Annotated in this window: 112 protein-coding genes, 1 pseudogene and 1 riboswitch (2 of these 114 cut by a window edge); of the genes and pseudogenes, 61 read left to right on the top strand and 52 right to left on the bottom strand. The window is 71.8% G+C overall.

Translation table 11 applies throughout. The annotated features are described in order from the left end of the window. Positions 1 to 1382: the 5' portion of a hypothetical protein gene (locus AB0B94_RS17310; protein WP_357279941.1), read on the bottom strand. 811 nt of this gene lie to the left of the window's left edge; 1382 of the gene's 2193 nt are visible here — the first part of the coding sequence; the start codon lies at positions 1380 to 1382; its stop codon lies off the left edge, out of view. A gap of 131 nt (positions 1383 to 1513) precedes the next feature. Here AB0B94_RS17310 and paaN point away from each other — a divergent pair, with 131 nt between their 5' ends. Next, a complete protein-coding gene (paaN, locus tag AB0B94_RS17305) occupies positions 1514 to 3187 on the top strand; it encodes a phenylacetic acid degradation protein PaaN (RefSeq protein ID WP_357279937.1) in 1674 nt (557 codons plus the stop codon). 172 nt (positions 3188 to 3359) lie between these two features. On the opposite strand, the gene AB0B94_RS17300 is transcribed toward paaN, so the two are convergent. After that, complete coding sequence (locus AB0B94_RS17300) at positions 3360 to 3890, bottom strand: GNAT family N-acetyltransferase (RefSeq protein ID WP_357279933.1); 531 nt, start codon at positions 3888 to 3890, stop codon at positions 3360 to 3362. Positions 3891 to 4214: 324 nt separating this feature from the next. On the opposite strand from AB0B94_RS17300, the gene AB0B94_RS17295 reads away from it, so the two are divergent. From AB0B94_RS17295 to groL, 3 genes are all read left to right on the top strand, one after another. Then, on the top strand, positions 4215 to 4418 hold the full coding sequence (locus AB0B94_RS17295; RefSeq protein WP_091402914.1) for a cold-shock protein: 204 nt from the start codon (positions 4215 to 4217) through the stop codon (positions 4416 to 4418). Positions 4419 to 4511: 93 nt separating this feature from the next. Further along, positions 4512 to 5735 carry a hypothetical protein gene (locus AB0B94_RS17290; RefSeq protein ID WP_357279927.1) on the top strand — a complete coding sequence of 408 codons (1224 nt, stop codon included), beginning with the start codon at positions 4512 to 4514 and terminating at the stop codon, positions 5733 to 5735. Positions 5736 to 6007: 272 nt separating this feature from the next. Beyond that, a complete protein-coding gene (gene groL / locus AB0B94_RS17285; RefSeq protein WP_030490078.1) occupies positions 6008 to 7630 on the top strand; it encodes a chaperonin GroEL in 1623 nt (540 codons plus the stop codon). Positions 7631 to 7686: 56 nt separating this feature from the next. Here the strand turns inward: groL and AB0B94_RS17280 are convergent, their stop codons facing one another. The 3 genes from AB0B94_RS17280 to AB0B94_RS17270 all read right to left on the bottom strand — a co-directional run bounded on the left by AB0B94_RS17280 (position 7687) and on the right by AB0B94_RS17270 (position 11667). After that, a complete protein-coding gene (locus AB0B94_RS17280; protein ID WP_357279922.1) occupies positions 7687 to 7935 on the bottom strand; it encodes a hypothetical protein in 249 nt (82 codons plus the stop codon). A 78-nt stretch (positions 7936 to 8013) separates the two neighbouring features. Next, positions 8014 to 8949 carry a GNAT family N-acetyltransferase gene (locus AB0B94_RS17275; protein WP_357279917.1) on the bottom strand — a complete coding sequence of 312 codons (936 nt, stop codon included), beginning with the start codon at positions 8947 to 8949 and terminating at the stop codon, positions 8014 to 8016. Positions 8950 to 9018: 69 nt separating this feature from the next. After that, positions 9019 to 11667 (bottom strand): S8 family serine peptidase, encoded by a 2649-nt coding sequence (locus tag AB0B94_RS17270; RefSeq protein WP_357279913.1) that lies wholly within the window; start codon positions 11665 to 11667, stop codon positions 9019 to 9021. A 263-nt stretch (positions 11668 to 11930) separates the two neighbouring features. Here AB0B94_RS17270 and AB0B94_RS17265 point away from each other — a divergent pair, with 263 nt between their 5' ends. Continuing rightward, the gene (locus AB0B94_RS17265) at positions 11931 to 13745 is read left to right on the top strand and encodes a glycerol-3-phosphate dehydrogenase/oxidase (RefSeq protein WP_357280105.1); all 1815 of its coding nucleotides are present in this window, start codon (positions 11931 to 11933) and stop codon (positions 13743 to 13745) included. Between the two features lie 88 nt (positions 13746 to 13833). Further along, positions 13834 to 14370, top strand: a complete 537-nt coding sequence (locus tag AB0B94_RS17260) for a hypothetical protein (RefSeq protein ID WP_238667010.1) — start codon at positions 13834 to 13836, stop codon at positions 14368 to 14370. A gap of 10 nt (positions 14371 to 14380) precedes the next feature. Here AB0B94_RS17260 and AB0B94_RS17255 read toward each other — a convergent pair whose 3' ends face one another. Beyond that, entirely contained in the window at positions 14381 to 15781 is a 1401-nt protein-coding gene (locus tag AB0B94_RS17255) for an FAD-linked oxidase C-terminal domain-containing protein (protein ID WP_357279907.1), read from the bottom strand. A 68-nt stretch (positions 15782 to 15849) separates the two neighbouring features. Between AB0B94_RS17255 and AB0B94_RS17250 the strand changes: the two genes are divergently transcribed. Continuing rightward, positions 15850 to 16134 carry a DUF4031 domain-containing protein gene (locus tag AB0B94_RS17250; RefSeq protein WP_357279903.1) on the top strand — a complete coding sequence of 95 codons (285 nt, stop codon included), beginning with the start codon at positions 15850 to 15852 and terminating at the stop codon, positions 16132 to 16134. Here AB0B94_RS17250 and AB0B94_RS17245 read toward each other — a convergent pair. Then, on the bottom strand, positions 16106 to 16762 hold the full coding sequence (locus tag AB0B94_RS17245) for a metal-dependent phosphohydrolase (protein ID WP_357279898.1): 657 nt from the start codon (positions 16760 to 16762) through the stop codon (positions 16106 to 16108). The genes AB0B94_RS17250 and AB0B94_RS17245 overlap by 29 nt on opposite strands. A gap of 106 nt (positions 16763 to 16868) precedes the next feature. Between AB0B94_RS17245 and AB0B94_RS17240 the strand changes: the two genes are divergently transcribed. Beyond that, positions 16869 to 18104 (top strand): FUSC family protein, encoded by a 1236-nt coding sequence (locus AB0B94_RS17240; protein ID WP_357279895.1) that lies wholly within the window; start codon positions 16869 to 16871, stop codon positions 18102 to 18104. 23 nt (positions 18105 to 18127) lie between these two features. Here AB0B94_RS17240 and AB0B94_RS17235 read toward each other — a convergent pair whose 3' ends face one another. Then, entirely contained in the window at positions 18128 to 19372 is a 1245-nt protein-coding gene (locus tag AB0B94_RS17235; RefSeq protein ID WP_357280098.1) for an aminotransferase class V-fold PLP-dependent enzyme, read from the bottom strand. Between the two features lie 70 nt (positions 19373 to 19442). Continuing rightward, a riboswitch (SAM riboswitch) is annotated at positions 19443 to 19563 on the bottom strand. A gap of 23 nt (positions 19564 to 19586) precedes the next feature. Between AB0B94_RS17235 and AB0B94_RS17230 the strand changes: the two genes are divergently transcribed. Further along, positions 19587 to 21077 carry a PrsW family intramembrane metalloprotease gene (locus AB0B94_RS17230; RefSeq protein ID WP_357279892.1) on the top strand — a complete coding sequence of 497 codons (1491 nt, stop codon included), beginning with the start codon at positions 19587 to 19589 and terminating at the stop codon, positions 21075 to 21077. Between the two features lie 24 nt (positions 21078 to 21101). On the opposite strand, the gene AB0B94_RS17225 is transcribed toward AB0B94_RS17230, so the two are convergent. After that, entirely contained in the window at positions 21102 to 21269 is a 168-nt protein-coding gene (locus AB0B94_RS17225; RefSeq protein WP_167337262.1) for a hypothetical protein, read from the bottom strand. A gap of 93 nt (positions 21270 to 21362) precedes the next feature. Continuing rightward, positions 21363 to 21701, bottom strand: a complete 339-nt coding sequence (locus AB0B94_RS17220) for a co-chaperone GroES (protein WP_091402887.1) — start codon at positions 21699 to 21701, stop codon at positions 21363 to 21365. A gap of 105 nt (positions 21702 to 21806) precedes the next feature. On the opposite strand from AB0B94_RS17220, the gene AB0B94_RS17215 reads away from it, so the two are divergent. After that, positions 21807 to 23171 carry an AI-2E family transporter gene (locus tag AB0B94_RS17215; protein ID WP_357279889.1) on the top strand — a complete coding sequence of 455 codons (1365 nt, stop codon included), beginning with the start codon at positions 21807 to 21809 and terminating at the stop codon, positions 23169 to 23171. A gap of 129 nt (positions 23172 to 23300) precedes the next feature. Here the strand turns inward: AB0B94_RS17215 and AB0B94_RS17210 are convergent, their stop codons facing one another. Then, entirely contained in the window at positions 23301 to 25505 is a 2205-nt protein-coding gene (locus AB0B94_RS17210; protein WP_357279884.1) for an ATP-dependent DNA helicase, read from the bottom strand. A 103-nt stretch (positions 25506 to 25608) separates the two neighbouring features. On the opposite strand from AB0B94_RS17210, the gene AB0B94_RS17205 reads away from it, so the two are divergent. Then, positions 25609 to 26115 carry a DUF402 domain-containing protein gene (locus AB0B94_RS17205; RefSeq protein ID WP_357279879.1) on the top strand — a complete coding sequence of 169 codons (507 nt, stop codon included), beginning with the start codon at positions 25609 to 25611 and terminating at the stop codon, positions 26113 to 26115. 24 nt (positions 26116 to 26139) lie between these two features. On the opposite strand, the gene sigJ is transcribed toward AB0B94_RS17205, so the two are convergent. Beyond that, complete coding sequence (sigJ, locus tag AB0B94_RS17200; RefSeq protein WP_357279874.1) at positions 26140 to 27105, bottom strand: RNA polymerase sigma factor SigJ; 966 nt, start codon at positions 27103 to 27105, stop codon at positions 26140 to 26142. Between the two features lie 193 nt (positions 27106 to 27298). Here sigJ and AB0B94_RS17195 point away from each other — a divergent pair, with 193 nt between their 5' ends. The 3 genes from AB0B94_RS17195 to AB0B94_RS17185 all read left to right on the top strand — a co-directional run bounded on the left by AB0B94_RS17195 (position 27299) and on the right by AB0B94_RS17185 (position 30006). Beyond that, positions 27299 to 28240 carry a PPK2 family polyphosphate kinase gene (locus AB0B94_RS17195; RefSeq protein WP_357279871.1) on the top strand — a complete coding sequence of 314 codons (942 nt, stop codon included), beginning with the start codon at positions 27299 to 27301 and terminating at the stop codon, positions 28238 to 28240. Between the two features lie 127 nt (positions 28241 to 28367). Then, entirely contained in the window at positions 28368 to 28994 is a 627-nt protein-coding gene (locus AB0B94_RS17190) for a DUF47 family protein (RefSeq protein WP_053655020.1), read from the top strand. 4 nt (positions 28995 to 28998) lie between these two features. Continuing rightward, positions 28999 to 30006, top strand: a complete 1008-nt coding sequence (locus AB0B94_RS17185; RefSeq protein ID WP_091402868.1) for an inorganic phosphate transporter — start codon at positions 28999 to 29001, stop codon at positions 30004 to 30006. Positions 30007 to 30063: 57 nt separating this feature from the next. On the opposite strand, the gene AB0B94_RS17180 is transcribed toward AB0B94_RS17185, so the two are convergent. Then, positions 30064 to 31032 (bottom strand): Gfo/Idh/MocA family oxidoreductase, encoded by a 969-nt coding sequence (locus AB0B94_RS17180; protein ID WP_238666997.1) that lies wholly within the window; start codon positions 31030 to 31032, stop codon positions 30064 to 30066. Positions 31033 to 31311: 279 nt separating this feature from the next. Between AB0B94_RS17180 and AB0B94_RS17175 the strand changes: the two genes are divergently transcribed. Beyond that, on the top strand, positions 31312 to 32145 hold the full coding sequence (locus AB0B94_RS17175; protein ID WP_357279862.1) for an NUDIX hydrolase: 834 nt from the start codon (positions 31312 to 31314) through the stop codon (positions 32143 to 32145). A 112-nt stretch (positions 32146 to 32257) separates the two neighbouring features. Here the strand turns inward: AB0B94_RS17175 and pstB are convergent, their stop codons facing one another. From pstB to AB0B94_RS17140, 7 genes are all read right to left on the bottom strand, one after another. After that, positions 32258 to 33034: a phosphate ABC transporter ATP-binding protein PstB gene (pstB, locus tag AB0B94_RS17170; RefSeq protein WP_112584183.1), complete on the bottom strand. Its 777-nt coding sequence runs from the start codon at positions 33032 to 33034 to the stop codon at positions 32258 to 32260. Between the two features lie 17 nt (positions 33035 to 33051). Then, on the bottom strand, positions 33052 to 34140 hold the full coding sequence (pstA, locus tag AB0B94_RS17165) for a phosphate ABC transporter permease PstA (RefSeq protein WP_357279859.1): 1089 nt from the start codon (positions 34138 to 34140) through the stop codon (positions 33052 to 33054). Then, positions 34137 to 35228 carry a phosphate ABC transporter permease subunit PstC gene (pstC, locus tag AB0B94_RS17160; protein ID WP_357279854.1) on the bottom strand — a complete coding sequence of 364 codons (1092 nt, stop codon included), beginning with the start codon at positions 35226 to 35228 and terminating at the stop codon, positions 34137 to 34139. The genes pstA and pstC overlap by 4 nt, the downstream gene beginning before the upstream one ends. A 38-nt stretch (positions 35229 to 35266) precedes the next feature. Continuing rightward, positions 35267 to 36373 carry a phosphate ABC transporter substrate-binding protein PstS gene (gene pstS, locus AB0B94_RS17155; RefSeq protein ID WP_238666993.1) on the bottom strand — a complete coding sequence of 369 codons (1107 nt, stop codon included), beginning with the start codon at positions 36371 to 36373 and terminating at the stop codon, positions 35267 to 35269. 291 nt (positions 36374 to 36664) lie between these two features. After that, positions 36665 to 37591, bottom strand: a complete 927-nt coding sequence (gene mshD / locus AB0B94_RS17150; protein WP_357279849.1) for a mycothiol synthase — start codon at positions 37589 to 37591, stop codon at positions 36665 to 36667. A gap of 58 nt (positions 37592 to 37649) precedes the next feature. Further along, positions 37650 to 38525 (bottom strand): polysaccharide deacetylase family protein, encoded by an 876-nt coding sequence (locus AB0B94_RS17145; RefSeq protein ID WP_357279846.1) that lies wholly within the window; start codon positions 38523 to 38525, stop codon positions 37650 to 37652. A gap of 157 nt (positions 38526 to 38682) precedes the next feature. Continuing rightward, complete coding sequence (locus AB0B94_RS17140; RefSeq protein WP_357280093.1) at positions 38683 to 39402, bottom strand: response regulator transcription factor; 720 nt, start codon at positions 39400 to 39402, stop codon at positions 38683 to 38685. 241 nt (positions 39403 to 39643) lie between these two features. On the opposite strand from AB0B94_RS17140, the gene AB0B94_RS17135 reads away from it, so the two are divergent. The 7 genes from AB0B94_RS17135 (at position 39644) to AB0B94_RS17105 (ending at position 44737) form a co-directional block, all read left to right on the top strand. Then, positions 39644 to 40702 carry a hypothetical protein gene (locus AB0B94_RS17135; RefSeq protein ID WP_357279843.1) on the top strand — a complete coding sequence of 353 codons (1059 nt, stop codon included), beginning with the start codon at positions 39644 to 39646 and terminating at the stop codon, positions 40700 to 40702. Positions 40703 to 40806: 104 nt separating this feature from the next. Beyond that, positions 40807 to 41595, top strand: a complete 789-nt coding sequence (locus AB0B94_RS17130; protein WP_357279839.1) for a DUF2993 domain-containing protein — start codon at positions 40807 to 40809, stop codon at positions 41593 to 41595. 105 nt (positions 41596 to 41700) lie between these two features. Next, positions 41701 to 41778 carry an Ms5788A family Cys-rich leader peptide gene (locus AB0B94_RS17125; RefSeq protein ID WP_310503780.1) on the top strand — a complete coding sequence of 26 codons (78 nt, stop codon included), beginning with the start codon at positions 41701 to 41703 and terminating at the stop codon, positions 41776 to 41778. A gap of 206 nt (positions 41779 to 41984) precedes the next feature. Continuing rightward, the gene (locus tag AB0B94_RS17120) at positions 41985 to 42833 is read left to right on the top strand and encodes a sulfurtransferase (protein ID WP_357279835.1); all 849 of its coding nucleotides are present in this window, start codon (positions 41985 to 41987) and stop codon (positions 42831 to 42833) included. A gap of 2 nt (positions 42834 to 42835) precedes the next feature. Next, positions 42836 to 43156 (top strand): DUF1416 domain-containing protein, encoded by a 321-nt coding sequence (locus AB0B94_RS17115; protein WP_091402852.1) that lies wholly within the window; start codon positions 42836 to 42838, stop codon positions 43154 to 43156. Positions 43157 to 43343: 187 nt separating this feature from the next. Beyond that, positions 43344 to 43802: a winged helix-turn-helix domain-containing protein gene (locus AB0B94_RS17110; RefSeq protein WP_357280089.1), complete on the top strand. Its 459-nt coding sequence runs from the start codon at positions 43344 to 43346 to the stop codon at positions 43800 to 43802. Positions 43803 to 43969: 167 nt separating this feature from the next. Continuing rightward, positions 43970 to 44737 (top strand): hypothetical protein, encoded by a 768-nt coding sequence (locus tag AB0B94_RS17105; protein WP_357280086.1) that lies wholly within the window; start codon positions 43970 to 43972, stop codon positions 44735 to 44737. A gap of 19 nt (positions 44738 to 44756) precedes the next feature. On the opposite strand, the gene AB0B94_RS17100 is transcribed toward AB0B94_RS17105, so the two are convergent. The 3 genes from AB0B94_RS17100 to AB0B94_RS17090 form a co-directional block, all read right to left on the bottom strand. Continuing rightward, complete coding sequence (locus AB0B94_RS17100) at positions 44757 to 46811, bottom strand: glycogen debranching N-terminal domain-containing protein (protein ID WP_357279830.1); 2055 nt, start codon at positions 46809 to 46811, stop codon at positions 44757 to 44759. Continuing rightward, on the bottom strand, positions 46808 to 47188 hold the full coding sequence (locus AB0B94_RS17095; protein ID WP_357279827.1) for an SCP2 sterol-binding domain-containing protein: 381 nt from the start codon (positions 47186 to 47188) through the stop codon (positions 46808 to 46810). Before AB0B94_RS17095 ends, AB0B94_RS17100 begins: the two co-directional genes overlap by 4 nt. A gap of 78 nt (positions 47189 to 47266) precedes the next feature. Beyond that, the gene (locus AB0B94_RS17090; RefSeq protein ID WP_238666984.1) at positions 47267 to 47641 is read right to left on the bottom strand and encodes a DsrE family protein; all 375 of its coding nucleotides are present in this window, start codon (positions 47639 to 47641) and stop codon (positions 47267 to 47269) included. Between the two features lie 12 nt (positions 47642 to 47653). On the opposite strand from AB0B94_RS17090, the gene mtfM reads away from it, so the two are divergent. Both mtfM and AB0B94_RS17080 read left to right on the top strand, forming a co-directional pair. Next, positions 47654 to 47758, top strand: a complete 105-nt coding sequence (mtfM, locus tag AB0B94_RS17085; RefSeq protein ID WP_030327764.1) for a small membrane protein MtfM — start codon at positions 47654 to 47656, stop codon at positions 47756 to 47758. After that, entirely contained in the window at positions 47752 to 48342 is a 591-nt protein-coding gene (locus tag AB0B94_RS17080; protein WP_112584198.1) for an FABP family protein, read from the top strand. The genes mtfM and AB0B94_RS17080 overlap by 7 nt, the downstream gene beginning before the upstream one ends. Before the next feature lie 3 nt (positions 48343 to 48345). Here AB0B94_RS17080 and AB0B94_RS17075 read toward each other — a convergent pair whose 3' ends face one another. Continuing rightward, positions 48346 to 49227 (bottom strand): aminotransferase class IV, encoded by an 882-nt coding sequence (locus AB0B94_RS17075; RefSeq protein ID WP_357279820.1) that lies wholly within the window; start codon positions 49225 to 49227, stop codon positions 48346 to 48348. 69 nt (positions 49228 to 49296) lie between these two features. On the opposite strand from AB0B94_RS17075, the gene AB0B94_RS17070 reads away from it, so the two are divergent. The 4 genes from AB0B94_RS17070 to AB0B94_RS17055 all read left to right on the top strand — a co-directional run bounded on the left by AB0B94_RS17070 (position 49297) and on the right by AB0B94_RS17055 (position 52739). Next, positions 49297 to 49725, top strand: coding sequence for a Fur family transcriptional regulator (locus tag AB0B94_RS17070; RefSeq protein WP_238666982.1), 429 nt, complete (start codon positions 49297 to 49299; stop codon positions 49723 to 49725). Continuing rightward, a complete protein-coding gene (locus AB0B94_RS17065) occupies positions 49722 to 50834 on the top strand; it encodes a folate-binding protein (RefSeq protein WP_357279814.1) in 1113 nt (370 codons plus the stop codon). The genes AB0B94_RS17070 and AB0B94_RS17065 overlap by 4 nt, the downstream gene beginning before the upstream one ends. A 23-nt stretch (positions 50835 to 50857) precedes the next feature. Next, the gene (locus AB0B94_RS17060) at positions 50858 to 51685 is read left to right on the top strand and encodes a 3-keto-5-aminohexanoate cleavage protein (RefSeq protein ID WP_357279811.1); all 828 of its coding nucleotides are present in this window, start codon (positions 50858 to 50860) and stop codon (positions 51683 to 51685) included. A 94-nt stretch (positions 51686 to 51779) separates the two neighbouring features. Next, positions 51780 to 52739 carry an asparaginase gene (locus AB0B94_RS17055; RefSeq protein WP_357279806.1) on the top strand — a complete coding sequence of 320 codons (960 nt, stop codon included), beginning with the start codon at positions 51780 to 51782 and terminating at the stop codon, positions 52737 to 52739. Positions 52740 to 52757: 18 nt separating this feature from the next. Here AB0B94_RS17055 and AB0B94_RS17050 read toward each other — a convergent pair whose 3' ends face one another. After that, positions 52758 to 53555 carry an alpha/beta hydrolase gene (locus tag AB0B94_RS17050; protein ID WP_357279803.1) on the bottom strand — a complete coding sequence of 266 codons (798 nt, stop codon included), beginning with the start codon at positions 53553 to 53555 and terminating at the stop codon, positions 52758 to 52760. 112 nt (positions 53556 to 53667) lie between these two features. On the opposite strand from AB0B94_RS17050, the pseudogene AB0B94_RS17045 reads away from it, so the two are divergent. The 6 genes and pseudogenes from AB0B94_RS17045 to AB0B94_RS17020 form a co-directional block, all read left to right on the top strand. Next, positions 53668 to 54150: pseudogene (locus tag AB0B94_RS17045) on the top strand (helix-turn-helix transcriptional regulator); the annotation flags it as partial. 113 nt (positions 54151 to 54263) lie between these two features. Next, positions 54264 to 54929 (top strand): hypothetical protein, encoded by a 666-nt coding sequence (locus AB0B94_RS17040; RefSeq protein ID WP_357279798.1) that lies wholly within the window; start codon positions 54264 to 54266, stop codon positions 54927 to 54929. A 71-nt stretch (positions 54930 to 55000) separates the two neighbouring features. Next, positions 55001 to 55315 (top strand): DUF2516 family protein, encoded by a 315-nt coding sequence (locus AB0B94_RS17035; RefSeq protein ID WP_238666976.1) that lies wholly within the window; start codon positions 55001 to 55003, stop codon positions 55313 to 55315. Beyond that, positions 55312 to 56199, top strand: coding sequence for an alpha/beta hydrolase (locus AB0B94_RS17030; protein WP_357279792.1), 888 nt, complete (start codon positions 55312 to 55314; stop codon positions 56197 to 56199). The genes AB0B94_RS17035 and AB0B94_RS17030 overlap by 4 nt, the downstream gene beginning before the upstream one ends. An 11-nt stretch (positions 56200 to 56210) precedes the next feature. Next, the gene (locus AB0B94_RS17025) at positions 56211 to 56948 is read left to right on the top strand and encodes an alanyl-tRNA editing protein (RefSeq protein WP_357279789.1); all 738 of its coding nucleotides are present in this window, start codon (positions 56211 to 56213) and stop codon (positions 56946 to 56948) included. A 55-nt stretch (positions 56949 to 57003) separates the two neighbouring features. Continuing rightward, a complete protein-coding gene (locus tag AB0B94_RS17020; protein ID WP_357279786.1) occupies positions 57004 to 57918 on the top strand; it encodes an SDR family oxidoreductase in 915 nt (304 codons plus the stop codon). Here AB0B94_RS17020 and AB0B94_RS17015 read toward each other — a convergent pair. Genes AB0B94_RS17015 through AB0B94_RS16995 form a run of 5 tightly spaced genes read right to left on the bottom strand, consistent with a single transcriptional unit; the run spans position 57909 to position 62474 of the window. Then, positions 57909 to 58877, bottom strand: coding sequence for a WYL domain-containing protein (locus tag AB0B94_RS17015; protein ID WP_357279781.1), 969 nt, complete (start codon positions 58875 to 58877; stop codon positions 57909 to 57911). The two genes, AB0B94_RS17020 and AB0B94_RS17015, sit on opposite strands and share 10 nt — an antisense overlap. Positions 58878 to 58900: 23 nt before the next feature. Next, positions 58901 to 59542, bottom strand: a complete 642-nt coding sequence (locus AB0B94_RS17010) for a response regulator transcription factor (RefSeq protein ID WP_357279778.1) — start codon at positions 59540 to 59542, stop codon at positions 58901 to 58903. Next, a complete protein-coding gene (locus AB0B94_RS17005) occupies positions 59539 to 60807 on the bottom strand; it encodes a sensor histidine kinase (RefSeq protein ID WP_357279773.1) in 1269 nt (422 codons plus the stop codon). Before AB0B94_RS17005 ends, AB0B94_RS17010 begins: the two co-directional genes overlap by 4 nt. A gap of 11 nt (positions 60808 to 60818) precedes the next feature. Then, positions 60819 to 61553, bottom strand: coding sequence for an ABC transporter permease (locus AB0B94_RS17000; protein ID WP_357279768.1), 735 nt, complete (start codon positions 61551 to 61553; stop codon positions 60819 to 60821). A gap of 12 nt (positions 61554 to 61565) precedes the next feature. Beyond that, positions 61566 to 62474 carry an ABC transporter ATP-binding protein gene (locus AB0B94_RS16995; RefSeq protein WP_357279763.1) on the bottom strand — a complete coding sequence of 303 codons (909 nt, stop codon included), beginning with the start codon at positions 62472 to 62474 and terminating at the stop codon, positions 61566 to 61568. Positions 62475 to 62674: 200 nt separating this feature from the next. Between AB0B94_RS16995 and AB0B94_RS16990 the strand changes: the two genes are divergently transcribed. Together AB0B94_RS16990 and AB0B94_RS16985 are read left to right on the top strand one after the other, a co-directional pair. Next, positions 62675 to 63466: an EI24 domain-containing protein gene (locus tag AB0B94_RS16990; protein WP_357279759.1), complete on the top strand. Its 792-nt coding sequence runs from the start codon at positions 62675 to 62677 to the stop codon at positions 63464 to 63466. A gap of 1 nt (position 63467) precedes the next feature. Then, positions 63468 to 63983 carry an O-acetyl-ADP-ribose deacetylase gene (locus tag AB0B94_RS16985; protein WP_357279754.1) on the top strand — a complete coding sequence of 172 codons (516 nt, stop codon included), beginning with the start codon at positions 63468 to 63470 and terminating at the stop codon, positions 63981 to 63983. Positions 63984 to 64238: 255 nt separating this feature from the next. Here AB0B94_RS16985 and AB0B94_RS16980 read toward each other — a convergent pair whose 3' ends face one another. From AB0B94_RS16980 to AB0B94_RS16945, 8 genes are all read right to left on the bottom strand, one after another. Then, positions 64239 to 65135 carry a GNAT family N-acetyltransferase gene (locus AB0B94_RS16980; RefSeq protein WP_357279750.1) on the bottom strand — a complete coding sequence of 299 codons (897 nt, stop codon included), beginning with the start codon at positions 65133 to 65135 and terminating at the stop codon, positions 64239 to 64241. 1 nt (position 65136) lies between these two features. Next, a complete protein-coding gene (locus tag AB0B94_RS16975; RefSeq protein ID WP_357279744.1) occupies positions 65137 to 65370 on the bottom strand; it encodes a hypothetical protein in 234 nt (77 codons plus the stop codon). A 110-nt stretch (positions 65371 to 65480) separates the two neighbouring features. Beyond that, positions 65481 to 66488, bottom strand: coding sequence for a LacI family DNA-binding transcriptional regulator (locus AB0B94_RS16970; protein ID WP_355578337.1), 1008 nt, complete (start codon positions 66486 to 66488; stop codon positions 65481 to 65483). Between the two features lie 18 nt (positions 66489 to 66506). After that, positions 66507 to 67919 carry a GH1 family beta-glucosidase gene (locus tag AB0B94_RS16965; RefSeq protein ID WP_357279738.1) on the bottom strand — a complete coding sequence of 471 codons (1413 nt, stop codon included), beginning with the start codon at positions 67917 to 67919 and terminating at the stop codon, positions 66507 to 66509. Then, complete coding sequence (locus AB0B94_RS16960; RefSeq protein WP_357279731.1) at positions 67916 to 68749, bottom strand: carbohydrate ABC transporter permease; 834 nt, start codon at positions 68747 to 68749, stop codon at positions 67916 to 67918. Before AB0B94_RS16960 ends, AB0B94_RS16965 begins: the two co-directional genes overlap by 4 nt. Beyond that, positions 68746 to 69726 carry a sugar ABC transporter permease gene (locus AB0B94_RS16955; RefSeq protein WP_357279725.1) on the bottom strand — a complete coding sequence of 327 codons (981 nt, stop codon included), beginning with the start codon at positions 69724 to 69726 and terminating at the stop codon, positions 68746 to 68748. The genes AB0B94_RS16960 and AB0B94_RS16955 overlap by 4 nt, the downstream gene beginning before the upstream one ends. A gap of 73 nt (positions 69727 to 69799) precedes the next feature. Beyond that, positions 69800 to 71104: an extracellular solute-binding protein gene (locus tag AB0B94_RS16950; protein WP_357279720.1), complete on the bottom strand. Its 1305-nt coding sequence runs from the start codon at positions 71102 to 71104 to the stop codon at positions 69800 to 69802. Positions 71105 to 71330: 226 nt separating this feature from the next. Then, positions 71331 to 72089 carry a maleylpyruvate isomerase family mycothiol-dependent enzyme gene (locus AB0B94_RS16945; RefSeq protein WP_357279716.1) on the bottom strand — a complete coding sequence of 253 codons (759 nt, stop codon included), beginning with the start codon at positions 72087 to 72089 and terminating at the stop codon, positions 71331 to 71333. 69 nt (positions 72090 to 72158) lie between these two features. Here AB0B94_RS16945 and AB0B94_RS16940 point away from each other — a divergent pair, with 69 nt between their 5' ends. Next, a complete protein-coding gene (locus AB0B94_RS16940; RefSeq protein ID WP_357279711.1) occupies positions 72159 to 73241 on the top strand; it encodes a UDP-N-acetylmuramate dehydrogenase in 1083 nt (360 codons plus the stop codon). Positions 73242 to 73388: 147 nt separating this feature from the next. On the opposite strand, the gene AB0B94_RS16935 is transcribed toward AB0B94_RS16940, so the two are convergent. Beyond that, complete coding sequence (locus AB0B94_RS16935) at positions 73389 to 74177, bottom strand: class I SAM-dependent methyltransferase (RefSeq protein ID WP_357279707.1); 789 nt, start codon at positions 74175 to 74177, stop codon at positions 73389 to 73391. A gap of 62 nt (positions 74178 to 74239) precedes the next feature. Beyond that, positions 74240 to 75001, bottom strand: coding sequence for an SDR family oxidoreductase (locus AB0B94_RS16930; RefSeq protein ID WP_357279703.1), 762 nt, complete (start codon positions 74999 to 75001; stop codon positions 74240 to 74242). A gap of 205 nt (positions 75002 to 75206) precedes the next feature. On the opposite strand from AB0B94_RS16930, the gene mshA reads away from it, so the two are divergent. From mshA to AB0B94_RS16915, 3 genes are all read left to right on the top strand, one after another. Beyond that, positions 75207 to 76571 carry a D-inositol-3-phosphate glycosyltransferase gene (gene mshA, locus AB0B94_RS16925; RefSeq protein WP_357279696.1) on the top strand — a complete coding sequence of 455 codons (1365 nt, stop codon included), beginning with the start codon at positions 75207 to 75209 and terminating at the stop codon, positions 76569 to 76571. A 58-nt stretch (positions 76572 to 76629) separates the two neighbouring features. Continuing rightward, complete coding sequence (locus AB0B94_RS16920) at positions 76630 to 77145, top strand: YbjN domain-containing protein (RefSeq protein ID WP_112605262.1); 516 nt, start codon at positions 76630 to 76632, stop codon at positions 77143 to 77145. Positions 77146 to 77583: 438 nt separating this feature from the next. Continuing rightward, positions 77584 to 78573, top strand: a complete 990-nt coding sequence (locus AB0B94_RS16915; RefSeq protein WP_357280081.1) for a hypothetical protein — start codon at positions 77584 to 77586, stop codon at positions 78571 to 78573. 365 nt (positions 78574 to 78938) lie between these two features. On the opposite strand, the gene AB0B94_RS16910 is transcribed toward AB0B94_RS16915, so the two are convergent. Then, a complete protein-coding gene (locus AB0B94_RS16910; protein ID WP_357279690.1) occupies positions 78939 to 80234 on the bottom strand; it encodes an MFS transporter in 1296 nt (431 codons plus the stop codon). A gap of 74 nt (positions 80235 to 80308) precedes the next feature. Next, positions 80309 to 81589, bottom strand: a complete 1281-nt coding sequence (locus tag AB0B94_RS16905; protein ID WP_357279685.1) for an MFS transporter — start codon at positions 81587 to 81589, stop codon at positions 80309 to 80311. Positions 81590 to 81741: 152 nt separating this feature from the next. Here AB0B94_RS16905 and AB0B94_RS16900 point away from each other — a divergent pair, with 152 nt between their 5' ends. Beyond that, positions 81742 to 82509, top strand: a complete 768-nt coding sequence (locus tag AB0B94_RS16900) for a phosphoglyceromutase (RefSeq protein WP_091403562.1) — start codon at positions 81742 to 81744, stop codon at positions 82507 to 82509. Between the two features lie 65 nt (positions 82510 to 82574). On the opposite strand, the gene phoU is transcribed toward AB0B94_RS16900, so the two are convergent. Next, a complete protein-coding gene (gene phoU / locus AB0B94_RS16895; RefSeq protein WP_238666950.1) occupies positions 82575 to 83228 on the bottom strand; it encodes a phosphate signaling complex protein PhoU in 654 nt (217 codons plus the stop codon). Between the two features lie 204 nt (positions 83229 to 83432). On the opposite strand from phoU, the gene AB0B94_RS16890 reads away from it, so the two are divergent. Both AB0B94_RS16890 and AB0B94_RS16885 read left to right on the top strand, forming a co-directional pair. Next, entirely contained in the window at positions 83433 to 84716 is a 1284-nt protein-coding gene (locus AB0B94_RS16890; protein ID WP_357279680.1) for an ATP-binding protein, read from the top strand. 24 nt (positions 84717 to 84740) lie between these two features. Further along, positions 84741 to 85424 (top strand): response regulator transcription factor, encoded by a 684-nt coding sequence (locus tag AB0B94_RS16885; RefSeq protein WP_030329696.1) that lies wholly within the window; start codon positions 84741 to 84743, stop codon positions 85422 to 85424. 271 nt (positions 85425 to 85695) lie between these two features. On the opposite strand, the gene AB0B94_RS16880 is transcribed toward AB0B94_RS16885, so the two are convergent. After that, the gene (locus AB0B94_RS16880) at positions 85696 to 86493 is read right to left on the bottom strand and encodes a hypothetical protein (RefSeq protein WP_357280078.1); all 798 of its coding nucleotides are present in this window, start codon (positions 86491 to 86493) and stop codon (positions 85696 to 85698) included. A gap of 80 nt (positions 86494 to 86573) precedes the next feature. Between AB0B94_RS16880 and AB0B94_RS16875 the strand changes: the two genes are divergently transcribed. Both AB0B94_RS16875 and AB0B94_RS16870 read left to right on the top strand, forming a co-directional pair. Continuing rightward, entirely contained in the window at positions 86574 to 87518 is a 945-nt protein-coding gene (locus tag AB0B94_RS16875; RefSeq protein ID WP_112584229.1) for a Ppx/GppA phosphatase family protein, read from the top strand. A gap of 75 nt (positions 87519 to 87593) precedes the next feature. Then, positions 87594 to 88400 (top strand): sugar phosphate isomerase/epimerase, encoded by an 807-nt coding sequence (locus tag AB0B94_RS16870; protein WP_238666947.1) that lies wholly within the window; start codon positions 87594 to 87596, stop codon positions 88398 to 88400. 31 nt (positions 88401 to 88431) lie between these two features. Here AB0B94_RS16870 and AB0B94_RS16865 read toward each other — a convergent pair whose 3' ends face one another. Genes AB0B94_RS16865 through AB0B94_RS16855 form a run of 3 tightly spaced genes read right to left on the bottom strand, consistent with a single transcriptional unit; the run spans position 88432 to position 90478 of the window. After that, a complete protein-coding gene (locus AB0B94_RS16865) occupies positions 88432 to 89019 on the bottom strand; it encodes a CGNR zinc finger domain-containing protein (protein ID WP_238666946.1) in 588 nt (195 codons plus the stop codon). Between the two features lie 18 nt (positions 89020 to 89037). Next, the gene (locus AB0B94_RS16860) at positions 89038 to 90204 is read right to left on the bottom strand and encodes a glutathionylspermidine synthase family protein (RefSeq protein WP_357279669.1); all 1167 of its coding nucleotides are present in this window, start codon (positions 90202 to 90204) and stop codon (positions 89038 to 89040) included. Between the two features lies 1 nt (position 90205). Then, positions 90206 to 90478: a hypothetical protein gene (locus AB0B94_RS16855; RefSeq protein ID WP_225855034.1), complete on the bottom strand. Its 273-nt coding sequence runs from the start codon at positions 90476 to 90478 to the stop codon at positions 90206 to 90208. 106 nt (positions 90479 to 90584) lie between these two features. Between AB0B94_RS16855 and AB0B94_RS16850 the strand changes: the two genes are divergently transcribed. The 11 genes from AB0B94_RS16850 to AB0B94_RS16800 all read left to right on the top strand — a co-directional run bounded on the left by AB0B94_RS16850 (position 90585) and on the right by AB0B94_RS16800 (position 100890). Continuing rightward, complete coding sequence (locus AB0B94_RS16850) at positions 90585 to 91505, top strand: proline dehydrogenase family protein (protein ID WP_357279663.1); 921 nt, start codon at positions 90585 to 90587, stop codon at positions 91503 to 91505. A 106-nt stretch (positions 91506 to 91611) separates the two neighbouring features. Further along, positions 91612 to 92412 carry an alpha/beta hydrolase gene (locus AB0B94_RS16845; RefSeq protein ID WP_357279660.1) on the top strand — a complete coding sequence of 267 codons (801 nt, stop codon included), beginning with the start codon at positions 91612 to 91614 and terminating at the stop codon, positions 92410 to 92412. Continuing rightward, positions 92405 to 92980: a WHG domain-containing protein gene (locus AB0B94_RS16840; protein ID WP_357279655.1), complete on the top strand. Its 576-nt coding sequence runs from the start codon at positions 92405 to 92407 to the stop codon at positions 92978 to 92980. The genes AB0B94_RS16845 and AB0B94_RS16840 overlap by 8 nt, the downstream gene beginning before the upstream one ends. Positions 92981 to 93049: 69 nt before the next feature. Then, the gene (locus AB0B94_RS16835) at positions 93050 to 94339 is read left to right on the top strand and encodes a hypothetical protein (RefSeq protein ID WP_357279652.1); all 1290 of its coding nucleotides are present in this window, start codon (positions 93050 to 93052) and stop codon (positions 94337 to 94339) included. Between the two features lie 79 nt (positions 94340 to 94418). Beyond that, on the top strand, positions 94419 to 95765 hold the full coding sequence (locus tag AB0B94_RS16830; protein ID WP_357280075.1) for an efflux RND transporter periplasmic adaptor subunit: 1347 nt from the start codon (positions 94419 to 94421) through the stop codon (positions 95763 to 95765). Next, positions 95762 to 96676 (top strand): ABC transporter ATP-binding protein, encoded by a 915-nt coding sequence (locus AB0B94_RS16825; protein ID WP_357279649.1) that lies wholly within the window; start codon positions 95762 to 95764, stop codon positions 96674 to 96676. The genes AB0B94_RS16830 and AB0B94_RS16825 overlap by 4 nt, the downstream gene beginning before the upstream one ends. Further along, positions 96673 to 97857, top strand: coding sequence for an ABC transporter permease (locus AB0B94_RS16820; protein ID WP_357279644.1), 1185 nt, complete (start codon positions 96673 to 96675; stop codon positions 97855 to 97857). Before AB0B94_RS16825 ends, AB0B94_RS16820 begins: the two co-directional genes overlap by 4 nt. Positions 97858 to 98069: 212 nt before the next feature. After that, positions 98070 to 98279: a helix-turn-helix domain-containing protein gene (locus AB0B94_RS16815; protein WP_007465625.1), complete on the top strand. Its 210-nt coding sequence runs from the start codon at positions 98070 to 98072 to the stop codon at positions 98277 to 98279. Between the two features lie 270 nt (positions 98280 to 98549). Next, entirely contained in the window at positions 98550 to 98651 is a 102-nt protein-coding gene (locus AB0B94_RS16810; protein ID WP_007465623.1) for an AURKAIP1/COX24 domain-containing protein, read from the top strand. Between the two features lie 122 nt (positions 98652 to 98773). Then, entirely contained in the window at positions 98774 to 99850 is a 1077-nt protein-coding gene (locus AB0B94_RS16805) for an NAD-dependent epimerase/dehydratase family protein (protein ID WP_238666937.1), read from the top strand. Further along, positions 99847 to 100890 carry a lysophospholipid acyltransferase family protein gene (locus tag AB0B94_RS16800; RefSeq protein WP_357279638.1) on the top strand — a complete coding sequence of 348 codons (1044 nt, stop codon included), beginning with the start codon at positions 99847 to 99849 and terminating at the stop codon, positions 100888 to 100890. Before AB0B94_RS16805 ends, AB0B94_RS16800 begins: the two co-directional genes overlap by 4 nt. 37 nt (positions 100891 to 100927) lie before the next feature. Here AB0B94_RS16800 and AB0B94_RS16795 read toward each other — a convergent pair whose 3' ends face one another. From AB0B94_RS16795 to AB0B94_RS16785, 3 genes are all read right to left on the bottom strand, one after another. Further along, on the bottom strand, positions 100928 to 101779 hold the full coding sequence (locus AB0B94_RS16795; protein ID WP_357280070.1) for an HAD-IB family hydrolase: 852 nt from the start codon (positions 101777 to 101779) through the stop codon (positions 100928 to 100930). A 144-nt stretch (positions 101780 to 101923) separates the two neighbouring features. Then, the gene (locus AB0B94_RS16790) at positions 101924 to 102793 is read right to left on the bottom strand and encodes a DUF5667 domain-containing protein (RefSeq protein ID WP_357279633.1); all 870 of its coding nucleotides are present in this window, start codon (positions 102791 to 102793) and stop codon (positions 101924 to 101926) included. Positions 102794 to 103082: 289 nt separating this feature from the next. Continuing rightward, positions 103083 to 104039 carry an ECF subfamily RNA polymerase sigma factor, BldN family gene (locus AB0B94_RS16785; protein WP_357279629.1) on the bottom strand — a complete coding sequence of 319 codons (957 nt, stop codon included), beginning with the start codon at positions 104037 to 104039 and terminating at the stop codon, positions 103083 to 103085. Between the two features lie 586 nt (positions 104040 to 104625). Between AB0B94_RS16785 and AB0B94_RS16780 the strand changes: the two genes are divergently transcribed. The 3 genes from AB0B94_RS16780 to AB0B94_RS16770 are packed head-to-tail and all read left to right on the top strand — an operon-like array spanning position 104626 to position 107160. Continuing rightward, complete coding sequence (locus tag AB0B94_RS16780) at positions 104626 to 106233, top strand: AMP-binding protein (protein WP_357279625.1); 1608 nt, start codon at positions 104626 to 104628, stop codon at positions 106231 to 106233. Continuing rightward, a complete protein-coding gene (locus AB0B94_RS16775; protein ID WP_030490173.1) occupies positions 106223 to 106477 on the top strand; it encodes a glutaredoxin family protein in 255 nt (84 codons plus the stop codon). The genes AB0B94_RS16780 and AB0B94_RS16775 overlap by 11 nt, the downstream gene beginning before the upstream one ends. Before the next feature lie 20 nt (positions 106478 to 106497). Continuing rightward, positions 106498 to 107160 (top strand): HAD hydrolase-like protein, encoded by a 663-nt coding sequence (locus AB0B94_RS16770; RefSeq protein WP_357279620.1) that lies wholly within the window; start codon positions 106498 to 106500, stop codon positions 107158 to 107160. Here the strand turns inward: AB0B94_RS16770 and AB0B94_RS16765 are convergent. Continuing rightward, entirely contained in the window at positions 107141 to 107794 is a 654-nt protein-coding gene (locus tag AB0B94_RS16765; RefSeq protein WP_357279616.1) for a response regulator transcription factor, read from the bottom strand. The two genes, AB0B94_RS16770 and AB0B94_RS16765, sit on opposite strands and share 20 nt — an antisense overlap. Before the next feature lie 58 nt (positions 107795 to 107852). Next, positions 107853 to 109157 (bottom strand): sensor histidine kinase, encoded by a 1305-nt coding sequence (locus AB0B94_RS16760; RefSeq protein WP_357279613.1) that lies wholly within the window; start codon positions 109155 to 109157, stop codon positions 107853 to 107855. Between the two features lie 371 nt (positions 109158 to 109528). Between AB0B94_RS16760 and AB0B94_RS16755 the strand changes: the two genes are divergently transcribed. Further along, on the top strand, positions 109529 to 110299 hold the full coding sequence (locus AB0B94_RS16755; protein WP_357279610.1) for a redox-sensing transcriptional repressor Rex: 771 nt from the start codon (positions 109529 to 109531) through the stop codon (positions 110297 to 110299). Further along, on the top strand, positions 110296 to 110501 hold the start of the coding sequence (locus AB0B94_RS16750) for a glutamyl-tRNA reductase (protein ID WP_357279603.1). Its footprint extends 1192 nt past the window's final position; 206 of the gene's 1398 nt are visible here — the first part of the coding sequence; it begins with the start codon at positions 110296 to 110298; its stop codon lies beyond the right edge, outside the window. The genes AB0B94_RS16755 and AB0B94_RS16750 overlap by 4 nt, the downstream gene beginning before the upstream one ends.

The following is a 110501-nucleotide window of genomic DNA, read 5'->3' as shown; positions in this document are numbered from 1 at the left end:
CGGGCACGCATGATCGCCTCGCGGACGGCCCGGACCCGTTCGGGGGCCGCCCGGGAGGCTTCCGGATAGTCCCGCCGGACCAGTTCCTCGGCCTCCCGGCGGCGATGACCCCGACCGATCCGGGGTCCGAGCACTGCCGTCACGACCACCAGGAGCACGGCGAGGGAGAAGCCGAGGGTGGCCCAGCGGAAGGCGATCGGCGGGGACAGCGGTGGCGCACCCGGCGGCAGCGGCCGGGCCGGCGTCGGGCTGGAACCACGGTCCAGATACTCGGCGAGCCCGTAGGTCAGGCCCGAGTCGTAGGCGACGCCCAACCCGATCGCGACCGTTATCAGCACCGGCGCGCCCAGCCCGGCCAGCAGGAAGAGGGGCCGGGGGAGAGAGCGGCGCTGCACGACGACCACCAGGCCGAGCATCGCGAGCAGCACCACCTGCCCGGCAAACAGCCCGGCGGCCGTCATCCCGTAACCCGGCAACGGTCCCTCGGCGGTCCACGGCGGCCGGGGCAGCAACGCGTACCCCAGGGTCAGTGCGGTGAGCGCGACCGCCGCCCAGTGGATCGTCCGCGAACTCCACTGGTCGTGCTTCCCGCGTCGCTCGATCGCCGGCTGGCAGAGCAGCACCAGCGCGCCGGCGAGCAGCGCCACGTCCGCGGCCAGTAGCAGCCAGCCGAGCACTGCGGCATCGTGCGGTGCCAGCACCAACAGCAGAGCGATGTTGAGCGTGCCCAGCGCCACCGCTACGTGGACCGAGCGCAGGCGGCGCAGCAGCGAGCGGGTGTCCCGGAAGGCGGGCGCGTCGAGCCGGTCCGCACCCACCCCGGGCGCATGGTCGCTGTCCTCGGGGAGCTGCCAGGTCCGGGCACCGAGCCGCCAGATCAGGACGATCGCGATGATCGGCGGTACGGCCAGCAGCGCGAGCCGCTGCCCGGGCGGCACGCCACCCAGCCAGGAGATTTCCCGACGCCCCTCCAGACACCTCGGGTAGGCCGCACACTGCCAGGCGATCAGGTCGAGGGACACCCCGACGGCGGAGAGGACGTACATCGCGGTCATCGTGGCGGCCAACAGTCGGCACAGCGCCCGTGCGGCACGGCCGCCGCGACCGGCGACCGGCAGCATCCAGACCGCGATGTTGCTGAGCATGAACGGCAGGAGCAGGACCAGGGAGAACGTCCGGATCGCGGTGCCGCCGGTCAGCTGGCTCCAGCGGTACGCCTCAAGCGTCGACCCGTCGCGGTCCGCGGGGGCACCGTAGCCGGGCCGCGGCCGGTAGAAGCCGGCGTTGTCGTCTCCCGCGACCCGCGCGACGATCGGTCGGTCGAGGATCGTCTCGGGCCCCTTGTCGGCGACCCCGTGCACCCGGATCTCGGTGATCCTCACCCGCCGCCCTCCCGTGACCGGCTTTTCCTGGCCGGAAGGTCCGCGGATACCCGCTGCCGCCGCGGGCAACCCTGGTGCTGTCGGTCATTGGCGCTTCTGCACCCGAACCCGACTGCGGCATGATGGCGGGCATGACGGAGACCCCGCATCCCCTGTACGACAGGCACGCCGACACCCTCAACCGTGCGCTGACCGCGATCACGGAGCGGGGCTACTGGTCCGCCTATCCCGAATCCCCCAGCCCCAGGGTGTACGGCGAGACCGCCGCCGCCGACGGAAAGGCCGCCTTCGAGGCGTACCTCGGCGGTGATTTTCCGCTCGACCAGCCTGGCAGCGGCGCTCGGGTCGCCACCGAGACGAGCCCGTTCGGGGTGGAGTTGGCGGTGCGCTACCCGCACGCCGGCCCCGGCGAGCTGGTCAGCGCCGCCTCCGCCGCGCTGCCGGCGTGGCGCGACGCCGGCCCGCAGGCCCGGGTGGGCGTCTGCCTGGAGATCCTCGACCGGCTGCACAAGCACATCTTCGAGCTGGCCAACGCTGTGCAGTTCACCAGCGGGCAGGCGTTCGTGATGGCCTTCCAGGCCGGTGGCGCGCACGCGTTGGACCGGGCGCTGGAAGCGCTGGCGTACGCGTACGCCGAGATGACCCGGCACCCGGGCACGGCGGGCTGGGAGAAGGCCGCCGGCAAGGGTGACCCGCTGCGGATGACCAAGACGTTCCACGTGGTGCCGCGTGGGGTGGCGCTGGTGATCGGCTGCAACACCTTCCCGACCTGGAACTCGTACCCCGGCCTGTTCGCCTCGCTGGTCACCGGCAATCCGGTGATCGTCAAGCCGCACCCGCGCGCGGTGCTGCCGCTGGCCATCACGGTGAAGTACGCCCGGGAGGTGCTCGCCGAGGCCGGGTTCGACCCGAACCTGATCATGCTGGCGGCCGAGGCGCCCGGCGAGAAGCTCGCCAGCGACCTGGCCCTGCACCGCTCCGTCAAGATCGTCGACTTCACCGGCTCCACCGAGTACGGCGACTGGCTGGAGACGCACGCGCGGCAGGCATCGGTCTACACCGAGAAGGCCGGCCTCAACACCGTCGTCATCGACTCCACCGACGACTTCGCCGGCCTGTGCCGCAACCTCGGTTTCACGCTGACCCTCTACAGCGGGCAGATGTGCACCACCTCACAGAACATCCTCATCCCGGCCGGGGGCATCGAGACCGACCAGGGGCACAAGAGCTTCGACGAGGTGGCCGGCGGCATCGCCGCCGCCGTCGGCAAGCTCACCGCGGACCCGGCCCGAGGCGTGGAGCTGACCGGCGCCATCGTCAACGACGGGGTGCTGGAGCGGCTGGCCGAGGTGACGAAGGTCGGCGAGCCGGTGCTGGAGTCGCGGACCGTGGCCCACCCGTCGTACGCCGACGCCGTGGTGCGTACCCCGACGATCGTGAAGCTGAGCGCGGACGACGCGGAGACGTACGGCCGGGAATGGTTCGGGCCGATCTCGTTCGCCATCGCGACCGACTCCACAGCGCACAGCCTGGAGCTGCTGCGCCGGACCGTCGGCGAGAAGGGCGCGCTCACCGCCGGGGTCTACTCGACCGACGAGGCCGTGCTGGACGCGGCCGAGGCGGTGGCTGTCGAGGTCGGGGTGCACCTGTCCTGCAACCTCACCGGTGGTGTCTTCGTCAACCAGTCGGCGGCGTTCTCCGACTTCCACGGCAGTGGGGCCAACGCGGCGGCCAACTCGGCGCTGACCGACGGGGCGTACGTGGCGAACCGGTTCCGGATCGTGCAGTCGCGGCGGCACGTCTGAGTTTATTGGTCGCGGTGGGGGTTTCCGGGTCAGCCCGACCCGCTCCGGGCGGTCAGGCTTGATCCCTGCGCGGGTCGGGCTGCCCCGGAAACCCTGACGTGGGCACGGTTGTCGCTGACGCATCCGGCCCTGAAGCATCACCGGGGTTCTGCCCTGGGATGAGTTCTTGGTTTTAGGCGGGGCGGCGCATCTGTAGTTCGGTGAGGGCTGGGATGTTCGGGTGGGGGACCCGTACGCCGGTGTCCTTGAAGCCCAGGCGCTGGTAGGCGCGGTAGGCGCGGTCGTTACCGACCACCACCTCCAGCAGCAACTCCGGTCGGCCGCAGGCCCGGGACCAGGCGGCCACCCCGTCGACCAGTTCGCCGAGCAGGCCACTGCCACGCCAGGCCGGTGTGACGTACACGGCGTAGATCACGGTCAGCCCCGGTTCGTTCGGGTGGGTCGTGCCGCCGGCGTGCCCGACCAGCCGGCCGCCCGGGTCGGCGATGAACTGCGCGTTGCGGGAACCGGCCGAGGTGTACGCGACTCGCGCGGCGTACTCGTTGTGCGGTCGGGCCGCCGCGTCCGCCAGGGTCTCCAGGAAGGCCAACGGCGCGTCGGCCAGCATCTCCAGGCGCAGCGCCCGCATCCGGGCGGCGTCCTCCGGCCGGACCCGGCGGATCTCCGCGAGCCGCGGGGCCGGCGAGCCGATGTCGGTGGTCATGTCCGCATGCCTATCACAGGGCAGGGACGGTGTTTCACGAGCTGGGCCCGATCCCCGGCACGTCGGGGCTGCCCCGCGACCCTCCCTCCATTCGCAATGACGCTGGCGAATCCGGTGGCTCGAGAGCCCGGCCGGTCAGCGCGGTCGGGACGCCCCGAAGTGTGTCTGATTTGTGGCCGTGCGCGGCCGTCACTCCTCGTGTAGCGTGCGATTTCGGTCACCTGCTTCAATGGCGGTCATCGATCGCTGAGTCGGTGGTCCGGGGCGCCCGGCCGTGCCGTGCGCCGAGTCAGGCAACGCCGCGCAGAGTGAGGGAAGTGCACCGTGGCACAGGGCTCCGTGAAGTGGTTCAACGCCGAAAAGGGCTACGGCTTCATCGCCGTCGACGGCGGTCAGGACGTGTTCGTCCACTTCTCCGCGATCGAGATGGACGGCTACAAGGCGCTGGACGACGGTCAGCGGGTCGAGTTCGAGATCACCCAGGGTCAGAAGGGCCCACAGGCGGAGCACGTGCGCGTCATCGGCTGAGCTTCCTGGCCGATCGGCCCGCGAGTCGGGGCTGCGGCGGGGGCACGTAGCCGGGAAGATCGTGAACCGTTCCAGCCGATGTGAGGAGCGTTCATGACTGACCAGCCACCTCCGCCCACTCCGCCCTCCGGGTCGGGGGAGCCGGACCCGTCCGATCCGTCCTCGCCCTCCGGCCCCGCCGGTCCACCGCCCGGCTGGGGGCCGGGCATGCCCCCGGCCGGCCCGACCTCCGGCCCCGCCGGTCCGGCGTCCGGCTGGGGGCCGGGCATGCCCCCGGCCGGCCCGACCTCCGGCCCCGCCGGTCCGGCGTCCGGCTGGGATCCCGCGCAGGGTGCCTGGGGTGCGGCCCCGCCACCGCAGGGCTGGGCGTTCCCGCCCACCGGGGGCTACCCGCCCGGGTCGGGTCCCTACGGCGGGCAGCCGGGGTACCCGGGGCCGCCGGTCGGCTGGTACCCGCCGGGTTACGGGTTCGACCCGAACGACGCACTGGTCACGCCGCCCGGTGCCGGTGTCGAGGGCTGGTTCAACCGGTGCGGCGGAGCGCTGCGGCGGGGCTGGCGGCAGTTGGTGCCGATCATGTTGCTCACCCAGGTGCTGCCGGCGGCGGTGCTCTCGGTGGTCTCCCTCGGGCTGGACCCGTCGGCGAAGTGGGCCGCCCAGGCCGAATCGACGTCGGCACCCACCCTGCCGGACAATTTCGCCGTCGAACTGCTGAGTCTCCTGGTCCTGCTGGTCGGCGGCAGCCTGGTGGTCGGGTTGGTGCAGTCTGTCGGGTGGGCCGCCGGCACCTGGGTGATCACCAAGCAGGCGGCTGGTCAGCCGGCCAGCCTGGAGTCTGCGCTGCGCTACGGCCTGCGTCGGGCGCTCGGGCTGTGGGGCTGGACCCTGTTGGTCAGTCTGCTCATCGGCGTCGGTGTCTGTTTCTGTCTGCTGCCGGGCATCTACCTTGCCTTCGCGCTGAGCATGGCCGGCCCGGTCTATCTCTTCGAACGGCACAACCCGATCGGTCGATCGTTCCGGATGTTCCACGACCGACTCGGCCTGCTGCTCGGACGGGTGGCCCTGGTGGCCGTGGCGGTGATCGTCGGCACCCTGATCCCCGGTGCCCTGGAAGGGTTCGGCACCTCCACGCTCGGAACGGATCCGTTCTCCTCGGCAGGTACCGCCGCCGTGGCGGTGGTGGTGATCGGGATCACCGCCGTGCTGGCCCTGCCGGCCCACCTCGCGCAGATGATCGGTCTGCTGGTGACGTACGCCGAGCAGCGTGCCCATGAGGGGCCGGTGAACACCGCTGGACTGGCCGCGGAACTCGGCTGAGCGGCGGCATCGTGCTTGCACTCGGCAGGTGAGAGTGCTAAACAAGTCATTGGCACTCGCATACCGTGAGTGCCAATGGTCGGGACGGTGGGGCCAGGTTGCACCGGCGTGGAGACGCCGGGGCGGCACATGGCCGGTCGTCGCGGGCTATCCGGCCCGGCCGAAGGACGTCGTCGTCGCCAGGTGGCGACGTCCCAAGGTGCGTACACCAGGCGGCCCATCCGGGGCACACATCTCGGGTGGCCCGTGAGTGTCCAGGAGGACAACGCCGTATGGCCAAGATGATCGCGTTCGACGAAGAGGCGCGCCGCGGCCTCGAGCGGGGCATGAACCAGCTCGCCGACGCCGTAAAGGTGACCCTCGGCCCCAAGGGCCGCAACGTCGTGCTCGAGAAGAAGTGGGGTGCCCCCACCATCACCAACGATGGTGTGAGCATCGCCAAGGAGATCGAGCTCGAGGACCCGTACGAGAAGATCGGCGCTGAGCTGGTCAAGGAGGTCGCCAAGAAGACCGACGACGTTGCCGGTGACGGCACGACGACGGCGACCGTCCTGGCCCAGGCCCTGGTTCGCGAGGGCCTGCGCAACGTGGCCGCTGGCGCCAACCCGATGGCCCTGAAGCGGGGCATCGAGGCTGCTGTCGCGAGCGTCTCGGAGGAGCTGTCCAAGCTCGCCAAGGACGTCGAGACCAAGGAGCAGATCGCCTCCACCGCCTCCATCTCCGCTGGCGACAGCACCGTCGGCGAGATCATCGCCGAGGCGATGGACAAGGTCGGCAAGGAAGGCGTCATCACCGTCGAGGAGAGCAACACCTTCGGGCTGGAGCTGGAGCTCACCGAGGGTATGCGCTTCGACAAGGGCTACATCTCGGCCTACTTCATGACCGACCCGGAGCGTATGGAGGCCGTCTTCGACGACCCGTACATCCTGATCGCCAACAGCAAGATCTCGTCGGTGAAGGACCTGCTTCCGATCCTGGAGAAGGTCATGCAGTCGGGCAAGCCGCTGCTGATCATCGCCGAGGACCTGGAGGGCGAGGCCCTCGCCACCCTGGTGGTCAACAAGGTCCGTGGCACCTTCAAGTCGGTCGCCGTCAAGGCGCCGGGCTTCGGTGACCGCCGCAAGGCCATGCTGACCGACATCGCCATCCTCGCCGGTGGCCAGGTCATCAGCGAGGAGGTCGGCCTCAAGCTCGACGCCGCCAGCCTCGACATGCTGGGCCGCGCCCGCAAGGTCGTGGTGACCAAGGACGAGACCACCATCGTCGACGGTGCCGGCGACGCCGAGCAGATCCAGGGCCGGGTCAACCAGATCCGGGCCGAGATCGACAAGAGCGACTCCGACTACGACCGGGAGAAGCTGCAGGAGCGGCTGGCCAAGCTGGCCGGCGGCGTTGCGGTGATCAAGGTCGGCGCGGCCACCGAGGTCGAGCTCAAGGAGCGCAAGCACCGCATCGAGGACGCCGTTCGCAACGCGAAGGCCGCCGTCGAGGAGGGCATCGTCCCGGGTGGTGGCGTCGCGCTGGTTCAGGCCGGCAAGACCGCCTTCGACAAGCTCGACCTGGTCGGCGACGAGGCGACCGGTGCGAACATCGTCAAGGTCGCGCTCGACGCCCCGCTGCGGCAGATCGCCGTCAACGCCGGCCTTGAGGGCGGCGTCGTGGTGGAGAAGGTCCGTAACCTCGAAGCGGGTCACGGTCTGAACGCCGCCAACGGCGAGTACGTCGACCTGCTGGCCGCGGGCATCATCGACCCGGCCAAGGTGACGCGTTCGGCGCTGCAGAACGCCGCTTCCATCGCGGCGCTCTTCCTCACCACCGAGGCCGTTGTCGCGGACAAGCCGGAGAAGACCCCGGCTGCCCCGGCTGGCCCGGGTGGCGGGGACATGGACTTCTGAGTCCAGTTCCGACACCGAACGGGGCGGGCCGCTGACGCGGTCCGCCCCGTTCGTCGTCAGGTCGGTAGTGGGCGCTGGTTGCGCCGTTTCTGTGCCCGGCTGTACGGCGGAAGCAGCTGGATCGGCGCGTCCACCATCTCCTGCGGCTCCTCGGCCGCCGACGGCTCACCGTCGGTGGTCATCTCGGCCAGTTGCTCGGCGTCGCCGTAGTCGAGCCTGTCGAACGGCAGTTGGCCGGGGAGTTCACCCACCGGTTTCCAGGTGATCGGCGGGCCGTCCTCGGTCTGGTTGTCATCCGCGGTCATGGCTGCCTCCTCTACCGAAACGGTAGGGGGCGTCGATGGCCGGTGCGGGCGAATGGATCTATGTCCTGTTTACCCCGGTTACGCCCCGGACAGGGTTCGCCGGTACAGGAAGAAGACCCGCTCGATCCACGCACCCGCGCTGCCCGAATAGAACGGCACGGGTCCTACCCAGCCGATCTGTGCCCGGTCCAGCCCCGCCGCCCGCTGGTCGCGCAGGCAGCGCCGCAACAGCACCCCACCGATGCCCGAGCCCGCCGCGGCCGGCGCGGTGCCCATCGGCCCGAACCAACTCGGCCGGGACGACCCGTACGCGGCGAAGCCGAGCACCTCGCCGTCCCGCTCCGCCAGGTGGCAACCGGCGTCGGCGCGCCCGACCGACCCGGCCAGCTCTGCGTCCCACGTTCCACCGAAGGTGGACCTGGCGAACGCGACAAGCGCCGGCAGGTCCGCCGGCTCCGCCCGGCGTACCGTGACGCCCTGATCGGCCAGCCGCCGCTCCGTCGCCTCCGTGGACCGCAGTGCCGGCGACCCGTCGTACGACAGGTCCGCTGTCATGTTCCACGCGGTCCGGTCCTGCTGGTAGCCGAGCGCGAGGGCGGCGCAGACCGCCGGCGTGTAGCGGACGTCGATTCCCGGCCAGGCGTAGTACGGCGGGTTACCGGCCAGCAGCACCTCGGTCACCCCGCGCTCGGCGAGCACCCGCTCGGCCCGCTGGAGCAGTACCCGGCCGACGCCCCGACGCCGCTGATCCGGAAGGACCGCGACCAGGTCCACGTGCCCGATCCCCGGCTCGGTCGATGACACCGAACAGATCAACACCCCCACCAGGTCCGCACCTCGGTACGCGCCGAGCCCGACCACCGGCCGGTCGGTGGTGGCCCGGGTCCAGAGCACATCCACTATGGAAGCCGCTTCGGCGGAGTCCTCGGGCAGGTCGAGCGACTGCTGGCAGAGCTGCACGACGCTGGTGACCAGGTCGGCGGTCAGCTCGGTGACGGTGATCTCGGCGTCCATGGTCGCCGACCCTAGATCACCGAATGTCGTGTCGCACCCCCGGCTCGGCACTTCAGTAAGGAGACCTGCCTATTGCTGGGCGGCGCGAACAGCGGCGTAGGCGTCGACCTCGCCAGCGCCGGTGACGTTCGACGGTGCGCCGCAGGCGTCGGACGGGCTGTCGGAGCGATAGGTCGGCGTCGCCGCAGTGGCGGTGTCCCGGAGGATCTGCCGGGTCCGGGTCACGTCACCGACAAGCGCCGGGTTCGCCGACCACATCAGCGCGACCACCCCGGCCACCTGCGGGGTCGCCATCGACGTGCCGTCCAGCGCGGCGTACGTGCCGCCCGGCATGGCCGACACCACCCCCACCCCCGGTGCCAGCACGTCCGGTTTACCCGAGCCACCCGGCACCGGCCCGCGCGAGGAGAACTCGGCCACCCGCCGCTTGGCGTCCACCGCGCCCACTGTCAGCACGTCCGGGTACGGGGCGGGCGGATCGTCGATCGACGCGCACCACGGGCCGGTGTTGCCGGCCGCAGCGACAACGAAGATCCCGGCGGCGTCGAGGGCGGCGGTGGCCGGCCGCAGAACCCGCTGGTCACAACCCTCGATGGGCGGGCAACCCCACGAGTTGGTCAGCACCTGCGGGGCCCGCTCCGGACGGCCGTCGGTGAACGGGTCACCGCCGGCCGGGAAGGGCGCCAACATGAACTGGAGACAGTCCAGGTAGTGCGCGGGGCTGCCGAGGTTGCGGTCCAGGTTGACGCAGCCCACCCACTGCGCGTCCGGCGCCACCCCGATGCCGTCGCGCCCGACCGCGCTGCCCACCGTGTGGGTGCCGTGCCCGCCCTGGTCGGTCGGGCTCCGGGTGTCGTTCCACGGGTCGTACCAGGAGTCGTCCCCACCACGGAACCCGGCCCGTAACGCCGGATGGGTGCCGTCCACCCCCGAGTCGGAGCTGCCGACCACGATGCCGGTGCCGGTGGCCCGGAGTTGGGACCACACCCGGTCGGCGCCGATCTGACGGATGTTCCACTGCGGCCCGGTGGGCGTGGGCAGGGTGCCCCGGCTCTGCCCGGCCGGGGCCGGCAGTGGCCGCAGGCGCTGGCTGACCAGCACCCGCGCCACCTCCGGTCGGCTGGCGAGCCAGGCCCGCACCGCCGGGCCGCCGTCCACCTCGACCGCGTTGACCAGGTAGTACGACACCGGGTCGAGGCGCAGCCGGTTCAACCCCCGGAGCAGGTCACCCTGGCTCTGCTCGGCGGTCGTCACCAGCCGCCGGTAGACCTCCGCCGCGCGGGCGTCCCGCCCGGCCCGACCCGGCGCGGCGGCCGGCAGACCGCTCAGGTCGGCCTGCGCACGCAGCACCACGAACAGCCGCTCGCCGTACAGGCCCGGCTGGCCGGGGCTGAGGTCGACAGCCCCGAACGCCACCAGCAGCACCACGGCCGCCACCGCGGCGACCCGCCTGTTCGGGGTGCGTGCCGTCGGCCGGGCGAGCAGCACCGCGTACCCGATGGCGACCAGGACCGCGACGGCGAGCCCGACGCAGGCGGCGGTCGCCACCCAGAACGGGACGTCCCGGGTGCCGACCAGCAGCAGGCTGATCTCTTCCGGGTCGGTGAAGGCCAGCGGGCCGAGCGCGGCCAGGCCCACGAGCCAGCCGGTCGCCGTTCGGCCGGAACGGGTGGCGGTGGCCGGGTCGGCGACGGCCGGATCGGCGGTCGCCGGGTCGGCGGCGGGCCGCCAGGTCGCGGCCCAGAGCGCGGCCACCGCGAAACCCACCGGCGGCACTGTCAGCAGCGCGGGCAACTGCGCGCCGGACTGGCCGGTCCCGGCCGCGAGCAGCAGCAGCGCCACCCCGGCGACCAGGCCGCCGACCAGCACCAGCCGAGCCGGCCGGGGCGGTCGCCCAACCGCGAACGCGGCCCAGAAGGGGGCATCGAGCAGAGTCGCGGCGAGCACCCCGAGCGCGGCGGCTGCCAGCAGCGCGAGCGCGGTCTCCAGGAGACCGCCGAGCGCGCCCAGCCAGGCCCACGGCAGCAGCAGCGCCAACCCGGCCGCGACCGCGAGCAGCGGCACCGGGCCGGGCGACCCCCGCCGCGGCCCGACCGGCTGCGGACCCCCGCCGGCCGTCGCAGCGGCGTCGGCGTTCGATCCGGGGTTGCCGGCGGTTCCGGTTCGGGAGGTGTCAGCGTTCGGCCCGGGGTTGCCGGCGGCGTCGGTTCGGGCGGCGTCGGCGTTCAGGGGTGCGCCAGCGGTGCCGTCGACTGACGTCGACGCGCTGGCGTCGGGCGCGCTGCCGAGATGGGAACGGGACACTCGTCGCATCGACCAGCGCACGGTGAGCGCGCTGAGCAGCGCCGCGCCGGCCAGCGCGGCGAGGTACGCCTCGTGGTGCACCGGCGGCACGACCCGCAGCAGTGTGAGCACGCCCAGCGCGAGTGCCCCGATCAGCCAGGCCCGCCCAGTGGCCCGGACCGCGCCCGATCGGGGCAGGAGGGCCAGCAGCAGGGCGGGCGTACCGGCCAGCACGACGGTGGCCAGGCCAAGCACCGGCCAGAGCCAGCCGAGCCGGTCCCGCCCGAAGCCCAACAGCACCTGATCGGTGAGCCAGCCACCGGTCTGGGTGCCCACTGTGACCGCGACTGTCCAGCAGCCGACCAGCACCGCCGCGACCACCGGCCACGGGGAAATGCGAGCGCTGACTCCGGGATGCCCAGGGTGACCTTGCATTCCGAGAACCTTACGACCACGGTGAACGGTTTCGAACCGACTGCCTCATCGAAGAACTGTGGAGATCTTGGACAGTTTCCGTTGACCCACTAACGGAAACTGTCCAAGATCTCCGACCTCTGCTGGCCGTTGCTCAGATCAAGCGGCTCGCGTCGACGGCAGTAAGACGTCATCGTCGGCGAGACGTGAAGGTCGCCCGGCGCGGGCGGCAAATGTCGACACGGTGGCCCGACGGTTACGGTGGACAGGTGCGTGACCCCAATATCTCCCGATCCGTCGCCGGTCAGCTCTCACCGGTCCGCCGTGCGTCCGACCTGCGTCGACTGCGTGCCGAGCGCTTCGACGTGCTGGTCATCGGGGGCGGGGTGACCGGAGCCGGTGCCGCCCTGGACGCGGCGTCCCGTGGCCTGAAGGTGGCGCTGGTCGAGGCGCGTGACCTCGCCGCCGGGACCTCCAGCCGGTCCAGCAAACTCATCCACGGTGGCCTGCGCTACCTGGAGCAGTTGGAGTTCCACCTGGTCCACGAGGCGCTCACCGAGCGCGGCCTGCTGGCCACCCGGCTCGCGCCGCATCTGGTCCGCCCGGTGCCGATCATGGTGCCGCTGCCGGCCGGACGGGGCCTGCGGGATCTGCCGGCCCGGGTCTTCCGCCGCTCGTACTACGGCGCCGGAGTGGCCGCGTACGACGCCTTCGCCGGGGTCTTCGGCGGAGGGCGGGGCATGCCCCTGCACCGTCACCTGACCCGGGAGGGTGCCCGGCGGATCTTCCCGAGTCTGCGGGCCGACGCGCTGGCCGGGGCGATCCGCTACTACGACGGGCAGGTCGACGACGCCCGGCTGGTGGTCACCCTGGCTCGCACCGCTGCCAGCCTCGGCGCCACTGTGGTGAGCAGTGCCCGCGCCGTCGGGTTGATCCGGCAGGCGCGTGAGGTGACCGGCGTCCGCGTCCGGGACCTGGAGGCGCCGCCGGGGTCGCCGGACGCGGAGTTCGAGGTGCAGGCCCGCACCGTCATCGCCGCCACCGGCGTGTGGACCGACGACATGTCCCGGATGCTCAACGACGTCGGCCTGCGGCCCGGCGTCCGGGTGCGCGCCTCCAAGGGGGTGCACCTGGTGGTGCCCCGTTCGGCGATCACCGGTGAGACGGGGCTCATCCTGCGTACGGCGAGTTCGGTGCTCTTCGTCATCCCGTGGGGCGGGCACTGGATCATCGGCACCACTGACACCGACTGGCGACTGGACCGGTCCCACCCGGCCGCCTCGGCCCGCGACATCGACTACCTCCTTCAGCAGGTGAACACAGTGCTGGAACGGCCGCTCACCACGGCCGACATCGAGGGGGTGTACGCCGGGCTGCGGCCACTGCTGGCCGGCGAGGCCGACTCGACCTCCAAGCTCTCCCGTGAGCACGCGGTCTTCGAGCCGATGCTCGGGCTGCTGCTGGTGGCCGGCGGCAAGTACACGACGTACCGGGTGATGGCGTCCGACGTGGTCGACCGGGCCGCTCGCCGACTCGGTGGCGCTCGCTCGTCGCGCACCGCCGACCTGCCGCTGCTCGGCGCCGACGGGTACCCGGCCATGTGGCGGGACCGGGCCGACCTGGCGCGCCGGCACGGCGTGCCGGTGGGCGTGGTGGAGCACCTGCTGGAGCGGTACGGCACCCTCACCCTGGACCTGCTGGCGCTGGTCGACGCCGATCCTCTGCTGGCGTCCCCGCTGGCTGGTGCTCCGGAGTATCTGGCGGCGGAGGTCGCGTACGCGGCGCGGGCCGAGGGCGCGCTGCACCTGGAGGACGTGTTGACCCGGCGGACCCGGATCTCGTTCGAGACCAGCCACCGGGGGCTGGAGTCTGCGGAGCACACCGCCGAGTTGATGGGCGCGGTGCTCGGTTGGGACGCGGCCACCCGGGCACGCGAGGTCGAGCACTACCGGGCCCGGGTGGAGGCGGAGCGGCAGTCCCAGTTGATGCCGGACGACGCGGCGGCGGACGCTGCCCGCCTCGGCGCTCCGGACGTCCGGGGTTACGCGGCCGACCGGGGCGACGACGATCAGGCAGAGCTGCGCCCGTCCGCTCGATGACGAATTGCGACGTTACCGATGGGTAACCATCGATACCGACCCGGATGGTGGTTTCGAACGCTACCTACGGTGGGGTAGGTTTCCGCGCGTGCTACCCCGCGCGCGCCCTCGCCTGCTCGTACCCCTGCTCGCCGTCGCGCTCGTCGGCGCCCTGACCGGGTGCTCCCTCTTCGAGGACGACAAGCCGAGCACCCCGGTGGCGCAACCGACAGCCGGCACGGCCGGTGGCGGATCGCAGTTGGAGATCCCCACCACTGTCGCCGCCGGTCAGGTCAGCCTGCTCCAGCGGCTCGGCGAGGACGGGCCGATGCGCACCCTGAGCGTGGAGCGCAACGGCGCGTGGCAGTGCGTCGACTGCGCCGGCGACGGCGTGACCTCCCGGGGCACCCTCGCACCGGAGCTGACCGAACGGCTCCAGGTGCTGCTCGCCAACCCGAGGCTGGCCGACGAGACCGATCAGGCCCGGCGGTACCGGACGACCTGTATCGACGCGCTGACGTCCAGCCTCATCACCTCCACCGGGCTGATCACCTCGCAGGACTGCCCGGGTGAGGAGCTCACGCCGGTCGCCGGGGAGATCCTGCTGCTGCTCACCCAGGCGACCCCGGCCGAGGTCAAGGGCTGACCACAGCCGCTCAGAGCACCTTGCCCGGGTTGAGCAGGCCGGCCGGGTCGAGCGCCGACTTGATCGCCTGATGCACCCGCACACCGACCGGCCCGATCTCCCGGGCCAGCCAGTCCCGCTTGAGCAGCCCCACCCCGTGCTCGCCGGTGCACGTGCCGCCCAGGTCCAGGCCGAGCCGCATGATCTCGTCGAAGGCCCGTCGACCCCGCTGCACGCTCGCCGGGTCGGCCCGGTCGACCACGATGTTCGGGTGCATGTTGCCGTCCCCGGCGTGCCCCACCACGCCGATCGGCACCTCACACTCGGCCGCGATCCGGGCGACCCCGTCCAGGAGCGCGGCGAGCGCGCCGCGCGGCACCGCCACATCGTCGATCACCAGACCGCCGTTGCCGCCCGGGTAGGCGTCCGCCGCGAACTTCTCCATCGCCGGGTGGGCCAGCCGGCGAGCCTGGAGCAGCGCCGCCGCCTCCACCGCGTCGGTGGCCGCGTAGACCTCGTCGGCGCCGACGGCCTCGCACACCTCGGCCAGCACTGCCAGGTCGTCCGCCGCCCGGGAGCCGGTGTCGGCGGCGGCCAGCAACAGGGCCTGCGCGTCGGTCCGCAACCCCATCGGCTGGTACGCCTCGATCGCCCGCAGGTGGGTCTGGTCCAGCAACTCCAGCAGGCTGGGGGTGAGCCCGCGAGCCGCGATCTCGGCCACCGCCGCGCCGGCCGTGGCGGTGGATCCGAAGACCGCCACCAGGGTCAGCGAGTCGGCCGGGGCGGGCCGCAGCGCGACGGTCACCTCGGTGATCACGCCGAGGGTGCCCTCCGAACCGACGAACAGTCGGGTCAGGTCGTAGCCGGCCACCCCCTTCGCCGTACGCCGACCGGTGCGCAGCACCTCGCCGGAGGCGAGCACCACCTCCAGGCCGAGCACGTACTCGGTGGTCACTCCGTACTTCACACAGCACATGCCGCCGGCGTTGGTGGCCACGTTGCCGCCGATGGTGGACGACTCCCAGGAGCCGGGGTCCGGCGGGTACCAGAGGCCCTGTTCGGCCACCGCCCCGGCCAGCGCCGCGTTGACCACCCCCGGCTGGACCACGGCGATCCGGCTCACCGGATCGATCTCCCGGATCTCGTTCATCGCGACGGTGCTGAGCACCACCGCGCCGTCCACCGCGTTCGCCGCGCCGGCCAGCCCGGTCCGCGCGCCCTGCGGCACCACCGGCACGCCGTGCCGCGCCGCCGCCTGGATCACGGCGACCACCTGCTCGGTGTCGCGTGGGCGGGTCACCACGAACGGGACGCCCGCGGCGCACAGGTCGGCCTCGTCGCGCTGGTGCATGCGCAGCAGGTCCGGGTCGGTGAGCACGGCGTCGTCACCGAGCGCGGCGCGCAGGTCGTCGAGGAGCGCGGTGGGGGCCATGCAGCCGAGGCTAGGTCGCCGACCGGCGATCATCAACATGATCGACTGGCCGGGATAACTTGGGCACCATGCTCTACCTGGACCGGCCGGCCTGGCCGTGGCGCGGTCGGCTCTGGTCGCACCTGATCAGTGACGTCTCGTACGCCGAGCTGCACGCCTTCGCCGAGGCGCTGGGCGCGCCCCGGCGCGGTTTCGATCGGGACCACTACGACATTCCGGCCGACCGGTTCGCGGCGGCGGTGTGGCTCGGTGCCCAGGTGGTGCCGAGCCGGGAACTGGTCCGGTTGCTCCGCGACGCCGACCTGCGTCGGCCGAAGCACCTGGTCAACAGGCGTTCCCCGGCGCCCCGGTGAGGGTGGCCAGCTCGCGGCGCACATTGTCCCGGGCGGGCTCCTCCCACCGGCTCGCCAGCCGTGGCGACCGGAACAGCGCGGGTAGCGACAGCAGGCCGGTCAACACGGCGGCCCGCCCAACCCGGAAGGCCGGCTCCGGCACATGGGCGTACTCCCGGCGGATCGCCGCCGCGTAACGCTCGTAGCGGGCCGGCGGCGCGGCCAGCACGGCCAGGTCCGCATCGCAGAGCAGCACCCCGTCCCGGTCGCCCGGTGCCACAGCGTGCCCGGCGGTGAGCAGCACCAACCGGCGCACCTCGGACACGGTGGGCGCCGGCACCCCGAGCCCGGTGAGCATGTTCTCGGCGAGCGCGGCGCTGTCCCGTTCGTTGGCGTCGCCGGCGGCCCGGGGGTCGTAGACCGCGTCGTGGAACCAGGCCGCCAGCCGGACCGCGTCGGCCCGAGTGGCCAGGTCGGCGTGCTGGTCCACCACATCGAGCACCGCCGTCAGGTGGGCCAGCGTGTGGTAGTGCCGGTGCGGCTCCCGCCACCGGACGATCACCTGCTCGCCGACCCGGGTGGTATCCGGATCGGGTCTCGCGCCGGCACCCCGGGCCGCCGCCCGCCATCGGTCCAACAGATCAACCACCGCCCGAGTCTGGCGCATCCTCCCTCGACGCGCCCGAAGGGAGGGTTCAGCGGGCCCACCACGGGTAGTCGCGCCCATGGCCGTGGCCCGGGACAAGCGACAGCCGATGGTGCGACGTACCGCGCTGCGCGACGGTTTGGTGGACATCGACGGCGCGCGGATCGCCGAGGCCACCGAACAGCTGCGCCACCGCAGCCGGGCCACCCTGCACGATCGGCTGCACCGGGTACGGATGGCCGGCGGACTCGCCGTGCAGGCCGGGCTGGCCGCCGGGCTCGCGTACCTGATCTCGCACAAGGTGCTCGGCAACCCGCAACCGGTCTTCGCGCCGATCTCCGCGGTCGGCACCCTTGCCGCGTCGGTCGGTCAGCGGTTCCGCCGGACCATCGAGCTGATCGTCGGGGTGGGGGTCGGGGTGGCCGTCGGCGACCTCCTGATCTACCTGCTCGGCACCGGGGCGTGGCAGCTCGGCCTGGTGGTCACGGTGGCGATCCTGCTCACCATCTTCGCCGGTGCGAGCGTGGCCATCGTCATCCAGGCGGCGGCCACGGCGGTGCTGATCGTGACGCTGAGCCCGTCGACCCAGAACCTGGAGATCCCCCGCTTCGTCGACGCGTTCCTCGGCGGTGGGATCGCGCTGCTGGTCACGGCTGTGTTGCTGCCACTGAACCCGCTTCGAGTAATCAACCGGGCCGCCCGCCCCGCCCTGGACCTGCTCGCCGCCCAGCTCGACGCCACAGCCGACGGGCTGCGCAACCGGGACCGCGCCACCATCCAGGGCGCACTGGAGAGGCTGCGCAACAACAAGGAGGAGTTGGCCACGTTGGGCGAGGCCATTGAGGGAGCGAAGGAGACCGCCACCCTCTCGCCGGCCCGCTGGCACCGCCGCGACGAACTGACCCACTACGCCGAGGCGGCCGACCCGATCGACCGGGCGATGCGCAACAGCGGCACGCTGATCCGCCGGTCCGTCACGTTGGTCGAGGACGAGGAACCGGTGCCCGATCCGATGCCGGACGCGATCGGGCACCTCGCCGAGTCGGTCCGGCTGCTCAAGCACGAGTTCGCCGCCGGTGAGGAGCCGGAGAAGGCCCGGGAACGGTCGCTGCGGGCGGTCAGCGAGGCCGGCCGGGCGTACGGCGACGGCGTGGGCTTCTCCGGCAGCGTGGTGATCGCCCAGATCCGCACCACAGCGAGCGATCTGCTGGTCGCCTCCGGGATCGAGCAGGAGGAGGCGAACCGGTGGATCCGCACCGCCTTCGGGGAGCAGGAGCGCCCGGTCGGTGAGCCCGCCGGGCCCGGCGAGACACCGAAGCCACCCACCGCCCCGCCGGTCGGCTGAGCGGCGACCACCGCCGGGCGGCCTCAGTCCAACTCGGCCAGGGCCGCGAGCAACCGGTCCACCTGAGCGGCGGTGCTGCCCAGCCCGATGCTGGCACGCAGCGCGGTGGGCGGCAGGTCCCGACGGCCGGTACGACCCGCCGCCTCGCCGAGCAGACGCTGGGCCAGCGGGTGGGCGCAGAACAACCCGTCCCGTACGCCGATGTGGTGCTCGGCGGCCAGCCGGGTGGCCACCTCGGTGGAGTCCCGGCCGGCGACCACGAACGAGACGATGCCGACCCGGGGCGCGTCCGGGCCGAAGGTGCGCAGCTCGACGACGTGTGGCAGGGCGGCGAGGCCGGTCCGTAGCCGGGTCAGCAGGGCCTGCTCGTGGGCGGCCAGCGCGCCCTGGTCCGCCTCGTCGAGGGCCCTGCACACCGCCGCCAGCGCGACCGCTCCGAGCAGGTTCGGGGTGCCGCCCTCGTGGCGGGCCGGGCCGGTCGCCCAGGTCACGTCGTGGGTGGCCGGCCCGACGTGGCTGGTGGCCCCACCACCGGCCAGGTAGGGCGGGGCGGCGTCCAGCCAGTCGGCCCGACCGATCAGCACGCCCGCGCCGAACGGCGCGTACAGCTTGTGGCCGGACACGGCCAGGTAGTCGACGTCGAGCGCGAGCAGGTCGACCGGGGCGTGCGGGGCGAGCTGCGCGGCGTCGAGCACGATCCGGGCACCGTGCCGGTGGGCCACCCGGGCCAGTTCGGCGACCGGCCACCGCTCACCTGTCACGTTGCTCGCACCGGTCACCGCCACCAGCACCGGCAACGCCGGGCTGCTGCCCCGGCGCAGCTCGGTGAGGGCGGCGGCGAGATCGCGTACCGCCCCGTCGCTGTCGCTGGGCACCGGCAGCCGCACCGACCCGCGCGGCCAGGGCAGCAGGTTGGCATGGTGTTCGGAGGCGAACGTGACAACGGTGGTGCCGGCCGGCACGGCCCGCGCCAGCAGGTTGAGCGCGTCGGTGGTGTTGCGGGTGAAGATCACATGATCGTCGGCGCGAGCGCCGAAGAAGTCGCCGATCGTCTGCCTTGCCTGCTCGTACGCGAGGGTGCAACGCCGCGACAGCGCTCCCGCTCCACGGTGCACGCTGGCGTACCAGGGCAGCAGCTCGGCCACCGCGTCGGCGGCGGCCCGCGCGCACGGCGCACTGGCCGCGTAGTCCAGGTTGATCTCGCCGGACACGCCGAGGACGTCGAGCGGCGCGGACGGCACCGACGGCACGGTGGGCAGGCTGGGCAGCGAGGGGACGAGAGTGACGGACACGCCGGAACCTCCGGGGTCAGGGACCCCGGGTGCGACATCGGGACGGGGTCCGCGCTTGCCCAGCACACCGATCGGGCTGGGCCCGGTCATCACCCGGGGCACCCCACCGCGAACTCGACGAGGGTTGCCGGCCAGCAAGCCGGGGCTTGACGCTGGCGCTCGTGACCTGCCGGCAGCATAGCTGCTACCGATGCGACCGAACCAGCCGGCGGCGGATGGCTACGCTGACCGCATGGCCGACACCCCACCCGGTTCACCGCTGCCGCAGTCGCCCGCCGCCCCGCCTGCGTCAGCCGTCCCGCCCATGGGTGAGACGCCCCGGATGCCGCTGCGCCGACTGGGCTGGCGGCGGTTCCTGGCGCTGGCCGGGGTGGTGCTGTTGATCGCGGCGTGCGCGGTCTTCATGGTCTTCACGCTCGGCCAGTCGCTCGGTGTGCAGGCCCTGCTGATCGGGGTGCTCGCCGCCATCCTGCCGGTGCCGGTGCTGGTCGCCTGCTTCCTCTGGCTGGACCGCTACGAACCGGAGCCGTTGAAGTATCTGATCTTCTGCTTCGCCTGGGGGGCGTTCGTCTCCACCGCCGCCTCGCTCACGGTCAACGACTTCGCGGCCAACCGCTTCGCCGACTGGGGCCTGCCGTCCGCGCTCACCGGGGTGCTGGTGGCGCCGTTCATCGAGGAGCTGACCAAGGCGCTGGGGCCGATCCTGCTGCTGGTGTTCCGTCGCCGCGAGTGGTCCGGGATCACCGACGGCCTGGTCTACTGCGGGCTCTCCGCGGTCGGTTTCGCGATGGTGGAGAACATCCTCTACCTGGGCGGGTTGGGGTACGCGGCCGGCGCCGACCGGTACGGCCCGGCCACCGGCATCCAGCAGGTCATCGCGATCTTCATTCTGCGGATCCTGCTGTTCGGGTTCGCCCATCCCCTTTTCACCTCGATGACCGGTGTGGGGTTGGGTATCGCCTCCCGGACGGCCGACCGGCGCATCCGGGTGCTCGCCCCGATCGCCGGCCTGCTGCTGGCGATGATGCTGCACGGCACGTGGAACCTGCTGCCCACGCTGACCCAGGCCACCGGCGAAGCCATGATCATGCTGTACGGCTTCCTGGGCCTCATGGTGCCGGTCTTCTTCGGCACCGTGGGGCTGGCGCTGTGGCTGCGCGCCTGGGAGGGGCGGCTCACCGAGCGGGTCCTGCCCGACTATGTACGCGCCGGCTGGCTCAGCCCACCCGAGGTGGCGGCCCTGAGCAGTCTCGGCCGACGGCACGCCGCCCGCAGTTGGGCGCGGCGGGTGGCCGGCGACGCCGGGGTGCGGTCGATGCGGGGTTACCAGTCCGCCGCGACCCGGCTGGCCCTGCTGCGCGACGGGGCGCTGCGCGGCCTGGACCGCAAACCCGCAGACCAGGAGCGAACCGTCCGCGAGGAGCGGGAGCTGCTGGAGGCGATCACCCAGTACCGGTCGTTCTTCGTGGGTCGGGACCCGCAGGCCCCGGCGGGGGTCTGGGACGGCAGCCGCTACCACCTGCGCTTCCCGGACGGCACGCGGCGCGCGGTGGATGCGCCGGACGAGCCGGTGGTGCCGATCCCGGTGGTGCTGGCTCCCGCCCCGGCTCCGGTGGGGTACACCCCGCCCGGCTGGCCCGCCCTGCGCCCGGCGTCGCCCTGGCCGCCGACGCACCAGTGAGAGCCGGCTGACCAGGAGTGCGGCTCAGGTCATCAGCGAGGTGAGGAAGTCACCGAGGCCCTGGAACATCGCGATCAGCGCGGCCCCGATCGCCCGGAACATCTGCGCGGCGCCGTCCGGCCGAAAGGCCATGAAGTAGATCAGGAACGCGACACTGCCCCAGGTCAACAGCTTCTTCACGAATACCGGCATCGTCCCTCCCCAGGGCCACGGTCGCCGGATGGCTTCCCGTCGTGCGGCTGGGCAAACGGTGCGCGACGGGGCCTGGTGGCCGGGGGAGGTGCGTCAGAGGTAGAGGCCGGTCGAGTCGTTCTCGATCCGCTCGGCGGCCACGGCGTGTACGTCCCGCTCCCGCAGCAGCACGTAACCGCGGCCGTGCAACTCGACCTCGGAGCGCTCGTCCGGGTCGAAGAGCACCCGGTCGCCGGAGACGATGGCGCGGACGTTCGGCCCCACGCCTACCGCCGTGGCCCAGGCGAGGCGCTTGCCGACGGCGGCGGTCGCCGGGATGACGATGCCAGCGGTGGAGCGGCGTTCGCCCTCGCTGCCCTCCATCCGCACCAGCACGCGGTCGTGCAGCAGGCGGATCGGCAGGCCGGCGTCGAGATCGTTGTCGGCGGTCACGTCGCAGACGCTACCGTGTGGCCGATGGTGCCCGGCCGGTGGTTACGCCGGAGGTGGTCGGGGCATTGTGTGGCGGAACCGCCCTACGGTGTCGGGAACGGACGTATGCTGTCCGACCTGTCGCCGTCGGCGGGCCGGGTTTTCTGCCAGGAGGTGCGCTTGAGCCGCTTCGAGCGGGTACGCGGGCGGCTTCGCCGCGCCTACCAGTCACGACATGAGTCGGCGCGCGCCGACGAGGGCGTTTCCAGTGATGCGTTGAACGACACGTCGGAGGCGGCCCGGGTGGCGTCGCCGGCTGTGCCGGGGCCGACCGCGCCGGCGAGCGCCACTGTCTACGGCGCGGAACCTCCGGTGGATCTGCACAGCTCCACCTCCAGCCGGGACGACGCCGACGTTCCGCACGGGCTGCGGATCGCCGCCGCTTGGTGTTGGCGACTGATCGTGATCGGCGTGGTGGCCTGGGCGCTGCTGCGGATCGTCGGCACGGTCAAGATCGTGATCATTCCGCTGGCCATCGCGCTGCTGCTCTCCGCGCTGCTCGCCCCGGCGGTGGGCTGGCTGCTGCGGATCCGGTTCCCCCGGTCGCTGGCGACGGCGGTGGTGCTTGTCGGCGGTCTGGCAGCGGTGATCGGCACGCTGACGCTGGTGGTCAACGAGTTTATTCGCGGCGTGCCGGAGCTGAGCGAGAAGTCGTCGGAGGGTGTCCGGCAGATCCAGAACTGGCTGAAGACGGGCCCGCTGCACCTCTCCGACACCCAGCTCGACAGGTACATCGACGAGGCGCAGGCCTGGATCAACAACAACACCTCAAGGTTCACCAGCGGCGCGCTGAGCACCGCGGCGACCCTGGCCGAGGTGCTGACCGGCACGCTGCTGGTGCTCTTCGCGACGTTCTTCTTCCTGCGCGACGGCAACCGGATCTGGCGCTTCCTGGTCCGACTGCTGCCGGTGGCCGCCCGGTGGAAGGTCGACGACGCGGGCCGCGCCTCCTGGCAGACGCTTGTCGCCTACGTCCGCGCGACAGTGCTGGTCGCGTTCATCGACGCGGTCGGCATCGGCATCTTCCTGGTCGCCTTCGACATCCCGTTCGCCTTCCCGCTGGCCGCCCTGGTCTTCCTCGGCGCGTTCATCCCGATCGTCGGTGCGGCGCTCTCCGGCGGCGTGGCGGTGCTGGTGGCCCTGGTCGACAGCGGCCCGGTGACCGCGCTGATCATCCTGGGCGCGGTGATCGGCGTGCAGCAGATCGAGGGGCACGTGCTCCAACCGCTGATCATGGGCCGGGCGGTCGCCCTCCACCCGCTCGCCGTGATCATCGGTATCGCCGCCGGTGTCGTACTCGCCGGCATCACCGGCGCGCTGGTGTCAGTGCCGCTCATCGCGGTGCTGAACACCGCGGTCCGCCGGCTTGCCGCCCGCAGGGTCCCGGACACCCCGCCCGACGCGGTGGTCGTCGCCTCCCAGGCCCCCTAGACCCGCCCGTCGCGCCGCGCGTCCCGCCGACCACAAGATCACGCACGATCCTGGAAAGAGTGGCCTCCCGCCAGCGGGAAGCCACTCTTTCCCTGTTGTAGCGCGATCTTGAGGCGGGTCCGGCCCGGGTCAGGACTTGGCCAGGCGCTCCAGGGCGCCCCGGGCCACCTCCGGGCGGGTCGTGTACCAGAACGGGGGCAGCGAGCGGCGCAGGAACGGCCCGTACCCTCGGGCCGTCTCCAGCCGGGAGTCGAGCACCGCCACCACTCCCTTGTCGCCGGTCGCCCGGATCAGCCGGCCCACGCCCTGCGCCAGCCGCACCGCCGCGATCGGCACGCTGACGGCCGCGAAGCCGGAACCGCCGCCCGCGTCGACTGCCGCCGCGCGGGCCGCCGCCAGCGGTTCGTCCGGGCGGGGGAAGGGCAGCCGGTCGATGACCACGAGCTGGCAGGCGTCACCCGGCACATCCACTCCCTGCCAGAGCGACATCACCCCGAACAGGCAGCTGGCGCGCTCCTCGCGGAAGCGGCGCACCAGCAGCGGCAGCGCCTCCTCACCCTGAAGCAACACCGGCAGGTCGGTCCGCGCGCGCAACAGCTCCGCCGCCTGCTGCGCGGCCCGCCGGGAGGAGAAGAGCCCGAGAGTACGACCACCGAGCGCCTCGACCAGCCCGAGCAGTTCCTCTCCGGCCGCCTCGGGCAACCCGGAGACGCTGGGGCGGGGGAGGTGCGCGGCGACGTACAGGATGCCCTGCCGGGCGTAGTCGAACGGCGAACCGACGTCGAGTGACCGCCAACCGGGGCCCTCGGTGGCCGGGACGACGGCGTTCGGGGTGACGTCGCCGGCGACGCGACGGCCCGGCGCCTCGGCGGCCGGCCGGCCGGGGCCGGTGCGGGCGGCCAGTGCGGCCGCGGCGGGAGTCGGCGGGGCGGGCGGCGGCGCGTCCAGCCCGAGGGCGCGGGCGACAGTGTCGAACCGGCCGCCCAGCGCCAGGGTCGCCGAGGTGGCCACGACGGTGCGTTCGTCGTACAGGTGGGTGGCGAGGGTGCCGGCCACCGACAGCGGCGCGACCACAAGTGCTCGGCGGTTGCCGCTGTCGTTCTTCTCCACCCAGGCCACGTCGTGGTCGCCCTCCTCCAGCAGCCGCTGCGCGGTGGTGGAGAGCTCGTCCAGGGCGGCCTTGGCCTGCTGCTTGCGGACCGGGTCGGGGTCGTCGGACTTGATGTCGCCGATCGCGTCCAGGGCGGAGCGGGTCGCCGCGTCGAGCAGGGTGCACGCCTCCCGCAGTGGCGTCGGCAGCCCCGCGGTGATCCGCCCGGCCGGCGCCTCGGCCAGCCCGACCGCCAGGGCGTCGCCGGCGGCGGTGAGCGCCTCGGCGGTCTCCGGGCGCAGCAGCGTACGGGCCCGCCGGGTGGTCCGGTCGATCAGCTCCGGCACCAGCTCCGCCTGCGCGGCGGAGGAGACCCGGTCGGCCAACTCGTGCGCCTCGTCGACGATGAGCAACTTGTGCGGCGGCACGATGTGCCGGTCGGCGAGCATGTCGACAGCGAGCAGGCTGTGGTTGGTCACCACGATGTCGGCCTCCCGGGCGCGGGCCCGCGAAGCCTCGGCGAAGCACTCCTGCCCGAACGGGCAACGGGCCGCGCCGACGCACTCGCGGGCCGGCATCGACACCAGCCGCCAGGCCTGGTCGTCGACGCCCGGGTCCAGTTCGTCCCGGTCGCCGGTGGCGGTCTTCTCGGCCCAGTCGCGCAGCCGCTCGACCTGCTTGCCTAGCCGGCCCGCCTCACCGAGCCACTTCGTCCCGCCGCCGGGACGCGCCGCGGGGGCGTCGAAGAGGGTGTCCTCCGGCTCCTCCTCGGTGGAGTTGTCCAGTCGGGCGAGGCAGAGATAGTGATGGCGGCCCTTGAGCACGGCGAAGGTGGGTCGACGGCCGAGCACCGGCTCGACCGCGTCGGCGAGCCGGGGCAGGTCGTGGTCGACCAGTTGGGACTGCAACGCCAGGGTGGCAGTGGAGACCACCACCGGGCCGTCCACAGTGAGCGCCGGCGCGAGGTACGCCAGCGACTTGCCGGTCCCGGTGCCCGCCTGCACGAGCAGGTGCTCGCCGCCGGCCACGCACTCCTCGATGGCCGTGGTCATCTGCAGTTGGCCGGGGCGCTCAGCGCCGCCGGGCACCGCGCCGACCGCCGCCGCCAGCAGCTCGGTGCCACTGGGCCGGGCACCCCGCCGCCGGCCCTTGGCACGGGCCGACGGGGTGGCGGAACCGGTGGCGGTGCGGGGCGGAGTCACCGTGCGACGGTACCCGGCGCCGCCGACACCGACCGCGCCCATCCGCCGCGTGGCGCGATGCCGACCGGCGCGGGCGTTGCGGCCGACCCCGTCCGGTTACGGCCGCGCTACGACGCGTTGGGCTGTATCGGTTAGGGTGCGAATCATGCCGAGCGACATGGTCCGCGTGATCTACCGCAAGTACGACGGCAGCGCCCACCGCGACTACCCGGCCCGCCGGCTCACCGAGGACGATCTCGGCGTCTGGCTCGGCGTGCCCGAGGGCACCGAGTCGGTCTACCACGGCCGGCCGTCGGTGGAGAAGATCCCGTTCGTGCTGCTGGTGCCACACCGCGCCTGGTGGACGGGCATGTTCAACCCCCCGCCCCGCACCAGCGAGGTCTACTGCGACATCACGACCCCGGCCCACTGGGAGTCCGACGACACCGTGCACCTGATCGACCTGGACCTGGACGTCGTCAGGCGTCGGGCCACCGGCCTGGTGGAGCTGCTCGACGAGGACGAGTTCGCCGAGCACCGGGCCCGGTTCGGCTACCCGGACGACGTGGTTGCCGAGGCCGAGGCCGCGGCACAGCGGCTGTTGGGGGCCCTGGGCGACGGCACCGAGCCGTTCGCCACCGCGTACCGCAAGTGGTTGGCTCTGGTGGTCTGAGGCCGCACGCCCGGCCGGGCCGGCTCACCAGCGCGGCGGCCAGCCGTCGTCCGCCGCCAGCGGTGGCAGGCCGGTCAGTTTCTCCGGGTTGAGCTGGTTGTAGATGGCGGTGATCCGGCCCTGGTCGACAGCGAACGCGGTGACCAGGCGGATCGGTCGCCCGTCGCTGTGCGTCGTCTCCAGCTGTAGGCCGAGAACGCCGTCGACGAGCACCGGCCGAGCCAGCACCCGGTCGGTGTACCGGCCGGTCCGGCCGAACAGGCCGAGCGTAAGGCGAGCCACGGAGTCCGCGCCGAGCACCGGCCAGCGGGCGGCCGGGAAGTGCCCGCCCGAGTCGCCGACGAAGACCACGTCCGGCGCGAGCACCTGAAGCAGTTGGTCCAGTTCGCCGGACTCGGTGGCGGCGACGAACGCCTTGAGCACCCGGCGTTGCTCGGCCGGGTCGGCGGTGTGCCGGGGTACGTCCGGCGAGGTGACCGCCCGCCGGGCCCGGGAGGCGAGCTGTCGGGCCGCCACCTCGGTGCTGCCGAGCACCCCCGCGACCTGGGCGAACGGCAGCGCGAACACGTCGTGCAGAACGAGGGCGACCCGTTGCTCCGGCGCGAGCCGCTCCAACACCACCAGCAGCGCCGTGCCGATCTCGTCGGTGCGCACCGCCCGCTCCGCCGGGTCTGGCGCGTAGCCGTCGGCCGTCGGCCGGCCGCCCAACGGGCTCACCACCGGCTCCGGCAGCCACTGCCCCTGGTACGCCTCCCGGCGGACCCGGGCCGAGCGGAGCACGTCCAGGCAGATCCGAGCGCAGGTGGTGGTCAGCCAGGCGGACAGGTCCCGGATCTCGGCGCGGGCCGCCGGGTCGGCCAGCGCCCCGGCGTAGCGCAGCCAGGTCTCCTGCACCGCGTCCTCCGCCTCGCTGCGGCTGCCCAGCATCCGGTGGGCCACCGCGAGCAGCCGGCCCCGCTCGGCCTCGAACTCCGTCGCCAGCTCCCGCACGACCCACCACCCCTTCCGGTCGGCGTTCCCGGCCTACATCCTCCCGCCGAGGGGCCGCGCCGGCAGCCCCGGAACGGCCCGGGGCGGCCGATGCTGTCGGTGGGGTGGGGACCGCGTGGTGCCGGGCAGCGGGTCGGGACCAGGAGGTGACTCTCGGCGGGCGGAACCGCGGTGGGTGGGCGATGATCCGTGCATGAGCGCACCCCAGCAAGGGCAGATCGTGGCGCCGGACGGCGGTTCCGTGCGGGACCTGCTGCGCGTCACCGCGCCGGTGGATCTCGGCGCGATCGATCCGCGGTCCATGCCCGGCCTGCCGGAGCCCGCGGGCCGCGGCGAGCACCGTAAGACCTGGGCGCGGGAGCAGGTGGAGCTGGTCGGCGACGAGTTGGGCCGGCAGCAGGAAATGCTCTTCGCGATGGCCAAGACCGGGTCGGAACGGCCGGCGCACCGGGTGCTGCTGGTGCTGCAGGCAATGGACTGCGGCGGCAAGGACGGCACGATCAAGCGGGTGGCCGGCGCGATGAACCCGCTGGGCCTGCACATCCGCTCGTTCGGGCCGCCGACCCGCCAGGAGCTGCGGCACGACTTCCTCTGGCGGATTCGCCGGGAGCTGCCACCGCCCGGGTACGTGGGGATGTTCAACCGTTCGCACTACGAGGACGTGTTGATCGCCCGGGTCGGCTCGCTGGTGCCGGAGACGACCTGGCGAGCCCGCTATGACGAGATCAACTCGTTCGAGCAGGAGCTGGCCGGCGGCGGCGTCACCCTGATCAAGGTGATGCTGCACATCTCGTACGCCGAGCAGGGCAAGCGCCTGATGGAGCGGCTCACCGACCCGCGCAAGCACTGGAAGTACAACCCCTCCGACATCGACTCGCGAGGGCACTGGGACGACTACCAGGCCGCGTACGCAGAGGCCCTGGGCCGGTGCGACACGGACGCCGCACCCTGGTTCGTGGTGCCGGCGGACCGCAAGTGGTACCGGGACTGGGCGGTGGCCCACCTGCTGCGTGAGACGTTCGACACGCTCGAACTGGGGTATCCGGCTGCCGATTTCGACGTGTCGCGGGAGCGTAAGCGCCTGCTGGCTGGGGGAGTGGGTGCGGGTGGGGCGGCCGAGATGAACGGCAGGTGAACGACCGGTGAATGGTGCCTGGCCAGGGGTGGGCCGGCGAATTCCCGGTTCTGCCGTTTTCTAGCATTCACCGAGCGGGCGCTCTCGGGCACCGCCACCCTTCCACCGACGCGACGAGGTCTGTGCTGTGAAGTTTTCCTTCCGCCCCACCGAGGGCGCCTTCTACGAGCTCTTCACCAGGGCCGCGCAGAACCTGGTCCGGGGCACCGCGCTGCTCAACGAGCTGGCCCTGCCCGGCGTGGACGTGCAGTCCGTCAGCGAGCGGCTGACCGAGGTCGAGCACGACAGCGACCAGATCACCCACGATCTGTACAAGAAGATCAACTCGACCTTCATTACCCCGTTCGACAGGGAGGACATCTACCGGCTCGGCTCGCTGCTGGACGACGTGATGGACCACCTGGAAGCGGTCGGCGATCTGCTCTACCTGTACGGGCTGACCGAGCTTCCGGCGCTGCCCCGCGAGCTGCACGAGATGGTCAACGTGCTCGACCAGCAGGCCAAGCTGACCGCCGACGCGATGCCCCGGCTCAAGTCGATGAAGGATCTTGAGGACTACTGGATCGAGTGCAACCGGCTGGAGAACGAGGGCGACCGGATCAACCGGCAGCTGCTCGTCCGCCTCTTCTCCGGTGAGTACGACGCGTTGACGGTGCTGAAGATGAAGGAGGTCGCCGACGAGCTGGAGGCCGCCTGCGACGCCTTCGAGCACGTGGCCAACACCGTCGAGACCATCGCCGTCAAGGAGTCCTGAGCCGGTGTCCCCTGAACTCATCGCCGTGTTGGCGGTGATCGCGGTGGCCTTGGCGTTCGACTACACCAACGGCTTCCACGACGCCGCCAACGCGATCGCCACAAGCGTCTCCACGCGGGCACTGACACCTCGGATCGCCCTCGGGCTCGCCGCTGTCGGCAACTTCGTCGGCGCCCACTTCGGCGCCGGCGTGGCCAAGACCGTCGGCGACGGTCTGGTCACCCTCCCCACCGGGGTGAACAGCCTCGGGGTGGTCTTCGCCGGGGTGCTCGGGGCGATCGCCTGGAACCTGATCACCTGGTACTTCGGTCTGCCGTCGTCGTCCTCGCACGCGCTCTTCGGCGGCCTGGTCGGCGCGACCCTGCTGTCCACCGGCGGCATCGTGCAGTGGGGCAACATCGGCGAGAAGGTGCTGCTGCCGATGGTGCTGTCGCCGATCGTCGGCCTCACCCTCGGTTACCTGCTGATGCTGGCGATCCTGTGGCTGTTCCGGAAGGGGCAGCCGGGCAAGCTCAACCGGGGCTTCCGCTGGGCGCAGACCGCCTCGGCGGCCGCCATGTCGGTCGGCCACGGCATGCAGGACGCCGCCAAGACCATGGGCATCGTGGTGCTGGCGCTCTACACCGGTGGTTTCCAGGAGAGCAAGACGCACATCCCGGGCTGGGTCTTCTGGACCTCGGCGACGATGCTGGCCCTCGGCACGTACGCCGGCGGTTGGCGGATCATCCGTACCCTCGGCCGAAAGATCATCGATCTGGGGCCGCCGGAGGGCTTCGCCGCCGAGACCGTCGCCAGCGCGGTGCTCTACTTCAACGCCCTGGTGCTGAAGGCGCCGATCTCCACCACCCACACGATCACCTCGGCGATCATGGGTGTGGGCGCGACCAAGCGGCTCTCCGCCGTCCGCTGGAACGTGGCCGGCAACATCGTGCTCGCCTGGATCATCACGTTCCCGGCCGCCGCGTTGATCGCGTGCGTCACGTACCTGCTGGTCCGACCGCTCTTCGGCTGAGTTTCCGCAAGGGGCCCCTGGCTACGGCGAGACCGTGGCCGGGGGCCCTGTCGCCGTTCAGACGTAGCGCACGCCGATCTGCTCGCGGACCGTGTCCAGCAGTGTCATCACCTCAAGGGTGGTGGCATGCGGTACCACAGGGCTCTCGGTCAGGCCGGCGGCCAGGCAGCGCTGCACCTCGATCGCCTCGTACTGGTAGCCGTTGCCGGCCCCGTCGGCGACGATCGTCTCCGGCTCCGCGCCGGCCCGGTGCACTGTCACCGAACCCGGCCGGAAGAACGGCTCCGGCAGGTCGATCCGCCCCGTGGTGCCGGTGATCGAGGCGGTCTGCCCGCTCAACCCGACCATGCCGCAGCTCAGGGTCGCCAGCGCGCCGGTGTCGTAGCCGAACAGCATGCCGGTGTTCTCGTCAGTGCCCTCCGGCCCGAGCTGTGCCCAGGACCTGATGTGCTGCGGCACCCCGAGCAGCAGGTGGGCCAGGCTGATCGGGTAGATCCCCAGGTCGAGCAGGGCGCCCCCGCCCAGCGCCGCGTTGCGCATCCGGTGCTCCGGCGGGAACGGCCCGGCCACCCCGAAGTCGGCCCGGAGGCCGGTCACGGTGCCGATCGCCCCGTCCGCGATGAGCTCGACGACCCGCAGGATCATCGGATTCAGCCGCATCCACATGGCCTCCATCAGGAAGACCCCGGCCGCGCGGGCAGTCTGCACCAACTCGGTGCTGGTGGCCAGGTCGAGCGTGAACGGCTTCTCCAACAGCACCGCCCGCCCGGCGGTGAGGCAGGTCATCGCCGCCTCGTAGTGCGCGGAGTGTGGCGTCGCCACGTAGATCGCGTCCACCTCCGGGTCGGCGGCCAACTCCACCCAGGAGCCGTAGGCGCGCTTCGCGCCGTACGTGTCGGCGAAGCGCCGCGCGCTCTCCACGGCGCGGGAACCGACAGCCACCAACTCGGCGTCCGGCACCAGCCGGAGGTCTTCGGCGAAACGGCTGGCGATGTGGCCGGTGGCCAGGATGCCCCAACGAGTCATGCCGGAACGCTAACCGAGCCAGGTGAACCGCCCGCTGCCCGGTAGCCAGCCAGTTCATCCGGCGGGACCCGGAGCGTTCCTGACCGCCCCGCAGTGAGCCGCGCCCGGGCGAGAGCCGCGCCCGTCGGACGACCACCCGTACCCACGCCCTTTGCGCTGCTTCAACCGACGCAATAGTGACCGGACATCCTTGTCGCCTGGGTTGAAGCAGAGCGCAGGAAGCGTGCGGGCGATGCGGGCGAGCCGGCGCCGGTTGGTCGGGGAACTAGGCTCGCGGGCATGACGATCGACAGCGACGGTTTCGCCGCCCCGGCCGCCCTGGTCGAGCACGCCCGCCGGTTCCAGGCCGAGGGCGGCACCCCGGCCACGCCGCGGGTCGCGGCCACCGTGCTGCTGCTGCGTCCGACCGACACCGACTTCGAGGTGTACGTCATCCGCCGGGTCGCCGCGATGACCTTCGGCGGGATGTACGCCTTCCCCGGCGGCGGGGTGGACCGCTCCGACTCGGAGGCGCACCTGGACTGGGCCGGCCCGACCCCCGCCGAGTGGGCGGACCGGCTCGGGGTGGCCCCGCAGGCCGCGCAGGCGGTGGTCTGCGCCGCCGCCCGGGAGGTCTTCGAGGAGGCCGGCGTGCTGCTCGCCGGTCCGAACCGGGAAACCGTTGTGGGCGACGTCAGCGGCGACGACTGGGAGGCGGCCCGGCAGGACCTGGAGGGGCGACGGCTGGGCTTCGCGGCGCTGCTCGCCGACCGTCAGCTCACCCTCCGGTCGGACCTGCTGCTGCCGTGGAGCCGGTGGATCACTCCCGAGTTCGAGCCGCGCCGCTTCGACACGTACTTCTTCATCGCCCTGTTGCCGGCGGGCCAGCGGACCCGCGACGTCTCCGGCGAGGCCGACCACACGCTGTGGATCCGGCCGGCCGACGCGCTGGCCCGCGCGCGGGCCGGCGAGCTGACCATGCTGCCACCGACAGTGGTCACGCTGGCCCAGGTGGCGGCGGCCGGCGACCTGGCCGGGGTGGCGCGGGCGGCGGCCGATCGGGACGCCGCCACGCCGGTCACCCCGCGCCTGGACCTGCCCCCGAACGGCGAACCCCGCTTCGTCCTGGGCTGACCCCCCGCCCCGCCCCGCGATCTTGCAGTTTCTGTCCCGACACATGGGGTATCCCACCCATGTCGACAACCGAAACTGCAAGATCGACGGGATCTCGCTCGGCAGGGTCGGCTCAGCCGAAGCGGCCGGTGATGTAGTCCTCGGTCTTCTTCACGCTCGGGTTGCTGAAGATCTTCTGGGTGTTGTCGTACTCGATCAGCCGGCCCGGGTCGCCGGTCTTCTCGATCGAGAAGAAGGCGGTCCGGTCCGACACCCGGGCGGCCTGCTGCATGTTGTGCGTCACGATGATGATCGTGAACTTGTCCTTGAGCTGGAACATCAGGTCCTCGATCGCCAGCGTGGAGATCGGGTCCAGGGCGGAGCACGGTTCGTCCATCAGGACGACCTGAGGCTCGACCGCGATGGTCCGGGCGATGCAGAGCCGCTGCTGCTGACCGCCGGAGAGGCCCGCGCCGGGCTTGCCCAGCCGGTCCTTGACCTCGCCCCACAGGTTCGCGGCGCGCAGGGCCTTCTCGGCCGCGTCCTCCAGGATCGACTTCTTGCGGACCCCGTTCAGCTTCAGCCCGGCCACCACGTTCTCGAAGATGCTCATGGTGGGGAACGGGTTCGGCCGCTGGAAGACCATGCCGATGGTGCGCCGGACCGCTGTGACGTCCACGTCCCGGTCGTAGATGTCCTGGTCGTCGATGGTCAGGCTGCCCTCGACCCGGGCCCCCGGCAGCACCTCGTGCATCCGGTTGATCGACCGCAGGAACGTCGACTTGCCGCAGCCGGACGGTCCGATGAGAGCGGTGACCGTCTTCGGCTCGACAGTCAGGTTGATGTTCTCGATCGCTTTGAAGCCGCCGTAGTACGCGGTGACGTTCGAGGCGGAGACGCGCTTGGCCATTGTGGTACCTCCGGGGTTCATCGGCTGAGCCTGTTGCGACGGGCCAGCAGCTTCGCCGCGATCGTCAGGATGAGGACGAGGGCGACCAGGGTGAGTGCCGCGGTCCACGCCCGTGCCGGCGCGTACTTCGACGCGTCGCCAGCCTGCTGGTAGACGAAGAGGGACAGCGACGACTGGTTGTTCTCGAAGGGGTTGGTGTTGATCGCGGCGCCACCGCCGGCGACCAGCAGCACCGGCGCGGTCTCACCGGCCGCGCGGGCGATGGCGAGCATGACGCCGGTGACGATGCCGGGCAGCGCCGTCGGCAGCACCACCCGCAGGATGGTCTTCCACTTGGGTACGCCGAGCGCGTACGCGCCCTCGCGCAGTGGCGCCGGTACGAGGCGGAGCATCTCCTCTGTGGACCGGACGATGGTGGGCAGCATGAGCACGCTCAGCGCGAGCGCGGCGGCGAAGCCGGAGAAGCTGGGCCGACCGTCGTTGAACCAGGGCGAGACGATCAGCACCCAGAACGCCAGCACGAAGAGGCCGGAGACGATCGACGGGATGCCGGTCATCACGTCCACGAAGAACCGGATCGCGAAGGCGAACTTGCCCCGCCCGTACTCGACGATGTAGATCGCGCAGAGAACGCCGAGCGGGACGGTGATCAGTGCGGCGATGCCGACCTGCTCCAGCGTGCCGACGATCGCGTGGTACGCGCCGCCGTTGGCGTCCCGGGCCCCGATGTTGTTCATCGAGGTCTGGAAGAAGTTGACGTCCAGTCGGTCGGCGCCCTTGCTGACCAGCGTCCAGACCACCGACACGAGCGGCAGCACCGCCAGCACGAAGGCGGAGTGGATCAGTGCGCTCCAGGTGCGGTTGCGGGCCGATCGGCGCCCCTCGACCGCGTTGGCGGCGGCGAAGAGCCCGACCAGGTAGAGGATCGCGGCGAGGACGACCACGAGGACCGGGCCGCCGATGCTGGTGCCGTAGACGATCACGGCGGAGAGCGCCAGGGCCGCCACGGCGATGGCCGGGGCGGCGTACCAGGGCAGCCGCTTGGCCCGCAGCGAGTCGGGCTGGGTCGGCGGCCGGGTGCGGTGGGAGGTAGCGGTTGTGGTCATGCGGCCGACTCCGTGAACTCCCGGCGGCGGTAGATGATCGCCCGCGCCGTGATGTTGACGATCAGCGTGATGGTGAACAGCACCAGACCGGAGGCGATGAGCGCGCCGCGGCCGGTCTCGTTCGCCTCGCCGAACGCGTTGGCGATGTTGGCGGCGATGGTGTTGCCGCCGTTCTGGATCAGGTTGAACGAGATGCCGAAGGTGATACCGAGGGTCAGCGCCAGGGCGATGGTCTCGCCGAGCGCCCGGCCGAGGCCGAGCATCATCGCGGCGATGATGCCGGGACGGCCGTAGGGCAGCACCGCGGTGCGGAGCATCTCCCAACGGGTGGCGCCCAGGGCGAGGGCGGCTTCCTCGTTCGCCGTCGGCGTCTGGAGGAACACCTCGCGGGAGAGCGAGGTGATGATCGGCAGCACCATGATCGCTAGCACCAGGGCGCCGAGCATGACGGACGCCCCGAACGGGCCGTCGCCACCGAAGAGCGGGATCCAGCCGAAGTGCTGGTTCAGCCAGACCGAGAAGTCCCGGACGGGGCTGCTGAAGACGTCCCGCCCCCAGAGGCCGAAGACCACGCTCGGTACGGCGGCCAGCAGGTCGACCAGGAAGCCGAGCGCGGTGCCCAACCGGCGCGGCGCGTAGTGCGAGAGGTAGAGCGCGATGCCGAGCGCGACCGGCACCGCGATGAGCAGTGCGAGCGCCGAGCTGAGCACGGTGCCGAAGGCGAGCGCACCGATGCCGAACTTCGGCGCTGTCTCGTTGGGGGACCAGCCCTCGTAGGACCAGAAATTCTCGGTGTTGGCGCGTAGGGCCGGCACCGCCTTGGCGACCAGGAAGATCGCGATGGCGGCGATGATGACCAGAACGGCGGTGCCGGCGGCCAGGGTGAGGCCGCGGAAGGCCCGCTCGGCGCCGAACCTACGGCTGCGCGGCAGCGCGCCGCCGCCGCCCAGCCCGGTGCCGCCCGGGGAACGGGTGCTGACTGGTGCCTCGGCCACACGCGCCGAGGCACCGGCGGGCCACTCGTGACTCTGGGTCACGCGCGTCCCGCCGGTGCCGGCGTCGGCCGAGCGGTGAGGGGTTTCACCCATCTGCTCGCTCGATTCGGTTGCGGAGGTGTGGAATCGGGTCAGGAGAGGTTCTTGACCGCGGTCTCGACCTTGGTGCGGACCGTCTCCGGCAGCGGGGCGTAGCCCAGCTCGGTGAGAGAGGCCTGGCCCTCGGCGCTGGCGGCGTGGCCCAGCAGGCCCTTGACCAGCTTCAGCTTGTCGGCCGCGAGGCCCTTGCTGCAGACGATCTCGTACGTGGCCAGGACGATCGGGTACGCCCCGGCCTCCTTGGTGTTGTAGTCGATCTTCAGCTTGAGGTCGTCGCCCTGACCCTCGACGGCAGCGCCGGCGATGGTCTTGCCGGCCGCCTCGGCGGTCAGCGCGGCGAACTCGCCGTTGCCGTTGCCGATCTTCGACATCTTCAGACCGGCGTTCTCGGCGAACGACCACTCCATGTAGCCGATGGCGCCGTCCGCACCCTTGACTTTGCTGGCCACGCCGTCCGAGCCCTTGGCACCGGTGCCGCCCGGGGCCTTCCACGCCTTGGCGTTGCCCAGGGTCCAGTCGCTCTCGGCGGTCTTCGAGAGGTACTTGGTGAAGTTGTCGGTGGTGCCCGACTCGTCCGAGCGGTGGACGGTCTGGATCGTGGTCGCCGGGAGCTTGGCCTCCGGGTTGTCGGCCTTGATCGTGGCGTCGTCCCACTTGGTGACCTTGCCGGCGAAGATCTTCGCCAGGGTGGCCGGCTTGAGCTGGAGGTTGTCCACGCCGCTGACGTTGTAGGCGACGGCCACCGGGCCGATCACCATCGGCAGGTGGATGGCCTTGCCACCGACGCACTTGGCGTCCGCCTGCGGCTGCTCCTCCGGCTTGAGCGCGGAGTCGGAACCGGCGAAGTCGGCGGTCCCGGCGATGAACGCCTGGATGCCGGCGCCCGAGCCGGAAGCCTCGTAGTTGATCGTGGTGCCCTGGCACTTCTGCTGGTACGCCTTGATCCACTCGGCCATGGCGTTCTTCTGCGCCGACGAGCCCTGGGCGTTCAGCGTGCCGGTAGCGCAGTCGACCGCGGCGGCCGAGCCCGAAGCACTCGCGCCGGAGGCGGGCTCGTTGTTGTCCGAGCCGCATGCACTGAGGCCGAGCGTCGCGGCAAGAGCGAGGCAGGCAATAGTGCCGTACCGCTGGAGCTTCACCTGAGGGGTTTCCCTTCGCGTCTGACTTGGCGCCCCGATCCCGGGGCCCGAGGGCCGGCACTGACCGGCTGACACGAAAGTTAGAAGTGCCAGGTAGCCGGTTCGCCGGTCGCAAGTGAACGCAAGGTGAACACGTACGGCCCCTGAGGTGACCGCTTGCCGAGGGTGAGTTGTCCGTTAAGTGAACCCGGGTACACCTGTCGGAAGTATGGGTATATTTCCGGTTCGGCGTTATCCCGCCGATGCGCGGCCGTTACCCACCGGTGACGCGGTCGGAGCGACGGCCGCAGCTCAGCCCAGGTGGTAGTTGATGTGCGCGGACCAGCGGGCGAAGCCCAGCCGCTCGTAGAGCGCGACGGCCCCGGTGTTCGAGTCGTCCACGAAGAGCATCACCCGGTCGAGGCCACGCTTGTCCCGCAGGTGTGCCAACCCGGCAGTGGTCAGGGCCCGGCCGAGACCGCCACCGTGCGCGGTCGGCTCCACCCCCAGGACGTACACCTCGCCGATCCGGGCCGACCCCGGCCGCTCGTGCACCTTGGTCCAGTGGAAGCCGAGCAGTCGGCCGGTGGCGGTCTCCTCGGCGAGCAGGAAACCGGCCGGGTCGAACCACGGTTCGGCGAGGCGGACCCGCAGGTCGTCCGACGTCCACCGGCCCTGTTCGGGGTGCTCGGCGAAGGCCAGTGCGTTGAGGGCCAACCAGGCCGCGTCGTCAGCCCCGGGCCGGAACGCGCGCAGCGCCACGCCGTCGGGCAGGCGCGGCTCACCCAGCGGGGCGGCCAACGGCCGGCGCAACTGCCAGAGCACCCGGGCGCGGGCGAAGCCGAGGTCGACGGCGAGCGCGGCGGCCGAGGGGTGGTCGCCGTGCGCCCACGCCCGCAGCGGCCCGGTGGCCGAGGCGAGTACGCCCCGGGCGAGCGCCCGCCCGGTGCCCCGCCGCCGGTACGCGGGGTGCACCACAAGCTCCACCCCGATCCCGCCGACCGGGTCGCTGGTGTCCAGGTGTGCGTACCCGGTGAGGGTGCCGTCGTCGGCGCGGGCGATCAGATGCACGGCGGGGGCGTCGGGATCGCGCAGCCGCAGCAGGACGTGTTCGTCGAGCGGGTCCGCTCCGTCCGTGTCACCTGCGGCGCTGGCCAGGGCGAGTACGTCGGCGATCTCCGCCGCCGCCAGTTGGTCGCTCCGGGTCACCTGGTCGCTGGTCGGCTCCGCGCTGCTCATCCCGCCACCGTATCCGTTGCCTGTGGTTACGCCCGGAGCGTCGCCGTAAAGCCGCGGCTCACGTCGGGTCGGTGGGCAGTGCCTCCAGCTCGAACCGGGCCGTCAGGTCGGGCAAGATCCGGCGCAGCGCCTCCATCGTGCCCTGCCGGTCCCCGCCGGCGTCGTGCAGCAGCACCACCGAGCCCGGTTCGGCCTGGCTCAGCACCGTCGCGGTGATCTTGCTGGCGCCGGGTAGCTCCCAGTCCGACGGATCCACCGACCAGTGCAGCGGGGTCATGCCGAGCTGCCGCGCCACCGACACCACCGGGTACGTCCAGGCTCCGCCCGGCTGGCGGTACCAGACGATCGGCGCGTTCGGCACCGCCGCCCGGATCGCCGCGTTGGTGCGCAGGAGGTCGGAGCGGATGGCGTCGGCCGACCGGGCGCCCAGGCCGACGTCGTGGTGCCAGGAGTGGTTGCACAGGGTGTGCCCGCCGTCCACGATCGACTGGACCAGGTCGGGGTGGTTCTGCGCGTTCTCACCGACCACGCAGAACGTGGCGCGCACGTCGTATTCGCGCAGGAGGGCGAGGACCTGCGGTGTGTAGCGCGGGTCCGGCCCGTCGTCGAAGGTCAGCGCGAGCCGCGGGGTGCCGGTGGTGGCGTGCGCGCCGAACAGGTTGTCGTCTCCGGCGTTCCGGCCGGACCCGTCCTGGCCGGTCTCGGCCGGGCCGGTCTCGGTCGCGCTTGCGCTGGCGCTCGGGACTCCGTTCGGCTCGCCAACGCTCGGTTGGTCGGCGTAGTGCGGTCCGTCGGCGCTCGTGGTGACACCGGTGGAGTGCCGAGGCGTCTGGTCGGGGACGAGGCTGCGGCCCAGCACGTACGCGGAGCCGAGCAGCCCTGCCACCACGAGCGTCACGATCCCCGCCGCCCGCGCGGTGGAGTTGCCCCGCATCACGACTTCCGCCTGGCTTGCCGGTCACGCCGGCCCGTCGCCCCCGTGTGCAGTGCGCGCACCGTCGCCCCTTTCTCAGACAAACCCGGCAGTCAGAATAGAGCTGCCAAGCCGCGCAAAAAGGGCATATGGGAAATCGCCCGGAGTGGTCTCCGGATCAGACAGACACTGGCGCGTGCTCAGCCTCGGGAAGCGACCGCGACGGCGGAACGACGAACTTGTAGCCGACCTGGCGGACGGTGCCGATCATCGACTCGTACTCCGAGCCGAGCTTGGCGCGCAGTCGCCGAACGTGCACGTCCACGGTGCGGGTGCCGCCGAAGTAGTCGTAGCCCCAGACCTCGCGCAGGAGCTGGTCCCGGGTGAACACCCGGCCCGGGTGCTGGGCCAGGAACTTCAGCAGCTCGAACTCCTTGTAGGTGAGGTCGAGCGGACGGCCCTTGAGCTTGGCCGCGTAGGTGTCCGGGTCGATGGTCAACTCGCCGGCCCGGATCGAGCCACCCGCGCCAGCTGTCGCGTTGCTGAGCCGGCCCACCGCCAGCCGCAGCCGTGCCTCGACCTCGGCGGGGCCGGCCGAGGCGAGGATGACGTCGTCGACGCCCCAGTCGGCGTTGAGTGCGATCAGGCCGGCCTCGGTCACCACCGCGACCAACGGCACGCCGAGCCCGGTGGCGTGCAACATCCGGCAGGTCGCCCGGGCCTCGCTCAACTCCGATCGGGCATCCACCATCACCGCGTCCGGGCTGGGGCCCGCGACCAGGGTGCGAACATCACGCGGCGCGGTGCGGACCGAGTGCGGCAGCAGGTCGAGCGCCGGCAGCACAGCCGACGGTTCTCCTGCGCGCGCGGTCACCAGCAGCAGGATCTCCACGATCACCTCCGTCCCGGCGGCGCGAGGCCGCACGCGACCAGTCGCACCCATCAAGGAGTGCGCTGAGAAATTGCGTGGTCCCGGCGTCGCTGACGGGCGGGTAACGCGTTGAGCCTAACCGATCGCCTCGGCCGCGCCGTCAGGCCATTTCCTGTTTGTCTAGCTTGCCCCTGATCGTGGCGCGGATTTTAACGTCGCTGAAACCCGTGCCCACCGCGTCGGGCCGCCGGTCTGGCACGATCGGGTCGTGTTTCCCTCCACCTCGCCCGAGGCCGGCCGCGAATCGTGGCCCGCTGGGCCCCAACCGGGTCCGGCCGCCGCAGCGACGCGCGGCCAACCGCCCGCGCCGCGTACCGGTCCGGCCACCACCGACGGCGACCGCCGCGAACGGGGTGGGCCGCGCCGGGCCCGTCGCGCCGGCGAGCCGGCCCGCCGATCCGAAGACGAGATCGACGAGCCGGACGAGGAGGTCATTCCTCCGGTCGCTGTGCACCGTCAACTGGCCCTGACCATCGCCGGCTTCGCCGCGCTGCTCGGTGTCGGCCTGGTGCTCGGCGCACAGACGTCGGGCCCCGGTCACCGGCTGCCGTTCGCGTTCATCATCTTCGGCGTCCAACTTCTGTTCGTGCTGGCCTGGACGATGGCCATGCGACCGCCCGCGCTGTTGGTGGTCGCCGGGATCAGCGCCGCTGTCGCGGCGTTCGTCGACATCGCCGCGGTGCAGACCGACGTCGCCGGCCTGGCGCCGCTGGGCTACCTGGCCGCCGGTGGGTTCCTCGCCGCGGTGCTCGGTCAGCTGGTCCGTCGGGTCGACCGGGTCCGGGTCACCGACTCCCTCGGCTCCACGCTGCTCATCGTGGTCGGGGTGGTGGCCTTCGGCACCCTGATCGTGCTCAGCCGGATCCCGGCCGGCACTCAGGCGATCACCGTCTGCCTGACCGCGAGCGGCGTCGCGCTCACCGTCGCCCGGCTCACCGACGCCGTGCTGCCCTGGCCCCGGCTCGCACCGCAGGTGCCCCGGGGCGCGGCCGGCGTGGTGGCCGGCGCGATGGTCGGCACGCTGACCAGCGCCCTGCTCGGCAGCTACCTGGTGGCTCCCTTCACGCCGACCCGGGCCGCCGTGATCGGCTTGGTGGCGGCGGTCACCGCCGTCCTCTCCGACCTCGCCGTGGGGTACGCGGAGGCGGGCCGGTTGATGGCCGGCGAACCGCCCACGATGTGGGTGGCCCGGCACATGCAGGGCCCACTCGGCGGCTTCGCCCTGGCGGCGCCCACCGCGTACGCCATGTGCATGCTCTTCCTCTGAGTCGCGGTTGAGCGCTGAGCCGGTCGGGTACCTACTGGTGCGCCGCCCTGCGGCGTCGGTACGAACGATCCGTCGCGGCGCGACGGGCGGAGACAGGAGGCGGCGTGGCGCAGGACTATCCGGTGGACCAGGCGCGACCCCGACGGCGTGGCCGCAAGCTGCTCATCGGGCTGTTCGTGCTGCTCCTGCTGCTGGCGGGGTTGCTGGTGGTCGCCGACCGGGTCGCGGTCGGGGTCGCCGAGCGGATGATCGGCGACCGGGTACGCCAGGAGATCGCCAAGCAGGGCGCGCAGTCCGCCGCACCTGAGGTGGAGGTGGGCGGCACTCCGTTCCTCACCCAGGTGCTGGATGGCCGTTACCAGCGGATCACCATCAACCTGCGGGACGTGCAGGCATCGGTGGAGGGCGACGCCGTTCGGCTGCCGGTGCTCGATGTGACCGCCCGCGACGTTCGGGCCTCGCTGGACACCCTGCGCACCGGCCAGGGTGACGTCGTGGCGGACACCGTCAACGGTGCCGGCACGATCAGCTACGAGAGTCTGGCCGCGCTGCTCAACCGCCCGGGTCTCACCCTCGGCGAGCAGAACGGCAAGCTGACCGTCAAGGCCCCGGCCGACATCCTCGGTCAGAAGCTCACCATCAGCGGCACCGCCGACGTCACAGTCGCCGACAACGGCGCCGTCGCCCTGCGGTTCAACGACCTGGACGCCGCTGGTCTGCCGAACCTCCCGCTGGCTCGGGCCTTCCTGAGCAACTACGCCAAGAGCATCTCCATCGACGTGCCCCTGCCGGAGTTGCCGTTCCAGCTCGCGGTCCGGGAGGTCCGTCCACTGCCGGAAGGGCTGGCGGTCACCGCCGACGCCAAGAACGTGCCGATCAACTCCGCTGGCTGACGCCGGAGGCGCTGTGGGACGCCGAGATCCTCGGCGATCCCGGCGATTCCCGGATGCTGGTCGGCCCAGTGGCAGCACGGTCACTGGCTGGTAGGCTCCCTGGCCATGGGGACCCACCTCACCAAACGGCGCGCGGTCGACCTGTGTCGCGTGGCCACCTGCCTGTGTCGCCCCGTCATCTGACGGCGGGGCTGTCTCCGGCCGCCTGACGGCGGCCACCGGCACAGGGTTCTCGCACCCTCCGGTTATCCCACCGAACGCCCGGCAGCGGCGCCGTCGCACGAACCCGTGATCCCGTCCTTCCGCTGGGTCCCGCGCGTGGTGCGACAGTTACACACATCGATTCGCGCGCGTTGGCTCACCATCCATCCTCACCAGGGAGTGATTCGATGAGTCGCGACACCGCACTCGTTTCGGCCGAGTGGGCCGAGAAGAACCTCGACGCCCCGGGCGTCGTCTTCGTCGAGGTCGACGAGGACACCTCGGCCTACGAGACCGGCCACATCGCCGGTGCCATCAAGATTGACTGGAGGACCGACCTCCAGGACCAGGTCCGCCGGGACTTCGTCAACAAGACGCAGTTCGAGGCGCTGCTCTCCGAGCGGGGCATCAGCAACGACGACACCGTCATCCTGTACGGCGGCAACAACAACTGGTTCGCCGCGTACGCCTACTGGTACTTCAAGCTCTACGGCCACCGTGACGTGAAGCTGCTCGACGGCGGCCGCAAGAAGTGGGAACTGGACGCCCGCCCGCTCGTCACCGACGCGGTGTCCCGAGCGGCGACCCAGTACGTAGCGCAGGAGCCGGACACCTCCATCCGGGCCTTCCGCGACGAGGTCGTCGCCGCGATCGGCACCAAGAACCTTGTCGACGTGCGCAGCCCCGACGAGTTCGCCGGTCGCCTGCTCGCCCCGGCCCACCTGCCGCAGGAGCAGGCGCAGCGGGCCGGCCACATCCCCACCGCGATCAGCGTCCCGTGGTCCAAGGCGGCCAACGAGGACGGCACCTTCCGGTCCGACGACGAGCTGCGCAGGATCTACGGCGACGCGGGGCTCGACGACGGCAAGGAGACCATCGCGTACTGCCGGATCGGTGAGCGCTCGTCGCACACCTGGTTCGTGCTCCAGGAGCTGCTGGGTCACCGCAACGTCAAGAACTACGACGGCTCCTGGACCGAGTACGGCTCGCTGGTCGGTGTGCCGGTCGCGCTCGGCGACGAACCCGGGGAGGCCTGATCATGACGCTTCCCACCGCCGCGGGTTGCGCCGCACCGGACCAGGCCGCGCCGCTGCCGGCCAGCCTGGACCTGGAGAAGGAAACCGTCATCACCGGCATCGTCCGGTCCGCCGAGGCCGAGCCGGTGCCGGGCGCGTACGTCCGGCTGCTCGACTCGACCGGTGAGTTCACCGCCGAGGTGGTCACCTCGGCCGCCGGGCAGTTCCGGTTCTTCGCCGCGCCGGGTTCCTGGACGCTGCGGGCGTTGTCCCGGCACGGCAACGGCGACACCGCTGTCACTGCCGGCCGAGGCGTCAACGAGGTGGCTGTCACCGTCGCCTGACCCACTGCTCTGATCGACCGGGGCCGGTCACCCTTCCGGGGGTGGCTGGCCCCGGTCGTTTCTTCGCAGCGCGCCGGAGCGGGTGCCGAAATCCATCGGCGTGCGTCACTATCTACTGGTGAATTTCAGGGATGAAAGCGGCGGGTCCGACGAAGCGGTCCCCATCGTCCTCTGCGTGGGCACTGACATGTCGCTGCGGGAGCGGGTGCTGAGCCAACTCGACGGGCACGCCCCGGTGCTCAGCTGTTCCGATCTGACCGAGCTGCGCGAACTGTTGTCGTCGCCGACGGGTCCGGCGCCGATCAGTCCCACAGTCCTTCCGCTCACCGGGGCGCGGGGCCTGGTGAAGTGGGGTGAACTGGTCGTCGACCGGGCCGGACACCGGGTCACCTGGCGCGGCGAGGTGCTCCCGCTGACCCCCACCGAACGGGAGTTGCTCACAGTGCTCATCGGCCCACCGCTGGTGGTGTGGAGCTACGAACGCCTCTGCGCCTCTGCGTTGGGTGGCGCGGAGACCGCGGCGCTGCAATCAGCAGTGAAGCGGCTCCGTCGCAGGCTGCGGGGCCTGCCGGGCGGACCGCAGGTGCACACGGTGCGGGGCGTCGGCTACCGGCTCGACCCGCCGCCCCGGCCCAACGACCACTGACCCGCAGACGCTCCGCCGGGCCGACCGCCTCCGCCGCCGGCCCGGCGGCGGGCACGTGACACCATTGCCGGGTGAGCGGTGCTGTGCAGACGGGTTGGGCCTCTTCGGCCGGCCCCGCCGCGCCGACACCGGCCCGGTCGCGGCGGCGCTGGCTGCTGGCGGTGACAGTGGCCTGGGCGGTGCTGCTGGCCGGGCTCACCTGGATGTCGGTGCGGAACGACCCGCCGACCGTGCGTGAACAGCGTTCCCTCGATCAGGCCGGCCCGGTTGTCGACCGGGCGGTCGGCGAGTTGGCTCGCGCGGCCGGTGCGGCCGGTCTGCTGGAACTGAGCCCGGCACGGGTCGCGTCCGGCTGCCGGGTCACCCCGTTCGCCGACGGGGCGAGGTTGCGGCGCGAGGTCGGGGTGCTCGCTGCCACCGGTGACGAGAAGGCAGTGCTGGCCGGCATCGCCGAGCGGCTGCCGGCGAGCTGGCGGGCCGGGGTCGGGCCCGGGGTGGACGGTCCCGAGCTGCGCGCCGACGCCGGAGAGTTCGTGGCCGTCGAGGGCCGGCCGACAGTCGACGGCCGGGTGCGACTGGTAGTCGACACCGGTTGCCGGCCGGTCGGCGTCGGCTACACGCCGGCTCCGGCCAGCGCCGCCGGCCCGGAGACCGCCGCGCTGACCGCCGCACTGAAGGCCCTTGACCGGCCGGGCGACACCGCGCCGGAGCTGGTCACCGCGCCCTGCCCGGGCGGCGGGCTCGCCCGTACCTCATGGTCCGCGAACGGTCCCGGCCCGGCGGCCTCGACCGCCGCGCTCGCCCCGCTGGCCGGCAACGTTCCACTGCTGGACCAACCCCCGGTGTACGCGTACCGCAGCGGTGCCGTCACGGTGCTGGCCGAGATCGGCCCGGACGCCACCCGACTGACCGCCACCGTCGGCTGCCCGAACTGAGCCGGGCCGCCCGCGCGGGTCAGCCGCGGTCCGGCTGGTCCTCCGGGTCACGGCTGCGCCCCAACGCGTCGACCATGCCCCACCGGCCGGGGATGTCCAGCAGCTCGACCCGGCCCATCCCCGGTGGCACCGCCGGATCGATGATCAGGTGCTCGCCCTGCGGCTCCAACCCCAGCATCACCCGCAGCAGCAGCAGCGGGGTGCCCGTCGACCAGGCCTGCGGGCTGCACGCGGTCGGGTACTCCACCGGGTAGTCGGTGAGGTCGCGGGCGTAGCCGGCGAACGCCTCCGGCAGTCGACCGTCGAAGTACTGGGACGCCGCCAGCATCGTGTCGCAGAGCAACCCGGCCTCCTCCCGGAAGCCGTACCGCCACAACCCCCAGGCGATGATCGAGTTGTCGAACGGCCAGACGGTGCCCACGTGGTAGCCGATCGGGTTGTACCGCCCCTCGTCCGCGGCGAGCGTCCGCACCCCCCAGCCGGAGAACAGTCGTGGCCCGAGCAGGTGCTCGACCACCTTGCCGGCCCGGGACTCGTCCACGATGCCGCTCCACAGCAGGTGCCCGATGTTCGAGGTCAGCGCGTCAACCTGCCGGCCGTCGGCGTCCAACGCGAGCGCGTAGTACCCGCGGTCGGCGATCCAGAAGTCTCTGTCGAACCGCCGTTTGAGGTCGGCGGCCTGCCGCTCCAACTCGTCGGCGAACTCCGGATCGTTCCAGAAGGTCCGGGCCAGCCGGGCGGCGCGGACCTTCGCGTCGTACGCGTAGCCCTGCAGCTCGCAGGTGGCCCGGGGAAAGCCGGGCAGCTGACCGTCGGCGTACGAGATGGCGTCCCAGGAGTCCTTCCAGCACTGGTTCTGCAGGCCGGTCTCCGGGTTGCGGGTCTGGTACCAGAGGTAGCCGGTGCCGAGCAGGTCACCGTAGGTGTCGATCCACTCCAGCGCCCTGCGGACCTGCGACTCCAGCTTGCGGACGAGTGTGGCGTCACCGGTCCACAGTTCGTACTCGTCGATCAGGATGATGAACAGGGGCGTCGAGTCGGCCGACCCGTAGTACGGCGAGTGTGGCTGCTCCTCGAAGCCGGCGGTCTCCCCGTACCGCAGCTCGTGCAGGATCTTGCCGGGTTCCTCGTCCCGGAAGTCGTCCACCCGCTGCCCCTGAAGTCCGGCCAGCATCAGGAGGGTCGGCGGGACCAGCTCCGGCAGGAACGGCAGCACCTGCAACGAGGTGATGATGCTGTCCCTGCCGAACAGGGTCATGAACCAGGGGAGTCCCGCGGCGATCAGCCGTACGCCCAGGGCTATCGATTCGTAGCGCAGCGCGGCCAGGTCGTTGAGGCTGCGCCGGTACGCCCCGGCCAGCGGCTCGCAGTCGCAGCCGAGCTTCGGCGCCCTGTCGATCAGCTCCTGCTGCTCGGCCCGGATGGCGTCCGCGCTGCGGCTGCCGCCGTACGGGAGGGTGGCCCTGATGTCCTCGCCCCGGGCCCCGTAGACGACGCTTGACACGTGCAGCCTGGTGGTCCAGCTGTCGTTGCGGGCCACCCGGATCCGGAAGGTCATCCCGGTCTCGTCGACCTGCGCCGGAGCGGTGCTGCTGACCACCATCTCCCGGTGGAACGCCTCCCGTCGGTAGGTCAGCCGCAGCTCGTTCTCGGCGACAGTGACAGTGGTCCGGCCCCGCTTCTGCCGAGAGTTCTTGATCTCGAACAGGTCGGCGAAGTCGGCCCCGACCTCGATCCGCAGGGTGCACTCGACCTCCGCGCCGAGGTGGTTCAGCACTGTCAGCTCCTCCTCGAAGCTGCCCACTATCGCCCGGCTGCGGATCACCGACGCCTTGGCGTCCAGGTAGTGCGTGGGCTCACCGGGGGCGAGGAAGAACTTGGTGCGGTACGACTGGGCATCGTCGACGGAGAGGGCGTGCAGCCGCTGCCCGTCCAGGGTGAGCACCCAGGTGGACAGGAAGCGGGTGTCGAAGGAGAACAGCCCGGTGGGGAAGTCGTAGGACGGTTCGATGTCCCCTCGCCGGTCGCTGACCAGGAAGGTGTTGCCGTCCAGAATGCTGACGAGGTCCTTCACCGCAGTCGCCCGGCTGCTCGGCGGGCCGTTTCGCGGGGGTCGCGGGTGCCGGGCGGGTCCGGGAAGAACCGGCGGAAGGCGAGGAAGAGCACCACGTTCCCGCTGAACGTGCTCTCGTTGCGCAGCACCGCGGCGACCCCCTGGGCCTCGCCGCTGATCAGCCGGTCGAAGAGGGCGGCGCTGCTGTACCAGATCGCGTCGGCCGGGCCACGCCCCCGGATGACCTGCACCGACCCGGGCCGCATCCGGACCAGCCAGTGTTCGGTGCGGTGGTCCTCGCCGAGGTCGATCTGGAGGGTGCCGTCGGCCAGGCCGCCCAGAACCTCGGCGGCGCGCGACGGCAGTGCCTCGAAGAACCTCTCCGCCGCCTCGGTCACATCCGAATCGTAGGCAGCCGTCCGAGATGTCGGGTCGGTATCGGCACTCCGCTCGGATCGACCCCCGCAGCCGTGCGGTCAGTAGACGAGTGCCTGCGCGCCCTCGGCCATGGCCTCCTCGACGAAGACCGCGGCACCGGCGATCCGGACCCCGGGGAGTACGTCGTCCGGGCCGATCTCCCGTCGGGCCGCGCACTGCGTGCAGGCGGTCACCCGGCCGCTGGTCAGGATGACGTGCAACAACTCGGCGAGGGGTGCCGAGTGCGGCAGGTCGAACTGCTGGGCGCGACCGGGCAGCGCGAACCAGGTGGACTCACCGGTCAGCCAGAGCGAGACGTCCACCCCTGCCGCTACCGCCGTCGCGGCGACTGTGAATGCCTGCGCGCACCGCTCGGGGGCGTCCGCCCCTGCGGTGGCCTTGACGACGAGAGTGCGGGCCATGTGACCCAGCATAGGATGGCCGGGATGGTTACCGAGATCGGGTTTGTCAGCCTGCTTGTCGCTGGCCTGGGCGGGCTCGCCGGTGGCCTGGTCTACCTTGCCGTACGCATTTCGAGAGGACGCTGGTGAGCGAGAACCCGCTGCAGCCGCCGTGGCTGAACGCGCCGCCGGTCGAGGAGTACCCGTTCGAGGAGAGCCACGACCTGAGGGTCGGGCCGAAGCTGCACCCCGCGCTGGATGCCCTGCTGCCGTACATCGGTCTGTGGCGCGGTCGGGGCAAGGGCGGTTTCCCCACCATCGAGGATTTCGACTACGCGCAGGAGATCCGGATCAGCCATGACGGGCGGCCGTTCCTGCACTACGAGTCGCGTGCCTGGATCCTCGACGAGCAGAGCAAGCCGGTCCGGCCGGCCGGCCGCGAGGTGGGCTGGTGGCGACCGGTGCTGGTGGATGGGCGGGCGACCGACGAGCTGGAGGCGCTGCTGACCACCCCGACCGGGGTGATGGAGCTGCACCTGGGCAAGCGCACCGGCACGCAGCTCGAGTTCGCCACCGACGCGGTGATCAGGACTCCGACCGCCAAGGAGGTCACCGGCGGGCACCGGCTCTTCGGCATCGTCGAGGGTGCGCTGCTCTACGCCCAGGAGATGGCCGCCATGGGGCACGGGCTCAGTCCGCACCTCTCCGCCCGACTCGTCCGGGTCGGCGGCTGACGCTCAGTCGACAGGGAAGCCCAGCAGGGCCTGTATGTCGGGGGTACGCGGGCAGCGAGCCCGTCGTACCCCGTCCAGCGTGTGCACCTCGGCGGCGCCGCGCAGTGACGAGGTGAACCACACGCCGTCCGCCGCGTGCAGGTCGACCGGGCTGACCATCCGTTCGGTGGCGCTCAGGCCCAGGTCGCTCGCGTGGGCGAGCAGCCAGGCCGCTGTGGTGCCGGCGAGGATGCCGGTGCTGGCTGCCGGCACCGCGCAGAGCGTGTGGTCGGTGAGCCACACCACATTGGCTGTGGGGCCCTCCAGCGCGTACCCGTCGGAGGAGACCCAGAGCACGTCGTCGACGCCGGCCCGGCGGGCCCAGCGGCGGGCGGCGCTGTTCACCGCGTACGACGTGGACTTGATGCCGGCCGGCAGCCAGGTGAGCCCGCTGCGGGCGGCGGCGGGCAGCCCCAGCGGCAGGGTGGCCACACTGATGCCGTCCCGCCGGGCGGCCCGGGAGACCGCCGGCACCGGGGCCAGCGTGGCGTAGATCGTGGGCGGACCGCCGGCCTCCGGGCCGCGGGTGCAGACCAACCGGAGTGCCCCCTCCACAGCCGCTGGCCAGCCTGTCCGCACCTGGTCCAGCAGGTCGATCAGCGTGGTGGTGGGGGGCAGGGGCAGCTCGACGGCGGTGGCCGCCGTGGCCAGGCGGGCCAGGTGTTCGTCGCACAGCCACGGCTGACCGTCGCGCAGGTGCATGGTCTCGAAGAGGCCGTCGCCGTGCAGCACGCCGAGGTCGTCACCGCGCAGCACCGGGTCGTCGGGCGGCACCGGGCCACGCCCCAGGACGGCGATCCGCGCGGTCGGGTCGGCCGGGTTCTTCTCGACGGACGACCTCACCATGACCGTCGAGCGTAGCGGTGATCGATCGCCGGGCGGGGAACAGCCTGCTGGCCGAACTATGATCGGACGGTGTCCGAATCCTCCCTCGCGGAAATGCTGCGGTCCCGTGGGCTGCGGCTGACGGCCCAGCGGCAGCTCGTTCTCCAGGCGGTGCTCGATCTGGGCCACGCCACCCCGGAGCAGGTGCACACCGCGGTCCGGGAGGTCGCCGCCGGCGTCAACATCACCACCATCTACCGCACGCTCGAGCTGCTGGAACGGCTCGGTCTGGTCACCCACACGCACCTGTCGCACGGCTCACCGACCTATCACGCCGCCGGTGAACACCAACACGTCCACCTGGTCTGCCGGGAGTGTGGCGCGATCGACGAGATCGATCCGGAGCTGCTCCGCCCCCTCGCCGACCAGTTGGCCGCGCAGCGCGGGTTCCGGGTGGACATCGGGCACGTGTCACTCTTCGGCGTCTGCGTACGCTGCGAGAACGGGGACGAAAAATGATCGACATCGCGGGCGCGGTGGCCGTCGAGAGCATCGACGAGGCCAGCCGTGACCAGCCGGACCCGGCGCACGTCGCGGCCGGGGTGCGAGGGGTGGCCGCGCACTACGGCGACCCGCTGCGCGAGCAGCGCACCCTCGACACCGCTGTGGGCCTGGTCGACCGGTCGCACCGAGGGGTCATCGCGGTGCCCGGCGAGGAACGGGCCGGCTGGCTGCACACTGTCACCTCGCAGCACCTGAGCACGCTCTCCGCGGGGGAGGGCACCGAGTTGCTGGTGCTGTCGCCGCACGGCCACGTCGAGCAGCACGCCATGGTCGCCGAGGACGGCGAGACCGCCTGGCTCGACACCGAGCCCGGCGCGACCGAGGGCCTGCTGGCGTACCTGGAGAAGATGCGGTTCTTCAGCAAGGTCGAACCACGCGACGCGACGGCCGAGCGCGCGCTGCTGTCGCTGGTCGGGCCGGAGGCCCTGGAGGCGCTCGGCACGCTCGGCGTGACCGGGCTCGCCGCACCGGACGTGGTCGCGGTGCCGGGTCCGAAGTTCCCGCACGGTGCCGTGCCGCAGCGGGCGAGCGCTCGGTACGACGTACGACCGCTGCCGATCGGCGGCTGGGCCCGACGTGGTCCGCTCGGGGTGGACCTGCTGGTGCCCCGGTCGGCGATGGACCAGGTGGTGGCGGAGCTGCGCGGCGCCGGGGTGCCGGTCGCGGGGCTGTGGGCGTACGAGGCGATCCGGGTGGCCGCCCGGCAGCCCCGGGTCGGGGTGGACACCGACCACCGGACCATTCCGGCCGAGGTCGACCTGATCGCCCCCGCGGTGCATCTGGACAAGGGTTGCTACCGGGGGCAGGAGACGGTGGCGCGGGTGCACAACATGGGCCGGCCGCCGCGTCGCCTCGTACTGCTGCATCTGGACGGGGTGACCACCGATCAGCCGCCGGTGGCCGGTACGCCGGTGACGCTCGATGGCCGGGCGGTCGGCTTCGTCGGCACCGCCGTGCTGCACCACGAGCTGGGCCAGGTCGCTCTCGCCGTGCTGAAGCGGAACGTCCCGGACGACGCCGCGTTGCTGATCGGTGAGACCGCGGCGGCGATCGACCCGTCCTGAGCGGGCCGTCTAGGATCGCCGGCATGACGACAGGGACGTTGATCACGGTGGCCCCGACCGGCGCTGAGTCGGCCAAGGCGGAGGTGCCGGCGCTGCCGGTGACCCTCGACGAGTTGCTGCTCACCGCCAAGGAGTGCGAGGCGCTCGGCGCCGCCGTGATCCACGTCCACATCCGCGACGACGAGGCCCGGCCGACGCTCGACCCGGTGCGGCTGGCCGACACCGTGGCGGCGCTGCGGGAGAGCACCGACCTGATCGTGCAGCTCTCCTCCGGTGGCGCGGTGACCGACCCGGAGGCGGCCCGGCTCGCCGTGCTCGACGCCCGTCCGGACATGGCCTCCTGCACCATGGGCACCGTCAACTTCGGCGACGACGTCTTCCTCAACCGTTGGGAGTTCATCGTCGACCTGCACACCCGGATGCAGGACCGCGGAATCGTGCCGGAGTACGAGATTTTCGACCTCGGTCACCTGTCCGCGTTGCAGCGGTTGCTCGGTAAGTACGGGCTGCCGGCCGGCGGGCACGTGCACGTCGACTTGGTGATGGGCGTGCCGGGCGGGATGCCGGGCACCACCGAGACCCTTGTCGCGGCCCACCGGATGCTGCGCGACCTGCCCGAGGGCACCACCTTCTCGGCCACCGGCGTCGGCCGGAGCACCATCGCGGTGCTGCTGGCCTCGCTGTCGACAGGCGGGCACCTGCGGGTCGGCATGGAGGACACCGTGACGTACGCGAAGGGCCGCCCGGTGGAGTCCAACATGCAGTTGGTCGCCCGCGCTGTGGGTTTCGCCCAGCTCGCTCAGCGCCCGCCGCTGACCACCACCGAGGCCCGCGAACTGCTCGGGCTGTAAGGCCGGGTCTGTCCCACGCCCCTGTCACCCGGGCGGTGGACCTCCTGGTCACCCCGCTGCCGGGCACCCCCGGACCGTCGGTACCGTCCAGCGCGTGACGAAGACGTACGAGGGCGGCGCGCCGCTCGCCGAGGTGGTCCGGTCCGGGTTCGTGGAGGGTGTGCACCGCGGCTCGGTGGTGGTGCTGGACGCCGCCGGTGTCGCTGTGGCGTCCGCCGGGGACGTGACCTCGCCGATCTTCCCCAGGTCGGCCAGCAAGCCGATGCAGGCGATCGGGATGCTCCGGGCCGGCCTGGCCCTTACCGACCCGGCCGACGTGGCGCTGGTCTCGGCGAGCCACGCCGGCGAGGAATTCCATCTGGCCCGGGTCGGTGCGCTGTTGGAGCGCGCCGGGCTGGACGCGTCGGCGCTGCACTGTCCGCCCGACCTGCCGGTGGGGGCCGCGGCCCGGGAGGCGGTGCTCCGGGCCGGTGGCGGCCCGAGCCGGGTGCAGATGAACTGCTCCGGCAAGCACAGCGGGATGCTGTTGACCTGCGAGGCCGCCGGTTGGTCCCGGGAGGGCTACTGGCGGCCGGAGCACCCGCTTCAGCAGCGGCTGCGGGCCGCCATCGAGGAGTTCACCGGCGAGCAGGCGGCGGCGGTGGGGGTCGACGGTTGCGGCGCCCCGGTCCTCGCGGTGTCGCTGGCCGGTCTGGCCGGGGCGTACCTGCGGCTGGTCGACGCCGAGCCCGGCTCGGTGCCGCGCACGGTGGCCGACGCGATGCGGGCGCACCCGGAGATCGTGGGTGGCACCCAGGCCGACGACACCCGGCTGATGCGCGGTGTCCCGGGGCTGCTGGCCAAGGTCGGTGCCGAGGGTGTGATCGCCGTGGCGTTGCCGGGCGTCGGCGCCGTCGCCCTGAAGATCGACGACGGCGCCGACCGGGCCCGGATGCCGGTGCTGGTCTCCGCGCTGCGCCGGCTCGGCGTGGACGCTCCGGTGTTGACCGAGTACGCCGAGACACCGCTCTTCGGCGGCGGGGTCCCGGTCGGGGCGGTCCGCCCGCTCTGGTGAGACCACCGGCGGTGGTGGCTAGCCCAGGAAGTCGAGCAGCGCGGCGTTGACCGGCTCCGGACGCTCCAGCGGCAGCAGGTGCGCGGCGTCCGGCACGTCCGGCAGTCGTACCGCGCCGGGGACCTCGGCGGCGATCCGGTCGGCGAGTCGACTGATGTCCGGCACGTCCGCGGCGCCGGCGGTGACCAGGACGGGGATCTTCAGCTCACCGAGACGACCGATCGCCGGTGGCGACAGCTCTCCCACCTCGACCGCGCCGAGCGCCAGCTCCGCGGCGAGGGCACGCTGGTCCATCTCCTGCGCGAACGCGACCAGCTCCGTGTCGACGTCCTCCGGCTGGCGTCGCGGGCCGACCACCCAGAACCGCACCTCACCGGCCGCGCCGGCGACGAAGTCGTCCGGGTCGACCTCGCCGACCAGGTCGTCCCAGAGGTCGTTCGCCTCGTCGGACCACTCGTTGCCGGAGACCGCAGTGTCGAACAGCGCGAGCGCGCTCACCCGCTCGGGGTGGGCCAGCGCGGTGTCGATGGCGACCGCCCCGCCGAAGGAGCAGCCGACCAGTGCGGCCCGGGGCAGGTCGAGCGCGTCCAGCAGCCCGGCGACATCGTCGTGGTGGGTGAACGGGGTCGGCGGCAGCTCCGAGTCGCCGTAGCCGCGCAGGTCCGGGACGATCACCCGGTGCCGGGCGGCGAGCGCTGCCACCTGCCCGCGCCACATCCGCCGGTCGGCGATTCCGGCGTGCAGCAGGACGACTGGCGAACCGGTGCCGGCCTCGTCGTACGCGATGCTTGCTCCATTGACTGTGATCTTGTGCACGGACGGACCGTACGGAGCGGCCGGGCGGCGCGCAAACGGGATCCTGAGACCTTGCTAACTATGGTTAGCGTTTTGCTTGCAAGAGCTAGCGCTGGCGGTTAGCGTCGCTGCCATGGCCACACCCAAGGACCTTCCCGACGTCGGCGGGTTCATCCGCGATCTGCGGCGTAACGCCAAGATCTCGCTTCGGCAGCTCGCCGAGCAGGCGGGGGTCAGCAACCCGTACCTCAGCCAGATCGAGCGCGGCCTGCGCAAGCCCAGCGCCGAGGTGCTCCAGCAACTGGCGAGCGCGCTGCGGGTCTCCACGCCGGCGATGTACCTGCGCGCCGGTCTGCTCGATGACAAGGAAGGCCACGGGGTGCTCGCCGCCATCGCCGTGGACGCCGACCTGACGATGGCGCAGAAGCAGTCGCTCAGTCAGATCTACGAGACGTTCCGCCGGGAGAACACCCGGCTGGCCGAGGCCCAGGCCGGAGCCGAGGCGGCGCAGGCCGACCAGCCCGCGAGCCAGGCTGCGGACCAGCCCGCCAGCCAGGCTGCGGACCTGGCAAATGTGGCAGCGACCGGCCCCACCACCGTCGGCGGCACCCCGACCGAGGCCGTGCTCCAGTCGGTCGCCGTCACCGAGGCGGGCACCGCCCCCGCCCCGGGCAGCACCAGCATCCCCCAGAAGAAGAAGGCCGCCGAGGCGGCCGAAGAGGAGACGTCATGAGCGAGCCGAAGACCAACCGCATCCCCGCCCCGATCTACGCCGCAGCCGGTGCCGGTGAGCTGGCCATCGAGCAGCTGCGCAAGCTGCCGGCCGTGGTCGGCGTCCTGAGCACCAGGGTCGTCGCCGACCTGGGCGGCCGGGCCGTGCTGACCGGCTTCGAGCTGAAGCAGAAGGCCACCGAGACGCTGCGCACCGCCAACGAGACCGCCGACCTGGCGAAGCTTCGCGAGGTGGCCGACATCGACAAGCTGCGCGCCGCCGCGACCCGCAACGCCGCCCTGGTGGTCGCGGGCGCCCAGGTCGCCCAGGAGCGCGCGTTCGCCGCGTACGGCGCGCTGGTCGCCCGGGGCGAGCGGGTCGTCGGTGCCGGTGTGCTGGAGGCCGCCGACACGGTCAACGCCGACATCGAGGCCACCGAGTCCGTGACGCCGGCCACCCCCACCGCCGCGACCCCCACCGCCGCCACCGCCGTGACCCCCGCGGCCGCCACCGCTGCGGCCCCCGCCGCCGCGCCGAGCCCGGCCGACGTGGCGGAGATCGCCGAGGCCAAGCCGGCCGCGGTCAAGAAGGTCGCCCGCGCGCCGAAGGCCGCCAAGCCGGCCGAGACCCCGTCGGCGAAGCTCCCCCGGGCCACCAAGCGGACCCGTCCGGCAGCCGAGTAGCTCGTCGGGTCGACGACCCCGGCGGCGTCCTTGTCGGACGTAGCCGGGGTCGTGGACATAAACTGGCCGACATGGCCAACGCCGCGCCGATCTTCGCCTTTGCCGTCCGTGACGTGATCGAGCTGATCCTGCTCGTCTTCGCGCTGATCGTTCAGGGCGTCGCCCTGGTGCACGCCGTCACGCAGCGCTCCGACGCCTTCCCCGCCATCGGCACGCTCCCCAAGGGCGGCTGGATCGCCATCCTGGCGGTCTGCCTCGCGCTCACCCTGCTCGGGTTCGGTCCGATCAGCCTCTTCGGGCTCGTCGGCATCGCCGCCGGTCTGATCTATCTGCTCGACGTCCGGGTCGGTCTGCGCGACCTGAGTGACGGCAAAGGGTTCTGGTGAGAGGTTTTCGCTGGCCACCCCCACCCGACAGCGGGCCCCGCACCTGGGGTCCCGGGCCGGGTGGGCCGCGTACCGGCCGGCCGGCGCTGCCGGAGCCGGAGACCGAGCTGGTCACCACTCCGCACGGCGTACGGCTGGAGCGGCTGGTCACCGGCACCGGTGATCCGGCCACCGTGTTCGCGCACGGGCTGGGCAACGGCATCGCCACCACCCGCCCGTTCGGCAGTGGGGTGAACGGCCGCAAGGTGTTCTTCCAGTTCCGGGGGCATGGCCGTTCCGAAGCCCCGGACGGGCCGTGGGACTACCTGGACCTGGCCCGGGATCTACGGGCGATCGCCGACCTCGGCGGCGCCAGCCGGGCGTTCGGCGCGAGCCTCGGCGCGGGTGCCCTCTGCCGACTCCTGGTGGAGAGCCCGGAGCGTTTCGACAAGCTGGTCTTCTTCCTGCCGGCGGTCCTCGACGAGCCACGCGGGCCGCTCGCCCGGGAGCGCATCACCGACCTGCTGGAGGCGGTGGAGAGCGGGGACGCCTCGGCGGTCGCCGACATCGTCACGCTGGAGTTGCCCCCGGCGGTGCGCAACACCCCGGCCGGCTGGGCCTACCTACGACAACGGCTCGACCAGCTGCTCCGCGACGGTCTGGCCGACGGTCTGGCCACGCTCACCGACCAGACTCCGCTGCGCCAGATCGGTGAACTGACGGCGGTCACCGCGCCGGCGCTGGTGATCGGGTGCGCGGGCGACGACCTGCACCCGGTCGAGGTCGCCGAGCGGCTCGCCGTCGCGCTGCCGCAGGCCACCCTGCACGTGTACGACCGGCCCGGCGTGCTCTGGTCCGAACGCGCCGATCTGCGCGACCGCATCTCCGGCTTCCTGAACGAGTAACCTGCCCAGTCATGGGCGTCACACAGCACGGCCGGACGCACCGGCTGGACCTTGCCGACCCGACACTGCGCGAATGGACGTGCACGGTCCTGCACTCCGACGCGGAGCAGGGCATCGTGCTCGACCGTTCGGCGTTCTACCCGGGCGGTGGTGGTCAACCACCCGACCACGGCGTGCTGCTCTGGCAGGGCGTGCAGACCCGGATCGTCGGCACCCGCAAGGGCGACGACCCCTACCTGATTCCCGCCGAGGGTGACCCGCTGCCGCCGGTCGGCACCGATGTCGTCGGCGCGGTGGAGGACGAGCGCCGCACCCGGCTGATGCGGACCCACTCCGGGCTGCACGTGCTCTGCGGTGTGGTGTTCCGCGACTTCGGCGCGCTGGTGACCGGAAACTCGATGGAACCGGGCGAGGCCCGGATGGACTTCAACCTCCCCGAGGTGCCCCCGGACTTCAAGAGTCGCATCGAGGAGCTGGTGAACGCCGAGGTGGCCGCCGACCGCTCGGTCGCCACCCGGGTGCTGCCGCGCACCGAGGCGCTGGCCCTGCCGGACATCATCCGTACCCAGTCCAACCTCATCCCGCCTGATGAGCAGGAGGTCCGGATCGTCGACATCGTCGGGCTGGACGTGCAGGCCGACGGCGGCACCCACGTCGCCTCCACCGCCCAGATCGGCAAGGTCCAGGTGGTCAAGGTGGAGAGCAAGGGCCGCGCCAACCGTCGGGTCCGGGTCCGACTGGTCGACTAGATCGAGTCCCGAATTCGGACGTCGGTTGTCAGGTATTCCTGACAACGTCGCAGGCATGACACAACCGCTCACAGGAAAGATCGCGCTCGTCGCCGGCGCCACCCGTGGTGCCGGACGGCAGATCGCCGTTCAGCTCGGCGCGGCCGGTGCCACTGTCTACGCCACCGGTCGCAGCTCCCGGGCCGGCCGCTCCGAGATGGACCGACCGGAGACCATCGAGGAGACCGCCGAGCTGGTCAGCGCGGCCGGCGGCACCGGCATCGCCGTTCGGGTCGACCACCTGGTGCCCGAGCAGGTCCGCGACCTGGTCGCCCGGATCGACGCCGAGCAGGGGCAACTCGACGTGCTGGTGAACGACATCTGGGGCGGCGACCCACTGGTCACCTGGGACAAGCCGGTCTGGGAGCAGCCGCTCGACGCCGGCTTCCGTACCCTGCGACTGGCTGTCGACACGCACATCATCACCAGCCACTTCGCGCTGCCGCTGCTGATCCGCAAGCCCGGCGGCCTGGTGGTGGAGATGGGCGACGGCACCAAGGCGTACAACGACGAGAACTACCGGCTGTCGGTCTTCTACGACCTGGCCAAGGTCTCGGTCAACCGGCTCGCCTTCAGCCAGGCGCACGAGCTGAAGCCGCACGGCTGCACGGCCGTGGCGCTCACTCCCGGCTGGATCCGTTCCGAGGCGATGCTGGAGCACTTCGGCGTGACCGAGGAGAACTGGCGCGACGGCGCCGCCACCGACCCGAACTTCCTCATCTCGGAGACCCCGGCCTTCGTCGGCCGGGCGGTGGCCGCGCTCGCCGCCGACGAGGAGAAGGCCCGCTGGAGCGGCAGATCCGTCGACGCCGGCACGCTGTCCAAGGTGTACGGCTTCACCGACCTCGACGGCAGCCAACCCGAGGGTTTCCGCTACATCACCGAGGTGGTCGACGCGGGCAAGCCGGCGGACGTGACCGGCTACCGGTAGAGCGCGGCGAGCCGGTCGGCGCTCGCCGCGAACAACTGCCGCAGCTCGGGTGGGTCGAGGACCTCCACCTCGGGGCCGAGCCCCAGCAGTTGGCGGTACGCCACCGGGACCGACTCGACGGGCAGCCGCGCCACCACCCAGCCCTGCCCGTCGGGTGGGCCGGCGGCGGCGACCAGTTCGTCGTACACGAAGGGGGCATCGACAAGGTGCCGGAGCTGACGCAGGCCGGCGGGGCTCAGCCGGACGGCGACCTCGGCCCGCAGCATGGTCCGCAGGAACGACCCGGCCTGCTCGCGCCAGTGCCCGGCCAGGTCGAAGCCCTCGTCGCGGTCGAAGTGCTCGTCTTCCACCTCGACCCCGGTGACCCGGTCCACCCGGTAGGTGCGCACGTTCTCGCCGACCCGGCCGACCAGATACCAGACCCCGCTCTTGAGGACCAGGCCGTACGGCTGGACCCGGCGGGTCACCTCCCGGTCGCCGCGTCGGTAACGCAGCTCCACCACCCGGTCCCCCCAGACCGCCCGCGCCAGGTCGGGCAGCCAGAGCGGTGGCGCTGTCTCCCGGAACCAGCCCGGCACGTCCAGGTGGAACCGCTGCCCGGCGCGGGCCGGCGCGTCGCGTAGGGCGGGTGGCAGCGCGGCGAGCACCTTCAGCTCGGCCGAAGCGACAGCGTCGGCGAGTCCCATCTCGCCGGCCGGCCCGGGGAGCCCGGCGAGGAAGAGCGCCTCCGCCTCGTCCCGGGTCAGCCCGGTCAGCCGGGTGCGGTACCCACCGAGCAGGCGGTACCCGCCGGCCCGCCCCCGGTCGGCGTAGACCGGCACGCCCGCCGCGGAGAGCGCCAGGACGTCCCGGTAGACGGTCCGCTCGGACACCTCCAACTCCCGCGCCAGCTCGCTCGCGGTCATCGACCCGCGCGACTGCAACAGCAACAGCAACGAGATCAGTCGGGACGCGCGCATCCGCCCATCCTGCCCGGTGCCGCTCACCGCCCGCCGGGCGTCAGCAACCCCCTGTCGTACGCGGTGGCCACCGCGGCAGCCCGGTCGTTGACCCCGAGCTTGGCGTACAGGTGCAGCAGATGCGTCTTGACGGTGGCCTCGCTGATGAACAGGCGGGCCGCCGCCTCCCGGTTCGAGGCGCCCCGGGCCACCAGGGTGAGCACTTCCAGCTCCCGTTGACTGAGCGGCTCCTCGGCGGGAGCGCGCAGCCGACCCATCAGCCGGCCGGCGACGCTCGGCGCGAGCACCGACTCGCCCCGGGCGGCGGCCCGGACCGCCCGAACCAGATCCTCCCGAGGGGTGTCCTTGAGCAGGTAACCTGTCGCACCGGCCTCGATCGCCGGCAGCACGTCGGCGTCCGTGTCGTAGGTGGTGAGCACCAGCACCCGGGCGGCGCTGCCGGAGCGGGCCAACCGGCCGATGGCTGTCACCCCGTCCATTCCGGGCATCCGGAGGTCCATCAGCACCACGTCCGGCCGCAGCGTCGCGACCAGGACCAACGCCTCCGAGCCGTCCGCTGCCTCGCCCACCACCTGGAAATCGCCGTCGCCGGTGAACATCCCCCGCAGGCCGTCCCGCACGACCGGGTGGTCGTCGACGATCAGCAGCCGTATCGGGGCGGTCAACAGGCACCTCCGGGTAGCGCGGGAACGGACGCCGAGATGGCGGTGCCGCCGCCCGGCTCGGACTCGACTGCCAACTCGCCACCGACCCGGGTGACCCGCTGCCGCATGGCGGTCAGCCCGTACCCGCCGCCCGGCTCGCGGGGCGGCGGTTGGCCGGTGACATCGAAGCCGGCCCCGTCGTCGCGTACGTCCAGGGTGACCACGTCGGCCATGTACGACAGGGTCAGCCCGACCCGTGAGGCGGCGGCGTGCCGGGCCACGTTGGCCAGCGCCTCCTGGGCGGCCCGTAGCAGGGTCACCTCGATCTCCGGGTGCAGCGGTCGGGGCGTGCCGGTGGTGGCCACGTCGGCCCGTACCCCGTTGAGGGCCGACCAGCGCCCGCCCAACTGGACCAGGGCATCGGGTAGCCGGGCCGTCTCCAACGGTTCCGGACGGACCGCCTGTACCGAGCGGCGGGCCTCGGTGAGGCTCTCCCGGGCCAGTTCGAGCGCGTTGTCCACGTGCCGGCGCCAGTCCGCGGACCGGTCGCGGGTCTGCTCGGCCGCCTCCAACTGGGTGATGATGCCGGTCAGCCCCTGGGCCAGGGTGTCGTGGATCTCCCGTGCCATCCGTTGCCGCTCGTCGAGCACGCCGGCCTCCCGGGCCTGCGTGAGCAGTTGGGCGTGCAGCCCGGCGTTCTCACTGACCGTCTCGGTGAGTTGGCGGTTGGTCTCGCCGAGTTCCGCCACCAACCGTTTGCGTTTGGCGTCCTCCTGTTCGGCGACCATCGCGAACCAGCTCACCGAGCCGGCCACCACCAGGTTGAACAGCACCAGCACCAGCCAGAGCGGCCAGTGCGACACCACCACCGACAGGCCACCGCCCTGCGAGGTGGCGACGAGGGCGGCAGTGGTGACGACGCCGGCGACCCGCCACCGCCCGGGCAGCACCGGAAAGGCGTGGATGTAGCCGATCCAGGCGAAGAAGCCGTACCACGGGCTGGCGGCCACCAGTGCGGCGGCGAACGTGAGCAGGCCGGCGTAGTAGATCGCCATCAGCGTGCGCCGGCTATGCCAGCCGGGGTGCACTGTGACGAACCAGGCGACCCAGCATCCGGCCGCCACGGCGATGGCGAGGGTGGGCAGTGTGTCGAGATGATCGGGCGCCGGGGCGACGAGGGCCAGCAGGGTGCCCAGGGTCAGCCCGCCGAAGGGGAACACCCGATAGAGGCTCGCCTCGCGCTGCCGCCAACTGGCCAGACAGTCGTGCCCACCGTCGCAGGTCATCGCATCTCCGCTCACTCCCAGCGGAACAGTTTCGCCGCGCCGGCGCCGGCCGCCACGGCGATGACCGCCATTATCCCCAGATGCAGCGGCTGCGGCGGGGTGCCGGTCCAGGCGTCGAGGAGCGCCTGCACCCCGGGCGGCGTGTAGTCGCCGATCCGCGCCACAAAGTCCGGGAGCAGGAACCGGGGCAGGTAGACCCCGCCGAAGAACATGATGACCAGAAAGAGCGGCACGGCCAGGGCCTGTGCCGCCTTCGTCGTCCGGGCCACAGCGGCGACCAGCAGGCCGAGCGACAGCAGGGCGGCCGTGCCGAGGATGAACGCCAGCGTGAAGCCGAGTGGGTGCCGGGGGAAGGGCACACCGAACGCGAGCCGGGCGACGACGATCAGCAGCAGCGCGCTGGCCAGGATCCCGGCCAGGGCCAGCACCAGTTGGGCGGCGAGCAGAGCGGCCGGGTGCGCCGGGGTGGTCGCCAGCCGACGCAGCACGCCACGTTCCCGGTAGGTGGCCAGCACGGCGGGCAGGATGTTCACCCCGACCATGGCGAGGGTGACCACCAGCAGCGACGGGGCGAAGTAGCTGACGAAGGTCTGCCCGTCGAAGGTCGGATCCGGCTTGCGCAGCGAGGGGACCAACCCGAGCACCACCAGGATCAGTATGGGCAGCCCGATCGTGGTGAGAAGCGTCGGCAGGTCCCGCAGGTAGAGGCGCGCCTCGGTTCTCAGGATGTTGCGGAAGGCGTGCATGCTGGCTTCCCCTCAGTTGGCGGGCCGGTGCCCGGTCAGCTCGACGAAGGCATCGTCGAGGGTGGACTGCTCCAGCCGCAGGTCCGCGGCGACGATCTGGTGGCGGGCGAGCACCGAGGTGACGGCGTGCAGCAACCCACCGGTGCCGGTCACCACCACCTGGCTGCCGGTTCGCTGCACGGCGGACACCTCGGGCAGATCGGCGAGGAGTCGGTCGTCGATCGGAGTCGAGGGCCGGAACCGGATCCGCTGCTCCGGAGCCACCGCCGACACCAGGCCCGCCGGGCTGTCCAGGGCGACCACCCGACCCCTGTCGATCACCGCGACCCGGTCGCAGAGCCGCTCGGCCTCCTCCATGAAGTGGGTGACCAGCACGATCGTCACCCCGCTGTCGCGGACCTGTTCGATGAGGCCCCAGGTGTCCCGGCGGGCCTGCGGGTCCAGCCCGGTGGTCAGCTCGTCGAGGATCGCGATCTCGGGGTTGCCCACCAGCGCCAGCGCGATGGAGAGTCGCTGCTTCTGGCCGCCGGAGAGCTTCTTGTACGCGGTGTTCCGTTTGTCGCCGAGGCCCAGCTTGTCGATCAACTCGGTCGGGTCGGCCGGGTTGCGGTAGAACGAGGCGTACAACTTGAGTGCCTCGGCCACCCGCAACCGGTCCGGCAGTTGACTCTCCTGGAGTTGCACACCGACCCGCTGGCGCAGCTGGACCGCGTCCCTGCGGGGGTCGAGCCCGAGGACCGACACCCCGCCCCCGTCGGGAACACGCAGCCCGGCGACGCACTCCACTGTGGTGGTCTTGCCGGCGCCGTTCGGACCGAGGACGCCGAAGATCTCCCCGGCCTCAACGGCGAGCGACACGTCGTCCACCGCCACCAGGTCGCCGTACCGCTTGTGCAAATTGGTCACCTCGATGACCGGCATCGTGCCGCCTTCCGCCGCCGCTGACTTCGTACCCCCCAAGCGTTGTCGGGGTGGCCCGTCGGCGAATCGACCGGTCAGCGACGAACCCTGGCGTTCGCGGTGGATCGCCGCTGTCCGTCAACAGGTTGATGTGTACGTGGTGAGTCGCTGCTAGCGCTCCGGCCGGCGGATCCGATCACGGCTGGTTAGGCTGCTCGATCGTGGATGCCAGCAGAATCGCCAGCCCGGTGACCGGGGTCGTCGGACGCTTCCTCGCCGGGGCGGGGCTGCTCCTGCGCGGGTTGGGCCTCTACGTCCGCAGCCCGGGGCTGATGCTGCTCGGCATCGTGCCGGCGCTGATCTCCGGCGTGCTGTTCCTGGCCGCGCTCGCCACGCTGGTGTACTTCGTGGACGACCTCGCCGCGCTTGTCACCCCGTTCGCCGACGACTGGTCGAGCACCGGCCGCAGCCTGGTCCGGGTGATCGCCGGGTTGGCCTTCCTGGGGCTCGGTGGCCTGCTCGGCGTGCTCACCTTCACCGCTGTCACCCTGGTCATCGGCGACCCGTTCTACGAGAAGATCTCCGAGCAGGTCGAGCAGCGCTACGGCGGCACGCCGGGCGCTGTGGAGGTGCCCTTCTGGTCGTCGCTGCGCCGCAGCCTCGCCGACTCGGTACGCCTGGTGGCGCTCACGGCGTTGGTCGGCATCCCGCTCTTCGTCGCCGGCTTCATCCCGGTGGTCGGCCAGACGGTCGTCCCGGTCATCGGGGCGGCCGTGGGTGGCTGGTTCCTCGCCGTGGAGCTGGTGGGTGCACCGTTCTACCGACGGGGGATGCGGTTGCCGCAGCGCCGGACGATCCTGAAGACCGACCGACCCACGGCGCTCGGCTTCGGCGTGGCCGTCTTCCTCTGCTTCCTGATCCCGCTCGGCGCGGTGCTGATCATGCCGGCCGCCGTCGCCGGGGCCACGTTGCTGGCCCGCCGCTCGATGGGCCAGCCGATCGAGGAGAGCTGACATGGAGATCACCCTGGTCGAGGGGGACATCACCACCCAGCGGGTGGACGCCATAGTGAACGCCGCGAACTCGTCACTGCTCGGCGGTGGTGGGGTCGACGGCGCCATCCACCGGCGCGGTGGGCCCGCCATCCTGGCCGAGTGTCGGGCGCTGCGGGCGTCCCGCTACGGCAGGGGCCTGCCCACCGGTCAGGCGGTGGCGACCACGGCCGGGGAGCTGCCGGCCCGCTGGGTGATCCACACCGTCGGGCCGGTCTGGTCAGCCAGCGAGGACCGGTCGGCGCTGCTGCGCGACTGCTACGCCAACAGCCTGCGGGTGGCCGACGAGGTGGGCGCTGGCACTGTGGCCTTTCCGTTGATCTCCGCCGGCATCTACGGCTGGCCGGTCGACGACGCTGTCGGTCAGGCGCTGGCGGTGCTGCGCTCGGCCACCCCGGCCACCGTCACCGAGGCCCGCCTGGTGCTCTTCGGCGCCGACACCCACGCCACCGCCCGCCGGGTCTTCGAGGCAGGCTGACCGGCCCCGTCCCCCGCTTCTGCCTCGATCAGGTGATGAAAAGTAGGTTCCAGGGGCCACATTGACCTACTTCTCATCACGTGATCGAGGTAGATGGGTGGGTCGCGAGCGTGAGGGGAGTCGACTCAGTGCCCTCGGCCGCACCTGTCGATGCGCCCGGCGTGGCAAACGCCCTCTCGGGTGGCTGTCCCTGACCCGCCGATCAGGTCGGGCCGGTCGCCAGGTCTGAACGGGTCCCTCAAGGATGCCTGCTGATCAGGTCAGGTCGGCCAGGCAGGTCCACTGGGATGCCACCGGTCGGTAGCCCAGTCGAGTGTTGATCGCGAGCATCGGCCCGTTCTCCTCGTCGTTCGAGGCGTACGCGACGCGCACGCCGTTCGCGGCGGCCCGGTGCAACGCCGCGGTCTTGGTGAGCCGGGCGAGGCCCCGCCGCCGGTAGGCCGGGATGGTGCCGGTGAAGTCCGACCACATCCGGTCCCCGTCCCGCTTCACCAGGCTGAAGGCGGCCAACTCACCATCGATCTCGGCTGCGGTGCTGGCCGTCTTGTCCAAGCCGAGGTTGTCCCACACGTCGTACGTCCAGCTCTCGTAGCTGATCGAGTCCACCGGCGCGTCGCCCGGCTCGTCGGCCGCCGCGGCCACGTCCGCCGCGTACAGCAGGTGCGGGTCCAGGTCGGAGATCGGCAGCAGCCGTACGTTCGGGGGCACCTCGGGTAGCGCGGGCACCGGATCGAGGGCGAGCGCCGAGTAACGCACCTCGCGGCTGGGCTCGTAGCCGTGCCGACGGGCGAAGGGCAGCGCGTCCGGCTGCGCCATGGCGCGCACCTTGCGGATTCCCAGTGGCCTGAGGTGGTCGGTCGCGGCGGTCAGCAGGGCGGTGCCGATGCCGCGCCGTCGGTGCTCCGGATGTACGTGCAGCAACGAGATGTCGCCGAAGTTCGGTGTGGAGGTCCAGCCGGCACACTCTGCCGACACCCAGCCGACCACCTCGGCGTCGACCTCGGCCACCAAGGCCGTCCACCCCTCCTCGGGCGGCGGTTCGGCGATCATCTTCCGGGTCGACTCGACCCCGCGCACCAGATACGGGAAGACCGCCGCGCGCATTGCCACCACGGCCGGGGCATCGTCAGGTCGCGCCACACGAATACGCATGTCAGGCCCTCATCCGTACGGCCGCGACGGCCGCTACCTCGACCAGTTGGTCGGGGTAGCCGCGCACGGTCACCCCGAGCGGGGTGCTGGGCGCGACAGTGCGCCCCTCGGCGTCCAGCGGGCACGCCCCAGCGGTGAACACCGACCGGGCAGGTGCGTCGACGGTGGCCGCATACGCGGACTTCGCGGCGTCGGAGAGGGCGGGGAGATGCAGCAGCGAGGCAGGATCCGGCATGTCGGCGAGGCTAACCATGATCCCCGGCCGGAGCGACGCAATAACCGCGCGCCCGTCCGCCCGCGGCGGCGCGGACCGGGCGGCACCGCGCGGCGGGCGCGGTTCGCGGGTCAGGCGGAGGCGCGTCGGATCAGCTCGGTGGGCAGCATGATCGCCTGCTCGATGGTCTCCCCGGCGGCCAGCCGGAGCAGTTGGCGGGTCATCCGGCGGCCGAGTTCCACGATCGGCTGGCGGACGGTGGTCAGCGGCGGCTCGGTGTAGGCGGCGGTCTCGATGTCGTCGAAGCCGACCACCGCCACGTCGTCGGGCACCCGCCGACCGGCCTCGCGCAGCGTCCGCAGAGCGGCGTGCGCCATCAGGTCGGAGGCGGCGAAGACGCCGTCGAGGTCGGGATGCTCGGCGAGCAGGCGGCGCATCGCCGCCGACCCGGATTCCCGGGTGAAGTCACCGATGGCGATCAGCTCGGGCAGCCCCGCGTCGGCGACAGTGCTGCGGTAACCGCTGAGCCGTTCGATCCCGGCGACCATGTCCTGTGGCCCGGCGATTGTCGCGATCCGTCGACGACCGCTGTCGATCATGTGTCGGACGGCCGCTGTCACCCCGGCCACGTGGTCGACGTCGACGTACGGGACGGGCACGTCGCCGAGCGGCCGGCCGCTGACCACCACCGGAATGCCGAGTCGGGCCAGCGTGCCGGGCAGCGGGTCGGCACCGTGCAGCGACGCGAAGAGCACGCCGTCGACGTGCCGGCCGGTGGTGTACCGCTCGACCCGGTGGTGCCCGGCCGGTGAGCCGGCGAGCATCAGCACCAGTTGCTTGTCGGCCGCCTCCAACTCCTGGCTGACGCCCCGGATGATGCCGGGGAAGACCTGGTCGTCGGAGAAGACCCGGGTGGCCGCCTCCGGCATGACCAGGGCGATCGAGTCGGTGCGCTGGGTGACCAGGCTGCGGGCCGCCAGGTTGGGGACGTACCCCAACTCGGCGACCGCCCGGGTGACCGCCTCGCGGATCGGTTCGGCGACGGTGGTGGAGCCGTTCACCACCCGGGAAACGGTGGCGCGGGACACCCCGGCCCGCGCTGCCACCGCTTCGAGCGTCGGCCGCTGCGCCGTCGTCATCGCGCTCTCCCCCGCTCGTCACAGCCCGTTCCGGGAGATCACCTCCTGGTACCACCGGGCGCTGGCCTTCGGTGTGCGCCGCTGGGTCAGGTAGTCGACGTGCACGATCCCGAACCGCTTGCGGTAACCCTCCGCCCACTCGAAGTTGTCCAGGAATGACCATACGAGATAACCGCGCAGGTCCACGCCCCGGGAGATCGCCTCGTGCGCCGCGCGGAGGTGCCCGTCGAGGTAGGCGATGCGATCGGCGTCGATCACCTGCGTCGGGCCGTCGGGCGAGTCGGCGCCGGGCTTGTCGGGGAACGCCGCACCGTTCTCGGTGATCAGCAGCGGCACACCGGGATAGTCGGCGGCGATCCGCTCCAGCAGCCGGGTGAGCCCGGCCGGTTCGATCATCCAACCCATGTCGGTGAGCGGCCCGGCCGGCGGCAAGAAGTGCACAGCGCCCTCGGTGCCCGGATACGCGCCGTTGCCGGCGCCGTCGGGCCGACCGGCCACGTAACTCGGGGCGTAGTAGTTGATGCCGAGCAGGTCGATCGGGGCGGCGATCACCTTCTCGTCGCCGTCGCGGATGAACGTCGGCTCGACGATCCGGGCCACGTGCTCCCGGACGTCGTCCGGGTAGCCGCCGGCCAGCAGCGGATCGAGGAAGATCCGGTTGTGCAGACCGTCGACCAGGCGCACCGCGGCGGCGTCGGCAGCGCTGTGCGGGTCGGCCGGGCGTACGTCGGCCGGGTTGACAGTGACGCCCACGCTGCGCGCGCCGGCCGCCCGCAACGCCCGCGCCGCCAGGCCGTGCCCCAACAGCAGATGGTGTACGGCGGTGAAGGCCGCGGCCGGATCCTGCTCACCCGGAGCGTGCAGGCCGTTGGCGTAACCCAGGTAGGCCGAGCACCACGGCTCGTTGAGCGTGGTCCACACGTCGATGCGGTCGCCGAGGCGGGCGTACACCGCTGTGGCGTAGGTGGCGAAGTGCTCGGCGGTGTCCCGGTTGGTCCAGCCACCCCGGTCGCCGAGGGCCTGCGGCAGGTCCCAGTGGTAGAGGGTGACGATCGGATCGATTCCCCGATCGAGCAGCGTGTCGGTGAGCCGGTCGTAGAAGTCCAGCCCACGGGGGTTGGCGGGGCCGGTGCCGTCGGGCTGGATCCGCGGCCAGGCGACGGAGAACCGGTACGCCCGCAGGCCCAGCTCGGCCATCAGCGCCACGTCGTCGGCGTACCGGTGGTAGTGGTCGCAGGCGACGTCGCCGGTGTGGCCCTGGTACACCTTGCCCGGCGTACGGCTGAAGGTGTCCCAGATGGACGGTCCGCGACCGTCGTCGCGGGCCGCACCCTCGATCTGGTACGCGGCGGTGGCCGCCCCCCAGAGGAAGTGTTCGGGAAACCGGATCTCGTTGCTGGACCGGTTGGTTGGCTCGCTCCGCTCGTTCACGCCTTGACCGCACCTTCCATGATTCCGCCGATGATCTGCCGGCCGAACAACACGAAGACCAGTAGCAGGGGCAGCGTCGCGATGGCCGTTCCGGTGAACACCTGCGACATGTCCTGGTAGTACCCGTCCGACAGCGCTCGTAGGGACAGCTGCACCGTCGGATTCGCCGGATCGTTCAGCACAGCGTACGGCCAGAGGAAGTCGTTCCAGGTGGTCATGAAGGTGAGCAGGCCGAGGACGGCGGCGGCGGGACGCAGCGCGGGCAGCACCACGTGCCACCAGGTCCGGGCGGTGCCACAACCGTCCATCCGGGCGGCCTCGATCAGCTCGTCACTGACCGCCTGGCCGGCGTACTGCCGCATCATGAACACCCCGAACCCGGTGACCAGCACCGGGACGATGACCGCGGGCAGCCGGTCGTTCCACTGCAGCTTGGTCATGAGCAGATAGAGCGGGATCACGCCGAGCTGGGTCGGCACCATCATGGTCGCGATGATCACCAGCAGCATCGCGTTGCGGCCACGGAACCTGAGCTTGGCGAAGGCGAACCCGGCCAGGCTGGAGAAGAACACCACGGACACGGTGACCGTGGTGGCCACGATCGCCGAGTTGATCAGACCGGTCAGGAAGTACGCGTCGGGGTTGTCGAACAGCCGGGCGATGTTGGCGCCCAGGTTGCCGCCGGGCGTGACCGGGGGTGGCAGCTGGCCCATCGCGTCGTTGCTGCGGCTGGCGACGACGAACATCCACCAGATCGGAAAGACCGACAGGCCGGCGGCGACGACCAGGGCCAGGTAGGTGAGCGGGCTGGCCCGCCAGAGTCGGCTCAACGTGCCGCTCCCTTCTGCGGTCGGTCCCCGCCGATGCGGCGCAGGAGCAGCACGTTGACGGCCGCGACGATCGCGATGAGCGCGAAGAGCAGCCAGGCCACCGCCGAGCCGTATCCGAAGTTGTAGTGCGGGGCGAAGGCGTTCTCGAACATGTACATGGTCAGCGTCTGCGACTCGCGCAGCGGTCCGCCGCGGATCGGGTTGGTGCCGGAGTTGAACATCCGGGGCTCGGTGAAGAGTTGCAGGCCGCCGATGGTGGCGATGATGGTGCAGAAGATGATCGTCGGCTTGAGCAGCGGCACGGTGACCGACCAGAACTGCCGGGCCCGACCGGCGCCGTCGATCGCCGCGGCCTCGTACAGGTCGCGGGGGATGGCCTGCATCGCGGCCAGCAGGATCAGCGCGTTGTAGCCGGTCCACCGCCAGTCGACCATCGCGGAGATGGCCACCCAGGAGGCGAACCGGTTGGACTTCCAGCCGATGGCGTCCACCCCGACCAGGTCGAGCAGCCAGTTGATCATCCCGAACTCGCGGCCGAAGAGCACCCCAAAGACGATCGCCACCGCGGCCGTGGAGGTCACGTTGGGGACGAGCACCGCCATCCGCCAGCCGGTGCGGGCGCGCAGGCCCCGGTTGAGAAGGTTGGCCAGCCAGAGCGCGGCGAGCAGTTGCGGCACCGTGGAGATCACGAAGATGCCCAGCGTGTTCACCAGCGCGTGCCAGAAGTCCGCGTCGGCCAGCAGCCGGGTGTAGTTCTCCGCCCCGACGAACGGGTGGTCGGCTCCGAGCAGGTCCCAGTCGTGCAGCGAGACCCAGAAGGTGTACGCCAGCGGGTACGCCCCGAAGATGCCGAAGATCAGGAAGAACGGGGCGACGTAGAGGTACGGCGAGTACCGGGTGTCGAGCCGGCTGAGCCGGCCTGGCGAACGCTGGGGCGGCGGTACCACCGGCGGGCGGGCGTCGAGCTGGACGGTCATGCCCGGGAACTCCTTTCCGCACTGCGGGCGGAACTCCGGTCGTCGGAGCCCGCCCGCACGCACGCTGGTTGGGCTACTTGGCGGCGGCCTTCTTCGCGTTGGTCACCGCGTCGGTCCAGCCCTGCGCGGGGCTGCGCTGACCCAGTTCCACGGTCCGTACGGCGTTCTCCACCTCGGTCCGTACGGCCTGGTTCTTCGGGCCCATGTAGACCGGCTTCAGGCTCTTCGCGCCGGTGCCGAAGATGGCGCCGACCGGTGCTCCCGAGAAGTACGCGTTGGTCGCGCCGGTGATCGCCGGGTCGTCGAGCGCCTGCGGCGAGGAGGGCAGCGGGCCCTTGGCCTTGAACGCCCCGATCTGCCCCTTGGCGCTGGTCAGGAACTTGGCCAGCTTGATCGCCTCGGCCTGGTGCTTGCTCTGCTTGGGCACGGCGAGGTGCGACCCACCCCAGTTGCCGCCGTTGCCGGGCACCCGGGCGATGTCCCACTTGCCCTGGGCGTCAGTGCCGGCGTTGGCCTCGATGACGCCGGTCATCCAGGCGGGGCAGGCGATGGTGGCGAACTTCGACTGCTTGAAGGCGGAGACCCACTCCTCCGACCAGGAGCCGTACTTGCCGGAGAGGCCCGAGTCGATGATGTCCATTGTGGTGTCCCACGCCTGCCGCACCGACGGGTTGCTGTCCACCACCAGGTTGCCGCTGGTGTCGTAGTAGCTGTAGCCGGTGGTGTTGCCGGCGGTCTGCAACAGGATGGTGTTGAAGGTGTTCGTCGCCCCGTCGAGGAAGGACGCGCCGGTCTTCGCCGCGGTGAACCGCTCGCCGGTGGCGATGTAGTCCGGCCAGGTGGGCCAGAGCTTGGAGACCGCCTCCCGCTCGGTGGGCAGGCCGGCCTTCTGGAAGAGGTCCTTGCGGTAGCAGATGGCGATCCCGCCGACGTCGGTGCCGAGGCCGATGAGCTGCTTGCCGTCGGCGGTCAGACCGGCGTTCCACTTCCACTCCAGGAAGTTGCCCTTGAGGTCGGCGGCGCCGTGGTCCAGCAGGTTGACGAAGTTGGCCGGATTGGCCTTGTACTCGACGAGCAGGCCCTCCTCGATGGCCACCACGTCACCGGCGCCCCGGCCGGCGGCGAGCCACTGGGTGAGCTTCGGCGAGTACTCGTCGAGGTTGGTGCCGGTGCCGCGCTCGACGACCTTCACGCCGGGGTTCGCGGTCATGTACTCCTGGTAGAGCTGCTCGTAGCCGAACTGGCCGAAGACGTCGACGGTCAGGGTGACCGGTCCGTCGCCCGGCTCGTCACCGCCGCCGCAGCCAGCGGTGACGAGCAGGGCGGTGGCGGCGACGAGGGCCACTGCGGCGAGGCGGCGGCGCGGGAAGACAGCCATTGGTTATCGACCTCTCTCAAGGCGGGCGGGTGATGGCAGATGGCTAAGAGAGCGCTCTCACGACACTGTGGTGGGTCGCCAACGCACTGTCAAGAGAGCGCTCTCTCGACGTTGCGTTCCCGTGATGAACGCTCGTCGGGACGACGTCGCCCGGTAGGCGGGGTGCCCCGACATCGACGAGGGCGCCACCCCCGCCGGGGTGACGCCCTCGTTGGTTGTCGGTCGGTCAGCCGGTGCGCAGACCCTCCAACAGGGTGCGGTCACCGACGACGTCGAGCGTCTCGAAGCTCACCCGCCCCCAGAGCGCCAGCAGCAGGTCGCTAGCGGTGCCGCTGACCTGGGCGCGGGCGTGGTGATCGTCGTGGTCGAAGATGGTCGCGGTGTCGAGCAGCGCCACCCCCTCGCCGCGCAACCGCAGATACCACTCCTGGGCCGCGTCGGTCGCGCCGAGCTGCACGACCCCGTGCCAGGTACCCGGAACCTGCCGCCGGCCCGCCGGCAGCCAGGTGTCCAGCACCTCACTCACCCCGTCGGCCGCGAGCTTCGCCTCCACCGGGTCGCCAGCCGCGATGGCGAGCTGGGCGTCCCAGCGGTGCACAGCCGTCTCGTGCGCCATCCGACGCGGCCAGAAGCCGGCCTTCTTCGGCTGCGGAGCCCAGTTCCAGGCCGGTGCCTCGGGGTCGAGCCCATCGAAGACGGCCATCACCCGTTCGTAACCCTGCTGCCACAACTGGAGCGCGTTCACGCCCGGGTCAGCCTCGATCTTCTCCCGCCGAGGCGGCTGGCCGGTCTGGCCGGAACCGGCGAACGACGAAACCCAGTGGTAGAGGCCGGCCATGTGCAGTGTGAGGTCGTTGACCGTCCAGCCCGGACAGGACAGCACCGGTGTCTCCGGCGGCGCCTCGGCCACCGCTGCCGCGAAAGCCGGACCCTCCGTCCGGAGCGCCCCGATCCAGAAATCCTTGCTGCCCTGCAGTCTGCTCATCGCCATCCTCCCGGGGGTGCCGGGCGACCAGTGGGTGCCACGGCTACTTGTCAGCCTAAGGTGAAGGGCGTGCCAGACGCCTCCGCCCAGCCGACAACCGACGCCGATCGTGCCATCCCCGGTCCACTCGCCGGCTACACCACCCTCCGAACGGGTGGGCCGGCTGAGCGGATCGTGGCCGCCGGCAGTGCCGACGAGCTCGTCCACGCGGTACGCGCCGCGGCGCAGCCGGTCCTGATCCTGGCCGGGGGCAGCAACGTGGTGATCGGCGACGCCGGCTTCCCCGGCACCGTCGTGCTGGTGCGCTCCCGTGGCATGCGGGTCATCGCCGAGGACGCCACCTCGGTCACCGTACGGGTCGACGCCGGCGAGCCCTGGGACGACCTGGTCGCCGCCACTGTCGCCAACGGCTGGGCCGGGCTCGAATGCCTGTCCGGCATCCCCGGCTCGACCGGTGCCACCCCGATCCAGAACGTCGGCGCGTACGGCCAGGAGGTCGCCGAGACGATCACCGGCGTCGAGGTGTACGACCGGGTCGAGGGCACCCGTCAGGTCATCCCCGCAGCCGAGTGCGGCTTCGCCTACCGGGGCAGCATCTTCAAGTACATGGACCGCTGGGTGGTGCTCTCGGTCGACTTCCGACTCGCCAGGTCCCCGCTCTCCGGGCCGGTGCGCTACGCGGAGCTGGCCCGAGCCCTCGATGTCGAGGTGGGCGAGCAGGTGCCGCTGGCCGACGCCCGAGCGGTGGTGCTGCGGCTGCGGGCGGGCAAGGGGATGGTGCTCGACGCCAACGACCCGGACACTCGCTCGGTCGGCTCCTTCTTCACCAACCCGGTGCTCGACCGCGCGACGTACGAACAGCTCCTGGAACGCTCCGCCGAGCTGGGCGACCCGCCCGCCTGGCCCGGGGCGGACGGCCTGGTCAAGGTGAGCGCCGCCTGGCTGATCGACAAGGCCGGCTTCGCCAAGGGCCACCCCGGCGAGGGCGGAGTGGCCATCTCCAGCAAGCACACACTGGCCCTGACCAACCGCAGCGGCACCGCCCACACCGCTGATCTGCTCGCGTTGGCCGCCACCATCCGCGACCAGGTCCACGCCCGCTTCGGCGTAACCCTGCACCCCGAACCAGTCCTCATCAACTGCACCCTCTAACCCCCACCCCACCCCACCCCTGCCCCCACCCCTGCCCCCGCGATCTTGCAGTTTCTGCGGGGACATAACGGCCACAACAGGGGCGAATCAACGACCGAAAGTGCAAGATCGGCGTGGGGGGTGTGGTGGGCGTGGGGGTGGGGTGGGTTAGGGGAGGGGCCAGGGGAGGGTTAGTTCGCCCTGGCGCCAGCGGGTGGGGTTGCCGAGGATGGGCCAGCCCGTTTCGCGGAGGCGGGTCACCGCGTGCAGCCAGCGTTGACGGGGGCCGAAGGTGGCGTACGGGGCGGCGGCCTGCCAGGCGTCGTCCAGGGCGCGGATCAGCCCGTGCACCGGCTCACCGGGAACGTTGCGGTGGATCAGCGCCTTGGGCAGTCGCTCGGCCAGTTCGGCGGGGCTGCCCAGCGTGGTGAGTTTCGCGGCCAGGGTCAGCGTCTGCGGGCCGTCGGCGTCGATCAGCAGCCAACTGGCGAGTCGCCCCAACTCGTCACACGTGCCCTCGACGAGCACTCCGCCGGGGGCGAGCGCGGCGGTCATCGTCTGCCAGGCCTCGGCCACCTCGCTCTCGTCGTACTGTCGCAGCACGTTGAACGCGCGGACCAGCACCGGCCGGAGCCCGGCCAACTCGAACCCACCCCTGGCGAACGTCAGCCCGGGTGGGTCGGCGGCCGGCGCCGCGGCGGCCACCCGGGCGGCGTCGATCTCCAACCCGACCAGCCGTACGTCCGGACGGACCCCGGCGGCCAGTCGAGCGCGCAACTCCACAGCGGTCACCGGGGTGGCGCCGTAGCCGAGGTCGACCACCAGCGGGTCGTCCGCCGCCAACAGCCGCTCGGCGCAGGTGGCGACGATCCAGTTGTCCACCCGACGGAGCCGGTTCGGGTTCGTCGTGCCGCGCGTGACCACGCCGAACGGCCGCCGCCGCGCCGCAGGGCTCATGTCGACCTCCGGGCCAATCTCCGTTCGTGACTGCGCGGTTCGGAAACCCGGCTCACCCCTCGCTAGACCCGGTGCACCTTGTGCTGGGCGGCCTGGGCCCGGGGCCGGACCACCAGCCTGTCGATGTTGACGTGCTCGGGACGGGTGGCGCACCAGGCGATGCAGTCGGCGACGTCCTCGGCGACCAGTGGCCCCGGCACTCCGGCGTAGACGGCGGCTGCCCGTTCCGCGTCGCCCTCGAAGCGGACCAGCCCGAACTCGTCGGTCTTCACCATGCCCGGGTCGATCTCGATGACTCGCAGCGGCCGGCCACACAGCTCCAGGCGGAGCGTGCCGGCGATGGCGGTCTGCGCGTGCTTCGCGGCGGTGTAGCCGCCCCCGCCCTCGTACACCGTCAGGCCGGCAGTGGAGGAGACCACCACGATGGTGCCGGAGCCGGAGGCTTCCAGCGCCGGCAGCAGCGCCTGGGTGACCCGCAGGGTGCCGAGCACGTTCACGTCGTACATCCACTGCCAGTCGGCGACCGAGCCGGACTCCACCGGGTCCAGCCCGCGCGCTCCGCCGGCATTGTTGACCAGGAGCGTGACCGGCCCGGGTGCCTGGGCGGCGGCTTCGGCGAGCCGGGCCACCGAGTCGTCCGAGGTGATGTCGCAGGTCACGGCGGTGGCCTGCCCGCCGGCGGCGGTGATCTCGGCGACCAGGTCGGTGAGCCGTTCGGCGCGGCGGGCGGCGGCGAGCACGTGGAAACCCTCGGCGGCGAGCCGGCGGGCGGTGGCCGCGCCGATCCCGCTGGACGCTCCGGTGACGATGGCGACTGAGGTCATCAGGCCATTCTCACAGCGGGCGTCCGACCCGCCCCGACCGGGCGTACGGCGGCCATCGGCGGGCGTTCGGTGATGAGGTCCGTCACGCCGGGGGGCCGCGCCGGGGAATTTCCGACGCCCGATGGGGAAGATGACATCCGGCGTACAGGTTGACCGAGAAGCGCCGGTCGTGCGAGACGGCATCAACCGTGAAGAAGGAGCGGATGTGGCGGATATGCACACCGGTGTCGGGCGTCAGCGAGGTGCCCAGCCGTGGCCCCGGCCTCGCCGCATCGCCACCCTGTCGGTACACACCAGCCCCCTGCACCAGCCCGGCACCGGTGATGCCGGCGGAATGAACGTCTACATCCTCGAAGTGGCTCGGCGTCTCGCCGAGGCCAACGTGGAGGTGGAGATCTTCACCCGGGCCACCTCCGGTGACCTTCCCCCGGTGGTCGAGATGGCGCCCGGGGTGCAGGTTCGACACATCACCTCCGGCCCCCTCGAGGGCCTCACCAAGGAGGAGCTGCCCGGTCAGCTCTGCGCCTTCACAGCGGGGGTGCTGCGCGCGGAGGCGTCCCGTCCGCCCGGCCACTACGACCTGATCCACTCCCACTACTGGCTCTCCGGCCAGGTCGGCTGGCTGGCCAAGGAGCGCTGGGGGGTGCCGCTGGTGCACACCGCGCACACCCTGGCGAAGGTCAAGAACGCCCAGCTCGCGGCCGGGGACCGGCCGGAGCCCAAGGCCCGGGTCATCGGCGAGGAACAGGTGGTCGCCGAGGCGGACCGGTTGGTCGCCAACACCCGGTTCGAGGCCAGCGACCTGCTCGACCGGTACGACGCCGATCCGACCCGGGTGTCCGTCGTGCAGCCGGGTGTCGACCTGGTCCGGTTCCGGCCCGCGCCGGGCGACAGGTCCGCGGCGGCCCGCCAGACCCGTCGCCGGCTGGGGCTTCCAGTCGACGGGTACGTGGTTGCCTTCGTCGGTCGGATCCAGCCGCTCAAGGCCCCCGACGTGCTGATCCGCGCGATCGCCGCGCTGCGTGAGCGCGATCCGGCGCTGGCCGATCAGGTGACGGTGGTGATCTGCGGCGGGCCCAGCGGCAGTGGGCTGGATCGGCCGACCGCCCTGATCGAGTTGGCCGCCAAGCTCGGGGTCAGCGACGGGGTGCGGTTCCTGCCGCCGCTCACCGGGGACGACCTTCCGGCCCTGTTCCGGGCGGCGGACCTGGTCGCGGTGCCGTCGCACAACGAATCGTTCGGGCTGGTCGCCCTGGAGGCGCAGGCCTGCGGTACGCCGGTGCTGGCCGCTGCCGTCGGAGGGCTGGTCACCGCCGTCCGGGACCAGGTCAGTGGGGTGCTGATCGACGGTCACGACCCGGTCGACTGGGCCCGTGCGATGGCTGACCTGCTGCCGAACCGGGCGCTGCGCTCGGTGCTGGCCCGAGGTGCCGAGCAGCACGCAAGGCACTTCTCCTGGGACCGTACGGTCGCCGGTCTGCTCGGGGTCTACGGCGAGGCGATCGCCGGGCACCGTGCCCGGCTCGCGGCCGACCTGGCGGGTGACCCGGCCCTCTCCTGTTCCTGGTGACCCGGGGCAGCCCGTCGTCACCCGGTGCACGAGCCGGGTCGGTCGTAGAGTGGGTCCGGTGAGCCCGAAGAGCGATCTTGCGACCCTGATCGAGTCGGTCTGTGCCGAGCGGGACCTGGCCTGGGAGTCGACCGGCCCCGGCTCGTACGCGGTGACGCTGCCGGGCACCCACAAGCTCAAGACGATCTGCAACCTGATCGTCGGCGAGCACGCGCTGCGGATCGAAGCGTTCGTGATGCGTCAGCCGGACGAGCGTCGCGAGGAGCTGTGGGCCTGGCTGTTGCAGCGCAACGCCCGGATGTACGGGGTCTCCTTCTCCACCGACGCGGTCGGCGACGTGTACCTGACCGGTCGGGTCAACCCGGCCGGCGTGGACGCCGACGAGTTGGATCGACTGTTCGGCGCGGTGCTCACGTACGCCGACGAGTCGTTCGACACGATGCTGGAGATCGGCTTCGGCAGTTCGATTCGGCGGGAGTACGAGTGGCGGGTGAAGCGGGGCGAGTCGACAGCCAACCTGGCCGCCTTCGCCCACCTCTTCGAGCCGTCCGGCGCCGGCCCCGACCCGACCTGATCCCGGGCCCGCGCGCCGGCACCCGGTGCCCCGCGCCCGCCGGAAGATCGTGCTCGAACCAGGAAGTAGTGGTGTCGCCGACGCGGCGATGCCACTCGATCCTGGATCCAGCACGACCATGGCGAGTTGACTGTGGTTCGGAGTGCTCCTGACGGGTATGCCGCACCGCGCGGTGCGGCAAGGGACCCCCGCGCGCCGATGACGGAGTGCCAAGGAGCGGAGCGTCCCATGGCTCAGCGGAACAGCTCAGGTCGCGGCGCGACTGCGACCACTACCAAGCGACAGGCCGGTAACCAGACGCCGGGAACGCCCGGAGTCTCCGAGTCGGAGATTTCCCGGATGCGGGTGGACGACATCCGCGGGCAGTTGCGCAAACGCGGGGTCTCCGGGATCTCCGCGCTGCGCAAGCCGGAGCTGGTGAAACAGTTGGTGCGCTCGATGCGGGCCGGCGCGGGTCGGAGCAGCAGCGGCCCGTCGGGCCGGGCCGCCGGCACCAGGGCGTCGGCGGGTCGTGCCGCCGCCACCAAGAAGTCGGCGGCCAGGCCGGCGTCGAGCCGCGCGAAGGCCGCGCCGGCGAACAAGAGCGCGCCCGCGAAGCGGGCCGCCGCGACGAAGGCGACAGCCGGGCGGAAGTCGACGGCGGCGGCGAAGAGGGCACCGGCGAAGAAGGCGACCGCCGCGAAGAGGACCACAGCGGCGACGTCGACGGCAGCCCGCAAGACGACGGCAGCCCGCAAGACGACGGCCGCCCGCAAGACGACGGCCGCGAGCAGGACCACCGCCGCCCGCAAGACCGCGGCGGCGCGGAAGACCACGGCGGCCCGTAAGACGGCGACGGCGCGTACGGCGCCAGCGCGGAAGGCGCCGGCGAAGAAGGCACCGGCGCGGCCGGCGGCGAAGCGCGCGACACCGGCCAGGAGCGCGGCGGCGAAGCGCACGGCACCGGCGAAGAGCGCGGCGGCGAAGCGTACGACGGCGAAGCGCACCGCACCGGCGAAGAGCGCGGCGGCGAAGCGCACGTTGACGCCGTCGACCGGTGGCGGGACGGCGGCCGGCGGGATCCGGACCGGACGGGGTACGGGGCGGTCGGTCCGCAGTTCCCAGGTGATCTCGTCGATCACTGACCGACCGGAGCGGCCGGGACGGAGTTTGATCACGGCGAACCACGAGGTGATCCAGCGGTGGGCCCGGGAACGTGGGGCCAGACCGGCGACCATCGCCGGCACCGAGCGGGATGGCCGGGCGGGTGTGTTGACCTTCAACATTCCCGGATACCGGGAAAGCAGCCGGATTCGCGAGATCACCTGGGATGAGTGGTTCTACACGTTTGACCTGCGGCGGCTGAACCTGATTTATCAGGAGCAGTTGCGGAACGGCCGCCAGAGCAGCTTCTTCCGGACCGAGTCACCCGATCGGGAAGACGGTTGAGGTGTTTGCGGGAATGGCCGACGGGTACCCGGCTGTTGCCAACGGACGAGGCCGGAGCAGCGGATACTCGCCAGTTGTGACCGGCGAGACAGCCGTTCTGGGTTGAATCCAGAATCCGGGCGAACTAGCTTTATTGCACCGCGCCACGTTTGGAAACGTTCGGGGGAGCGGCGGATCGATCAGATCCGCGCACCAGACGAGGCGCGAGGGGACGGGTGGAATAACCGTTGGGGGACGGTTCCCACCTGTTTGGACCGGCGGCGTGAGCGGGCGATGCTTACGGGGGTGAGTGTTGCCCGCCGCCGCCGGCCCCGCCGGCGAGTGCCCACCACGACCTCAGGGGCGTGGTGGGCACTTTGCGTCGGTTAACCGATCGGTACGCGGTCTGCGGGGGTCGTCGGCTCCGGGTCGACGACCCGGCGCATGGCGGCGACGTGCCGCTCCCGGGGTGGCCCGGCGAGCAGGTGTCCGAGCGCGGCCAGCAGACCCAGCCCGCCCACGATCAACCAGTGCCGGTCGCCGAGGTGCTGGAGGCTCACCCCACCGAGGGTGGGCGCGACGAACGCCGCGGCTGGGAACGTCAGGTAGAAGACCGACTGGTAGCGCGCTCGTAGCTGCGGTGGCGCCAGGTCCGCGTTGATCTGCGCGTTGGGTGGGGCGGCGAGCATGGAGCCGACCGTCCAGATCACAGCGGCACCCAGGTAGATGGCCAGTTCGTCGGCGATGACGAGCGCGCCGAAACCGAGCGCGAGCAGCGCCGTGGAGGCGGACAGCACCACGTGCTTGCGGTGCCTGTCGATCAGCCGGGGCACGAACAACTGCCCGACCACGATCAGCGCGCCGCCGAGCGCCACCACCAGCCCGTACGCCGATGGTCCGAGGCCGTCCGCGCGCATTGCCAGCGGCATGATGGTCGACGTCTGCATGGTGAGTACGGCCAGCACGAAGGTGAGCCCGACGAAGACCAGGAAGGTGCGGTCGGTGAGCGCGGTGTGCAGTCCGGGCCGACGGGCCCGGATGGCTTTCGGCGCCGCGACTGCTACGGGCGGTGGGCCGGCCGCTGGCCGGGCCAGCCGCAGGGTTTCGGGCACCTTCCAGGCGATCACCACGGCGGCGGTCAGTGTGGCGCCCGCGTCGACCAGGAACAGCGCGGTGAAGCTCGCCTCGGCCAGGACCCCGGCGAGCAGCGAGGCGACAGCCATGCCGAGGTTGAACGCCCAGAACTGGAGGTTGAACGCCCGCGAGCGGCGTTCGGCGGGCACCACGTCGACGATCGCCGCCACGAACGCCGGGCTGGGCATCGAGTGGACCACGCCGATCAGCGCGGAGAGCATCGCGATCAGCAGCAGGGGGCGGGTGAAGGCGAGCGCCACCATCAGACCGACAGTGGCCAGGTGCGCGGCGAGCAGGGTCGCCCGACGTCCCCACCGGTCGGCGAGCACCCCGCCGAGGAGCACTCCGGCCGCTCCGCCGGCCCCGTACGCGCCGACCACGGTGCCGGCCAGCCCTTCGCTCGCGCCGCGTACGTCGGTGAGGTAGAGCGAGAGGAACAGCATGGCGAACGCGCCGGCCCGGTTGATCAGCAGGCCGGCCCAGAGGTACCAGAAGGTGGCGGGTAGTCCGCCTGCGGTGTCGTGCCACCAGCGCCGCAGGGCGTGCACCCGACCTCCCGACAGTTCAGGTTGTTAACTGTTTCCAGTGCACAGTAGGAACTCCGGCACCGCCGCGCCACCCATTACGCCTCGGCGGGCTGCGGCGCACGGGAAGCGGTGGCCGGTGCCAGTGCCTCACCGGAGCGGCGCAGCGCGGTCGCGCGCCGTTCCCGGGCCGGCCCCGACACCAGGTGGGCCACGGCGGTCAGGAGACCGAGCGCGGCGCAGCCGTACCAGAGGGTGTCGTTGCCGGCGTGCTCACGCACCAGGCCACCGAGGATCGGCGCGATGGCCCCGGCGATCTGCCAGGAGAGGGAGAACACGCCCTGGTATCGACCGCGCAGTTCGGCCGGGGACAGCTCGGCGATCAGGGTGGAGTTGGAGGGCGAGTTGAGCATCTCGCCGACCGTCCAGATCAGCACTGTCAGCCCGTAGAACCACGGGGTGCCGGCGAACGCGGTCAGCCCGAATCCCACGCCCATCACCACGGACGCCAGCGCGAGCACGTGTGAGCGGCTCCGGCCCCGGATCAGCCGGGGCACGAAGAGCTGTCCGACCACGATGAGGATGCCGTTGAGCGCGATCACCGAGCCGTAGGTGGCGGGGCTCAGGCCGTCGTCGCCCATCGCGATCGGCAGCATCGAGATGTGCTGGAGGAACACCAGCGCGGCGAACAGGTTGAGAGCCACGAAGCCGAGGTAGACCCGGTCGGTGAGGATCGTGCGCAGCGCGCCCCGTGGAGTCGCCGCTGCCGTGACGGCGGCGGCCGGGCCGGCCTGTCGGGTCTCCGGCACCTTGCTGAAGATGATCAGCGCGGTGATGAGCATGGTGGCCGCGTCGACCACGAACAGCAGCAGGTAGTCGGCCTGGGCGGCGAGGCCGGCGAGGACTGCCGCGCAGGCGAAGCCGAGGTTGATCGCCCAGTAGTTGAGCGAGAAGGCGCGCAGCCGGTCCTTCGCCGGCACCACGTCGATCATCATCGCCCCGAACGCGGGCCGGGCCGCCTCGGCGAACATGCCGAGCAGCAGCGCGCCCAGCGCCACCGCCCAGAGATCCCGGGCCAGCCCGAGCCCGAGCATCATGACCGCCGCGCCCACGTGGGCGGTGAGCAGTGTCGGCCGGCGGCCCCACCGGTCCGCGAGGGTGCCGCCGGCGGTCGTGCCGAACGCCCCGCCGACGCCCCAGAGGCCGATTACCAGGCCGGCCTGCGAGGCCGAGAAGCCACGTTCCTGGGTCAGGTAGATGGCGAGGAAGACGAGAACGAACGAGCCGAGTCGGTTGATCAGAGTGCCGGACCACAGGTACCAGAAGGTGGTCGGTAGGCCCCCGGTGGTGTCCCGGAACCAACTCCGCATCGTCCGCATATGGCGCCCCGCTTGCAAGTAATGACCGATGTGACTGGCGTGCCTTACAACCCTAGTGGCGGCCGGATCCGCTGGTCATCAGCTTTTTCACGTGGTGGTCGTCACGACGGCTGCCCGCGTGTCCGCCGGGCGGTTGAGGCAGGATGAGCCGCATGACTGCGAGCGAAGGGCCCACCGTCGGGACGCTGGTCCTGCTGCGACACGGTGAGAGCGACTGGAATGCCAAGAACCTCTTCACCGGCTGGGTGGACGTCGACCTGACCGAGAAGGGCGAGGGCGAGGCGCGGCGCGGCGGCGAGTTGATGCGTGAGCACAGCCTGCTGCCGGACGTCGTGCACACCAGCGTGATGCGCCGTGCGATCCGCACCGCCGAGCTGGCGCTCAACGCCGCCGACCGGCACTGGATCGCCGTGCGCCGGTCGTGGCGGCTCAACGAGCGCCACTACGGCGCCCTGCAGGGCAAGAACAAGAAGCAGACCCTCGACGAGTACGGCGAGGAGCAGTTCATGCTCTGGCGCCGGTCGTACGACACGCCACCGCCGCCCATCGACGACAACGACGAGTGGTCGCAGGTGGGTGACCCGCGCTACGCGCTGCTGCCGACCGAGCTGATGCCGCGCACCGAGTGCCTCAAGGACGTCGTCGACCGGATGCTGCCCTACTGGTACGACTCGATCGTGCCGGACATCCTGGCCGGCCGGACGGTGCTGGTGGCCGCGCACGGCAACTCGCTGCGGGCCCTCGTCAAGCACCTCGACCAGATCTCCGACGAGGCGATCGCCAAGCTGAACATCCCGACGGGCATCCCGCTGCGCTACGACCTCGACCCGCAGCTGCGCCCGCTCACTCTGGGCGGCACCTACCTCGACCCGACCGCTGCGAAGGCAGCCGCCGCGGCGGTGGCCAACCAGGGGCGCTGAGCCACCAGAAAAGGGGGCCCCTCGTCATCGCGGGAAGCGATGACGAGGGGCCCCTTCCCTGCCAGTCAGTTGCCGCTCGGCGCGCTCTCCCCGGTGATCAGGTAGATCACGTGCTCGCCGGCGTTCACCGCGTGGTCGGCGAAGCGCTCGTAGAAGCGGCCCAGCAGGGTGGCGTCGATGGCCGTCTCCACCCCGTACGGCCAGTCGTCACCGAGCAGCACGGCGAACAGGTTCTTGTGCAGCTCGTCCATGGCGTCGTCGTCGCGGTCCAGCTCGCCGGCGAGGTCGGCGTCGGGCTTCGCCAGCACCGAACCGATCTTCACGGCCATCCGGTCGGCGATCTCGGACATCTCGGTGAAGACCGTCCGCAGCTCGGCCGGGACGGCGGGGGAGGGGTGCCGGCGCAGCGCTGTCTTCGCCACGTGCTCGGCGAGGTCGCCCATCCGCTCCAGATCGGCTGCCACGTGCAGCGCGGTGATCATCGCCCGGAGGTCGGAGGCGACCGGCGCCTGTCGGGCGAGCAGGTCACAGACCCGCTCCTCGACGTGCCGGTAGAGGTCGTCGATCTCGGCGTCCCGCTCGATGACCGTCTCGGCGGCCTGCCGGTCGGCGGTGAGCAGGGCCCGGGTGGCCTGGCGCATGGCGGCGCGGACGCCCTCCGCCATGTCCACCAGCAGTTGGCTGACGATCTGGAGGTCGGCCCGGAACTCGTCGCGCATCATCACGTCCTGTGGTCGGTCGCCGCCGACGGGTGCCGGCGCAGGGGGTTGAGCAGGTGCGACGCCAACGGTAGGGCGCGTGGACGGATCCCGGATGAACCACGGTGAACGACGCCAGACGTGGGGGTGAACACTTCCGTAAGTGAGGGTAGTTCGTCCCGTTCTGTGTGGTAGCCAGGTTAACAATGACCCTACGATCGCCGGGTGGAGTGGGCGGTGGCGGTCGTGGTGGCCCTGGCGTTGGTGGCCGGGATGGCCGCCGGTCTGCTGCTGCCCCGGTTCCTGCCGAGGCGGAACGGTCACTCCACGTCGACGGGGAGCGTCAGCTTCCGCTGGAGCAGGGGGAGGCCCGCGATAGCCGACGAGCAGCAGGCCGGGCTCGGCCGCCGGACGATCGACTCACTCCGGGCCGGTGTCGTGGTTCTGGACAACGACGACGTCCCCGTGCTGATCAACCCGGCCGCCCGCGCGATGGGGCTGCTGCGCACCGGCAGCACCCCCGGCTCAATCGCCGCGCACCCGCTGATCCGTACCCTTGCCGGCCAGGTGCGACGCACCGGCGTGCGACGCGAGATCGAGCTGGACCTGCCCCGAGGTCGCGACAGCGCGGGGGAGAACCCGCTCGGCGTGCACCTGCGGGCGATGGGTCTCGGCAACGGCTTCATCGCGGTCGAGGCGGTGGACGTGACCGAGTCGCACCGGCTGACCCGGGTACGACGCGACTTCGTGGCCAACGTGAGTCACGAGCTGAAGACCCCGATCGGGGCCCTGCAACTGCTCGCCGAGGCGTTGCTGGACGCCACCGAGCCGGCCGACGCCGCTGCGCCCGACCTCTCCGAGGACCTGGTGGCCGCCCGCCGGTTCGCGGAACGGATCCAGCACGAATCGACCCGGCTGGGTCGGCTGGTGCAGGAGTTGCTGGAGCTGACCCGGTTGCAGGGGGCTGAGCCACAGCCGCCACCGGAGCCGGTCGCCCTGGACTGGGTGATCGCCGAGGTGGTCGACCGGACCCGCACCACTGCCACCGCCCGCGGTGTCACAGTGACAGTGGAAGGGGCGCGTGGGCTCACCGCGTACGGCAGCGACTCCCAACTCGCCACTGCGGTGGCGAACCTGGTGGAGAACGCGATCAACTATTCGGGCGAGGACACCACGGTGCGGGTGACCCTCAGCGGCGGCGACGAGCACGTCGAGGTCGCCGTCGCCGACCAGGGCATCGGTATCGCCCCCACCGACGTGGACCGGATCTTCGAGCGGTTCTACCGGGCCGACCAGGCCCGCTCGCGTGCCACCGGCGGCACCGGGCTCGGCCTGGCGATCGTGAAACACATTGCGAGCAACCATGGCGGACGGGTCGAGGTGTCGAGCACTCTTGGTGGTGGATCGACGTTCACCCTCCGGCTGCCCGCCAGTCCACCGGACGACCTCCTGGCGACACTGCCGCCGGTTGGGATCGAGTCCGGTCCGACTGGGCTACGGCAGGTCTGACAGCAGATGGAAAGGAAATCCCCGTTGAGCCGCGTTCTGGTGGTCGAGGACGAGGAGTCGTTCTCCGACGCCTTGTCGTACATGCTCCGTAAGGAGGGCTTTGAGGTTTCGGTCGCCGCGACCGGCACCGACGCCCTCACCGAGTTCGACCGGACCGGCGCCGACATCGTGCTGCTCGACCTGATGTTGCCCGAGATGTCAGGGACCGAGGTCTGCCGGCAGTTGCGGCAGCGCTCCGCCGTTCCGATCATCATGGTCACCGCCCGGGACAGCGAGATCGACAAGGTGGTCGGGCTGGAGATCGGCGCCGACGACTACGTCACGAAGCCGTACTCGCCGCGGGAACTGGTCGCCCGGATCCGGGCGGTGCTGCGCCGGCAGAGCCCGGAGGTGGCCGAGGCGGGTGCGCCGACGCTGGCCGCCGGGCCGGTGCGGATGGACATCGAGCGGCACGTGGTGACAGTCGACGGCGGGGCCGTGCAGCTGCCGCTGAAGGAATTCGAACTGCTGGAGCTGCTGCTGCGCAACGCGGGCCGGGTGCTGACCCGTGGCCAGCTCATCGACCGGGTCTGGGGCGCCGACTACGTCGGTGACACCAAGACGCTGGACGTGCACGTCAAGCGGCTGCGCTCCAAGATCGAGCCGGAGCCTTCCGCGCCGCGCTTCATCGTCACAGTGCGGGGTCTGGGCTACAAGTTCGAGCCGTGACCGGCGTACCCGAAGGGGGTCTGCGCTTCGACGCAGGCCCCCTTCGGGCTGTCCGCCCTTGCTCGGGCGAGCACGTTCAGCAAGTTGAACCACCTGCCCGCCGGGGGAAGCAGTTCGTTGGTGCGGTCCTTTGGAGCTGATGCCGTAAGCGAGTCATCCGGCGACGTCGTAGCGCCGATGCCATGAACGAGTCAGCTCCAAAGGAGTTCCACCCGAGGCCCCCGGGTCCTTGTCCGCGGCCGTTGAAGCGCTGCCTTCTCGCCGCCGATCGCTAGACCTCGTCTGCGGGGTGCGGGGCGATCATGCCCTGCTTCGTTCTGGTCGCGCACAGCTCGGCCAGCCGCTCGTACGCGGCAGCGCCGATCAGGGCGGTCAGCTCCGGGGAGTACGACAGGTACATCGGCTCGGTGCCGACGTGCGCGTCCGTCGACGAGGTGCACCACCAGTCCAGGTCGTGCCCGCCGGCTCCCCAGCCCCGCCTGTCGAACTCGGACAGGGTGGAGACCAGCACCTTGCTGTTGTCCGGTCGCTTCACCCAGTCCTGATCGCGGCGGATCGGCAACTGCCAACAGACGTCCGGCTTGTATTCCAACGGGTGCACCCCGTCGCGCAGTGCCTGGGCGTGCAGGGCGCAACCGCCACCGCCGGCGAAGTCGGCGTCGTTGAGGAACACGCACGGACCGTCGGGGCCCTGGGTGGCGGTGCGGCGGGCCGGGTTCTTGCCGTCGATGGTGTCCTCGTCGGTCCAGTTCTTGAACCCGCGCCGGAAATGCTGCCAGGTCGACGGGGCGAGTCGCCGGACGGCGTTGCGAACCCGCTTCTCGTCGTCCGAGTCGGTGAAGAACGCCCCGTGCGAGCAGCAACCGTCGGCGGCCCGGCCGGCGATGATGCCGTGGCAGCCCTTGCCGAAGATGCAGGTCCAGCGGGAGAGCAACCAGGTCAGGTCGGCCCGGATCAGGTGCGTCTCGTCGGCCGGGTCGGTGAACTCGATCCACTCCCGAGGGAAGTCCAGGGGCACCTCGCGACTGCGCGGGTCACCCGGGTCGTCCACCAGCACACGGAGCTCCATCGTCACTCGGCCCAGCGTACGCGCGGTGACGTCCGCAGGCCGGTGAGCCGCGCAAACGTGTTGCGCCTAGGGTCATCACCATGCGACTGGGTGTCCTCGACGTCGGATCCAACACGGTGCATCTCCTCGTGGTGGACGCGCACCACGGCGCGCACCCGTGGCCGGCGCACTCCGAGAAGGTGGTGCTCCGGCTGGCCGAGCAGATCGGCCCCGACGGCGCGCTGACCGAGGCGGGCGCGGACGGCCTGGTCAAGGCGGTGGGCATGGCCAAGGCGGCGGCCACCGGGTTGGCGGCCGACGACCTGATCGCTTTCGCCACGTCCGCGGTGCGCGACGCCACGAACGCGGCCGAGGTGCTGGCCCGGGTCCGGGACGAGACCGGCGTACGCCTGGCGGTGCTCTCCGGGGCGGACGAGGCGCGGATGACGTTCCTGGCGGTACGGCGGTGGTTCGGCTGGTCGGCGGGCCGGCTGCTGGTGCTGGACATCGGTGGCGGCTCGTTGGAGATCGCCGCCGGCATCGACGAGGACCCGGACGTCGCGGTCTCCCTGCCACTCGGGGCCGGTCGGCTGACCCGCGAGCGGCTGCGGGTCGATCCGGCCAGTGCGGCCCCGCCGTCGGCGGAGGCTGTCGACAAGCTCCGGGAGTACGTGGACGGCCGGCTGGACAAGGTCGTCGACCAGATGACCGAGGTGGGCTGGGGTCGGGCGGTGGCCACCTCGAAGACGTTCCGGACCCTGGCCCGACTGGCCGGGGCGGCCCCGTCCGGTTCCGGGCTGTGGGTGCGACGCAGTCTGACCCGGGCCGGCTTGCGGCAGGTCATCGGTTTCATCCGGCACATCCCACCGGCGCAACTGATGGAGCTGGAGGGGGTCAGCGCGGGTCGGGCCCACCAGTTGCTGGCCGGGGCGGTGGTCGCCGAGGCGGTGATGCGCCGCCTGGATCTGGACTCGCTGGACATCTGCCCGTGGGCGCTGCGGGAGGGTGTCATCCTCCGCCGACTCGATCAACTGGAACCGATCTGATCAGGCGGCCGTTTTCGGTCGGTTTGCCGGCGCTCGTCACGATGCCCCCGGCGCTGCCGGGCTACGCTGGCTGATGTGACTTCCCGCGTGCCCGTGCTCTTGTCCAGCTCGTCGGTCTTTCCCGAGCCGACCGCGGCGGCGTTCCAACTGGCCGCGGCGCTCGGCTATGACGGCGTCGAGGTGATGGTCTGGACCGACGTGGTCAGCCAGGACGCTGGCGCGCTGCGCGGCCTCTCCACGCACTACGACGTCCCGGTGCTCTCGGTGCACGCGCCCTGCCTGCTGGTCACCCAGCGGGTGTGGAGCCCGGACCCGTGGGAGCGCCTGCGCAAGGCCGCCGAGCTGGCCGAGACGCTGGGCGCGCCGACGGTCGTGGTGCACCCACCGTTCACCTGGCAGCGCGACTACGCCCGCAACTTCGCCGAGGGTCTGGCCACCGTCGCGGACCGGTTCAGCGGGTTGCGCTTCGCTGTGGAGAACATGTACCCGGTGCGGATGGCGGGCCGGCAGTTCGTCCCGTACGTGCCCGGCTGGGACCCGACCGACGCCGGCTACCCGTCGTACACCCTGGATTTGTCGCACTGCGCGGCCTCGCACAGCGACCCCCTGGAGATGGCCGACCGGATGGGCGCCGGGCTGGCGCACGTGCACCTCGGCGACGGCACCGGCGAGGGCCGCGACGAGCACCTGGTCCCCGGGCGCGGCACCCAGCCCTGCGGGGAGCTGCTCTCCTCGCTGGCCGGCAGGGGTTTCACCGGGGCGGTGGCGGTGGAGGTCGCCACCCGGGGCGCGAAGAGCCGCGCGGTGCGCGAGGCGGACCTGCGCGCCGCGCTGGAGTTCGCCCGCCAGCACCTGCCCACGTCCTCACCTGTCGACGCCTGACCCGTCCGCCCGAGATCGGGCGGTGGCGGTGTCAGCTGACCGGTGAGAGCGAATCGGCGGCGGAGGTCGGCTGCTGGGCGACTGTCACCTGCTCGCCGACCGCCGCCCGCTTACGGGCCCGGTGCGCGGCGACGTGCGAGCGGGTGGCGCAGCGCTCCGAGCAGAACCGCCGGCAGCAGTTGGACGACGTGTCCAGGTAGACGTTGCCGCACCGCTCGTCGGCGCAGACCCCGAACCGGGCGCTGCCGTACTCGCAGAGCCAGACCGACAGCCCCCAGACCGCGCCGGCCAGGTATTCGGCGCTGACCGAGGCACCCCGACTGGTCACGTGCATGTGCCAGTCGCTGGAGTCGTGCCCGGAGATGCGCGGCTGCACCGGGAACGCCTCGAGCAGCGTGTTCAGCTCGGTGACCGCCTGGGCGTCCCGCCCCGAGGTGCCGTACTCGAAGACGTCGCGCAACCGTTTCTGCGCCCGGCGGAAAATCGCCACGTCCCGGTCCGCGACCTCGTCGCGCATCCAGGCGTTCTCGTCGGGGAAGAGGGCCCGCAGGTCGTCGAGGTCGTCCAGGCGGGCGTTGACCAGGTCAACGCCGGTCCGGGCGTACGCGTCGAAGTTCACGCCCCAACGGTAGACGACTCAGCGGGTGCGCGGCGCGTCGATGTAGTGCGGCAGGAACCGCGCGTAGCCGTCGGTGATCAGACTCGCGCTCTCCCGCACACCCACGCCGGCCGATTCGCCGTCGACGATCCAGCTACCCAGCACCATCCGGTTGCCAGCGAACTGCGGCAACGCCCGGAACTCCTGGTAGCACCAGCCCTCGTCGCCGTAGATCCCCGGGTTGGTGATCTCCTCATCGGCGGTGACGATGCGTACCGACCCGCCCTCGCGGCCGAGCAGTGGCTTGGCGACGTACTCCGGCATGCCGCGCGGCGAGTCGAGGTACGCCGGGAGCAGGTACTCGTGGCCCGGGTACAGCTCCCAGAGGACCGCGAGCAGCGCCTTGTTGGAGAGCAGCAGTTTCCAGGCCGGCTCGATCCAGGTGGTCGGGGTGCCCGGGGCCAGGGCCGCCGGCCCGTACGGCTCGGCCAGCATCCACTCCCACGGGTAGAGCTTGAAGCAGGTGGTCACCGGGTTGTCGTCGGCGTCGACGAAGCGCCGCCCGTCCCAGCCGATCTCCTGGATGGGCTGGAGCTCGACGCTCAGGCCGGCCTGCCGGGCGGTCTCGGCGAGGTAGCCGGCGGTCATGTGGTCCTCGCCGGACTCCTCCTCGTTCGACCAGAGCACGTGCACCCGGGGGTCGTGCAGCCCGGCCCCGATCTTGGCCCAGCCGCCGACCAGCCGCTCGTGCAGGCTGTTCCACTGGTCCAGCTCCGGCCGGGTCTGCTCCAGCCAGTACCACTGGATGATGCTCGCCTCGACCAACGCGGTGGGGGTGTCCGCGTTGTACTCCAACATCTTCGGAGGCCAGGTGCCGTCGTACGCCAGGTCGAAGCGCCCGTACAGGGTCGGCGGCGCCTCCCGCAGCGACCGGGCCACCGCCTCGGCCGCCCACTCCGGGATGCCGAACTCGGCGTACCGGCGCTGCGCCACCACGTGTTCGGCGGCGGCCACCGACATCCGGTGCAGCTCCTCGGTGGCCTCCTCCAGCCGCAGCACCTCGTCCAGGTCGAAGGCGTACGCGGCGGTCTCGTCCCAGTACGACATGATCCCGCCGTCGGGCAGCTCGGTGTCGACGTAGACCAGCCCCTGCGACCGGATGGTGGCGTCCCAGTCGGGGCGGGGCGTGACCGTCTCGCGGCGCATGTCAGCCGCCGCAGGCGGCAAGGTGGGTGCCGAATCCGCCGCGTTCGGGCAGGGCCGCGGTGGTCGGCTCCGGGGCGGTGCGACCGGCCGCCGGGTCGGTGACCCGCATCGCCAGCGCGACTGTGTCGCCGCCGCCGACCGGCCCGAGGGCGCAGTCGTCGTCATCGTCGTCGTCCGAGGTCATGTTGCAGCCGGAGAGGGCGAGCGCGAGAGCGGTGAGCGCGCCGAGCTGCACGGAGGCCGATCGGAGTCGGCGGCGGGGGCGTTGGTCCACGGCATCGTTGTAGCCGATCGACGCCACCGCCGCCGCCCCGCCCCCATGCCGAGGTGGCCCTGCCGCCCCTCGGCGAGGCCCCTGGCAGGGGCGTTACGCTCGGCTCATGCTCCGTTCCGTCATCCTCGCCGCCTCCCGGTCATCCCAGGTCGAGCGGCTCGTCGCGACTGCCCCGTACACCCGGGACGTCGTCCGCCGGTTCGTCGCCGGCGCCGCCACAGACGACGCGTTGCGCGCGACCCGCGCGCTCGTCGACGACGGCCTCGCGGTCACCCTCGACCACCTCGGTGAGGACACCGTCCGCCCCGAGCAGGCCACCGCCACCCGGGACGAATACCTGAAACTGCTGAGGATGCTCGGTGCCGCGGGGCTCACCCCGGCCGCCGAGGTGAGCGTGAAGCTCTCCGCCCTCGGCCAGATGTTCGACGAGCAGTTGGCGTACGACAACGCGCGGGCGATCTGCGCGGCGGCCGACGCGGCGGGCACCACTGTCACGCTGGACATGGAGGACCACACCACCACCGACTCGACGTTGGAGGTGCTGAGCCGGCTGCGCAAGGACTTCCCGTCGACCGGCGCGGTGCTCCAGGCGTACCTGCGGCGGACCGAGTCGGACTGCCGGGAGCTCTCCTCGGCCGGGTCGCGGGTGCGGCTGTGCAAGGGCGCCTACAAGGAGCCGGAGTCGGTGGCGTACCAGTCGGCCCGTGAGGTGGACAAGTCGTACGTGCGCTGCATGAACATCCTGATGTCCGGCGACGGTTACCCGATGCTTGCCACCCACGACCCGCGGATGATCGCCATCGGTGAGGACCGGGCCCGGTGGTTCGACCGGGGGCCGGAGCGCTTCGAGTTCCAGATGCTCTACGGCATCCGCCCCGAGGAGCAGGCCCGGTTGGCCGGCGAGGGCTACACGGTGCGCACCTACGTCCCGTACGGCGACGAGTGGTACGGCTACCTGATGCGCCGGCTCGCCGAGCGCCCCGCCAACCTGGTCTTCTTCGGCCGTGCCCTGATCTCCAAGAAGTAGTTCCTCCGGTTCGGCCGACGGGCCGGCGGCGCCCCCTCGGGTCACCGCCGGCCCGTTTCCGATATCCGGCTTGCCAACGTTGGCTAAGTAGCTTAGCTTTAAAGCTATGACAACTAGCCAGGTGCGGCGGGACGGCGGACACATCGCGTACGAGGCGCAGGGCGAGGGGCCGTTGGTGGTCCTCGCGCACGGCATGGGCGAGAACAGGGCGAGCTTCCGGCACCTCGTGCCGCTGCTGGTGGCAGCCGGCCACCGGGTCGCCTCGGTCGACGTGCGGGGGCACGGCGAATCCAGCACCGGCTGGCCCACGTACGCCCCGGCGGAGGTCGGCGCGGACCTGCTGGCCGTGGTCGGCGACCTCGACGCCGGTCCGGCGGTGCTGGTCGGCAGCTCGTCCGCCGCGGCGGCCGTGGTCTTCGCCGCCACCGACGCGCCCGAGCTGGTCACCGGCATCGTGCAGATCGGCGCGTTCGTCGGTCAGCCGAAGCTCAACCCGCTGCTGCGGATGGCGATGTGGTCAGTGCTGCACAGCCCTCGACTGTTCGGGATGTTCCACAACACCCTGTTCCCGGTGCACCGGCCCGCCGACGACGCCGCGTACCGCCGCGCGATGGTGGCCAACCTGCGCGAGCCCGGCCGGATGGCCGCGACACGCGGGGTGATCGCACCGGCCGAGCCGCACTGGACCGCCCGTGCCCCGCAGGTGCGCCAACCGGTGCTGGTGCTGATGGGAGCCAAGGACCCGGACTTCCCCGACCCGGGAGCCGAGGCGCGGGCCGCCCGGCGGCTCTTCGGCACCGCTGAAGCTCGGATGATCGAGGAGTCCGGCCACTACCCGCACGCCGACCGGCCGCAACGCACCGCCGAGGAACTGCTCGGTTTCCTGGCGGTGTGCGCCGGTGCCTAGGGTCGGCCTCAACCAGCAGACCGTCGTACGGGAGGCGGCCCGGCTGGCCGACGAGGTCGGCTTCCAACAGCTCACCCTCGCCGCGCTCGCCAGCCGGCTCGGGGTGGCGCTGCCCAGCCTCTACAAGCACGTACGGGGGGCGGACGCGTTGGCCCAGAAGCTGGCCGCTCTGGCCACCGCCGAACTGGCCACCGAGATGACCACCGCCGCCGTCGGCCGCTCCGGTGGCGACGCGCTGCGGGCCATGGCGCAGGCCTACCGGGGCTACGCCCTGCGGCACCCCGGCCGCTACCCGGCGACGCAGCGGGTGCCCGACCCGGCCGACCCGGAACACGTCGAGGCCGGCGAACGCGCGGTCGGTGCCATCTTCGCCGTGCTGCGCGGGTACGGACTCACCGGCGACGACGCGGTGGACGCCACCCGCGCGCTGCGCAGCGCCCTGCACGGCTTCGTGACCCTGGAGGCCGCGGGCGGCTTCGGTCTGCCCCGTGACGTCGACCGCTCGTACCACCAGTTGGTCGCGAGCATGGACATCTCGTTTCGCTCCTGGCCGCTCACCGGCGGGTGAGCGGGCGGCAGTGCCGATCGGCCCGGGGCGGCCTCGCCGCATCCAGGTAGTGGTCGTACCCTTCGGCGGGTGACTGACGAGGTGCAGCAGCCAGCACCACGGCGGCTCTGGCCGCTGTGGACGGTGCTCGTGGTGGTCGTCCTGCTGCTGGGCTGCGGCCTGCCGGCGGCGCTCGTCGTCGGAGTGATCCGGGAGACCGGCTCGCGCCCCACTGTCAGCCGGGTCGGCGCCTCGGCTGCCGACGACCCGGCCACCGCCGTGGCCAGAGGGCTGTCCGACCGGATCACCGCCCAGCTCCACAGGCAGTCCGCGGCACTGCTGGGCGGCGACCGCGCCGGTTTCCTCGCCGTCGCCGATCCCGCCGCCCACAACGACCTGCGCCGCCGCTTCGCCGCACTACGCGAGCTCAAGGTGACCGGCTGGCGGGCCGAGCCGAGTGGCCTGCCCGTGCCGATCATCGGTAAGCCCGGCGAGTGGCGGCTGCTGGTGCGCTTCCAGTACTGCTTCGTCACACCGAACTGCCGGCCCAGCCCGGTGCTGATCGGCACCCGGTGGCGGGAGAACGGCGACCAGCCCCGGATGGCCGCCATGGAGGAATCCAAGTCGGTGGAGACCGGCACCCGACCGTGGGAGATCAGCGACCTGGCGGTCGCCGTCGGCGCGCGGACCATGGTCGCCACCACCCCGGCGCTGCGCGGCAAGCTGCCCGGCCTGCTCGCGCAGGCGGAGGCCGCGGCGAAGGTCGCCGACGGGTACGCGGTGACCGGCTCGCCGCCGGACCGATACCGGATCTTCTACGCGGGGCGCACCGAATGGCAGCGCTGGTACGGCGGGGAACGCCCGGAATGGACCGGCGGTTACGCGGTCACCGTGGGCGGCGGTCACCACGAGGTGGTGCTCAACGCCGAAGGGCTCTCCAACAGCGGCACCGACGACCTGCTGCGGCACGAGCTGACCCACGCGGCGTCGCTGCCGGAACGCGGCTACCCGGGCAAGCTCACCTGGTGGTTGGTCGAGGGCCTGGCCGAGTTCGCCGGCGCCGGCGACCAGGCGGTCGACCGGTACGAGGGGATCGCCGACGTGCGCAAGATGGTCCGGGGCGGCTGGGACGGCAAGTTGGAGGGCGTCAACCCCGCCGACGACGCGTCCGCCGAACGGGTCGCCGCCAGCTACGGCATCGGCTACCTGGCCGTCCGGCACCTCGTCGACAGGTACGGGCCGCTGCGCCTGCTCACCTTCTTCAAGACGGTGGTGCACGACGGCCGAACCATCGACGCGGCCTCCGAAAAGGCGTTCGGTGAGCAGTGGTCGACGCTGCACGACGAGTGCGTGGCGTACGTCCGCGCCACCGCCGGCTGACGCAGCTCGGAGGCGGTGCGGCGGTGCGCCGTACCATCGATGGGTGCGCCGTCCTCAGTCGTCACGGCCCGCCGGCACCATGCGGCCCCGCCTGCTCACCGCCCTGACCGCCGTCGTCGTCATCACCGCCACCACCGCCGCCTCCTGCGGCGACGAAGGCCCCGATCTCGCGCTGGCGTCGGCCGCCCGCAACCCGGTCACCGAGGTGATCGACGCGCCCGCGACGGTGACCGCCCGCGCCGCCGCCACCCTCACCGCTCCCGCCGACGGCACAGTGGCCAGCCTGCGTGTCCAGCCTGGACAGCGGGTCAAGCGCGGTCAGGTGCTGGCGGTTGTCGACTCGCCGAGCGCGCAACAGCGTCTCCGTCAGGCCAAGGAGGCGCTGGCCGCCGCGAAGCGCGCCGGTCGGGGCGTCGGAACGGGCAACCTGACCAGCAGCAGGCGCGGCACCGACAAGGCGGCCAACGAGGCATTCGACGCGGCCCGCAAGGCCGCCGACAAGATCGCCGACCCGCAACTGCGGGACGCGCTGCTCACCCAGGTGACGTCCGCGCAACGCCAGTACAGCGCCGCCGCGCGCAGCGCCGACCAGGCGGTCCGCGCTGTGCAGCGCGGGATCAACGGGTTGAGTTCCGCCGTCGGCGCACTGTCCGCGGCGCAGCGGCTCCAGGCCCAGCAGGCGTACGACCTGGCGAAGGCGACAGTCGAAGCGCTGACCCTGCGTGCCCCGATCGCCGGGGTGGTGCAGCCCGGCGGCACCCGGGCCGGCGGTGGCGCGAATGCCGGTCTCGCCGGGCTGTTGGAGCAGGCCGGTGGGGCGGGCCTGGACCCGTCCGCGCTGGCCCCCAGTCAGGGCGGTCCGCCGGCCGGGGTGGACGACGCCGTGGTGGTCGGCGGGCTGGTCACCGCCGGCGCGCCGGTGCTCACAGTGGTGGACACCGGGCAGCTCGGACTGCTCGCCGAGGTGGACGAGACCGACGTGCTCCTCGTCAAGGCCGGGGTGACCGCCACTGTCGAGTTGGACGCCGTCACCGGTGCCAGCTACGACGCCACCGTCCGCTCGGTCGACGTGCTGCCCACCAACTCCGCGCAGGGCGGGGTCACCTACCGGGTCCGCCTGGCGCTGGGCGCCGGGAAGCTGGCCGAGGACGAGTCGGCTCCGACGCCCCGCCCCGGCATGAACGCGATAGTGCACCTGCGGGTACGCGAGGCCGCCGACGCGGTGACCGTCCCCGCGTCGGCGGTGTTCTCCGCCGACGGCCGGGACGCGGTCTGGGTGGTCCGGGACGGCAAGGCGGGCCGGGCTTCGGTGACTGTGGGTGTCCAGGGGTCCGACCTGGTGCAGATCCTCAACGGCGTGCAACCCGGCGACCGGATCGTGGTGCGCGGCGCCGACCAGGTCCGCGACGGCCAGGAAGTCCGGTGACCGGACCCGCCGTCGCAGATCGGCCGGCAGGGGAGCGCGTAGCGGCCATCGAGGCGGTGGACGTGTCCCGGACGTACCAGCTCGACGGGGTGTCGGTGCAGGCGCTGCGCGGGGTGTCGCTCACCGTGCAGCCGGGGGATTACGTGGCGCTGGTCGGGCCGTCCGGCTCGGGCAAGTCCACCCTCATGCACCTCCTCGGTGGGCTGGACCGGCCCACCGGTGGCCGCCTGGTGATCGGCGGGCGGGACGTCAACGCCCTCGCCCCACCGGAGATGGCGACCCTGCGCAACGAGACCATCGGCTTCGTCTTCCAGGCGTTCCACCTGCTGCCGCGTACCTCGGCGGTGGAGAACGTGGCACTGCCCCTTGTCTACCGGGGAGTGTCGGCGCGGCAGCGGCGGGAGCGGGCGGCGGCGATGTTGGGCCGGGTCGGCCTCGGGCACCGGCTGGACCACCGGCCCAACCAGATGTCCGGCGGTGAGCAGCAGCGGGTGGCGATCGCCCGCGCTCTGGTCACCGAGCCGACGGTGCTGCTTGCCGACGAACCCACCGGCAACCTGGACAGCGTCACCGGCGCCGCCGTGCTGGAGCTGTTGGAACAACTGAACGCGGAGTCCGGGGTGGCGCTGGTGATGGTCACCCACGACCAGGAGGTCGCGGCCCGCGCCCACCGCCGGATCACCATGCGCGACGGGGTGGTCGTGGCCGACAGCGCCGACCCGTCCTCAACCCATGATCGACCGCCGTCCGTTGATCACGGTCGACCTGCGACACTGGTCCCCGCTCCCAGCGCGGAGCCCCGGTCCGCGTCCGGAAGCGGTCCGGGGCACCCGTCCGGTGGCTCCGGTGGCGCCGCCGGAGCCACCGGGCGCCTTCCGCGCGAGGTCGAGCGACCCGGGGGTACGGCGTGAGGGTCGCCGAGGCGTGGCGGGTGGCGCTGGACGCCCTGCGGGCCAACCGGCTGCGCAGCGCGCTGACAATGCTCGGGGTGATCATCGGGGTGGCCTCGGTGGTGCTGCTGGTGGCCATCGGCACCGGCACCAAACAGAAGGTCGAGCAACAGGTCGAGGGCCTCGGCTCCAACCTGCTGCTTGTCGTGCCCGGCCGGATCGAGGTGGGCAACGCGCCCGTCGTCTCGCCGCTGACCCTCAAGGACGTGGACGCCGTCACCCGGGTGGTCGGCGACCCCGATCGGGTGGCGGTCACCGTCGCCTCCGGGGCGACAGCACGGGCCGGCGCCCGCTCCGACTTCACCACGGTGCAGGGCGTCCTGGAGACGACCCCGGCGGTGTTCACCCGCTCGCTGGCGCGGGGACGCTACCTCACCGGCGCCGACGTGGACACCAGCCGACGGGTGGCGGTGCTCGGTGACTCGGTCGCCCGTGCGCTCTTCCCCGACCGGGACCCGCTCGGCCAGCAGGTGGCGCTGGCCGGGGTGCGGTTCCGGGTGATCGGTGTCTTCACGCCGCTGGGGCAGAGCCTCGGCGTCGACCGGGACGACGAGGTGCACGTGCCGGTGACCGCCGCGCAACGACTCTGGGGCACCCAGCGGGTCGACGGCATCGCGGTGAAGGCACCGGACCGGGAGCGGATCGACGAGCTGGGCGAACGGATCGTCGCCGAACTGAACCGTCGCCACCCGGACACCGAGTTCAGCGCCGTCACCCAGCAGCAGATCCTGGGCGTGCTCGGCGACATCCTCGGTGTCCTCACCGGCGTGCTGGCGGCCATCGCCGGCATCTCGCTGCTGGTCGGCGGCGTCGGCGTCTCCAACATCATGCTGGTCAGCGTCCGGGAGCGGACCCGGGAGATCGGGCTGCGCAAGGCCGTCGGCGCACGACCCCGCGACATCGGCGTGCAGTTCCTGCTGGAGGCGGTGCTGCTCACCACGATCGGCGGGCTCACCGGGATGGCGCTGGGAGTGGGCACCGCGATGCTTGTCGACGCGCTGTCGCCAATTCCGGCGGCGATCACCTGGTGGTCGTTGGCGCTCGCCTTCGGGGTTTCGGCGGTGGTGGGCATCGTCTTCGGGGTGGTTCCCGCGCAGCGCGCCGGCCGTCTCGACCCGGTGGTCGCGCTGCGTACCGAATGAGCACGACCGGAACAACCGGACGACGGACGCGCACTGGCGGATACCGGGAGCACGGATCGGGTGAACAGGCCACCGAAGCATGATCAGTTGCAGGAAGGGATCGCGCCGGTCACAACCGCCCCGCTACCGTACTGGTAACACGCGCGTCGCCGGCCCGGCCCGGAGCATCCGTCGGGTTGGCACGCGCCGGGCATGGGATGGGTCGGTGAGCCATGGCCGGGTCACAGTCCGACGGACGGCTGTCGGAGGTCAAGTTCCTGACCGTTGCGGAAGTGGCGACGGTCATGCGGGTGTCAAAGATGACTGTCTATCGCCTGGTGCACAGCGGTGAGCTCACCGCCGTCCGGGTCGGCCGGTCATTCCGGGTGCCCGAGCATGCGGTGCACGAATATCTCCGGGGCGCCTTTCAGGAGACCGCCTGAGCCACCGCCCCGCCCTCCGGCCGGCGGCTGACCGGCATCGGTGGGCGTGAGGAGTGAGCTCGCGGGCCCTGCGGTCACGAACCAGAGGCAGCCGCGACGGGGGCGCGTTGGTCCGGCTGACGCCCTCCGGCTACCCTGGAGCCCGACCGAGACCCCACCGGTGCGCCCCGCCGCCCAGACTGGTCCGGTCCGTTGTCCGCAAGCGGTCGCCGTCGCCACCTGCGTGGTGTCATCCGGTCCGCCCCGCACGTTGTATCGAAAGGCTGTCGTATGGGCTCGGTGGTCAAGAAGCGCCGTAAGCGCATGGCTAAGAAGAAGCACCGCAAGCTGCTGCGCAAGACCCGCGTCCAGCGTCGCCGTCTCGGCAAGTGATCGCCGCCGGGCTCAACGCCCGGCGTTCGGCGTCACTTGCCAAACTGTCGACCTCCGGAGGCTCAGGTGATCAGGCCGTGGTCGTCCCGGCTCGGTCCATCCTGCCGGCGTAGGTGCGTCAGATGACCCCCGGTGGCACCTCAGGTGCTCCGGGGGTCGTCGTCGTCACCGGAGTGGGCCGTTACCTGGGTGCCCACGTGGCGGCCCGACTGGCCGCGGATCCGCGCATCGAACGGGTCATCGGTGTCGACGCGCCGGACTCCGGCATCGAGTTCACCGACCTGCTCGACCGGGTCGAACGCATCCGCGTGGACAGCGGTTCCCTCGGTGGCCTCCTCGCCGACCTGGACGTCGACGCGGTGGTGCACCTCGCGCTGGTCACCTCACCCGACCCGCAGCACGGCGGCCGGTCCGCGATGAAGGACCAGAACGTCATCGGCAGCATGCAGATGCTCGCCGCCTGCCAGCGGGCACCCCGACTGCGCAAGCTCGTGGTCCGCTCGTCGACCGCCGCCTACGGAGTGTCGTTCCGGGATCCGGCGGTCTTCACCGAGGAAACCGAGCCTCGCGAGGTGCCGCGTGGCGGTTTCGGCCGCGACATCCTCGACCTTGAGGGGTACGTGCGCGGCTTCCGCCGCCGTCGGTCCGACGTCACCGCCACGGTGCTGCGCTTCGCCCCGTTCATCGGCTCGACCGCCGACACCACGTTGACCCGCTACTTCTCGCAGCCGTTCGTGCCGACCGTCTTCGGCCGTGACCCCCGCCTGCAGTTCCTGCACTTCGACGACGCGTTGGAGGTGCTGTACCGGTCGATCGTGGAGGACCATCCCGGCACCTACAACGTCGCCGGCCCCGGGGTGCTGTCGCTGTCCCAGGCGATCCGGCGCGCGGGACGGGTCGCCGTCCCGGTGCTGGAGCCGGGTCTGTCCGGGGCCGCCGCGCTGGCCCGCACCATGGGCTTCGGCCGCTACGGCCTGGACCAGGTCGACCTCTTCGTGCACGGCCGGGTGGTCGACACCAGCCGGCTTGAGCAGGAGTACGGCTTCACGCCCCGGTCGACCGCCGAGGCGTTCGAGGACTTCATCCGGGCCCATCACGGTGGGGTGGTGGTCACCCGGGATCAGTTGGCCGCTGCCGAGCAACTCGTTCTGGACGGCATCCGGCAGGTCCGCTCGGCGGTCCGGGAGCGTTCATCATGAGTGGGCCGGAGGAGGGGCGCGACCCGCAGTCGGTCGGGCGTTTCGAGGTACCGCAGCAGGTGCCCGCGCCGGACGCGGAGCCGGCGCGGCGCAACGGACACCGACCGGCCGCGCAGGCCGCACCGACCCCGACGCCGGCCGACGAGGTCGACGCCGGGTTGCCCGGCGGCACCGAGCCGGCGGTGTCGGACCGCCCCGGGGACCACTGGGACCGCAAGGTCGCGAACGGGTTGGCGTTCCTGCGCCGGCGGCTCTCCGGTGACTACGAGGTCGACGAGTTCGGTTTCGACTCGGAGTTGACCGACGCTGTCTTCCACCCGCTGCTGCGGCTGCTCTACCGCGACTGGTTCCGCACCGAGGTCAGTGGGGTGGAGCACGTCCCCGTGGACGGGCCCGCTCTGGTGGTCGGCAACCACTCCGGGACTGTGGCGCTGGACGCCCTGATCCTCTCGGCGGCGCTGCACGACAAGCATCCCGCCCACCGCTACCTGCGGCTGCTCGGCGCCGACCTGGTCTTCCGGATGCCGGTGGTCTCCGAGTTGGCCCGCAAGACCGGCGGCACTGTGGCCTGCAACCCGGACGCCGAGCGGCTGCTCGGCGGCGGCGATCTGGTCGGTGTGTTCCCCGAGGGCTTCAAGGGCATCGGCAAGCTCTACGCAGACCGTTACAAACTGCAACGCTTCGGGCGGGGCGGTTTCGTCTCGGCGGCGCTGCGCACCGGCACCCCGATCGTGCCCGTCGCCATCGTCGGCGGCGAGGAGATCTACCCGATGCTCGCCGACATCAAGCCCCTGGCGCGGCTGCTGAAGCTGCCCTACTTCCCGGTCACGCCGACGTTCCCGCTGCTCGGCCCGCTGGGCATGGTGCCGCTACCCAGCAAGTGGCTGATCGAGTTCTGCCCGCCGATCCCCACCGCCCACCTGACCGACTCGGCGGACGACCCGCTGGTGGTCTTCAACCTCGCCGACCAGGTGCGGGAGACCATCCAGCAGACCCTGCACACGCTGCTGGAGCGACGGCCCGACCCGTTCGGTCCCTAGCCGCGGATCGGAGCCGAGGGGCTTCTGAACGGGCGTCTCAGCCGGCGCGGCGGCGGCGTTGCAGGGCCAGGCCGGCGGTGACCGCGCCCGCGACCAGCCCGGCCGCCGCTGTCGACGGTACGGCGATCTTGACCGCACGGCGACCGGTGCGGAAGTCCCGCACCTCCCAACCGTGCTGGCGGGCCTGCCGCAGCAGCGCGCCGTCCGGGTTGACGGCCACCGCCCGGCCCACGGCACAGAGCAGCGGCAGGTCGTTCGCGGAGTCGCTGTAGGCCGCGCAGCGGGACAGGTCGAGCCCTTCCACGGCGGCGAGCTGGGTGACCGCCTCAGCCTTGGCCGGCCCGTGCATCAGGTCACCCACCAACCGCCCCGTGTACGCCCCGTCCAGCACCTCGGCCACGGTGCCGATGGCACCGGTCAGGCCGAGCCGGGCGGCGATCACCCGGCCGATCTCGACCGGGGCGGCGCTGACCAGCCAGACCCGCTCACCGGCGTCCAGGTGACGCTGAGCGAGCTGATGGGTGCCGGCCCAGATCCGGGGGGCCATCATCTCGTCGAAGATCTCCTCGGCGAGGTGTTCGACCTCCTTCACCCGCCAGCCCTGGACGAACGCCAGCGCCGCCTCCTTGGCCAGTGACATGTCACCGGCGTGCTCCCGGGCCAGCAGCCGGAAACGGAGCTGTTGCCAGGCGAATCGGGCCAGGTCGGCGGTGGTCACGTAGTTTCGGGAGGCGAGACCACGGGCGAACCAGTAGATCGACGCGCCCTGCATCATGGTGTTGTCCACGTCGAAGAACGCCGCGGCGGTCTGGTCGGGTGCGCTGACCGGGGCCAGGTCGGTCTCCGCCCAGGCTGCGGTGTGCCCCTCGGCGTCGGTGCTGACCGTCACCTTACGGCTACGCGCCACGCGAATCCCTTCCTCACCGGTACGACGGATGCTCCTCCGCGAGGGTATCCGCCGTAGACGGGCGACCGGCCGGGCACACAGCGAACTGTGGCGCGGCCGGTCGGACGTGCGGTATGGGGACGCGGGTCAGCGGGCCCCGGGGCAGGTGCTCGGATTCGGCCCGAGGGCGTCGCTGGCGGCCGGTGCCGGCAGGCCGCAGGAGATCGCCGCACGCAGGTCGTCCGAGCGTTCCCGGATGCTGTCCAGCAACACCAGCGACCGCTGGGTGCGCTCCCGGTCGACCCGGGTGCTCCCGTCGAGCAGGCCGCGTACCGCCCGGCGCTGGCTCGACACGAAGGTGTTCAGAGTATCCAGGCTGCCCGGCTCGGCCCGCTGAACGGCAGCCGAGGTCAGCAGGCGAACGCCCTGCCGGCTGTCGGCGTCCATGTCGTCGAGGACCGCGCTGTAGCCGATCCGGTCGCCGCGCAGCTTCGCGGCTTCGCCGACTCTGGTCCGGGCGAAGTCCAGGAAGAGTTGGCCCCGGCTGATGTCGGAGCTGGCCAGGGCGAGCTGTGCCCGTTCGGTGGAGCGCTTCATGCCGTACAGCGCGTCACCGGGCACCGCGTTCTCGCTGGCGGCGGAGATCCCGGAGACGGCGATGGCCCCGGCGGCGATGCCGACCAGGATCGCGCCCCGGGCGCGGGCCCGCCGTGCGGTGACCGCCGGCAGTAGCCGCCCGCGGCTGGTAGTGGCGGCCGGTTCGCTGACCGCCGCTGGTGTGCTGCCCAGCCCCTCCCGCTCGGCGGTTGCGAGCAGCATCGCCCGCAGGCCGGTACGGAAGTCCTGGTCCACCTCGACAGCCGGGGGGTCGACGCTGAGCCGTTGACCCACTGCGACGAGCGGCGCCAGTTGGCCGTCCACCCGGGATCGCACGTGGTGTCGTCGAGCGCCGTTGGCCTCGTCGAGAAGCTGCGCGAAGCGCTCCGCGCGCCGGCGGGAGAAGAGGGTGTTGTCCACCGCAGGCACCTCCTCTCGCTGGTCACGGCCGGTCGGCCGCCGTCGTTGCCAGCGACCGGGCGGCAGTGTGACACCACGGAGGTGAGGTGCCGCCGGCATGCCGGTCGGACCTCGGTGACCCGGGCCTGCCGGGACATCCACCGGTCGCACCCGGAGAAACGCGGCGGACCGGGCACGGGTTACGGGCCTGGCGGAGCGGAAATTACAGAAAGTGATGGTCATCACCGGGCGGGACCGACTCTGAGCTGCGCGGACGTTGATCGACGTCCGTCGGTCCCGCCGTAACAAACTACGGCTGGAAGCCGTCGGGCAGCAGCCGGGCGAGGGCGCGGACGGCGCGGTACTGGAGGGCCTTGATGGCTCCCTCGTTCTTGCCCATCGCGCGGGCCGTCTCGGCGACCGAGAAGCCCTGGAGGAAGCGGAGCACTATGCACTCCTGCTGCTCCGGGTTGAGCTGCTTCACAGCGGTGAGGAGCGCGACGTTGGTGATGTGCTCCACCACCGCCGCCTCCGGGCTGCCCTCCGGGCCCCGGTCCTCCCGGTCGGCGTCGAGCACGTCGCCGGTGGTGACCTCCAGCCGGTACCGGCCCGACTTGAAGTGGTCCGCGACGAGGTTGCGGGCGATCGTCACCAGCCAGGCGCCGAGGTCGCGGCCCTGCCAGGTGAAGCTGCCGATCCGCTTGAGCGCGCGCAGGAAGGTGTCCGAGGTGAGATCCTCGGCGAGTTGCCGGTTGCCGACCCGGAAGTAGACGAACCGGAAGACGGTGTCCACGTAACGGTCGTAGATCAGACCGAACGCCTCGGACTCGCCGGCCTGGGCCCGCTCGATCAGCGTCCAGACCTCGGTTGCCGGGTCGGACGGGTCCGGGCGGCTCGGGAAACCGGTCGGGGTGGTCGCGGTGGTGGCCGGCACCGCCGGGATCACCGCTGTCTCACCAGCCGCCGGGTCGGCGGTGACCGCAGGTGTGTCGCTTACCCGACGGCCCTGCACGGGCATTGTGGGCCGCGGTGGTACGGCGACCCGGCCGCCGGCCGGCTTCGCGTTCCCACCTGGCACCGCGGGTCGCGGCGGTGGCTCGTTGTGGTGTGGCCGGCTGCGGATCCGTTGCGCCGCGCCGTCACCCCGCACGACACCGCCGTGCTGTTCGTCCGATGGGGCACGGGCCGCTGGCCGCTCGTTGACGTGGGAGCGGGCGGGCTGACCGGTCAGGCCGACCGGGCGTTCCGCGTAACCGAAGGTGGTCACCGCATTGCCCCCGTCCCGTCGGTCGCCGGGCGGGCCGGTCTAGGTCTCGTCGGTGCGGACCGACCGGATGACCGGTCGGGCAGGACGGTCACGGGAGTTGCCGACGGGCGGCAATTCCCCTGGAGGTGCTGGTCCAATGCGCTCACAGGCACGGGGGCCTCCTCGGGCTGAGGGGTGTCGACTCACGGCAAATGGGGTGAGCCGACCCGAGTGATGATAGGGCCAACGTCACCCGCGCGTGGCAAGTCCGTTACACAAGGCGGAAGTATTTCCCGCTCCGTCGCACCGGTGGCGGACCGGTTGTCCGTCGTGTGCGATTGACTTTCCGTCGGCTTGGTGTTCCTGGGTGGATCCCCAGGTCGGGGGCTTGCCGACCGTTCGGCTGACCGGCCGCGCCGGCCGGCCGGACGGGCGCGGCCGAACTGCCCGTGGTCAGCGTCGCACGTCCCATCGACAGGACCTGATCGGATCGCCGGTGGCACACCGGACAGTCCCGTACATGGGACTGTCGCGGGGTCGTCCTCCGGGCGTGGCCCCAACCGTCGGGCGTGGTCCGTCGCCGTCCGCTGTGCCAGACTCGATCACCGTGCAGGACGCCTCGGAAAGCCCCGCGCCGAACCTCGCCGACCGGGTCCGCCGGGCGGCTCTCGACAGCGCCGACCGGCCCGCGCTGCACTGGCGCGAGCACACAGTGAGCTGGTCCGAACTGGACGCTGCGGTGGACGCCGCCGCCCGGGGCCTGTCCGCCGCCGCGCCACCCGCCGACCCCAGCGGTACGCCCCCACGCGTCGCCATCGCGCTGCCCAACACACCGGACTTCGTGATCGCCTGGCTCGGCGCCCTCCGCGCCGGGCTGGTCACGGTGCCGGTCAACCCCGGCCTCACCGCCCCGGAGCTACGACACGTGCTGGCCGACTCCGGCGCGTCGGTGCTCATCGCCACCGAGCACGTCCGAGGTCTGGCCGCCGACATGGCAGCCGAGTTGCCCGCACTCGCCTCGGTGCACGGCACGGCACCGACCGCCGAGGCGCCCGGACCGGCACCCCGCCCCCAACGCGGCGGCGCCGACCTGGCTGTACTGCTCTACACCTCCGGCACCGAGGGGCGACCCAAGGGCGCGATGCTCCCGCACCAGGCGCTGCTCGCCAACCACGAACAGGTCGCGGCGATCGAGCCGCCGGTGGTCGGGCCGAACGACACTGTTCTCCTGGCGTTGCCGCTGTTCCACGCGTACGGGCTCAACTCGGGGCTCGGCGCGGTGGTGCACCACGGCGCTACCGGTGTGCTGCTCGACGAGCCGGGCCCGACGGCAGGGCTGGACGAGGTCGCGCGGCACCGGGTCAGCGTGCTGGTCGGCGTACCGTCGATGTTTCTGACCTGGGCCGGCGCGGCCACGGCCCGCGCGGCGACCGCGTCGGTGCGGGTGGCGGTCTGCGGCGCGGCACCGCTCGAACCCGCTGTCGCGGCGCGCTTCACCGCTGTCACCGGGCATCAGGTGCACATCGGGTACGGCCTCACCGAGACCGCGCCGGTGCTCACCTCCACCCTTGCCGGCGGCGTGGCCAAGCCGGGTTCGATCGGCCGGCCGCTGCCCGGGGTGCGGCTACGCCTGGTCGGCGCCGACGGGGCGGACCTGTGGCGCGACGGGCTGGCCGTCCCCGACGACGACCCGGACGAGCTGGACATCTCCGACGTGGCGCCGGGCACCGACCCGGGGCAGATCGTGGTGTCCGGCCGCAACCTCTTCACCGGCTACTGGCCCGACGGTCGGGGCGGCCCGGACGCCGAGGGTTGGTGGGCCACCGGTGACATCGCGTACGCCGACGAGGACGGCGACCTCTTCCTGGTCGACCGGCTCGGCGAGTTGATCCTGGTCAACGGGTTCAACGTCTATCCGCACGAGGTCGAGCTGGTGCTCGCCGGGCACCCCGGGGTGGTCGAGTCGGCGGTACTGGGTGTGCCGCACCCGCGGACCGGCGAGACTGTGCGGGCGTACGTGGTGCCGGTGCAGGGTCGACCGGTGACCAGCGAGGAGTTGCTCGCCCACTGCGCACGGAACCTGGCCCGGTTCAAGTGCCCGACCGCTGTCGAGTTCGTCGACGCCCTGCCGCACTCGGCGATCGGCAAGGTACGCAAGACCCAACTCCGGTCGGCGACGCCGACCGACAGCACGGAGGTAACCGATGGCCAGTGACGCCCGACTCGCCCTGATCACCCGACCCGGCTGCCACCTGTGTGACGACGCCAAGGCGGCGCTCGACCGGGTGGTAGCGGTCACCGGCGACAAGTGGGTCGAGTGGGACGTCACCGGCGACGAGGGGCTGGAGCGGGAGTACGGGGACCGGCTGCCGGTGGTGATGCTCGACGGCAAGGAGCACGGCTACTGGCGGGTCGAGGAGGACCGGCTGCTGCGGGACCTGACCACGCCGCAGCTCTGACGGGTGCCTATGGTGCTCTGATGACCTCCGCGCAGCCGCACCTCGTCTGGGACTGGAACGGCACCCTGCTCAACGACCTCAGCCTCGTGGTGTCCGCCACCAACGTCGTGTTCGCGAGCCTGGGTGGGCCGACGATCACCGCGGACGAGCACCGGGTGCGGTTCCGCAGGCCGATCGCCGAGTACTACGCCGAGGTGCTCGGGCAGGCAGTGGACGACGACGAGTTCGGCCGACTGGACAAGATCTTCCACGACGCCTACCGCACCGGGCTGACGACCTGCGAGCTGGCCGCCGACGCGCGCGCCGCGATGGCGGCCTGGCCGGGCAGCCAGAGCCTGCTGTCCATGTGGTTCCACGAGGAGCTGGTCCCGACCGTGCACACGTACGGGTTGACCGGTCACTTCACCCGCGTCGACGGCCTCCGGGCCGCTGTGGGCGGCGGCCACAAGGCCGAGTCGCTCCAGCTGCACCTGGCCGAACTGGGCGTGGACGGCGCTTCGGTGGTGCTGATCGGCGACTCCATCGACGACGCGGACGCGGCGCTCGCGGTGGGTGGCAGTGCCGTGCTCTACACCGGTGGGTTCACCGACCCGGTCCGGCTGCGCGCCTCCGGTCACCCGGTTGCCGACACCCTCACCGACGCGGTGGCCCTGGCCCGTGAGGTCAGTTCCGCAGGTAGGTGAGGACGGCCAGCACCCGCCTGTGCTGTTCGGTGTCCGGCGGCAGGGTGAGCTTGGTGAAGATGTTGCGCACGTGCTTCTCCACCGCGCCGTCGCTGACCACCAGGGCGCGCGCGATGGCGGTGTTCGAACGCCCCTCGGCCATCAGGGCGAGCACCTCGCGCTCGCGGGGGGTCAGCTCGCGCAGCGGGTCGTCGCGGCGACGCCGGGCGAAGAGCTGACCGACCACCTCCGGGTCGAGCACCGTGCCGCCGCCCGCCACCCGCCGCAGCGCGTCCAGGAACTCGTCGATCGCTGCCACCCGGTCCTTGAGCAGGTAGCCGATCCCGCCGCCGGCGCCGCCGGTGGTGGCGAGCAGATCATCGGCGTACGACACCTCGACGTACTGGGAGAGCACCAGGATCGGCGTACGCGGCACCAGCCGGCGTGCCTCCACAGCAGCCCGCAGCCCCTCGTCGGTGTGCGACGGGGGCATCCGGACGTCGACGATCGACACGTCGGGCCGGTGCTCGACCACCGCCCGGACCAGGGCGTCACCGTCCCCGACGGCGGCCACCACCTGGTGCCCGCTCTCGGTCAGCAGCCGGACCAGCCCCTCCCGGAGCAGGACGGCGTCGTCGGCGATCACGATGCGCATGGCTGTGTTGTCTACCACGTCCGGCCCGCCGTACGGGCTCGGCGCGGTGCCGGGCCGGTCACAGCGGCAGCTCGGCTCGGATCTCGGTGGGGCCGCCGGTCGGGCTGACCACCACCAGTTCGCCACCGGCGGCCCGGACCCGGTCGGCGATGCCGGCGAGCCCGTGCCCCTTCGCCAGGTGCGCACCGCCCTGCCCGTCGTCGCCGACCCGCACCTGCAGGTGGGTGTCGTTGCGGGCCACGGCGACAGTGGCCTCGGTGGCCCGGCTGTGCTTGGCGACGTTTGTCAGCGCCTCGGACACCACGAAGTACGCGGTGTTCTCCACCGCCGGGTCGAGCCGCCCGGCCGGGGTGCCGAGCTGCGGGTCCACCTGGAGCTCGATCGGGATCAGCCCACGGCCGGCGATAGCGGCCAGAGCGCTGGGCAGGCCGCGGTCGACGAGGATCGGCGGCGCGATGCCCCGGGACAGCGCCCGCAGCTCGGCCAGCGTGTCCCGGGTCTGGGTGACCGCCTCGTCGATGGTGCGGCCGGCAGCCTCCGGGTCCGAGGCGAGCTGCATCCGGGCCCGGCTGAGGTCCATCGCCAGCCGGACCAGGCGCTGCTGGGGGCCGTCGTGGATGTCGCGTTCCAACCGGCGTAGCGCGGAGGCCTCGGCGGACACGGCCGCCCGCTTCTGCTCCTCCAGCACTGTGATCCGGTCGCGCATCTCGGCCACCCCGGTCAGCATCGCCTTGGCGAAGCTGGCCTGGAGCAGCGCGCAGCCCCGCACCACGATCGGCAGGGTGATCAGGAAGAACACCCCGAGCGCGCTGTACAGGCCGATCCGGGCGGTGGTCGAGTCGCCCAGGCCGAGTAGCTGCGCCAGGTCCTGGTCACCCTCGCCGTCGGCCCTGGGCAGGGCCCAGTCGTACGCCCAGTAGAGCGAGCCGGCGATCGCCGCCGCCCACCAGGACAGCGTCACCACGAAGGTGCTCGCCGCCGCGATCAGCCGCAGGATGCCGTGCGCCAGGTCGAGCCAGGACTGGGCGTCCCGCATCGGCACGAAGATCCGCCGCCAGGCGTTCGCGCCGGCCTCGGGCAGCCGGTAGTGCGGCCGGATCCGGGGCTGGTGGAGCACCGCGGGCAACCGCAGCCGCTCGACGTCGGCCAGTCCACGGGCGGTGTACAGGGTGCCGCTGAGGATCGGCAGGCCGATCACCGTGACCACCAGGCCGATGCCGACCGCGAGGCCGACGATGAGGACGACGAAGCTGGCCAACGCCAGGGGCAGGCCGAGCAGCACGTACCCGGAGTCGACGAAGAGCTGGCGGGGGATGCTCGGTGCCAGCGTCGGTCGGTCGCTGGTGGCGGCAACGGCGGTCATGCTCAAAGGCTAGGCATCTGGGCTCGGTGTCCCCATCCCGAAACCCCGCCTCTCCTCCGTAGTGCTGCCCCTACCACCGCCGGGACGACCCCTGGACAGGGCCGGCGCGGGATTGGTCAGAGAAGTCGGGATTGAGCAATAATCGCCCAGGCGGTGAGCGGACCAGGCCGTTCAATCGATCTTGTGGAATGGAGGGGCTGGTGACGTCGCGCCACGCAGCGACAAGATCGCGATTTGTGCACGTCTTCACAAGCGCCTACGCTGTGACTCCGACGCGCCCTGCTAGCACAGCCGGCAACCTCGGTCGCCAGCGGGAGTCCACAAACGGCCGACCAGCGGAGTTGGCCGAGGATCGCACCGCACGGAGTCTCATGAGTCAGCACCGTCACCCAGGCGCGCCCGGCCGCGCCGGTGCCGTACCGACGCTCCCGGATCTGCCCGAGGCGACCGTCGCTCGGCTCCCGGAGTACCTTCGCGCGCTGCACAACCTCGCCGACGCCGGGCACGAGACGGTCTCCAGCGAAGGTCTCTCCGCCGCCGCCGGGGTCAACTCCGCCAAGCTCCGCAAGGACCTCTCCCACCTCGGCTCGTACGGCACCCGGGGCGTCGGCTACGACGTCGCGCTGCTGATCGAGCAGATCGAGTATGTGCTCGGGCTCACCCAGCGCCGGGCTGTCGCCCTGGTCGGCGTGGGTAATCTCGGTCACGCTCTGGCCGGCTACGACGGCTTCGCCAGCCGGGGTTTCCGGATCGCCGCACTGCTCGACGCCGATCCCTCCCGGGTCGGTGAGGAGATCAACGGCCTGGTGGTCAGGCATGTTGACGACCTGCCGACGGTCGCCGCGGAGGAATCCCTCGCGATCGGCGTGATCGCCACCCCGGCCGCCGCCGCCCAGCAGGTCGCCGACCAACTGGTCGCCGTCGGCGTGACGAGCATCCTCAACTTCGCGCCGTGCGTACTCTCGGTTCCGGAGGGGGTCGACGTGCGCAAGGTCGACCTCGCCATCGAGCTGCAGATTCTGTCCTTCCACGAGCACCGCAAGGCGTCGCTGACCGCGCTGCCCGCCGCCGGCGGGACCGCTTTCACCGCCCTGCCGGGCGGGTTCGCGGCCACCGACACCCAGGAGGCGATAGGCACGTGAAACTGCTCGTCGTCGGCGCGTCCTACCGGACCGCCCCGGTCGCCACGCTGGAGCAGCTGGCCGTGCCCCCCGCCGACCTCACCCGCACACTGGACCGCCTGGTCGCCCAGCCGTACGTGGCCGAGGCGGTGATCGTCTCCACCTGCAACCGGGTGGAGGTCTACGCCGCCGTGTCCGGTTTCCACGGTGGGCTCGGCGACGT

Origin of the sequence: Micromonospora sp. NPDC048986 (assembly GCF_040649335.1) — a bacterium.
Lineage (GTDB): Bacteria > Actinomycetota > Actinomycetes > Mycobacteriales > Micromonosporaceae > Micromonospora > Micromonospora alfalfae.
This window is presented reverse-complemented; position numbering and strand designations above follow the sequence as displayed.

What these genes read in the sequence shown, in the direction of transcription:
- paaN (WP_357279937.1), top strand. Translation starts at nt 1,514, where the DNA reads ATGACGGAGACCCCGCATCCCCTGTACGACAGGCACGCCGACACCCTC.
- AB0B94_RS17300 (WP_357279933.1), bottom strand. Translation starts at nt 3,890, where the DNA reads ATGACCACCGACATCGGCTCGCCGGCCCCGCGGCTCGCGGAGATCCGC.
- AB0B94_RS17290 (WP_357279927.1), top strand. Translation starts at nt 4,512, where the DNA reads ATGACTGACCAGCCACCTCCGCCCACTCCGCCCTCCGGGTCGGGGGAG.
- groL (WP_030490078.1), top strand. Translation starts at nt 6,008, where the DNA reads ATGGCCAAGATGATCGCGTTCGACGAAGAGGCGCGCCGCGGCCTCGAG.
- AB0B94_RS17280 (WP_357279922.1), bottom strand. Translation starts at nt 7,935, where the DNA reads ATGACCGCGGATGACAACCAGACCGAGGACGGCCCGCCGATCACCTGG.
- AB0B94_RS17275 (WP_357279917.1), bottom strand. Translation starts at nt 8,949, where the DNA reads ATGGACGCCGAGATCACCGTCACCGAGCTGACCGCCGACCTGGTCACC.
- AB0B94_RS17270 (WP_357279913.1), bottom strand. Translation starts at nt 11,667, where the DNA reads ATGCAAGGTCACCCTGGGCATCCCGGAGTCAGCGCTCGCATTTCCCCG.
- AB0B94_RS17255 (WP_357279907.1), bottom strand. Translation starts at nt 15,781, where the DNA reads ATGGCCCCCACCGCGCTCCTCGACGACCTGCGCGCCGCGCTCGGTGAC.
- AB0B94_RS17250 (WP_357279903.1), top strand. Translation starts at nt 15,850, where the DNA reads ATGCTCTACCTGGACCGGCCGGCCTGGCCGTGGCGCGGTCGGCTCTGG.
- AB0B94_RS17240 (WP_357279895.1), top strand. Translation starts at nt 16,869, where the DNA reads ATGGTGCGACGTACCGCGCTGCGCGACGGTTTGGTGGACATCGACGGC.
- AB0B94_RS17230 (WP_357279892.1), top strand. Translation starts at nt 19,587, where the DNA reads ATGCGACCGAACCAGCCGGCGGCGGATGGCTACGCTGACCGCATGGCC.
- AB0B94_RS17225 (WP_167337262.1), bottom strand. Translation starts at nt 21,269, where the DNA reads ATGCCGGTATTCGTGAAGAAGCTGTTGACCTGGGGCAGTGTCGCGTTC.
- AB0B94_RS17215 (WP_357279889.1), top strand. Translation starts at nt 21,807, where the DNA reads ATGCTGTCCGACCTGTCGCCGTCGGCGGGCCGGGTTTTCTGCCAGGAG.
- AB0B94_RS17210 (WP_357279884.1), bottom strand. Translation starts at nt 25,505, where the DNA reads ATGGGCGCGGTCGGTGTCGGCGGCGCCGGGTACCGTCGCACGGTGACT.
- AB0B94_RS17205 (WP_357279879.1), top strand. Translation starts at nt 25,609, where the DNA reads ATGCCGAGCGACATGGTCCGCGTGATCTACCGCAAGTACGACGGCAGC.
- AB0B94_RS17195 (WP_357279871.1), top strand. Translation starts at nt 27,299, where the DNA reads ATGAGCGCACCCCAGCAAGGGCAGATCGTGGCGCCGGACGGCGGTTCC.
- AB0B94_RS17180 (WP_238666997.1), bottom strand. Translation starts at nt 31,032, where the DNA reads ATGACTCGTTGGGGCATCCTGGCCACCGGCCACATCGCCAGCCGTTTC.
- AB0B94_RS17175 (WP_357279862.1), top strand. Translation starts at nt 31,312, where the DNA reads ATGACGATCGACAGCGACGGTTTCGCCGCCCCGGCCGCCCTGGTCGAG.
- pstB (WP_112584183.1), bottom strand. Translation starts at nt 33,034, where the DNA reads ATGGCCAAGCGCGTCTCCGCCTCGAACGTCACCGCGTACTACGGCGGC.
- pstA (WP_357279859.1), bottom strand. Translation starts at nt 34,140, where the DNA reads ATGACCACAACCGCTACCTCCCACCGCACCCGGCCGCCGACCCAGCCC.
- pstC (WP_357279854.1), bottom strand. Translation starts at nt 35,228, where the DNA reads ATGGGTGAAACCCCTCACCGCTCGGCCGACGCCGGCACCGGCGGGACG.
- mshD (WP_357279849.1), bottom strand. Translation starts at nt 37,591, where the DNA reads ATGAGCAGCGCGGAGCCGACCAGCGACCAGGTGACCCGGAGCGACCAA.
- AB0B94_RS17145 (WP_357279846.1), bottom strand. Translation starts at nt 38,525, where the DNA reads ATGCGGGGCAACTCCACCGCGCGGGCGGCGGGGATCGTGACGCTCGTG.
- AB0B94_RS17125 (WP_310503780.1), top strand. Translation starts at nt 41,701, where the DNA reads ATGGGGACCCACCTCACCAAACGGCGCGCGGTCGACCTGTGTCGCGTG.
- AB0B94_RS17120 (WP_357279835.1), top strand. Translation starts at nt 41,985, where the DNA reads ATGAGTCGCGACACCGCACTCGTTTCGGCCGAGTGGGCCGAGAAGAAC.
- AB0B94_RS17115 (WP_091402852.1), top strand. Translation starts at nt 42,836, where the DNA reads ATGACGCTTCCCACCGCCGCGGGTTGCGCCGCACCGGACCAGGCCGCG.
- AB0B94_RS17110 (WP_357280089.1), top strand. Translation starts at nt 43,344, where the DNA reads ATGTCGCTGCGGGAGCGGGTGCTGAGCCAACTCGACGGGCACGCCCCG.
- AB0B94_RS17090 (WP_238666984.1), bottom strand. Translation starts at nt 47,641, where the DNA reads ATGCTGGGTCACATGGCCCGCACTCTCGTCGTCAAGGCCACCGCAGGG.
- mtfM (WP_030327764.1), top strand. Translation starts at nt 47,654, where the DNA reads ATGGTTACCGAGATCGGGTTTGTCAGCCTGCTTGTCGCTGGCCTGGGC.
- AB0B94_RS17075 (WP_357279820.1), bottom strand. Translation starts at nt 49,227, where the DNA reads ATGGTGAGGTCGTCCGTCGAGAAGAACCCGGCCGACCCGACCGCGCGG.
- AB0B94_RS17065 (WP_357279814.1), top strand. Translation starts at nt 49,722, where the DNA reads ATGATCGACATCGCGGGCGCGGTGGCCGTCGAGAGCATCGACGAGGCC.
- AB0B94_RS17060 (WP_357279811.1), top strand. Translation starts at nt 50,858, where the DNA reads ATGACGACAGGGACGTTGATCACGGTGGCCCCGACCGGCGCTGAGTCG.
- AB0B94_RS17040 (WP_357279798.1), top strand. Translation starts at nt 54,264, where the DNA reads ATGAGCGAGCCGAAGACCAACCGCATCCCCGCCCCGATCTACGCCGCA.
- AB0B94_RS17035 (WP_238666976.1), top strand. Translation starts at nt 55,001, where the DNA reads ATGGCCAACGCCGCGCCGATCTTCGCCTTTGCCGTCCGTGACGTGATC.
- AB0B94_RS17025 (WP_357279789.1), top strand. Translation starts at nt 56,211, where the DNA reads ATGGGCGTCACACAGCACGGCCGGACGCACCGGCTGGACCTTGCCGAC.
- AB0B94_RS17020 (WP_357279786.1), top strand. Translation starts at nt 57,004, where the DNA reads ATGACACAACCGCTCACAGGAAAGATCGCGCTCGTCGCCGGCGCCACC.
- AB0B94_RS17015 (WP_357279781.1), bottom strand. Translation starts at nt 58,877, where the DNA reads ATGCGCGCGTCCCGACTGATCTCGTTGCTGTTGCTGTTGCAGTCGCGC.
- AB0B94_RS17005 (WP_357279773.1), bottom strand. Translation starts at nt 60,807, where the DNA reads ATGACCTGCGACGGTGGGCACGACTGTCTGGCCAGTTGGCGGCAGCGC.
- AB0B94_RS17000 (WP_357279768.1), bottom strand. Translation starts at nt 61,553, where the DNA reads ATGCACGCCTTCCGCAACATCCTGAGAACCGAGGCGCGCCTCTACCTG.
- AB0B94_RS16995 (WP_357279763.1), bottom strand. Translation starts at nt 62,474, where the DNA reads ATGCCGGTCATCGAGGTGACCAATTTGCACAAGCGGTACGGCGACCTG.
- AB0B94_RS16985 (WP_357279754.1), top strand. Translation starts at nt 63,468, where the DNA reads ATGGAGATCACCCTGGTCGAGGGGGACATCACCACCCAGCGGGTGGAC.
- AB0B94_RS16980 (WP_357279750.1), bottom strand. Translation starts at nt 65,135, where the DNA reads ATGCGTATTCGTGTGGCGCGACCTGACGATGCCCCGGCCGTGGTGGCA.
- AB0B94_RS16975 (WP_357279744.1), bottom strand. Translation starts at nt 65,370, where the DNA reads ATGCCGGATCCTGCCTCGCTGCTGCATCTCCCCGCCCTCTCCGACGCC.
- AB0B94_RS16970 (WP_355578337.1), bottom strand. Translation starts at nt 66,488, where the DNA reads ATGACGACGGCGCAGCGGCCGACGCTCGAAGCGGTGGCAGCGCGGGCC.
- AB0B94_RS16955 (WP_357279725.1), bottom strand. Translation starts at nt 69,726, where the DNA reads ATGACCGTCCAGCTCGACGCCCGCCCGCCGGTGGTACCGCCGCCCCAG.
- AB0B94_RS16950 (WP_357279720.1), bottom strand. Translation starts at nt 71,104, where the DNA reads ATGGCTGTCTTCCCGCGCCGCCGCCTCGCCGCAGTGGCCCTCGTCGCC.
- AB0B94_RS16945 (WP_357279716.1), bottom strand. Translation starts at nt 72,089, where the DNA reads ATGAGCAGACTGCAGGGCAGCAAGGATTTCTGGATCGGGGCGCTCCGG.
- AB0B94_RS16935 (WP_357279707.1), bottom strand. Translation starts at nt 74,177, where the DNA reads ATGAGCCCTGCGGCGCGGCGGCGGCCGTTCGGCGTGGTCACGCGCGGC.
- AB0B94_RS16930 (WP_357279703.1), bottom strand. Translation starts at nt 75,001, where the DNA reads ATGACCTCAGTCGCCATCGTCACCGGAGCGTCCAGCGGGATCGGCGCG.
- AB0B94_RS16915 (WP_357280081.1), top strand. Translation starts at nt 77,584, where the DNA reads ATGCGGGCCGGCGCGGGTCGGAGCAGCAGCGGCCCGTCGGGCCGGGCC.
- AB0B94_RS16905 (WP_357279685.1), bottom strand. Translation starts at nt 81,589, where the DNA reads ATGCGGACGATGCGGAGTTGGTTCCGGGACACCACCGGGGGCCTACCG.
- AB0B94_RS16900 (WP_091403562.1), top strand. Translation starts at nt 81,742, where the DNA reads ATGACTGCGAGCGAAGGGCCCACCGTCGGGACGCTGGTCCTGCTGCGA.
- phoU (WP_238666950.1), bottom strand. Translation starts at nt 83,228, where the DNA reads ATGCGCGACGAGTTCCGGGCCGACCTCCAGATCGTCAGCCAACTGCTG.
- AB0B94_RS16880 (WP_357280078.1), bottom strand. Translation starts at nt 86,493, where the DNA reads ATGGAGCTCCGTGTGCTGGTGGACGACCCGGGTGACCCGCGCAGTCGC.
- AB0B94_RS16875 (WP_112584229.1), top strand. Translation starts at nt 86,574, where the DNA reads ATGCGACTGGGTGTCCTCGACGTCGGATCCAACACGGTGCATCTCCTC.
- AB0B94_RS16860 (WP_357279669.1), bottom strand. Translation starts at nt 90,204, where the DNA reads ATGCGCCGCGAGACGGTCACGCCCCGCCCCGACTGGGACGCCACCATC.
- AB0B94_RS16850 (WP_357279663.1), top strand. Translation starts at nt 90,585, where the DNA reads ATGCTCCGTTCCGTCATCCTCGCCGCCTCCCGGTCATCCCAGGTCGAG.
- AB0B94_RS16845 (WP_357279660.1), top strand. Translation starts at nt 91,612, where the DNA reads ATGACAACTAGCCAGGTGCGGCGGGACGGCGGACACATCGCGTACGAG.
- AB0B94_RS16830 (WP_357280075.1), top strand. Translation starts at nt 94,419, where the DNA reads ATGCGGCCCCGCCTGCTCACCGCCCTGACCGCCGTCGTCGTCATCACC.
- AB0B94_RS16815 (WP_007465625.1), top strand. Translation starts at nt 98,070, where the DNA reads ATGGCCGGGTCACAGTCCGACGGACGGCTGTCGGAGGTCAAGTTCCTG.
- AB0B94_RS16810 (WP_007465623.1), top strand. Translation starts at nt 98,550, where the DNA reads ATGGGCTCGGTGGTCAAGAAGCGCCGTAAGCGCATGGCTAAGAAGAAG.
- AB0B94_RS16805 (WP_238666937.1), top strand. Translation starts at nt 98,774, where the DNA reads ATGACCCCCGGTGGCACCTCAGGTGCTCCGGGGGTCGTCGTCGTCACC.
- AB0B94_RS16800 (WP_357279638.1), top strand. Translation starts at nt 99,847, where the DNA reads ATGAGTGGGCCGGAGGAGGGGCGCGACCCGCAGTCGGTCGGGCGTTTC.
- AB0B94_RS16775 (WP_030490173.1), top strand. Translation starts at nt 106,223, where the DNA reads ATGGCCAGTGACGCCCGACTCGCCCTGATCACCCGACCCGGCTGCCAC.
- AB0B94_RS16770 (WP_357279620.1), top strand. Translation starts at nt 106,498, where the DNA reads ATGACCTCCGCGCAGCCGCACCTCGTCTGGGACTGGAACGGCACCCTG.
- AB0B94_RS16765 (WP_357279616.1), bottom strand. Translation starts at nt 107,794, where the DNA reads ATGCGCATCGTGATCGCCGACGACGCCGTCCTGCTCCGGGAGGGGCTG.
- AB0B94_RS16760 (WP_357279613.1), bottom strand. Translation starts at nt 109,157, where the DNA reads ATGACCGCCGTTGCCGCCACCAGCGACCGACCGACGCTGGCACCGAGC.
- AB0B94_RS16755 (WP_357279610.1), top strand. Translation starts at nt 109,529, where the DNA reads ATGAGTCAGCACCGTCACCCAGGCGCGCCCGGCCGCGCCGGTGCCGTA.